The 110747-nt window shown below is 72.1% G+C and carries 104 protein-coding genes (2 of these 104 cut by a window edge); 59 read left to right on the forward strand and 45 right to left on the reverse strand.

Annotation, left to right across the window (positions count from 1 at the left end; translation table 11 throughout):
* Nucleotides 1-47 carry the 3' portion of a hypothetical protein gene (locus ACH4RG_RS04740; protein ID WP_397919650.1) on the forward strand. 598 nt of this gene lie to the left of the window's left edge, so 47 of the gene's 645 nt are visible here — the last part of the coding sequence; its start codon lies beyond the left edge, outside the window; its stop codon occupies nucleotides 45-47.
* A gap of 21 nt (nucleotides 48-68) precedes the next feature.
* Here the strand turns inward: ACH4RG_RS04740 and ACH4RG_RS04745 are convergent, their stop codons facing one another.
* A complete protein-coding gene (locus tag ACH4RG_RS04745) occupies nucleotides 69-1298 on the reverse strand; it encodes a thiolase C-terminal domain-containing protein (RefSeq protein ID WP_398539116.1) in 1230 nt (409 codons plus the stop codon).
* Nucleotides 1299-1467: 169 nt separating this feature from the next.
* On the opposite strand from ACH4RG_RS04745, the gene ACH4RG_RS04750 reads away from it, so the two are divergent.
* Both ACH4RG_RS04750 and ACH4RG_RS04755 read left to right on the forward strand, forming a co-directional pair.
* Nucleotides 1468-2679, forward strand: a complete 1212-nt coding sequence (locus ACH4RG_RS04750; RefSeq protein WP_398539117.1) for an acyl-CoA dehydrogenase family protein — start codon at nucleotides 1468-1470, stop codon at nucleotides 2677-2679.
* Entirely contained in the window at nucleotides 2676-3161 is a 486-nt protein-coding gene (locus ACH4RG_RS04755) for a nitroreductase family deazaflavin-dependent oxidoreductase (RefSeq protein ID WP_398539118.1), read from the forward strand. The genes ACH4RG_RS04750 and ACH4RG_RS04755 overlap by 4 nt, the downstream gene beginning before the upstream one ends.
* Nucleotides 3162-3399: 238 nt before the next feature.
* On the opposite strand, the gene ACH4RG_RS04760 is transcribed toward ACH4RG_RS04755, so the two are convergent.
* Complete coding sequence (locus tag ACH4RG_RS04760; RefSeq protein ID WP_397919657.1) at nucleotides 3400-4047, reverse strand: TetR family transcriptional regulator; 648 nt, start codon at nucleotides 4045-4047, stop codon at nucleotides 3400-3402.
* A 344-nt stretch (nucleotides 4048-4391) separates the two neighbouring features.
* Between ACH4RG_RS04760 and ACH4RG_RS04765 the strand changes: the two genes are divergently transcribed.
* Entirely contained in the window at nucleotides 4392-5201 is an 810-nt protein-coding gene (locus ACH4RG_RS04765; protein WP_398539119.1) for a VOC family protein, read from the forward strand.
* Nucleotides 5202-5524: 323 nt separating this feature from the next.
* Nucleotides 5525-7948, forward strand: a complete 2424-nt coding sequence (locus ACH4RG_RS04770) for a PQQ-binding-like beta-propeller repeat protein (RefSeq protein WP_397927684.1) — start codon at nucleotides 5525-5527, stop codon at nucleotides 7946-7948.
* A gap of 192 nt (nucleotides 7949-8140) precedes the next feature.
* Here the strand turns inward: ACH4RG_RS04770 and ACH4RG_RS04775 are convergent, their stop codons facing one another.
* Entirely contained in the window at nucleotides 8141-8821 is a 681-nt protein-coding gene (locus tag ACH4RG_RS04775) for a hypothetical protein (protein WP_398539120.1), read from the reverse strand.
* A gap of 207 nt (nucleotides 8822-9028) precedes the next feature.
* Between ACH4RG_RS04775 and ACH4RG_RS04780 the strand changes: the two genes are divergently transcribed.
* On the forward strand, nucleotides 9029-9556 hold the full coding sequence (locus ACH4RG_RS04780) for a hypothetical protein (protein WP_397919665.1): 528 nt from the start codon (nucleotides 9029-9031) through the stop codon (nucleotides 9554-9556).
* A 57-nt stretch (nucleotides 9557-9613) separates the two neighbouring features.
* Here the strand turns inward: ACH4RG_RS04780 and ACH4RG_RS04785 are convergent, their stop codons facing one another.
* From ACH4RG_RS04785 to ACH4RG_RS04795, 3 genes are read right to left on the reverse strand one after another with little or no spacing between them, the layout of a single operon-like run.
* The gene (locus tag ACH4RG_RS04785; RefSeq protein ID WP_397927688.1) at nucleotides 9614-10390 is read right to left on the reverse strand and encodes an enoyl-CoA hydratase/isomerase family protein; all 777 of its coding nucleotides are present in this window, start codon (nucleotides 10388-10390) and stop codon (nucleotides 9614-9616) included.
* Between the two features lie 4 nt (nucleotides 10391-10394).
* On the reverse strand, nucleotides 10395-10850 hold the full coding sequence (locus ACH4RG_RS04790) for a Zn-ribbon domain-containing OB-fold protein (RefSeq protein WP_397919669.1): 456 nt from the start codon (nucleotides 10848-10850) through the stop codon (nucleotides 10395-10397).
* Nucleotides 10851-10854: 4 nt separating this feature from the next.
* The gene (locus tag ACH4RG_RS04795; protein ID WP_397919671.1) at nucleotides 10855-12003 is read right to left on the reverse strand and encodes a lipid-transfer protein; all 1149 of its coding nucleotides are present in this window, start codon (nucleotides 12001-12003) and stop codon (nucleotides 10855-10857) included.
* 96 nt (nucleotides 12004-12099) lie between these two features.
* Here ACH4RG_RS04795 and ACH4RG_RS04800 point away from each other — a divergent pair, with 96 nt between their 5' ends.
* The 3 genes from ACH4RG_RS04800 to ACH4RG_RS04810 all read left to right on the forward strand — a co-directional run bounded on the left by ACH4RG_RS04800 (nucleotide 12100) and on the right by ACH4RG_RS04810 (nucleotide 14416).
* On the forward strand, nucleotides 12100-13653 hold the full coding sequence (locus tag ACH4RG_RS04800) for a FadD3 family acyl-CoA ligase (RefSeq protein ID WP_397927834.1): 1554 nt from the start codon (nucleotides 12100-12102) through the stop codon (nucleotides 13651-13653).
* A gap of 89 nt (nucleotides 13654-13742) precedes the next feature.
* Nucleotides 13743-14024 carry a hypothetical protein gene (locus ACH4RG_RS04805; protein WP_397919673.1) on the forward strand — a complete coding sequence of 94 codons (282 nt, stop codon included), beginning with the start codon at nucleotides 13743-13745 and terminating at the stop codon, nucleotides 14022-14024.
* On the forward strand, nucleotides 14021-14416 hold the full coding sequence (locus ACH4RG_RS04810; RefSeq protein WP_397927690.1) for a PIN domain-containing protein: 396 nt from the start codon (nucleotides 14021-14023) through the stop codon (nucleotides 14414-14416). The genes ACH4RG_RS04805 and ACH4RG_RS04810 overlap by 4 nt, the downstream gene beginning before the upstream one ends.
* A gap of 130 nt (nucleotides 14417-14546) precedes the next feature.
* On the opposite strand, the gene ACH4RG_RS04815 is transcribed toward ACH4RG_RS04810, so the two are convergent.
* Both ACH4RG_RS04815 and ACH4RG_RS04820 read right to left on the reverse strand, forming a co-directional pair.
* Nucleotides 14547-14708 (reverse strand): hypothetical protein, encoded by a 162-nt coding sequence (locus tag ACH4RG_RS04815; protein WP_397919677.1) that lies wholly within the window; start codon nucleotides 14706-14708, stop codon nucleotides 14547-14549.
* A gap of 189 nt (nucleotides 14709-14897) precedes the next feature.
* On the reverse strand, nucleotides 14898-17864 hold the full coding sequence (locus tag ACH4RG_RS04820; protein WP_398539121.1) for a BTAD domain-containing putative transcriptional regulator: 2967 nt from the start codon (nucleotides 17862-17864) through the stop codon (nucleotides 14898-14900).
* A 302-nt stretch (nucleotides 17865-18166) separates the two neighbouring features.
* Here ACH4RG_RS04820 and ACH4RG_RS04825 point away from each other — a divergent pair, with 302 nt between their 5' ends.
* Entirely contained in the window at nucleotides 18167-19387 is a 1221-nt protein-coding gene (locus ACH4RG_RS04825) for an amidohydrolase family protein (RefSeq protein WP_397919681.1), read from the forward strand.
* Nucleotides 19388-19451: 64 nt separating this feature from the next.
* On the opposite strand, the gene ACH4RG_RS04830 is transcribed toward ACH4RG_RS04825, so the two are convergent.
* Complete coding sequence (locus tag ACH4RG_RS04830; RefSeq protein WP_397919683.1) at nucleotides 19452-20279, reverse strand: MerR family transcriptional regulator; 828 nt, start codon at nucleotides 20277-20279, stop codon at nucleotides 19452-19454.
* 133 nt (nucleotides 20280-20412) lie between these two features.
* Nucleotides 20413-21312, reverse strand: a complete 900-nt coding sequence (locus ACH4RG_RS04835; RefSeq protein WP_397919685.1) for a MurR/RpiR family transcriptional regulator — start codon at nucleotides 21310-21312, stop codon at nucleotides 20413-20415.
* A 179-nt stretch (nucleotides 21313-21491) separates the two neighbouring features.
* Between ACH4RG_RS04835 and ACH4RG_RS04840 the strand changes: the two genes are divergently transcribed.
* From ACH4RG_RS04840 to ACH4RG_RS04865, 6 genes are all read left to right on the forward strand, one after another.
* On the forward strand, nucleotides 21492-22745 hold the full coding sequence (locus ACH4RG_RS04840; protein ID WP_397927694.1) for a C45 family autoproteolytic acyltransferase/hydolase: 1254 nt from the start codon (nucleotides 21492-21494) through the stop codon (nucleotides 22743-22745).
* Nucleotides 22742-24460, forward strand: coding sequence for an ABC transporter substrate-binding protein (locus tag ACH4RG_RS04845; RefSeq protein ID WP_398539122.1), 1719 nt, complete (start codon nucleotides 22742-22744; stop codon nucleotides 24458-24460). The genes ACH4RG_RS04840 and ACH4RG_RS04845 overlap by 4 nt, the downstream gene beginning before the upstream one ends.
* A 6-nt stretch (nucleotides 24461-24466) precedes the next feature.
* A complete protein-coding gene (locus ACH4RG_RS04850) occupies nucleotides 24467-25414 on the forward strand; it encodes an ABC transporter permease (protein WP_398539123.1) in 948 nt (315 codons plus the stop codon).
* Entirely contained in the window at nucleotides 25411-26268 is an 858-nt protein-coding gene (locus ACH4RG_RS04855; RefSeq protein ID WP_398161558.1) for an ABC transporter permease, read from the forward strand. The genes ACH4RG_RS04850 and ACH4RG_RS04855 overlap by 4 nt, the downstream gene beginning before the upstream one ends.
* An 80-nt stretch (nucleotides 26269-26348) precedes the next feature.
* Nucleotides 26349-27356 (forward strand): ABC transporter ATP-binding protein, encoded by a 1008-nt coding sequence (locus tag ACH4RG_RS04860; protein ID WP_397927836.1) that lies wholly within the window; start codon nucleotides 26349-26351, stop codon nucleotides 27354-27356.
* Nucleotides 27353-28183 carry an ABC transporter ATP-binding protein gene (locus ACH4RG_RS04865; protein WP_397919695.1) on the forward strand — a complete coding sequence of 277 codons (831 nt, stop codon included), beginning with the start codon at nucleotides 27353-27355 and terminating at the stop codon, nucleotides 28181-28183. The genes ACH4RG_RS04860 and ACH4RG_RS04865 overlap by 4 nt, the downstream gene beginning before the upstream one ends.
* Nucleotides 28184-28308: 125 nt before the next feature.
* Here the strand turns inward: ACH4RG_RS04865 and ACH4RG_RS04870 are convergent, their stop codons facing one another.
* Entirely contained in the window at nucleotides 28309-28512 is a 204-nt protein-coding gene (locus ACH4RG_RS04870; protein WP_003967102.1) for a cold-shock protein, read from the reverse strand.
* Nucleotides 28513-28854: 342 nt separating this feature from the next.
* On the opposite strand from ACH4RG_RS04870, the gene ACH4RG_RS04875 reads away from it, so the two are divergent.
* The 4 genes from ACH4RG_RS04875 (at nucleotide 28855) to ACH4RG_RS04890 (ending at nucleotide 33931) form a co-directional block, all read left to right on the forward strand.
* Nucleotides 28855-29736, forward strand: a complete 882-nt coding sequence (locus tag ACH4RG_RS04875) for a menaquinone biosynthetic enzyme MqnA/MqnD family protein (protein ID WP_397919697.1) — start codon at nucleotides 28855-28857, stop codon at nucleotides 29734-29736.
* 296 nt (nucleotides 29737-30032) lie between these two features.
* Nucleotides 30033-31994, forward strand: coding sequence for a protein kinase (locus ACH4RG_RS04880; protein WP_397919699.1), 1962 nt, complete (start codon nucleotides 30033-30035; stop codon nucleotides 31992-31994).
* 72 nt (nucleotides 31995-32066) lie between these two features.
* Nucleotides 32067-33266: a cyclic dehypoxanthinyl futalosine synthase gene (gene mqnC, locus ACH4RG_RS04885; RefSeq protein ID WP_397919701.1), complete on the forward strand. Its 1200-nt coding sequence runs from the start codon at nucleotides 32067-32069 to the stop codon at nucleotides 33264-33266.
* 14 nt (nucleotides 33267-33280) lie between these two features.
* On the forward strand, nucleotides 33281-33931 hold the full coding sequence (locus tag ACH4RG_RS04890; protein WP_398539124.1) for an imidazolonepropionase-like domain-containing protein: 651 nt from the start codon (nucleotides 33281-33283) through the stop codon (nucleotides 33929-33931).
* A gap of 45 nt (nucleotides 33932-33976) precedes the next feature.
* On the opposite strand, the gene ACH4RG_RS04895 is transcribed toward ACH4RG_RS04890, so the two are convergent.
* The 3 genes from ACH4RG_RS04895 to ACH4RG_RS04905 are packed head-to-tail and all read right to left on the reverse strand — an operon-like array spanning nucleotide 33977 to nucleotide 36399.
* Complete coding sequence (locus tag ACH4RG_RS04895; protein WP_398539125.1) at nucleotides 33977-34966, reverse strand: DUF3152 domain-containing protein; 990 nt, start codon at nucleotides 34964-34966, stop codon at nucleotides 33977-33979.
* Nucleotides 34963-35880, reverse strand: coding sequence for a hypothetical protein (locus ACH4RG_RS04900; protein ID WP_398539126.1), 918 nt, complete (start codon nucleotides 35878-35880; stop codon nucleotides 34963-34965). Before ACH4RG_RS04900 ends, ACH4RG_RS04895 begins: the two co-directional genes overlap by 4 nt.
* Nucleotides 35881-35889: 9 nt before the next feature.
* Nucleotides 35890-36399: a SigE family RNA polymerase sigma factor gene (locus tag ACH4RG_RS04905; protein ID WP_079134812.1), complete on the reverse strand. Its 510-nt coding sequence runs from the start codon at nucleotides 36397-36399 to the stop codon at nucleotides 35890-35892.
* A gap of 207 nt (nucleotides 36400-36606) precedes the next feature.
* On the opposite strand from ACH4RG_RS04905, the gene ACH4RG_RS04910 reads away from it, so the two are divergent.
* Entirely contained in the window at nucleotides 36607-37299 is a 693-nt protein-coding gene (locus ACH4RG_RS04910) for a demethylmenaquinone methyltransferase (protein WP_397927706.1), read from the forward strand.
* Nucleotides 37300-37404: 105 nt separating this feature from the next.
* Here the strand turns inward: ACH4RG_RS04910 and ACH4RG_RS04915 are convergent, their stop codons facing one another.
* The gene (locus tag ACH4RG_RS04915; RefSeq protein WP_398161552.1) at nucleotides 37405-37932 is read right to left on the reverse strand and encodes a GNAT family N-acetyltransferase; all 528 of its coding nucleotides are present in this window, start codon (nucleotides 37930-37932) and stop codon (nucleotides 37405-37407) included.
* A 97-nt stretch (nucleotides 37933-38029) separates the two neighbouring features.
* Between ACH4RG_RS04915 and ACH4RG_RS04920 the strand changes: the two genes are divergently transcribed.
* Complete coding sequence (locus tag ACH4RG_RS04920) at nucleotides 38030-39313, forward strand: geranylgeranyl reductase family protein (protein ID WP_397919713.1); 1284 nt, start codon at nucleotides 38030-38032, stop codon at nucleotides 39311-39313.
* 6 nt (nucleotides 39314-39319) lie between these two features.
* Here the strand turns inward: ACH4RG_RS04920 and ACH4RG_RS04925 are convergent, their stop codons facing one another.
* The gene (locus tag ACH4RG_RS04925) at nucleotides 39320-39904 is read right to left on the reverse strand and encodes a CGNR zinc finger domain-containing protein (RefSeq protein WP_397927837.1); all 585 of its coding nucleotides are present in this window, start codon (nucleotides 39902-39904) and stop codon (nucleotides 39320-39322) included.
* A 116-nt stretch (nucleotides 39905-40020) separates the two neighbouring features.
* Here ACH4RG_RS04925 and ACH4RG_RS04930 point away from each other — a divergent pair, with 116 nt between their 5' ends.
* The 3 genes from ACH4RG_RS04930 to ACH4RG_RS04940 all read left to right on the forward strand — a co-directional run bounded on the left by ACH4RG_RS04930 (nucleotide 40021) and on the right by ACH4RG_RS04940 (nucleotide 42824).
* Complete coding sequence (locus ACH4RG_RS04930) at nucleotides 40021-40758, forward strand: metallophosphoesterase (protein WP_398539127.1); 738 nt, start codon at nucleotides 40021-40023, stop codon at nucleotides 40756-40758.
* 246 nt (nucleotides 40759-41004) lie between these two features.
* Nucleotides 41005-41181: a hypothetical protein gene (locus tag ACH4RG_RS04935; RefSeq protein ID WP_397919717.1), complete on the forward strand. Its 177-nt coding sequence runs from the start codon at nucleotides 41005-41007 to the stop codon at nucleotides 41179-41181.
* A gap of 431 nt (nucleotides 41182-41612) precedes the next feature.
* A complete protein-coding gene (locus tag ACH4RG_RS04940) occupies nucleotides 41613-42824 on the forward strand; it encodes a Cmx/CmrA family chloramphenicol efflux MFS transporter (protein ID WP_398161550.1) in 1212 nt (403 codons plus the stop codon).
* A gap of 1 nt (nucleotide 42825) precedes the next feature.
* Here the strand turns inward: ACH4RG_RS04940 and ACH4RG_RS04945 are convergent, their stop codons facing one another.
* On the reverse strand, nucleotides 42826-43683 hold the full coding sequence (locus ACH4RG_RS04945; RefSeq protein WP_397919721.1) for a C40 family peptidase: 858 nt from the start codon (nucleotides 43681-43683) through the stop codon (nucleotides 42826-42828).
* Between the two features lie 922 nt (nucleotides 43684-44605).
* Here ACH4RG_RS04945 and ACH4RG_RS04950 point away from each other — a divergent pair.
* From ACH4RG_RS04950 to recQ, 15 genes are all read left to right on the forward strand, one after another.
* A complete protein-coding gene (locus tag ACH4RG_RS04950; RefSeq protein WP_003967084.1) occupies nucleotides 44606-44965 on the forward strand; it encodes an NADH-quinone oxidoreductase subunit A in 360 nt (119 codons plus the stop codon).
* Between the two features lie 18 nt (nucleotides 44966-44983).
* Nucleotides 44984-45538, forward strand: coding sequence for an NADH-quinone oxidoreductase subunit B family protein (locus tag ACH4RG_RS04955; RefSeq protein ID WP_018490715.1), 555 nt, complete (start codon nucleotides 44984-44986; stop codon nucleotides 45536-45538).
* The gene (locus ACH4RG_RS04960) at nucleotides 45535-46263 is read left to right on the forward strand and encodes an NADH-quinone oxidoreductase subunit C (RefSeq protein WP_397919723.1); all 729 of its coding nucleotides are present in this window, start codon (nucleotides 45535-45537) and stop codon (nucleotides 46261-46263) included. The genes ACH4RG_RS04955 and ACH4RG_RS04960 overlap by 4 nt, the downstream gene beginning before the upstream one ends.
* Nucleotides 46263-47585, forward strand: a complete 1323-nt coding sequence (locus tag ACH4RG_RS04965) for an NADH-quinone oxidoreductase subunit D (protein WP_397919725.1) — start codon at nucleotides 46263-46265, stop codon at nucleotides 47583-47585. Before ACH4RG_RS04960 ends, ACH4RG_RS04965 begins: the two co-directional genes overlap by 1 nt.
* Before the next feature lie 29 nt (nucleotides 47586-47614).
* Nucleotides 47615-48469: an NADH-quinone oxidoreductase subunit NuoE gene (gene nuoE, locus ACH4RG_RS04970; protein ID WP_397919727.1), complete on the forward strand. Its 855-nt coding sequence runs from the start codon at nucleotides 47615-47617 to the stop codon at nucleotides 48467-48469.
* The gene (gene nuoF / locus ACH4RG_RS04975) at nucleotides 48466-49848 is read left to right on the forward strand and encodes an NADH-quinone oxidoreductase subunit NuoF (protein ID WP_398539128.1); all 1383 of its coding nucleotides are present in this window, start codon (nucleotides 48466-48468) and stop codon (nucleotides 49846-49848) included. Before nuoE ends, nuoF begins: the two co-directional genes overlap by 4 nt.
* A complete protein-coding gene (locus ACH4RG_RS04980) occupies nucleotides 49845-52355 on the forward strand; it encodes an NADH-quinone oxidoreductase subunit G (protein ID WP_398539129.1) in 2511 nt (836 codons plus the stop codon). The genes nuoF and ACH4RG_RS04980 overlap by 4 nt, the downstream gene beginning before the upstream one ends.
* On the forward strand, nucleotides 52352-53755 hold the full coding sequence (nuoH, locus tag ACH4RG_RS04985) for an NADH-quinone oxidoreductase subunit NuoH (protein WP_398539130.1): 1404 nt from the start codon (nucleotides 52352-52354) through the stop codon (nucleotides 53753-53755). The genes ACH4RG_RS04980 and nuoH overlap by 4 nt, the downstream gene beginning before the upstream one ends.
* Nucleotides 53748-54449, forward strand: a complete 702-nt coding sequence (nuoI, locus tag ACH4RG_RS04990) for an NADH-quinone oxidoreductase subunit NuoI (protein WP_398539131.1) — start codon at nucleotides 53748-53750, stop codon at nucleotides 54447-54449. The genes nuoH and nuoI overlap by 8 nt, the downstream gene beginning before the upstream one ends.
* On the forward strand, nucleotides 54446-55312 hold the full coding sequence (locus tag ACH4RG_RS04995) for an NADH-quinone oxidoreductase subunit J (RefSeq protein WP_397927717.1): 867 nt from the start codon (nucleotides 54446-54448) through the stop codon (nucleotides 55310-55312). The genes nuoI and ACH4RG_RS04995 overlap by 4 nt, the downstream gene beginning before the upstream one ends.
* Entirely contained in the window at nucleotides 55309-55608 is a 300-nt protein-coding gene (gene nuoK, locus ACH4RG_RS05000) for an NADH-quinone oxidoreductase subunit NuoK (protein ID WP_018960446.1), read from the forward strand. The genes ACH4RG_RS04995 and nuoK overlap by 4 nt, the downstream gene beginning before the upstream one ends.
* 12 nt (nucleotides 55609-55620) lie before the next feature.
* Nucleotides 55621-57516, forward strand: a complete 1896-nt coding sequence (nuoL, locus tag ACH4RG_RS05005; RefSeq protein ID WP_397919737.1) for an NADH-quinone oxidoreductase subunit L — start codon at nucleotides 55621-55623, stop codon at nucleotides 57514-57516.
* 4 nt (nucleotides 57517-57520) lie between these two features.
* The gene (locus tag ACH4RG_RS05010; RefSeq protein ID WP_397919739.1) at nucleotides 57521-59092 is read left to right on the forward strand and encodes an NADH-quinone oxidoreductase subunit M; all 1572 of its coding nucleotides are present in this window, start codon (nucleotides 57521-57523) and stop codon (nucleotides 59090-59092) included.
* Complete coding sequence (gene nuoN, locus ACH4RG_RS05015; RefSeq protein ID WP_397927718.1) at nucleotides 59089-60753, forward strand: NADH-quinone oxidoreductase subunit NuoN; 1665 nt, start codon at nucleotides 59089-59091, stop codon at nucleotides 60751-60753. The genes ACH4RG_RS05010 and nuoN overlap by 4 nt, the downstream gene beginning before the upstream one ends.
* Before the next feature lie 154 nt (nucleotides 60754-60907).
* A complete protein-coding gene (gene recQ, locus ACH4RG_RS05020; protein ID WP_398539391.1) occupies nucleotides 60908-62971 on the forward strand; it encodes a DNA helicase RecQ in 2064 nt (687 codons plus the stop codon).
* Nucleotides 62972-63006: 35 nt separating this feature from the next.
* On the opposite strand, the gene ACH4RG_RS05025 is transcribed toward recQ, so the two are convergent.
* The 5 genes from ACH4RG_RS05025 to ACH4RG_RS05045 all read right to left on the reverse strand — a co-directional run bounded on the left by ACH4RG_RS05025 (nucleotide 63007) and on the right by ACH4RG_RS05045 (nucleotide 69364).
* Nucleotides 63007-63615, reverse strand: coding sequence for a Uma2 family endonuclease (locus ACH4RG_RS05025; protein ID WP_397919745.1), 609 nt, complete (start codon nucleotides 63613-63615; stop codon nucleotides 63007-63009).
* A 126-nt stretch (nucleotides 63616-63741) separates the two neighbouring features.
* Nucleotides 63742-64416, reverse strand: coding sequence for a GPP34 family phosphoprotein (locus tag ACH4RG_RS05030; protein WP_397919747.1), 675 nt, complete (start codon nucleotides 64414-64416; stop codon nucleotides 63742-63744).
* Nucleotides 64413-65642, reverse strand: coding sequence for a fumarylacetoacetase (gene fahA, locus ACH4RG_RS05035; RefSeq protein ID WP_397919749.1), 1230 nt, complete (start codon nucleotides 65640-65642; stop codon nucleotides 64413-64415). Before fahA ends, ACH4RG_RS05030 begins: the two co-directional genes overlap by 4 nt.
* A gap of 161 nt (nucleotides 65643-65803) precedes the next feature.
* Complete coding sequence (locus ACH4RG_RS05040; protein ID WP_398539132.1) at nucleotides 65804-67798, reverse strand: CocE/NonD family hydrolase; 1995 nt, start codon at nucleotides 67796-67798, stop codon at nucleotides 65804-65806.
* Between the two features lie 66 nt (nucleotides 67799-67864).
* Nucleotides 67865-69364, reverse strand: a complete 1500-nt coding sequence (locus tag ACH4RG_RS05045; RefSeq protein ID WP_397919753.1) for a peptide MFS transporter — start codon at nucleotides 69362-69364, stop codon at nucleotides 67865-67867.
* 159 nt (nucleotides 69365-69523) lie between these two features.
* Between ACH4RG_RS05045 and ACH4RG_RS05050 the strand changes: the two genes are divergently transcribed.
* The 5 genes from ACH4RG_RS05050 (at nucleotide 69524) to ACH4RG_RS05070 (ending at nucleotide 75199) form a co-directional block, all read left to right on the forward strand.
* A complete protein-coding gene (locus tag ACH4RG_RS05050) occupies nucleotides 69524-70534 on the forward strand; it encodes a polyprenyl synthetase family protein (protein ID WP_398539133.1) in 1011 nt (336 codons plus the stop codon).
* Nucleotides 70535-70841: 307 nt separating this feature from the next.
* The gene (locus ACH4RG_RS05055) at nucleotides 70842-72086 is read left to right on the forward strand and encodes an outer membrane lipoprotein carrier protein LolA (RefSeq protein WP_397919757.1); all 1245 of its coding nucleotides are present in this window, start codon (nucleotides 70842-70844) and stop codon (nucleotides 72084-72086) included.
* Between the two features lie 126 nt (nucleotides 72087-72212).
* Nucleotides 72213-73319, forward strand: coding sequence for an ABC transporter ATP-binding protein (locus ACH4RG_RS05060; RefSeq protein ID WP_397927724.1), 1107 nt, complete (start codon nucleotides 72213-72215; stop codon nucleotides 73317-73319).
* Nucleotides 73306-74349, forward strand: a complete 1044-nt coding sequence (locus ACH4RG_RS05065) for an ABC transporter permease (protein ID WP_398539134.1) — start codon at nucleotides 73306-73308, stop codon at nucleotides 74347-74349. Before ACH4RG_RS05060 ends, ACH4RG_RS05065 begins: the two co-directional genes overlap by 14 nt.
* A 259-nt stretch (nucleotides 74350-74608) precedes the next feature.
* Nucleotides 74609-75199: a TetR/AcrR family transcriptional regulator gene (locus tag ACH4RG_RS05070; RefSeq protein WP_397919763.1), complete on the forward strand. Its 591-nt coding sequence runs from the start codon at nucleotides 74609-74611 to the stop codon at nucleotides 75197-75199.
* Between the two features lie 98 nt (nucleotides 75200-75297).
* Here ACH4RG_RS05070 and ACH4RG_RS05075 read toward each other — a convergent pair whose 3' ends face one another.
* Nucleotides 75298-76503 (reverse strand): serine/threonine-protein kinase, encoded by a 1206-nt coding sequence (locus ACH4RG_RS05075; protein ID WP_397919765.1) that lies wholly within the window; start codon nucleotides 76501-76503, stop codon nucleotides 75298-75300.
* A gap of 188 nt (nucleotides 76504-76691) precedes the next feature.
* Here ACH4RG_RS05075 and ACH4RG_RS05080 point away from each other — a divergent pair, with 188 nt between their 5' ends.
* Both ACH4RG_RS05080 and ACH4RG_RS05085 read left to right on the forward strand, forming a co-directional pair.
* The gene (locus tag ACH4RG_RS05080; protein ID WP_398539135.1) at nucleotides 76692-78923 is read left to right on the forward strand and encodes a SpoIIE family protein phosphatase; all 2232 of its coding nucleotides are present in this window, start codon (nucleotides 76692-76694) and stop codon (nucleotides 78921-78923) included.
* A 50-nt stretch (nucleotides 78924-78973) separates the two neighbouring features.
* Nucleotides 78974-79723, forward strand: a complete 750-nt coding sequence (locus ACH4RG_RS05085) for a DUF1838 family protein (RefSeq protein WP_397919769.1) — start codon at nucleotides 78974-78976, stop codon at nucleotides 79721-79723.
* A 37-nt stretch (nucleotides 79724-79760) separates the two neighbouring features.
* On the opposite strand, the gene ACH4RG_RS05090 is transcribed toward ACH4RG_RS05085, so the two are convergent.
* The 6 genes from ACH4RG_RS05090 to ACH4RG_RS05115 form a co-directional block, all read right to left on the reverse strand.
* On the reverse strand, nucleotides 79761-80534 hold the full coding sequence (locus tag ACH4RG_RS05090; RefSeq protein WP_397919771.1) for a calcium-binding protein: 774 nt from the start codon (nucleotides 80532-80534) through the stop codon (nucleotides 79761-79763).
* Nucleotides 80535-80733: 199 nt separating this feature from the next.
* Complete coding sequence (locus ACH4RG_RS05095) at nucleotides 80734-81249, reverse strand: lytic polysaccharide monooxygenase auxiliary activity family 9 protein (RefSeq protein WP_397919773.1); 516 nt, start codon at nucleotides 81247-81249, stop codon at nucleotides 80734-80736.
* 124 nt (nucleotides 81250-81373) lie between these two features.
* Nucleotides 81374-82264: an HAD family hydrolase gene (locus ACH4RG_RS05100; protein WP_397919775.1), complete on the reverse strand. Its 891-nt coding sequence runs from the start codon at nucleotides 82262-82264 to the stop codon at nucleotides 81374-81376.
* 70 nt (nucleotides 82265-82334) lie between these two features.
* Nucleotides 82335-82802, reverse strand: a complete 468-nt coding sequence (locus tag ACH4RG_RS05105) for a MarR family transcriptional regulator (RefSeq protein ID WP_397919777.1) — start codon at nucleotides 82800-82802, stop codon at nucleotides 82335-82337.
* Nucleotides 82803-82964: 162 nt separating this feature from the next.
* On the reverse strand, nucleotides 82965-83972 hold the full coding sequence (locus tag ACH4RG_RS05110) for a 1-aminocyclopropane-1-carboxylate deaminase (protein ID WP_398539136.1): 1008 nt from the start codon (nucleotides 83970-83972) through the stop codon (nucleotides 82965-82967).
* 70 nt (nucleotides 83973-84042) lie between these two features.
* On the reverse strand, nucleotides 84043-84702 hold the full coding sequence (locus ACH4RG_RS05115) for a GntR family transcriptional regulator (RefSeq protein WP_397919781.1): 660 nt from the start codon (nucleotides 84700-84702) through the stop codon (nucleotides 84043-84045).
* Between the two features lie 496 nt (nucleotides 84703-85198).
* Between ACH4RG_RS05115 and ACH4RG_RS05120 the strand changes: the two genes are divergently transcribed.
* Together ACH4RG_RS05120 and ACH4RG_RS05125 are read left to right on the forward strand one after the other, a co-directional pair.
* Nucleotides 85199-86356, forward strand: a complete 1158-nt coding sequence (locus ACH4RG_RS05120) for a S1 family peptidase (protein ID WP_397920540.1) — start codon at nucleotides 85199-85201, stop codon at nucleotides 86354-86356.
* 91 nt (nucleotides 86357-86447) lie between these two features.
* Complete coding sequence (locus tag ACH4RG_RS05125) at nucleotides 86448-87365, forward strand: hypothetical protein (RefSeq protein WP_397919783.1); 918 nt, start codon at nucleotides 86448-86450, stop codon at nucleotides 87363-87365.
* Between the two features lie 62 nt (nucleotides 87366-87427).
* Here ACH4RG_RS05125 and ACH4RG_RS05130 read toward each other — a convergent pair whose 3' ends face one another.
* The 3 genes from ACH4RG_RS05130 to ACH4RG_RS05140 are packed head-to-tail and all read right to left on the reverse strand — an operon-like array spanning nucleotide 87428 to nucleotide 88697.
* A complete protein-coding gene (locus ACH4RG_RS05130) occupies nucleotides 87428-87637 on the reverse strand; it encodes a DUF397 domain-containing protein (protein WP_397919785.1) in 210 nt (69 codons plus the stop codon).
* Between the two features lie 17 nt (nucleotides 87638-87654).
* Nucleotides 87655-87864: a DUF397 domain-containing protein gene (locus ACH4RG_RS05135; protein ID WP_398539137.1), complete on the reverse strand. Its 210-nt coding sequence runs from the start codon at nucleotides 87862-87864 to the stop codon at nucleotides 87655-87657.
* Nucleotides 87861-88697, reverse strand: a complete 837-nt coding sequence (locus tag ACH4RG_RS05140) for a Scr1 family TA system antitoxin-like transcriptional regulator (protein WP_398539138.1) — start codon at nucleotides 88695-88697, stop codon at nucleotides 87861-87863. The genes ACH4RG_RS05135 and ACH4RG_RS05140 overlap by 4 nt, the downstream gene beginning before the upstream one ends.
* 107 nt (nucleotides 88698-88804) lie before the next feature.
* Here ACH4RG_RS05140 and ACH4RG_RS05145 point away from each other — a divergent pair, with 107 nt between their 5' ends.
* Genes ACH4RG_RS05145 through ACH4RG_RS05155 form a run of 3 tightly spaced genes read left to right on the forward strand, consistent with a single transcriptional unit; the run spans nucleotide 88805 to nucleotide 89912 of the window.
* Entirely contained in the window at nucleotides 88805-89065 is a 261-nt protein-coding gene (locus ACH4RG_RS05145; RefSeq protein ID WP_397918367.1) for a hypothetical protein, read from the forward strand.
* A complete protein-coding gene (locus ACH4RG_RS05150) occupies nucleotides 89062-89475 on the forward strand; it encodes a hypothetical protein (protein ID WP_397927735.1) in 414 nt (137 codons plus the stop codon). Before ACH4RG_RS05145 ends, ACH4RG_RS05150 begins: the two co-directional genes overlap by 4 nt.
* A 5-nt stretch (nucleotides 89476-89480) precedes the next feature.
* Nucleotides 89481-89912 carry a hypothetical protein gene (locus ACH4RG_RS05155; protein ID WP_398539139.1) on the forward strand — a complete coding sequence of 144 codons (432 nt, stop codon included), beginning with the start codon at nucleotides 89481-89483 and terminating at the stop codon, nucleotides 89910-89912.
* A 379-nt stretch (nucleotides 89913-90291) separates the two neighbouring features.
* Here ACH4RG_RS05155 and ACH4RG_RS05160 read toward each other — a convergent pair whose 3' ends face one another.
* Nucleotides 90292-90747 (reverse strand): VOC family protein, encoded by a 456-nt coding sequence (locus ACH4RG_RS05160; protein ID WP_398539140.1) that lies wholly within the window; start codon nucleotides 90745-90747, stop codon nucleotides 90292-90294.
* A gap of 145 nt (nucleotides 90748-90892) precedes the next feature.
* Here ACH4RG_RS05160 and ACH4RG_RS05165 point away from each other — a divergent pair, with 145 nt between their 5' ends.
* Both ACH4RG_RS05165 and ACH4RG_RS05170 read left to right on the forward strand, forming a co-directional pair.
* On the forward strand, nucleotides 90893-91510 hold the full coding sequence (locus ACH4RG_RS05165) for a CGNR zinc finger domain-containing protein (protein ID WP_397927843.1): 618 nt from the start codon (nucleotides 90893-90895) through the stop codon (nucleotides 91508-91510).
* A gap of 600 nt (nucleotides 91511-92110) precedes the next feature.
* On the forward strand, nucleotides 92111-92449 hold the full coding sequence (locus tag ACH4RG_RS05170) for a MerR family transcriptional regulator (protein ID WP_397919797.1): 339 nt from the start codon (nucleotides 92111-92113) through the stop codon (nucleotides 92447-92449).
* Nucleotides 92450-92689: 240 nt separating this feature from the next.
* Here the strand turns inward: ACH4RG_RS05170 and ACH4RG_RS05175 are convergent, their stop codons facing one another.
* Nucleotides 92690-93760, reverse strand: a complete 1071-nt coding sequence (locus ACH4RG_RS05175) for a CU044_5270 family protein (protein ID WP_397919799.1) — start codon at nucleotides 93758-93760, stop codon at nucleotides 92690-92692.
* Nucleotides 93757-94389 carry an RNA polymerase sigma factor gene (locus ACH4RG_RS05180; RefSeq protein WP_397920544.1) on the reverse strand — a complete coding sequence of 211 codons (633 nt, stop codon included), beginning with the start codon at nucleotides 94387-94389 and terminating at the stop codon, nucleotides 93757-93759. Before ACH4RG_RS05180 ends, ACH4RG_RS05175 begins: the two co-directional genes overlap by 4 nt.
* Nucleotides 94390-94980: 591 nt before the next feature.
* Between ACH4RG_RS05180 and ACH4RG_RS05185 the strand changes: the two genes are divergently transcribed.
* On the forward strand, nucleotides 94981-95184 hold the full coding sequence (locus ACH4RG_RS05185) for a cold-shock protein (protein ID WP_397919801.1): 204 nt from the start codon (nucleotides 94981-94983) through the stop codon (nucleotides 95182-95184).
* Between the two features lie 205 nt (nucleotides 95185-95389).
* Here the strand turns inward: ACH4RG_RS05185 and ACH4RG_RS05190 are convergent, their stop codons facing one another.
* The 5 genes from ACH4RG_RS05190 to ACH4RG_RS05210 all read right to left on the reverse strand — a co-directional run bounded on the left by ACH4RG_RS05190 (nucleotide 95390) and on the right by ACH4RG_RS05210 (nucleotide 100176).
* Nucleotides 95390-95749, reverse strand: a complete 360-nt coding sequence (locus tag ACH4RG_RS05190) for a hypothetical protein (RefSeq protein WP_397919803.1) — start codon at nucleotides 95747-95749, stop codon at nucleotides 95390-95392.
* A 71-nt stretch (nucleotides 95750-95820) separates the two neighbouring features.
* Nucleotides 95821-96324, reverse strand: coding sequence for a hypothetical protein (locus ACH4RG_RS05195; protein WP_397927741.1), 504 nt, complete (start codon nucleotides 96322-96324; stop codon nucleotides 95821-95823).
* A gap of 19 nt (nucleotides 96325-96343) precedes the next feature.
* The gene (locus tag ACH4RG_RS05200) at nucleotides 96344-98008 is read right to left on the reverse strand and encodes an FAD-dependent monooxygenase (RefSeq protein WP_398539141.1); all 1665 of its coding nucleotides are present in this window, start codon (nucleotides 98006-98008) and stop codon (nucleotides 96344-96346) included.
* Nucleotides 98009-98074: 66 nt separating this feature from the next.
* A complete protein-coding gene (gene rarD, locus ACH4RG_RS05205; RefSeq protein ID WP_397919809.1) occupies nucleotides 98075-99112 on the reverse strand; it encodes an EamA family transporter RarD in 1038 nt (345 codons plus the stop codon).
* A gap of 203 nt (nucleotides 99113-99315) precedes the next feature.
* On the reverse strand, nucleotides 99316-100176 hold the full coding sequence (locus ACH4RG_RS05210; RefSeq protein WP_398539142.1) for an SDR family oxidoreductase: 861 nt from the start codon (nucleotides 100174-100176) through the stop codon (nucleotides 99316-99318).
* A 222-nt stretch (nucleotides 100177-100398) separates the two neighbouring features.
* On the opposite strand from ACH4RG_RS05210, the gene ACH4RG_RS05215 reads away from it, so the two are divergent.
* Nucleotides 100399-100734 (forward strand): winged helix-turn-helix transcriptional regulator, encoded by a 336-nt coding sequence (locus tag ACH4RG_RS05215; RefSeq protein ID WP_397920546.1) that lies wholly within the window; start codon nucleotides 100399-100401, stop codon nucleotides 100732-100734.
* A gap of 58 nt (nucleotides 100735-100792) precedes the next feature.
* Here the strand turns inward: ACH4RG_RS05215 and ACH4RG_RS05220 are convergent, their stop codons facing one another.
* From ACH4RG_RS05220 to ACH4RG_RS05240, 5 genes are all read right to left on the reverse strand, one after another.
* On the reverse strand, nucleotides 100793-101866 hold the full coding sequence (locus tag ACH4RG_RS05220; protein WP_265599910.1) for a 2-oxoacid:ferredoxin oxidoreductase subunit beta: 1074 nt from the start codon (nucleotides 101864-101866) through the stop codon (nucleotides 100793-100795).
* Nucleotides 101859-103823, reverse strand: a complete 1965-nt coding sequence (locus ACH4RG_RS05225; protein ID WP_397927745.1) for a 2-oxoacid:acceptor oxidoreductase subunit alpha — start codon at nucleotides 103821-103823, stop codon at nucleotides 101859-101861. The genes ACH4RG_RS05220 and ACH4RG_RS05225 overlap by 8 nt, the downstream gene beginning before the upstream one ends.
* A 489-nt stretch (nucleotides 103824-104312) precedes the next feature.
* Nucleotides 104313-104972, reverse strand: a complete 660-nt coding sequence (locus tag ACH4RG_RS05230) for a response regulator transcription factor (RefSeq protein WP_265603865.1) — start codon at nucleotides 104970-104972, stop codon at nucleotides 104313-104315.
* Nucleotides 104973-105537: 565 nt separating this feature from the next.
* Nucleotides 105538-106899 carry a sensor histidine kinase gene (locus ACH4RG_RS05235; RefSeq protein ID WP_398539143.1) on the reverse strand — a complete coding sequence of 454 codons (1362 nt, stop codon included), beginning with the start codon at nucleotides 106897-106899 and terminating at the stop codon, nucleotides 105538-105540.
* 216 nt (nucleotides 106900-107115) lie between these two features.
* Nucleotides 107116-108303 (reverse strand): sensor histidine kinase, encoded by a 1188-nt coding sequence (locus ACH4RG_RS05240; RefSeq protein ID WP_398539144.1) that lies wholly within the window; start codon nucleotides 108301-108303, stop codon nucleotides 107116-107118.
* Between the two features lie 187 nt (nucleotides 108304-108490).
* Here ACH4RG_RS05240 and ACH4RG_RS05245 point away from each other — a divergent pair, with 187 nt between their 5' ends.
* The 3 genes in view from ACH4RG_RS05245 to ACH4RG_RS05255 are tightly spaced (each overlapping or abutting the next) and all read left to right on the forward strand, a layout consistent with a single transcriptional unit that may run on beyond the window.
* Nucleotides 108491-109006 carry an NADH-quinone oxidoreductase subunit A gene (locus ACH4RG_RS05245; RefSeq protein ID WP_397927747.1) on the forward strand — a complete coding sequence of 172 codons (516 nt, stop codon included), beginning with the start codon at nucleotides 108491-108493 and terminating at the stop codon, nucleotides 109004-109006.
* A complete protein-coding gene (locus ACH4RG_RS05250) occupies nucleotides 108997-109686 on the forward strand; it encodes an NADH-quinone oxidoreductase subunit B (RefSeq protein WP_397919819.1) in 690 nt (229 codons plus the stop codon). Before ACH4RG_RS05245 ends, ACH4RG_RS05250 begins: the two co-directional genes overlap by 10 nt.
* Nucleotides 109683-110747: the 5' portion of an NADH-quinone oxidoreductase subunit C gene (locus tag ACH4RG_RS05255; RefSeq protein ID WP_398539145.1), read on the forward strand. 261 nt of this gene lie beyond the right edge of the window; only the first 1065 of its 1326 coding nucleotides appear in the window; its start codon is at nucleotides 109683-109685; the stop codon falls past the right edge of the window. The genes ACH4RG_RS05250 and ACH4RG_RS05255 overlap by 4 nt, the downstream gene beginning before the upstream one ends.

Below are 110747 nucleotides of genomic sequence, written 5' to 3' on the forward strand. Positions count from 1 at the left end.
CGTGGGGGGCGGGGCGCGGGGTGATTGAGGGGTGCGGGGGCGATTGAGCGGCGCCCGCTCGCGCCCCCTCACCCCCGCCCCAGCACCACCGTCCCCGACGAGCAGAACCAGCCGCCCGTCCCCGACGCCACCGCCAGCTCCGGGAGGCGGCCCCCGGCCTTGCGCACCTGGCGTTCGCCGGCCTCGCCGCGCAGTTGGCGTACGGCCTCCACCAGCAGGAACAGCCCCCGCATCCCGGGGTGGCAGGCGGACAGGCCACCGCCGTCCGTGTTCACCGGGAGTTCGCCGCGCAGCCCCGTGCGGCCCTTGTCGACGAACGCGCCGCCCTCGCCCTTCGCGCAGAAGCCCAGGTCCTCCAGGGTCACCAGCGTCATGTACGTGAACGCGTCGTAGATCTCGGCCAGGTCGATGTCGGCGGGCCGCACCCCGGCCCGTTCGAAGGCCAGGCGGCCGGAGACGGCGGCGGGCGAGACCGTGAAGTCCTCCCACTCCGACATCGAGGAGTGCGAGACGTGCTCCCCGGTCCCCAGGATCCAGACGGGCCTTTTCGCCGTGTCGGGTACGTACTCCTCGGCGGCCAGCAGCACCGCGCAGCCCCCGTCGCTGCGGATGCAGCAGTGCAGCTTGGTGAACGGGTCCGCGATCATCGGGCCGGAGAGGACGTCGTCGACCGTGATCGGGCCCCGGAACATCGCCTCCGGGTTCGCGGCAGCGTTCGCCCGTGCCGTCACCGCCACCTCGGCGAGCTGCTCCAACGTCGTGCCGTACTCGTGCATGTGGCGGCGGGCGGCCATCGCGTACTTGGCGATCAGCGAGTGCCCGTACGGCACTTCGAACTGCGCCGGCCCCCGCGCCCCGAACGACAGGTTCGACGTGCGGCGGCCCGCCTTGATGTCGGCCCGGGCCGTCGACCCGTACACCAGGAGCACGGCACGGGCCCGGCCCGCGGCGATGGCGTCCGCCGCGTGGGCGGCCATCACCTCCCAGGTGGCGCCACCCACCGCCGTGGAGTCGACCCAGGTGGGCCGCAGCCCCAGATACTCGGCGACCTCCACCGGGGCGAGCGTCCCGAGCCCCGCCGAGGCGAAGCCGTCGACGACCGAGCGGTCGAGGCCGGAGTCGGCGAGCGCGCGGCGAGCGGCCTGGGCGTGCAGGGCGTACGGAGTGGCGTCGTCGACCCGGCCGCAGTCCGCGAGCGCCACGCCGACGACGGCGACCTTGCGCGGCCGACGGAGGGTTGCCGGGGCGGAGGAGGAGGGGTAGGGAGCCGTGGCGGGGGAAACCGGGGCTGAGGCCATAAATCTGACGGTACATCAGATAGGCGTGGCCGCCGCAACCGTTCGGGCGCGACGGCTTCCGCGGTCCCAGCGCGTGCGGGACCCTGGGAATCGCCGCACCGCGCACCTAACATGACGGCTCGTCAGATCAGGGGCCGGCCGTCGGTCCCTGGGTGGAAGGAGCCCGCAGATGGACGCCGCCTTCACCGCGGAACAGCACGAGATCCGCCGCACCCTGCGCGAACTGCTCGCCCGGAGCGCCGGCCCCGACGCGATCCCCGCCGCCGTCCGCACCGCCGAGGGCTACGACCCGGTCCTGTGGCGCAGGCTGGCCGGAGACCTCGGGCTGCCGGGGCTCGCCCTCGCGGAGGAGTACGGCGGGGCCGGGTGCACGGCCACCGAGCTGGCCCTCGCCTGTGAGGAGACCGGGCGCGCGCTGCTGCCCTCGCCGCTGCTCTCCACCGCCGCCCTCGCCGCACCCCTGATCGCCGCCCTCGGCACCCCGGACCAGCGGGCCGCCCTGCTGCCCCGGATCGCCGGGGGAGCCCTGACCGCCGCCCTCGCCGTCCCCGGCGGCTCGCTCGCCACCGCCCTCGGCCTCACCGGCGACAACGCCGACGGGGCCTGGGCGGGCGGCGGCCGGGCCGGCGGCATCCAGGCCCGCGGCCCCGGGGCGGGGGGCGGCCGACGGCTCTACGGGGAGGCCGACCGGGTCCTGGACGGTCACAGCGCGGGGCTGCTCCTGGTCGCCGCCCACGCCGGGGGCTACCCACGCAGCCGTACGCTCCTGTTCCTGGTGGACCCCGGAGCGGCGGGGCTGGCACGCACCCGGCTCACCGCGCTCGACGAGACCCGCCCGCTGGCCCGCGTCGAGCTGCGCGACACCCCGGCCGAGCTCCTCGGCGCGGACGACACCGCCGACGCGGCCACCGCGCTCGCCGCCGCCGGACGCACGGCCGCCGCGATCCTCGCCGCCGAGGCGGTCGGGACGGCGGCGAGCGCGCTGGAGCGCACCGTGGAGTACGTGAAGGCGCGCGAACAGTTCGGCAGGGCCGTCGGTTCGTTCCAGGCCGTCAAGCACCGCCTCGCCGACCTGTACGTACGCGTCGAGGCGGCCCGCTCCGCCGCGTACCACGCCGCGAGGGACCCGGAGGCCGGGCCCCTCGCGCTCGCCCAGGCGCTGGAGGCCGCCCGGATCACCACCGGGGAGGCCGTCCAGCTGCACGGCGGCATCGGCTTCACCTGGGAGCACGAGGCGCACCGGTATCTGAAGCGGGCGGCGGGCGACGAACTGCTCTTCGGCCCGGTCCACCGGCTGCGCGACCACGCGGCGCGGCGGGCCGGACTCTTCGGGACCGGTCGGATGCCGCTCGCCGCAGCACCCGGGGCGGGCGTCCGGTGACCGCCGCCCGCGGTGCGCGTCTGGTCCAGAAGGTCTCCTCGACCCGCGCCTTCGGGCGGATCGCCCCGCTCGTGGTGCCCGCCCTGGACCGGGCCGTGCACCGGCTCACCCGGCGAAAGGTGCTGCTCAGCGCCCGGATGCTGCCGGGCCTCGTCCTCACGGTGCCGGGGGCGCGCACGGGCCGGCCGAGGACCACGCCGCTGGCCTGCATGCCGGAGGGCGAGGTGGAGGGCAGCTGGATCCTGGTCGGCAGCAACTTCGGGCGCCCGGGCCACCCGGCCTGGACCGCGAACCTGCTGGCCCGCGGGGGCGAGGCCGTCGTCAACTGGCGCGGCCGGGACATCCCGGTGCGCGCGAGCCTGCTGGAGGGCGAGGACCGGGAGCGGGTGTGGGAGGCCGCACTCGTGTTCTGGCCGCCCTACGCGGCGTACCAGCGGCGGCTGGAGCGACAGATCCGGCTGTTCCGGCTGGAGAGGCGGTAGAGGCGGTAGCGGTGGTAGCGGCGGGCAGGTCGGCAGCGGCGGGCGCGGCGGCGGCGGCGGCGGGCGGGGCGGCCTCCCGCGCGGCCCCTCCTCCGGGAACGCCGACGGCGGACCACCCGCAGGGGCGCGTGGGTGGTCCGCCGTCGGTGAGACAGGACGTGTGGCGTCCGGGTGGGCGGGTGCCCGCCCGGTGGCGTGGGGCGTCCGGGGCCGGTCGGCCTCCCGCGCCCCGGGCCGCTTACTTCGTCGGCTTCTTCCCGGTGATGCCGAGGTGCAGCAACAGGGCGAGATTGGGACGCAGTTCGGCCTGCTTCACACCCCAGGTGGTGAAACCCTTCTGGTGCGAGGCGACCGCGGCCAGCATCGCCACCAGGGAGCCCGCCATCGCCGCCGGACTGACGTCCTTGTCGACCTTGCCCTTGCTCTGGAGCTCCTTCACGGAATCCGTGAGGGAGTTGGTGACCGAGTTCAGGATCTTCATACGGATCTTGTAGAACCGTTTGTCCCCCTCGGCCGCTCCGAGGTCGATCACGCGGAGGATCGCGTCGTTGTGCCGCCAGAAGTCGAGGAATCCCTCGACGAGTTGTTCGGCGGTGGTCCAGCCGGCCTTGCCGACCCAGGAGCGTCCGGCGACCAGTTCGGTCAGTCCGGCGCCCTCCTTGGCGACCTCCTCGGCGATTTCGAGGACGGCGCCCTCCACGTCGGGGAAGTACTGGTAGAAAGTCGCGGGTGAAGTCCCGGCCTTCCGGGCGACGTCGATGACTTTGACGTCCCGGTACGGCGAGGAGCTGAGCATCTCGCTGAGGCAGTCGAGCAGCTTCTGCCGCGTCGCCTGACCGCGTCGACCGGCCACGCGGCCGTCGACGGTACGTACTTGTCCTGTCATGCCGTCAGCTTACCGAGGGGTGATGGGAGCGCGATTCGGCCGACTGCAAATGGGGAACGTCGCAGGACCGGCGGGGTGCGCAGGGGTGGCGAGCGGCGGTTTTCAGCCGCCGTGCGCGAGGCGCCGGAGCCCGGAGAGCGGCCGGGTGAGGCCGGGGTCGCAGCTGGAGTAAATGTTATCAACAGCCTGTGGACAACTTCGGTGGACAACTTTCGTCCACATGGTGAGCGCACCCGTCATCAATCGGTCAAAGGTTCCCTTTAGGTGCCTCCAGGGCGCGCGGGGCCGGACGCGACGTTACGTTGACCGTGACGGGCGTCACTGCTACGGAAGGACCCGGTCCCATGGCCGCATTCGCGCATTCCGCGCCGTGCTGGGCGGACGTGCAGCTCTCCGACCTCGAAGCGGGCAAGCGCTTCTACGGCGGGCTCTTCGGCTGGACCTTCCGGGCCGGCGACGGCATGCCCTTCGCGGACGCGCTCAGCGACGGCCTCCTCGTCGCCGGCCTCGCCGCCAAGAAGGACGGCCGGATGCCCACGGCCTGGGGCGTCTACTTCGCCACCGACGACATCCGGGCCACCGTCGCCGCGATCCGCGAGCACGGCGGCCAGATCATCACCGACCCCGTACGGGCGGGGCGCGCCGGGATCGTGGCGCAGGCGGCCGACCCCGGGGGCGCCGTCTTCGGGCTCTGGCAGCCGGAGGAACGCGCGGGCTTCGAGAAGCAGAACGAGCCCGCCTCCTTCTGCTGGACCGAGGTCTACACCCGGCAGCCGGACACGGTGGACCCCTTCTACGAGAAGGTCTTCGGCTTCCACGGCACCGGCCTGGACGAGGCGGGCCACGACGTCTCCGGCGACTCCGAGGCGCTGGTCGACTTCCGGATGTGGTCCCCCCGGGGCGTCGAACCGGGCCCGGACACCGCTGTCGGCGGCCGCAGCGTCATCACGGACGCGTTCCCGGCCGAGATGCCGAGCTACTTCCTCGTCTACTTCGCCGTCGCCGACTGCGACGCCGCCGCCGAACTCGCCGTACAGCTCGGTGGCCGGGTGGCCCAGCCGCCCTTCGACATCCCCTCCGGGCGGATGGCCGTGCTGCACGACGACCAGGGGGCCGCCTTCGCGGTGCTGGAGCCCGGCGAGCCGCGTCCGTGACCCCGGCTTCCGCGCCGTCGTGACCCCGGTTCTCGCGCCCTCGTAACCCCGGCTTCCGCACCTTCGTAGCTCGGGCCACCGCACCCTCCGCCCCCTCTCCACACCCCGGTGTGGGGGGATACCGCCCGAAGTGACATGAGACACCCCCATCCGCCCCCGGGTTCGCAACCGGGGCCCGGGCCAGGAAGAATCGGGGTGCGTACCGCCAGGTGATGCCCAGTGGTGAGACCCTGCACAGGGCGAGCTGCGCAGGGCGGGATTCGACCGGGCGGTAATTCGCGGACTTCGTCGCCGAGGTCCGTCTACGGGGAGGTGGCAGGCAAGTGGTGGAGCAGCTGACGCAGCACGACCCGAGACGGATCGGCCCGTTCGAGGTGCTGGGACGGCTCGGGGCCGGCGGCATGGGGCTGGTCTATCTCGCGCGGTCGGCGTCCGGCCGGCGGGTGGCGATCAAGACGGTGCGGACCGAGCTCGCCGAGGACCAGCTCTTCCGGGTCCGCTTCACCCGCGAGGTCGAGGCCGCCCGCGCGGTCAGCGGGTTCTACACCGCCGCCGTGGTCGACGCCGACCCGCGGGCCGCCGTGCCCTGGCTCGCCACCGCCTATGTGCCCGCACCCTCGCTCGAAGAGATAGTGAACGAGTGCGGCCCCATGCCGACCCAGGCGGTGCGCTGGCTGGCCGCCGGCATCGCCGAGGCCCTCCAGTCCATCCACGGCGCGGGCCTCGTCCACCGCGACCTGAAGCCGTCCAACGTCCTCGTCGTCGAGGACGGCCCCCGGGTGATCGACTTCGGCATCGCGTCCGGCGTCTCCAACACCCGGCTGACCATGACGAACGTCGCCGTCGGCACGCCCGCGTACATGTCGCCCGAGCAGGCCCGGGACTCCCGCAGCGTCACCGGGGCCAGCGACATCTTCTCGCTGGGCTCCACGCTCGTCTTCGCCGCCACCGGGCACGCCCCCTTCCACGGGGCCAACCCGGTCGAGACGGTGTTCATGCTGCTGCGCGAGGGCCCCGACACCGAGGGGCTGCCCGACGATCTGCGGCCGCTGATCGAGTCCTGCATGCAGATGGACGCCACCCAGCGGCCGAGCCCCGCCGACCTCCAGGCCCAGCTCGCCCCGCACCTCTTCGCCTCCGGCAGCGACGACAGCGGCACGGCCTCGGCCTGGCTGCCGTCCTCGGCCACCGCGATGATCGAGCGACGCAGAGGCGGCGGGCGCACCGCGCCGCCCGCCCCGGCGGTGCCCCCGCCGCCACCGCAGCAGCCCCCCAGGGCTCCGGAGCGGGACACCGCCTGGCGCAGCGGGGCGGACCTGCGCTCGCCCTCCCCGCTGTCCTCGCCCTCGCCGCTGTCCGGCGTGCCCGGCCCCGCCGCGGGCCCGTCCGCCGCTGCCGACGGCGGGCCCGTCCAACTGCCCGGCGCCAAGGTGCCGATCGGCCCCGGTCCGCGTGCGGGGGAGGGGCGCGGGGCCGCCGCCGCGCACCCGGCCGCCGCGACCGGGTGGGTCCGGCCGCCCGCCGGAGCGAACGGTTCGCCGGCGGCCACGTCCCCCACCGCCCCCGTCCCGGCCCCGGGCCCCGCCCCGGACGGCGCGGCGCCCGTACCCGACCGCTGGCGGCCCTGGCGCTTCCGCATGTCCAACGACGTGTGGGGCACGCCCGTCGTCTCCGGCGACCTGCTGTACGTGACGTCCTTCGAGGTCCACGCGCTGGACGTGGGCAACGGCCGGCGCCAGTTCAAGACCCGGGACGTGGCCTGGGCGATGGCCGTCGAGGGCGGCCGGATCCACGCCTCGGACGGCCCCTCGCTGTACGCGCTGGACGCCACGACCGGCGCCGAGCAGTGGCGGCTGGCGACCGACGCCTGGGTGTACGCCCTCAAGGCCGACCGCGGCACGGTCCTGACCGCGACCCGGGGCGGCGGCGTCCAGGGCTGGGAGGCGTCCAACGGCGAGAAGCTGTGGGAGATCACCGGCGCGCAGAGCGACTTCGAGACGGCGGAGGCCGGCCCGGTCATCCACGACGGCACGGTGTACGTCTGGCAGGACGCCCGGCTGCGCGCGCTGGACGCCCGTACGGGCATCGAGCGCTGGTCGTACCCGATCGGCGACGCGGCCTCCTGCGGCGGTGTCCCGGTCCGGGTCACCCCGGCCCCCGACGGCTACGTCTACGTCGCGGCGGGCACCCGGGTGCTGGCGGTCGAGACCGGCTCCGGCCGGGTGCGCTGGCACTTCGAGGCTCCCGCGGTCTTCCTCTCCCCGCCCGCGTTCGCGCCGGGCCCGGCGGTGACCGGCGGCGGGGTGTACCTCGCGGACTACCTCGGCACGGTGTACGCGCTGGACGCGACGACCGGCAAGGACCGCTGGCGGATCGCCACGGAGGCCCGCTCCTCCATCGAACCGGTGCTGGTCGCGGTGGGCAACGTGCACGTCGGCAGCGGCAGCGCGCTGTACACCCTGGACGCGGTCACCGGCACCCCGAAGTGGCGCTTCGCGGCGGGCGGCGACGTGGTGGGCTCCCCGGTGGTGGCGGACGGCCGGGTCCACTTCGGCTCGGCGGACCACGTGCTCTACACCCTGGACGCGGCGGGCGGCCAGCTGCGCTGGAAGCTCGCGACCGGCGGTGAGATCACGGGATCGCCCGTGGCGCAGGCGGGCGTGGTCTACGCCTGCAGCAAGGACCGCTGCGTGTACGCGCTGGACGCCCTGAAGGGAACGGGCACGGGGAACAGGGCCCGGACCTGAGCCGGGTCCTGTCCTCAACGCCGGACGGGCTCAGGGACGTCCTCAATCGCCGGACGGGCTCGATTTCCGGCCCCGGCGGCACACCCAGCCCGTCCGGCGTTTGAGGACGGAACCCTCGTGCGGACGGGCGTGGGCCCCGCGGTGATCCAGCCCGTCCGGCGTTCGAGGACGGAACCCTCGACGGGGTGGCCGTCAACCCTGCGGAGGCGGCGGCGGGCGGTGCGGCGGGTGTACCGGGTCCCGGGGATCGTCCTCCGGATGCGGGGCCCGGGGAGAGGGCGGCGTACGGGGATCACGCGGGTCGGGCCCCGTGTACGGGTCCACCTCCGGCTCCGGCCACGGCGACGTCTGCACGGACATCCCCGGCTCCTGCGTCGGCGGCCAGGTGTCCACCTGATCCGCCGCCGGAGCGGCATACGGCTCCACCGGCTCCCGCTCCCGCCGGCTCCGCCGGCCACGCCGGCCGCGACCGCTCATCAGCAGCGCCCCGATCACCATCAACAGCCCGCCCGCCAACGCGTTCACCACGCCCACCTGGAGCCCGGACCCGTCCCCGGCCACCACCAGCGACCCCGCGGCCTGACCCTGGCGGACCATCCACAGGACCGTGAAGCCCAGCACCACCAGACCCGCGAAGGCGACCACGAGCCGCGAGCGGAGCACCACGCCCACGATCACCAGCAGCGCCGTGGCGAGGAACGGCAGCAGCATCGAGACCAGCACCCCGGACTCCGCGGCGGTGATGCCTCCGAAGAGGTCCTCCACCCGGTAGTCCTGCCCCGCCCGCCCGGCGTACCAGTCGCGGAACGGGCTCAGCACGGCCGAGGCCGCCCCGGCCAGGGCGACGAGGGAGCCGAGGACGTTGCGGATCATCGTCGGCCTCCAGGGCGTCGTCCCGCGAACACGCACCCCCCCCCGCAGCCGACGCTACGCCGGGACGATCACCCCCGCCATGCGGACGATGACGGGACCGTGACAGGGTCATGACTTGGGCATGGGGTCGCGTGCGGCATGCTGAGGGTGACGACGCACGCCATCGGCGCGACGTACCGGCAACGAAACTCAAGGGGGGCTGCATCCATGATGCGGCGACAGACGAAGCTTGCGGCGGTTCTGGTCGTGGTGGTGCTCGCGCTCACCGGGTTCTCCACCTCTTCCAGCGGCGGCAAGGGCAAGAGCGGCAAGAGCGGCAGCTCGGGCGGCGGCGGTTGCTCCAGCTCGAAGAAGAGCAACAACGGCTACCGCGACAACGACTTCGACGAGGACTACGACGACTCCTCGTCCTCCGGCTCGTCCGGCTCCTACGGAACCCCGACGCCCACCGCGTCCGACGCCCCCACCGTCCGGGTGATCCGCTGCGCCGTGCCGCGCAAGGGCAAGCGCAAGGCGGTCACCTCGTCGCTGGTCGAGGTGCGGTCGAACTACCCGGGCACGCAGGCGTACGAGATCGACGTGCGGTTCGTCGACGGCCTGGGCAACACCGTGGACACGGCCGAGGCCACCACGATCCTCGACGTCGATGAGGTGGACACCCTCACGGTGCGGATGGAGAGCCCCGGCAAGGTGTCCCGGGTGAAGCGCTGCGTCGTGACCGCCGAGGCGGTCTGACCCGGCTCCGGCCCGCAGGGGACGGACAAGGGCGGGGGCAGGGGACGCCCAGGATGCTCACCGCACCCGGGGCTCCCCGTCCCCGCCCCGTCCCTCGAACAGCTCCGTCTGACGTTCCGGGGGCAGACTGCCCAGGGCGATCAGCGCCGGGGCCTGGGACATCGCCTGGGTCCTGGCCGCCTCCTTCGCGGACCACACCGCCCGGACCGTGCCCTGCACCGCCTCCGTCGGGTAGCGGGCGATCACCGTCGCCGACCGCAGCGCCGCCGCCACCGCACAGCCCGGCTCCGTCACCTCGCTGACCAGGCCGATCGCGTACGCCCGCCCGGCGCTCAGCCGTTCCCCCGTGCCCATGAGGGACATCCGGGCGACCTCCCCGAACGGCATCCGCTGGGCCATCGCGATGGCCTCGTACGCCGAGACCATCCCGTACGTGGTGTGCGGGTCGAAGAACGTCGCCTCCCGGGACGCGACCACGAACTCCGCCTCACCCAGCAGGTAGAACGCCCCGCCGCAGGCCATCCCCTCGACCGCCGCGACCACGGGCTTCCACAGGTCGTTCGCCTTGGGGCCGATCCGCAGGAGGGGATCGTCGACGGCGTACGGGGACGGGGGCTGCGGCACGGTGACGCCCCGGTCGATCCCCGTACAGAAGGCACGCGTCCCGGCCCCGGTGAGGACGACCGCCCGCACCGACTCGTCGTACCGCAACCCCCGCCACAGCACGCGGAGTTCCTCGGCGGTCTCCAGATCGATGGCGTTGAGCTTCGCCGGTCGGTCCAGGGTGACGAGCGCGACCCCGGCCTCCGTGTCCCGCTCGATGCGCAGGGCCATCTGCTCACCGCTCCAGGAGCCAGCGGACGAGTGTGATCCCGCCGCCGGGTCCCGCCGGGCAGAACACGGCCCGCACCGGAGCCCCGATCCGCAGCCGCGCCGGGTCCACCGAGTTCAGCGGAGCGTCCGGGGCGGCGACGACGTTCCCGGCCAGCCGGATGCGCGGCGCGTCCTCCAACTCGACCAGCACCGCGTTGTACGGGGCCTGTTCGGCGTAGGCGGGGAGCAGGGGCGGATGCGGGATCACGTACGACCAGAGCCGGCCGCGCCCGCTCATCTCCCGCCACTCGCTCTCGAACGAACCGCAGTGCGGGCAGCAGGGCCGGGGCGGGAAGCGCAGTTCGCCACAGGCGGGGGCGGCGCAGGCCTGGACGCGGAGCTCGCCGCGGGCGGTGTACTCCCAGAAGGGTGCGCCGTCCTCGTCGGCGACGGGAAGCAGGAGGGGATCGTTCACGGCCATGTCCTCAACTCCTCAGCAGTACGGCCGACGTCGGAACGCCCTCGCCCGCGGTGACCAGGCAGGTGGCGGCGTCCGGCACCTGGGCGGTGGAGGTGCCGCGCAGTTGTTTCACGCCCTCGGTGATGAGGTTGAAGCCGTGGACGTACGCCTCGCTGAGCCCGCCGCCCCCGGTGTTGACGGGAAGCCGCCCGCCGCTCTCCAGCGCCCCGCCCTCGGTGAACGCGCCGCCCTCGCCGCGCCCGCAGAAGCCGTAGCCCTCCAGGGAGAGCGGGACGAGCGGGGTGAACGCGTCGTAGATCTGGGCCACATCGACGTCCCCGGGCCCGAAGTCGGCCTGCTTCCAGAGCTGTCGGGCGGCGGTCCAGGCGGGGCCGGTGAGCGGGTCGTCGTTCCAGTAGTTGACCATCCCGTGGTGCTGGGCGGGCAGCCCCTGGGCGACGGAGTGGAGGTAGACGGGCTTCCGCCGGCAGTCGCGGGCCCGTTCGGCGGAGACGATCACGCAGGCCAGCGCCCCGTCGGTCTCCAGGCAGTTGTCGAAGAGGCAGAGGGGTTCGCTGATCCAGCGGGAGGTCATGTACATCTCGCGGGTCAGCGGGCGGTCGTACATGATCGCGGCGGGGTTCTGGTTGGCCCGGTTGCGGCAGGCGAGCGCCACGTTGAAGAGGTGGTCGCGAGTGGCCCCGTACTCGTGCATGTACCGCCGGGCCAGCATGCCGATCTCGTCGGCGGGCCGCAGCAGCCCGTAGGGACGGGTCCACTGGGCGGGCGTGGGGAGCTGGACGGCGGTGTTCTTCCACGGCCGGGGCCCGGAGCCGCGTTTGCGCGACCGCCAGGCCACGCCGACGCTCGCCTGTCCGGTGGCGACGGCGGCGGCGAGGTGGGCGAGCGTGGCGCAGGAACCGCCGCCGCCGTAGCCGACCTGGGAGAAGAAGGTGACGTCCCCGGCGCCGATCGCCTTGGCGACCTCCACCTCGTCGGTCTCCTCCATCGTGTACGAGGCGAAGCCGTCGACCTCGGTGGGGGCGATGCCCGCGTCGTCGAGGGCCGCCAGGATCGCCCGGCAGGCGAGGGCCTTCTCCGACTCGGGGAGCCGTTTCGCGAACGCCGTCTGCCCGATCCCGGCTATCGCCGTCGCGTCCTTGAGCGTTGCCATCCGCTGACCTCCCGCACCGTCGCCCCTGCTGACAGCCGCAGAGGCTACCGCTAATCTGACGGTTAGTCAGCTACTGCGACGGCGGGAGGGCGCGTGATGCGGGGCGACGAGGAGTGGGGCAGCATCCCTGAGCTGGTGCGGGCGGCGGCGCGGCGGTACGGCTCCGTCGAGGCGGTGGCCGACGGCCGTACCCGGCTCTCGTACGCCGAGCTCGGCGAGCGGGTGGAGCGCGCGGCGGCCGCGTGCCTCGCCTCCGGCGTGGAGCCGGGGGACCGGGTGGCGATCTGGGCCCCGAACACCCTGGACTGGATCGTCTCCGCGCTCGGGGCCGTGACGGCCGGCGCGGTGCTGGTCCCGCTGAACACCCGCTTCAAGGGCACGGAGGCGGCGTACATCCTGCGGCGCAGCCGGTGCAGGCTGCTGTTCGTCACCGGCACGTTCCTGGGCACCTCGTACGTGGCGTCGCTGCGGCGGGCGGAGGTGGGACTGCCGGACCTGGAGCGGGTGGTGGTCCTCGCGGACACGGCCCCCGAGGACTACACGAGCTGGCCGGACTTCCTGGCGGCGGGGGAGAGCGTCCCGTCCTCCGCCGTACGGGAACGGGCCGTCGGCGTCTCCCCCTCGGACCCCTCCGACATCGTCTACACCTCCGGCACCACGGGCCGCCCGAAGGGCGCGGTGATCACCCATGCGCAGACGCTGCGCGCGTACGCGGTCTGGAGCGACCTGGCGGGCCTGCGTGAAGGCGACCGCTACCTCATCGTCAACCCCTTCTTCCACACCTTCGGCTACAAGGCGGGAATCATCGCCTGCCTCATGCGGGGGGCCACGATGGTGCCGCAGCCGGTGTTCAACGTGGACACGGTTCTGGCGAACATCGCGGCGGAGCGGATCTCGGTCCTGCCCGGCCCGCCGACCCTCCACCAGTCGCTCCTGGACCACCCGGCGCGCGACGCGCACGACCTCTCGGCCCTCCGCCTGGTCGTCACCGGCGCGGCGGTGGTACCCCTCCAGCTGGTGGAGCGCCTGCGCGAGGAACTCCACATCGCGACGGTCCTCACCGCGTACGGCCTCTCCGAGGCGAGCGGCATCGTCACCATGTGCCGCCGGGGCGACGCGCCGGAGGTCGTGGCCACCACGTCCGGCCGCGCGATCCCCGGCACCGAGCTCCGCGTCCTGGCGGAACCGGGTGCTCCGGGCGAGGTCCAGGTGCGCGGCTTCCACGTGATGAGCGGGTACTTCGAGGACCCGGACACGACGGCCGCCACGATGACCGAGGACGGCTGGCTCCGCACCGGCGACGTGGGCGTCCTCGACGCGGCGGGGAACCTGCGGATCACGGACCGGATCAAGGACATGTTCATCGTGGGCGGCTTCAACGCCTACCCGGCCGAGATAGAGCAGCTGCTCGGCCTCCACCCGGACGTGGCCGACGTCGCGGTCATCGGCGTCCCGGACCCGAGGCTCGGCGAGGTCGGCAAGGCGTACGCGGTCCGCCGCCGGGGCGCGACGCTCACTGCGGACGACCTGATCGCCTGGTCCCGCCGCGAGATGGCGAACTTCAAGGTGCCGAGGGCGGTGGAGTTCCTCCCGGAGCTGCCGCGCAACGCGAGCGGCAAGGTGGTGAAGGGGGAGCTGCGGGGGCGGTAGATCTCGGATTGCGGGCGTTTGTTCGGTGTCGCTGGATGGGGTGAACGACGGAGGGCGTCGCAATGCCCGCCAGCGGTATGGTCAAGGGTATGGCAACCAAGAAGTACACGGTCACCCTGCCGGAGGAGCTGGCGGAGGAGATCCGCAGCGAGGTGGGCCCCGGCGCGTTCAGCGCGTATGTCACGCGGGCCATAGAGAGGCAGCGCGAGCATGACCGGCTGGGGGAGCTGGTCGCCTGGATGCAGGAGAAGGACGGCCCGCTCACCGAGGAGGAGCAGGCCGCGGCCGCCGCAGAGCTGCGCGACATGGAGCGGTGGTTCGAGGAGCGGGAAGCCGACGGCCGTGGCGATCAGGCGGCTGCCGCCGGATGAAAGACATCTGCTTCGTCCTGGACAGTGAGGCGCTTTCCAGGATCGCGCTGCGGGATCGCACGTTCACGGGCATCCTGACGAAAGCCCACCAGTCGGGCATCCGGGTGGCGACCAGTTCCATGACGCTCATTGAGGCGTATCACGGCAAGATCCGCATGCCGGCGTGGAGCTGGGCGATGGCACGGGTGGTCGTCGAACCCGTCACCAAGGACATCGCCGACGAGGCGATCCGCCTACTGCGCGAGGCCGGACTGCACGGCCACAAGTACGCCGTCGACGCCGCGCTTGCCGCGATCGCGAACCGGCAGCCGGGCCGGACGGCGCTCTTCACGTCCGACGTGGACGACCTGGGGAAGCTGTGCCGGCCGAGGGTTCAGCTGCGCGGCCTGTAGGCACGGTCCCGGACATGCGGGAGGGGCCCGATCGCTTCCCCCGACTCGGGCCCCTCACACATTCCCCCGTACCGCGACCGCGGCGGCTCCCCCTCGGCGTCGCCGCGGCAGTTCCCTGTCGCCCGGTCGGCTAGGGCTGCTCTCCGGACATGTGGTCGTCCTGGGGCTTCGCGACATTCTTGTCGGCACCGGACATGTGGTCGTCCTGGGGCCCCACGAGACCCTTGTCCGCCCCGGACATGTGGTCGTCCAGAGGCTTCGGATTGATCGTGGGCTTGCTGATGTCGCTCATGGTTCGCTCCAACGTGGATCAGCGGACAAGGCCGGAAAGCCCGTCCGGAGACTCCCCCGGAGGTCGCCGGACGGGCTGGGGCCGCCTAATCTAACGCCGCGGCCGCCGGAGGATCCGTCTGCCCCCCGACGCGACGGATTCCTAGGGATGAGAGTGCCGTGGGGGGATAAACGAACGATGAACGCCCTGTCAGCGGCGCCTTTGGTCCGCGTCCAGGGGGGACAGCAGGCCGCGAACCTCCGCCGCTTCCTGCGAGCCGTGGTTCTCGAAGATCGTCAGCGCCTCGACCCAGCACGCGTGCCCCCGGTCCACCTGGCCCAGAAGCTTCAGAGCCTTTCCCAGGACGGTCAGCACGGTTGCCCGCCGCCACTCCCCTCCGATACCCCGGAGTGCGATGGCCTGCTCGGCATGTGCGGCAGCCTGCGTCGGACGGCCGGCGAGAAGGTGCAGTTCAGCCAGTCGGAAGTGGGTCATTCCTTCCCAGAGCGGCTGACGGCTCTCGTGGAAGATGTCCAGTGCGTCAGTGAGTTGGGTGAGCGCGTCGGTCAGGTCTCCCGCTTGGGTGAGGGCGATGCCCAAGGCATAGCGCCCGTTCGCCAGGCGCAGACTCAGCCCCTGGCGGTCGTATATGTCGACCCCTTGCCGGGCCAGGGTCACCGCGCTGTCCGTCCGGCCCATGGCCAGTTGCGCCCGTGACAGGTTGCAGAGGGCGCTCGCCTCGCTCGGCCAGTTGTCGTCGTTCCTGAAACTGGCGATCGCCACCTGCAGGTACTTCTCCGCCTCCGCGTAGCGGCCTTGGTAGACCGCGATGAAGCCCCGCGTGTTCGCCGCGTACCCGCCGGGGATCGGATCCTCGTCGGCCTCGGAGAGTGCCATGGCCTTCTCGGCCTCCTCCTCGGCCTCGTCGAACCGGCCCGCGAAGTGAAAGACATTCGTGAGAGCCGTACGGGCCCTGCCCTCGGTGTGGACATCGCCCGTACGAACGGCGGCGGAGAGCACCGCCTGAGCGGCCAGCTCGTACCGCCGGGAGTTGGCCCCGGATTCGGGTAGATCCTTCGCGGCGAGCAGGAGGTCGGCCGCCCGGCGCAAGGAAGCCGAGTCGGTGGACTGGTGGGCGCACGCCAGGATGCACTCGGCCTCCGCGTGGATCCAGTCCAGCGCCGGGCCCCGCCGCTCGAACACCAGGCCCGGCCGGTCGACGGGCGCCAGGTGATCCACCAGCCGGTCCCCCGGCCGCTCCAGCGCGTACACCCCCGCGGCCGTGGCCAGGTAGAAGTCCAGGAGCCGCGACAACGCCAGCTCCCTTTCCACCGGAGGCTGTTCGTCCCGCTCGGCGCACGCACGCGCGTAGAGGCGCACCAGGTCGTGGTACCGGTAGCGGCCCGGGGCGGCCGACTCCACCAGGCTCGTGTCGACCAGGGCCTCCAGGAGGTCCTCGGCCGCGTGCGGGTCCAGGTCGAGCAGGGCGGCAGCCGCGGCCAGGGAGATGTCCGGGCCGTCCGCGAGGCCCAGGAGGCGGAAGGCGCGGGCCTGCACCGGTTCCAGCTGGCCGTAGCCGAGTTCGAACGTGGCCTTCACCGCGAGGTCGCCCGCCTGGAGCTCGTCCAGGCGCCGGCGCTCGTCCGCGAGCTTGGCGGCGAGGACCGAGACCGTCCAGGTGCGGCGTGCCGCCAGGCGCGAGGCGGCGATGCGGATGGCCAGGGGCAGGAAGCCGCACGCGGCCACCACGTCCAGCGCCGCCTCGCGCTCCGCGCCGACCCGCTCCGCGCCGACGATCCGGGTGAAGAGCTGGAGCGCCTCCTCGGGCGACATCACGTCCAGGTCCACCAGATGCGCCCCGGCCAGGTCCACCATTCGCACCCGGCTCGTCACCAGCGCCGCGCACCCCGGCGTACCGGGCAGCAGCGGGCGGATCTGGGCGGCGTCGTGGGCGTTGTCGAGGAGGATCAGGATGCGGCGGCCGTCCAGCGTCGAGCGGTAGAGCGCGGCCCGCTCGTCCAGGGTGTCCGGGATCGCCGAGTCCGCCGTGCCGAGCGCCCGCAGGAACGAGCCGAGGACCGTCTCCGGCTCGGCCGCCCGGGCCCCCGCGCCCTGGAGGTCGACGTAGAGCTGCCCGTCGGGGAAGTACCGACGGGCCTGGTGGGCGACGTGCACCGCCAGCGTCGTCTTGCCGACGCCGCCGATCCCGGCCACCGCGGAGACGGCCATCACCGAACTCCCGGCCGTGGCCAGCCGGCTGCCCAGCTCGGACACGAACGCGGACCGGCCGGTGAAGTCCGGCACCGTGGCCGGAAGCTGCGCGGGCTTCAGCGGCGCGGGCGCGGGGGCCGGCTCGTCCGCCGGGCGCGCCAGCTCCTCGTCGGCGCGCAGGATGCGCTGCTGGAGCTGGGCCAGTTCGGGGCGCGGGTCGACGCCCAGCTCCTCCGCGAGGAGGCGGCGGGTGTCCGCGTACACCGCGAGGGCCTCGGCCTGCCGGCCGCTGCGGTACAGCGCCACCATCAGCAGCTCGCGCAGCCTCTCGCGCAGCGGGTGCGCGGCGGTGAGCGCGGTCAGCTCGGAGACGGCCTCCGCGTGGCACCCGACCTCCAGGTCCAGGTCGAGCCGCGCCTCGGTGAGCTGGAGCCGCCACTCCTCCAGCCGGGTCCGCTGGTTGTCCGCGTACGGGCCCGGCACCGAGGCCAGCGCCTCGCCGTCCCACAGGCCCAGCACCTTGGTCGTCAGGGTGCGCGCCTGGGCGCGGTCACCGGCCGCCCGGGCCTTCTCCGCCTCGGCCGCGAGGTCCTGCGCCAGCGTCAGGTCGAGCGCCGCCCGGTCGGTCCGGATCGCATAGCCGCCGGACTCGCTCACCAGGGTGTCCTGGCCGAGGATCTTGCGCAGCCGCGAGGCGTACGTCCGGATCGTGGCCAGCGCCTGCGAGGGCGGGTCCTCGCCCCAGAACGCGTCGATCAGCTCGCCCGCGGTGGCCGTCCGGCCCTCGCGCAGCAGCAGCGCGGCCAGCAGGGCGCGCTGCTGGGGCGAGCCGGAGGAGAGCAGCTCCGAGCCCCGCCAGGCCCGTACGGGGCCGAGCACGGTGAACCTGAGGGCGTCCGCCGTAACCGGTTTCTCCGGAGTTCGCTGCTCCGGTACGCGCACGCGTGGCCCGCTGTCACGGTCCATTGATGCCCCCTGTCCTGCTCGCCTGCCGGTCCCGCTCGGCTGCGGATCCTGCCGGTGCTGCCCGTGTCCGTATGTCCGCCCGTGCGTCGAAGTGCGGTATGCATCCGGATGGCGCGGTACCGCTGGTATCGCGCTCAACAGTCTGCCTTGTCTCGGGCGGACTCGTCAGCAGTGGGTGATGCTCTGCACAAGCCCTCGACAACGATTCGGGAACCGTGCCACGTGTCGTACACCCGCCATGAGACATGTCAATGCGTGCGCGATAGCTGACGGTTCGTCAGATCGGCGCTACCGTGGAACGTATGGAGACCTTCCCGAAGATCATCTCGGTGGACGACCACACGGTGGAGCCCGCTCATGTCTGGCGGGACCGGCTCCCGTCCAGGTACGCGGACGCCGGGCCGCGCGTCGTCCGGGCGCCGCTGAAGGAAATGACGTTCCTGGGCGGCAAGTTCGCGCCCGTGATGGGGGCGAAGGGCGACGGCGGTCCGGTCGGCGACTGGTGGGTGTACGAGGACCTGCGCCGTCCGCTCACCCGCCTGGACACCGCCGTCGGCTACGACAGGGACGAGATCAAGCTGGAGATCATCACCTACGAGCAGATGCGGCCGGGCTCCTTCTCGGTGCCGGACCGGCTCGCCGACATGGACGTCAACCACGTGCAGTCCGCCCTCTGCTTCCCGACCTTCCCCCGTTTCTGCGGGCAGACGTTCACCGAGGCGAAGGACCGCGAACTGGGGCTGCTCGGCGTGCGCGCGTACAACGACTGGATGGTGGAGGAGTGGTGCGGCCCCGAGGCGCACGGTCGCCTCATCCCGCTCACGCTCGTCCCGCTGTGGGACGCGGAGCTCGCCGCCGCCGAGGTCCGGCGCAACGCGGCGCGGGGCGTGCGCGCGGTCGCGTTCTCCGAGATACCTCCCCATCTCGGACTTCCGTCCATACATGCGGACGACTGGGATCCGTTCCTCGCCGCCTGCGACGAGACGGGCACCGTCATCGCCATGCACATCGGCTCCTCGTCGAGGATGCCGTCCACCTCCGCCGACGCCCCGCCCGCCGTAGGCTCCACGATCACCTTCGCCAACTGCTGCTTCTCGATGGTCGACTGGCTGATGAGCGGAAAGTTCGAACGCTTCCCCAACCTGAGGATCATGTACGCGGAGGGGCAGATCGGCTGGATCCCGTACATCCTGGAGCGCGCCGACGTGGTCTGGGAGGAGAACCGGGCCTGGGGCGGGGTCGCCGAGAAGGTCCACCGGCCGCCGTCCGAGCTGTTCGCCGAACACGTCTACGGCTGCTTCTTCGACGACGCCTTCGGGCTGAGGAACCTCGACGCGATCGGCGTCGGCAACGTGCTGTACGAGACGGACTACCCGCACTCCGACTCCACCTGGCCCCGCTCCCGCGAGGTCGGCGAGGAGCAGATGGGCCACCTGGCCCCGGACGTCGTCGACCGGATCGTCCGCGGCAACGCGATCGAGCTGTTGGGCCTCACGGAGGACGGCCTCTGGGCGGAGGCGTAGGGCCTGGGCCGGTCCCGCGTACGAGGAGGGACGGCGCACCCCTCCCCGTACGCCCCGGATCGGATCAGGCCTTCGCCACCGGCTCCTGGAGCTCCGTCACCCAACTATCGCGGTCCGGCGGGCACTCCAGGCTGACCTCCCGGGTGTAGCCGGTGGAACGGCAGCCGTTGGCGTCCAGCCAGCGGGCCAGGGTGTGGGCCGTCGAAAGGACGTCGTCCATCGCGCCCCGGTGCACGATCGTGGCCGCCTCGAACGGCGGCAGCTCCACCACCCGCACCCCCGTGTCCCCGACCGCTCCCACCGGGGCCGACACCGTCACCCCGGCGTGCACCGTGATCGCGCCGCCGCCCTCGGGGGCGTCCTCGTAACGCGCGATCCCGGGACCGGTGGGCCGGAGGCCGGCACCCTCCAGGAGCGGGAAGAGCCGCTCGTACAGCGGGCCGATCACCGGCCCGATGTCCTGCGGCTGGTAGCTCGCGGCCGTTCCGGTCAGCTCGGCCACCCGGACCGCCGGAACGGTCTTGACCACAACGTCGTCGGCAGGCATGTGCCCCTCGCTCTCGATCGACCGGAGCCTCGCCTCGACCCGGGCCAGCCGCGCGGACGCGGCCGCCACCGCCTCCGCCAGCTCGGCCCGGCGCAGCCGCAGCATGCCGCGCAGCTCCTCCGGGCCCACCCGCTCGTCCAGGACCGCCCCCACCTGCTGGAGCGTGAAGCCGAGGTCCTTGAGCGCGAGGATCCGGTTGAGCCGGGCGAGCTGGGCCGCGCCGTAGAGGCGGTAGCCGGTGGCCGGGTCGGTGCGGTCCGGGCGCAGCAGTCCGATGGCGTCGTAGTGACGCAGCATCCGGGGCGACACCCGTCCGTACCTGGCGAAGTCTCCGATGGTGAACATGATGGCTCCCACTGCATGCCTTCACACGGGGTCAAGGTCAAGCGTCGCCGGGGCGGGATACGTCAGCAGGTCGGCCGACAGGTTCGTCAGCAGGTCGGTCGACCGGCCCGTCAGCAGGTCGCCGACCGGCCCGTCAGCCGTGCCGTTTCGGGTCCAGCAGCTGTTCGCGCAGGGCGGTCAGCTGGTGCGAGGAGCCGACGGCCCGGTCCTCGTCCAGGGTGGCCAGCGCCAGCAGCAGCGCGTCGGCCACCAGCAGCCCGGTCAGGGACTCCGCCGTTATACCGGTCGGCGTGTGCGGCGCGGTGAGCACCGCCGCGACCCGGTCCGCGTACGCCTCGCCCAGCTCGTCGGTCACCAGGACCACCTTCGCGCCGACCGAGCGGGCCCGTTCCATCAGGACCGACAGCTCCATCAGCCGCCGTCCCGGCTGGAAGATCACCACCGCGTCGCCCTGCCCGAGCGCCAGCAGTTGGTCCGCCAGCGCGAACCCGGTCTCCGAGACGGCCCGGGCCCGGCGGCCGATCCGGCCGAGCGCCAACGCCAGGTGCCGTGCGCCCGGTTCGGAGGCGGCGACCCCGTAGGCGAAGACCTCGCGGGCCTCGGCGAGGACGGCGACCGCCCGTTTCAGGGAGTCCGGACCGGTCAGCCGGCGGGCCTGGTCGATGCGCTCCTGGGCCTCGTCGAAGACATCGGTCCAGATGGAGTCCAGGTCCTGGCCCACGTGCGCGATGCGCCGCTTGAGCCGCACCTCGGGGGCGACGGCCGAGGTGAAGTCGTTGGCCAGCTCCCGCTTGAGCGCCGGGAGGCCCGCGTAACCGAGGCGTTGCAGGGCCCGTACGACGGTGGCGTTGCTGGTGGAGCTGGCCGCGCCGAGCTGCTGCGCGCTGGCGAAGAGCAGCTGCTCGACCGGCGCGCTCACCAAGTACTGGGCCACGGCCCGTTCAGAAGCGGACAGATCGTTCCATTGGTCACGAATGGCAGCACGGAGCCGCGTCACTCCGGTCTCGTTCTCTGGAATTTCCATTACAAGCATTGACTTCCGTGTGACCAGCGTTACTGTCCTGGGCAGAACGTTCCAAAGGGAACGCGTTCTGAAATCGACGTTACAGGATCGTGCTGGTTCCCGGTCTCCGGTTGCCGGTTGCCGGTTCCCGGTCTCCGATCCCGGTTCCTGTTCGTCGGTCGTCGAAGCGTTCCGTCGCGAGGAGAAGAATGGCACCCCTTCCCACGGAATCCGCCCCCGTCCCCACGGATTCCGCACCCCCGCCCAAGGATTCCGCCGCCCGGATCCTCCCCGTCATCGAGATCTCCGGCTCACCGCTGGAGCGCGGCCGGCAGTACGGCGAGGCCGTCCGCCCCCAACTGCACGCCGCCCTCGGCTACTACGAGGAGGCGTTCGGCCGCTCCGCCGGGCTCACCTGGGACAAGGTCACCGCCCGCGCCGCCCGCTGGCTGGAGCCCGTGAGCGCCTACGCCCCCCACCTCGTCGAGGAGATGCGGGGCATCGCCGACGGCGCGGGCGCGGACCTCCTGGACGTCCTCGCGCTCAATGCCCGGGGCGAGGTCATCTACGACAAGTCCTTCGCCGAGATCGCCGCCGACGGGTCGGGGGAGGGGCCGGCCGACGAGGAACCCGCCGAGGGCTGCACCTCGTTCGCCGCGTACGGCCCCGCCAGCGGCGACGGCCACGTCTACGCCGGGCAGAACTGGGACTGGCGCGCCGGCGTCGCCGACACCGTCGTCATGATCCGGATCGTCCAGCCGCCCAGACCGACCCTGATCATGCAGGTGGAGGCCGGACAGATCGGCCGCCAGGGCGCCAATTCCGCCGGGATCGCCTTCAACGCCAACGGCCTCGGAGGCCGGTTCGACGACCGGATCGGACTGCCCCAGACCGTCGTCCGACGCACCGTGCTCGACCAGGACAACATCGCCGACGCCCTCGACGTGCTCTGCCGCACTCGGGCCCACATCGCCAGCAACGCCCTCCTCACCTGCCGCGAGGGCTTCGCCATCGACCTGGAGACCACCCCCGCCGGGCACGGCTGGATGTATCCGACCGACGGCCTGCTGGTGCACGGCAACCACTACCAGGCGGGCATCCCCGCCCCGCTCGCCGCCGCCGGCTACCGCCCGATGTCCTCCGACTCCCTGGTCCGCGTCCCCCGCGCCGAACAGGGCCTGGCCGCCCTGCGCCACTCCACCGGACCCGACGAGTCCCGGAAGCTGATCCGCCGGGCCATGTCCGACCACCTCGGCCACCCCGAGTCCCTGTGCACCCACCCCGACCCGCGCCGGCCGGCCGTCGAGCACTGGACCACCCTCGTCTCCTCCCTCGCCGACCTCACCACCGGCGACTACCACGTGACCGCCGGAACCCCCTGCGACCGCGAGTACCAGCACCTTCCCTGGAACCTCTACGACGGCCCGCACGGCGGCCCGGAACCGACAGGAACCCAGCCATGACCCACCGCACGCCCGACACCTTCTGTCCGCCCGCCGCCGAAGGCCGGGCGGTACCCGCCGCCGTTCCCGGCCGCGCCCTGCGCCGTACCGCGCCGGTCGCCGCCGCCGTCGTCGCCGCCCTGCTCGCCGCCGGGTGCAGCGGGGCCGCCAAGCCCGTCGGCAGCGGCTCCGCCGCCGACGCCGGGCGGCTCACCCTCACCCCGACGACGGCCGCCGCCAAGGGCGAACTCCCCGAAGCCCGCTGGCTCCTGGAGGACGAACCGGACTCCCTCGACCTGGACACCCAGGGCTCCAGCGCCGGCCGGGTCGTCCTCACCAACGTCTGCGAGCGGCTCTACCAGCTCCAGCCGGACATGACGACGAAGCCCTTCCTCGCCGAGAGCGTCGAGACCCCCGACGACACCACTCTCGTCCTCAAGCTCCGCTCCGGCGTCACCTTCCACGACGGCACCCCGATGACCGCCGACGACGTGCTCTGGAGCCTTCAGCGGCACGCCGACCCGGACATGGAACAGGGCGACGAGTTCGAGAACGTCGCCGCCATGAAGAAGACCGGCGATCGCGAGATCACCCTCTCCTTCAAGGCCCCCGACGCCCTCTTCCTCAAGGCGCTCGCCGGCGACGCGGGCATCGTCTGGAACAAGGAGCAGGTCGAGAGGGCGGGCCGGGACTTCGGCACCCCCGGACAGCCCGACGCCTGCACCGGCCCCTACCGGCTGGCGAACTGGAAGTCCGGCGACTCCATCACCATCGAGCGCTACGACGACTACTGGGGCGACAAACCGCTGACGAAGCGCGTCACCTTCCGCTGGGCCACCGACAGCGCCCTGGTCAACGCGCTCACCACCGGGGCCGCCGACGGCGCGTACGCCGAATCGCCCAACACCGCCGCCGCCCTCGACGGCAAGAAGGGCATCACGCAGCACTACGGCCCCTCCACCTCCTCACTCGTCCTCATCCCCACCGCACGCGGCGGACTGAAGGACCCGGCCGTGCGCCGCGCGCTCTCCCTCGCGCTCGACCGCAAGGGCATCGCCGCCTCCGGCTACGGCGGGATGGTCCAGCCCTGGTCCACCCCGGTCGGCTCCGGCGCGTGGGGCTACGAGAAGCCGGTCTTCGAGGCCGCCCAGCGCGCCGCCGACCCGGCCGCCCCCGCGAGCCCCGACGCCGAGGACATCGCCGCCGCGAAGAAGCTGGTGAAGGACTCCGGCGCCGACGCGGCCACCCCGGTCGTCATCGGCACCGACGCCAGCCAGGGCCGCACCGTCGTCGCCAACGCCGTCCGGGCCGCCCTCCAGCGGATCGGGCTCACCGGGCAGATCAAGACCGTGCCCACCGCCCAGTTCGAGCAGTTCTACAGCGACCCCGAGGCCCGCGGCGGCATCGACGTCCTGGTCGGCGACTGGTACATCTCCAAGGCCGACCCGATGGGCTTCTACGACAACGCGCTCACCGGCTCCTCCAACAACTGGGTCGGCTTCGCGGACCCCGCCTACGACGCCACGGTCAAGAAGGCGCTCGCCACCCTCGACGACGCCGAGCGCGCGAAGCTCGCCGCCGAGGTCCAGAAGAAGTTCACCGACGCCGCCGTCTGGATCTCCGTCGCCCAGGTCCCCTCCGTCCTCGTCCTCGACGAGAAGCTGACCGGACCGCCCGCCTCCATGGCCTACCTCTACTACCCCTGGGCCGCCGACCTCGGCGCCAAGAAGGGCTGACCCGCGATGCTCGCCCGGATCTCCCGGCGGCTGGCCGGACTGCTGGCCACCCTCCTCGCCGCCTCCTTCGTCATCTTCGCCGCCGTGTACGCGGCCCCCGGCGACCCCGCCGTCTTCCTGGCCGGAGGCCGCGACAAACTCACCCCCGAGAAGCTGGAGCTGGTCCGGGCGCAGTACCACCTCGACGAACCCCTCGTCGTGCAGTACGGCCGCTGGCTCGGCGACTGCCTCCAGTTCGACCTCGGCCGCTCCTTCAAATACAGCGACCAGGTGGCCGACCTGCTCGTCGCCCGCTTCCCGACCACCCTGGCCCTGGTGGCGTACGCGACCGTCCTCTTCGTCGTCCTCGGCGTCGGCGCGGGCATCCTCGCCGCCGTCCGGCGCGGCACCTGGGTCGACTCGGCCGTGGTCGGCGGTACGACGCTGGCGGCCTCGGTCCCCTCGTTCGTCTCCGCCATCGCGCTCGCCGCCGTCTTCGGCGTCCAGCTCGGCTGGTTCCCCGTCACCGGAGGGGGCGAGGGCTTCACCGGCACCCTGCACCACCTCACTCTGCCCGCCCTGACGCTGGCGCTCGGCGCGCTCGCCATCATCAGCCGGGTCACCCGGCAGGCGATGGCCGACGCCGGGGCCGCCGACCACGTGGAGGCCGCCCGCTCCTCCGGCATCCCCGAGCGCGAGATCGTCCGCCGCCACATCCTGCGCAACGCGTTGGGCCCGATCGTCACCATGTGCGGCCTGGTCATGGCCGGGATGCTCGCCGGCACGGTCGTCGTGGAGACCGCGTTCGGCATCAGCGGCATCGGCTCGCTGCTCGTCGGCGCGATCAACACCCACGACTTCCCGGTGGCCCAGGCGGTCCTGCTGCTCATGGTCACCGGCTACATCGTGGTCACCACCCTCGTCGACCTCGTCCACCCGCTGCTCGACCCGCGCGTGAAGGAGGCCGCCGTATGACCGCCCCGACCCTGGCCCCGGCCCTCACCCCGGTGGAGATCCCGGCCGCCCGGCGCCCCTACGGGGCGATCCTCGCGGGCGCGGTCCTCGGCCTGGTGCTGCTCGCCGCCCTCCTCGCCCCGCTCATCGCCCCGTACGCCCCCGACGCCATCGACCTCTCCGCCTCGCTGGCCGGGACCACCGGCGACCACCTCCTGGGCACCGACTCCTCCGGCCAGGACCTGCTGTCGCGGGTGCTGTACGGGGCCCGCACCAGTCTCGTCGCCCCGGCGCTCCTGCTCGCCATCGCCGCCGTGCTCGGTATCGCGCTCGGCACCCTGGCGGCCTGGCGCGGCGGCTGGGCCGACACCGTCGTCTCCCGGCTCACCGACGTCATGTACGCGTTCCCGGGGCTGCTGTTCACCGTGCTGATCATCGCCGTCTTCGGCGCCGGAATGACGACCTCCGTGCTGGCGCTCGGCCTCGCCTACACGCCGACCGTCGCCAAGTACACCCGCTCCGTGGCCATCGGGGAGCGGCGCAAGCCCTACATCGACGCCTACCGCGTCCAGGGCATGGGCGGCCTGCGGATCTGCGCGTTCCACCTCGTCCCCAACCTCGGCCGCTCCGTCATCGGCTATCTGGTGGTCCTCTTCGGCGAGGCCCTGATGTCCCTGGCCACGCTCTCCTACCTGGGCTTCGGTGCCCAGCCGCCCAGCTCCGACTGGGGGCTGATGGTGCAGGAGGGGCAGGCCGCCGTCGTCCAGGGCGCGCTGCTGCCCGCCCTGGTGCCCGGCATCGCCATCGCCCTGGTGGTCGTCTCCTTCAACGTCGTCGGGGTCCGGGCCGCCGACCGACTCGCCAACGGGAGGTAGGACCCATGCCGTACGACACAGCGGCGCACGCCGCACCGGGACACGACACAGCGGCGCACGCCGCACCGGGAAGTGACACCGTGCTCCTCGACATCGACCACCTCACCCTCCGCCTCCCCGGCACCGCCCGGCCCGTCCTGGACCAGGTGTCCCTGCGGGTCGCGAGCGGCGAGGTCGTCGGTCTGGTCGGCGAGTCCGGCTCCGGCAAGTCCACGACCGCCAAGGCCGCCCTCCGCACGCTCCCCGAAGGGACGGCCCTCGACGGTTCCGTACGGGTGGCGGGCCGCGACGTCCTCGCCCTGCGCGGCGAGGAGCTGCGCGCCCACCGGGCCCGGACCGTCGCCCTGGTCCACCAGGACCCGCGCGCCGCCCTCAACCCCGTCCGCCGCGTCGGGGACTTCCTCGTCGAGCGGCTCGCCGCCGCCGGGACCGGAGTGACCGGGGCGGCGGCCCGGAACCGCGCGGTCGAGCTGCTCGACGCCGTCGGGCTCGACGAACCGGAGCGCCGGGTCCGCCAGCGCCCGCACGAACTCTCCGGCGGGATGCTCCAACGCGTCGTCATCGCCGGGGCGCTCGCCGCCGAGCCCCGGCTGCTGCTGGCCGACGAGGCGACCAGCGCCCTGGACGTCACCACCCAGGCGGAGATCCTCGCCCTCCTGCGCACCCTGCGCGCCGAACGCGGCCTCGGCCTGCTGTTCATCACCCACGACCTGCACCTGGCCGCCGCCTACTGCGACCGCGTGTACGTGATGTACGCGGGCCGGGTCGTCGAGGAGCGGACCGCCGGCGACCTGTTCGAGCGGCCCCGCCACCCCTACACCCGGGGGCTGCTGGCCTGCTCGCCGACGCTGGGGGAGGAGCACCGGGAGATCCGCCCGATCCCGGGGAAGCCGCCGTCGCTGGCCGACGCCTTCGCGGGCTGCCCCTTCGCCGACCGCTGCCCGGACGCCGAACCGGAGTGCGCGAGCTGGCGGCCCGAGCCGGTGGCCCTCGCGGACGGCGGTACGGGCTCCGCCTCCTGCCGCCGGCTGCCCGGACTCGGCCCCGTACCCGTACCGCTGACACAGATGAAGGGCACCGACCGATGACGCTCTCCTCGGACCGGGACCCCGCGCCGCTTCTCGCGGTCGACGGGCTGCGCAAGACGTACCCGCTGCCCGGCAAGGGCCGCCTGACCGCCGCCGACGGCATCGGCTTCACCGTCCCGTCGGGCGGTTCGCTCGGGATCGTCGGGGAGTCCGGCTCCGGCAAGACGACCGTGGCCCGGATGCTGGTGGGCCTGGTCCGCCCGGACGCCGGAACGGTCCGGGTCGAGGGCCGGGCCCGGGGGCTCACCGCCCCGCGCGGCAGGGCGGCCCGGCTGGCCCGTGCGCGGGAGATCCAGATGGTCTTCCAGGACCCCTACCTCTCGCTCGACCCCCGGCTCACCGCCCGTCGCTGCCTCACCACGGCGCTGCGGCTGCACGGCCGACCCGCGGAACTGGCCGACGGCCTGCTGGACCGGGTGGGTCTCGGCGCCCGCGAGGCCGAGGCACTGCCGCACGGGCTCTCCGGCGGGCAGCGGCAGCGCCTGGCCATCGCCCGCGCGCTCGCCGTCGATCCGAAGGTGCTGGTCCTGGACGAGGCGGTGGCGGCGCTCGACGTGTCGATCCAGGCCCAGATCCTGCACCTGCTCGACGGGATCCGCCGGGACACCGGGGTCGCCCTGGTCTTCGTCAGCCACGACCTGGCGGTGGTGCAGCACATCACCGACGAGGTCGTCGTGATGCGGCGGGGAACGGCCGTCGAACAGGGCCCGACCGCCGACGTGCTCGCCGACCCCCGCGACCCCTACACCCGGCTGCTGCTGGCCTCGGTGCCACGCGCCGGCTGGGACCCGGCCGACGCGGTCGCCGCCCGGTCCGCCGTGGCCTGACCGGTCCGGTCGTTCCACAGGCGACCGGGTCGTCCACAGGCAGGAGCCCCGTTCCTCCGCCGAAGCGGGGGAGCGGGGCTCCTTGGGTACTGCTGTGTACGGCCGCGATCGACCGACCCGGGCAACTAGGCCGGGGTGACGTTCTCAGCCTGCGGACCCTTGGGTCCCTGAGTGACGTCGAAGTTCACGACCTGGTTCTCCTCGAGGGAGCGGAACCCGGACGCGTTGATCGCGGAGTAGTGAACGAAGACATCCGGGCCGCCGCCGTCCTGGGCGATGAAGCCGAAGCCCTTTTCAGCGTTGAACCACTTGACGGTTCCGGTAGCCATAAGCCCTCCTTGGGCCAAAGGGTTGCCCTGCTCCAGAACCTGCAAACAAGTCTGAAAACTACAAAAGCCTGCGGGTTACATGCTCCGCAGGCTCTGTACTGCAAGGGAAACCAAACTGCAACTTGCGAGCGAGCCTAGCACGCGGTCTCCGGCGAGCGGTAGAGGGAAAGATCACTTCACCCGAATGTTTGAAGGCCCTCGTCGGGCTCCGGCGGGAGGCCCCGGAAAGGAGGCGCGGACCGGGGCGCGGGCAGGGGCGCGGGCAGGGGTGCGGACCGGTCGTGGGACGGGCGGGCGGGCCCCGGTGATGCTCGCGAACGGCTGCGGGTCTAGCCTCGCGATGTGGACAATTCAACCGTCTCCCCCCGTGAAGGCGACGACGACCGTCGCAGTCGGCCCCGCGTCGGCCACATCCAGTTCCTGAACTGCCTCCCGCTGTACTGGGGCCTGGCGCGCACGGGGACCCTGCTCGACCTGGAGCTCTCCAAGGACACCCCGGAGCGGCTCAGCGAGCAGCTGGTCAGGGGCGATCTGGACATCGGCCCGGTCACCCTCGTGGAGTACCTGCGCAACGCGGACGACCTGGTGGCCTTCCCCGACATCGCGGTCGGCTGCGACGGGCCCGTCATGTCCTGCGTGATCGTCTCCCAGCTCCCGCTGGAGCAGCTCGACCGGGCCCGGGTGGCGCTCGGCTCGACCTCCCGCACCTCGGTGCGGCTGGCGCAACTGCTGCTGGCCGAGCGTTACGGCGTGCACCCCGACTACTACACCTGCCCGCCCGACCTGGGCCTGATGATGCAGGAGGCGGACGCCGCCGTGCTGATCGGCGACGCCGCGCTGCGCGCCAACCTGCACGACGCCCCCCGGCTCGGGCTCCAGGTCCACGACCTGGGCCAGATGTGGAAGGAGTGGACGGGGCTGCCGTTCGTCTTCGCCGTCTGGGCGGCCCGCAAGGACTTCCTCGCCGCCCACCCCGAACAGGCGGCCCAGGTCCACCAGGCGTTCCTGGCCTCCCGGGACCTCTCCCTGGAGGAGGTCGCCAAGGTCGCGGAGCAGGCGGCCCGCTGGGAGGCCTTCGACGCGGAGGTGCTGGAGCGGTACTTCACGACGCTCGACTTCCGCTTCGGCCCGGACCAGCTGGCCGGCGTCCGGGAGTTCGCCCGCCGCACGGGGCGGGACACCGGCTACCCGGCCGACGTCCACGTGGAGCTGCTCGGCGGCTGAGCGACCCAGCGAGTGGGCGGGCGACTGAACCGGGGAATGGAGGGAATTCCCTTTCCGTACCCGCAAAGGGGCGGGGTTCGTACTCGCAAAGGGAATGGGAGAGGTCGCGCAACAACACATTCGCGCCTTTCCCCGGGGCGAAAAGATCCCCTCCTGACCGGAGAAGGGGGAATGGTCCGGCCGTTTCCCGGTGACCGCGCCCTTGGCGCCCCCTAGGCTTCGGTCCGGGTCCGGGCCGTCCACCGGGTTTACCGTCCACGGGTTCACCGTCCGCAGGGTTCACAGGGGGAGTCCATATGCAGCCGCTGGAAGCGGGCGAACCGCGCACCATCGGTTCCTACCGGCTGCTCGGCAGGCTCGGCGCGGGCGGTATGGGCCGGGTCTATCTCGGCCGCAGCGCGGGCGGGCGCACGGTCGCGGTCAAGGTCGTCCACCCCCACTTCGCCCTCGACGAGCAGTTCCGCGCCCGGTTCCGGCGCGAGGTGGAGTCCGCCCGGCGCATCGGCGCCCAGTGGACCGCCCCCGTCCTGGACGCCGACCCGGACGCCCCGGTGCCGTGGGTGGCCACCGGGTACGTCGCCGGGCCCCCGCTCTCGCAGGCGATCACCGAGCACGGCCCGCTGCCCGAACACGCGGTGCGCACCCTGGGCGCGGGTCTCGCCGAGGCCCTCGCCGTCGTCCACGGACAGGGCATCGTCCACCGTGACGTGAAGCCGTCCAACGTGCTGCTCGCCCTCGACGGCCCCCGCCTCATCGACTTCGGCATCGCACGGGCCCTCGGCGCGACCGTCTCGCTCACCTCCACCGGGGTCTCCGTCGGCTCGCCCGGCTACATGGCGCCCGAGCAGATCCGGGGCCGGGACGTCTCCGGCGCGGCCGACGTCTTCTCGCTGGGCGCGGTCCTCGCGTACGCGGCGACGGGCGCGGCCCCCTTCCCGGGCGACTCCTCCGCCGTGCTCCTCTACAAGGTGGTCCACGAGGAACCCGAACTGGGCGACCTGGAGGGCGAACTGCGCGAGGTGGTCGAGGGCTGCCTCGCCAAGGACCCGGCGGCCCGCCCCGCCCCGGCCGATCTCGCCCGCGTGCTCGCTCCCGGCGGGGCGGCGGCGATGGTGGCGGGCGGCTGGCTGCCGGGCGGGCTGGTGCGCGAGGTGAGCCGGTCCGCGGTGGCGCTGCTCGACCTGGAACCGCAGGACGCGCCGGTCCAGTCGGGGCCGGTGCCGTTCAGCAGCGCGTCGCTGGGGGCGGTGCCGGGCACGGCCGCGGGCAGGGGCGGACAGTTCGGCCCGCCCGCCCCGGGCCCGCAGGAAGCGCCGTACGGCGCCCCCCGTGAGCAGGAAGCGGCGCAGCGGCAGGCCCCGTACGGCACACCGCGCCCGCAGGAAGCGACGCAGGACGCGCCGTACAGGACCCCGCATCCGCAGGACGACGCGTACGGCACGCCGCATCCGCAGGACGACACGTACGGCACGCCGCCCCCGCCCCCGCCCCCGACGCCTCCGCGCGCGAAACCCGCCTCCACCGTGCCCCCGCCCCCCAGGCACGCCGGGACGTACCGCCAGGACGGCGACGGCGCGCACGGGCTGCCGGGCGGGCGCCCCGGGGACCCCCGCCTCTCCCTCACCGTCAGTGCCGAGAACCGGCAGACTCCCGGGGAGCGCCGGAGTCGCCGCGTCAGCTGCACGGTCGCCCTGGCGGTGGCGGGCGCGCTCGCGGCCGTCACCCTCGGCACGGGCCTGCTCGACGGTCTCCTCCCGGGCGGCGACGCCGACCGGGACCGGGGCACCGACGCCGCGACGACCCCGTCGGGCTCCGCCTCTCCGCCCGGCTCCGGGAAGCCGACGCCCGCCGAGTCCGCCGACGCGAGCGGGGCCCCGGTCGGCGAGCTGCCGAAGGCGTACCTGGGCACCTGGAAGGGGCCGGTCACCGAGAAGACGACCGGTCAGCCGCACGGCACCCTCACCGCCGTCTTCACCCAGGGGGAACGCGGCGAGCAGGTCGTCCGGATGAGCACGACGATCTCCCAACTCGGCCTCACCGTCACCTGCAACAGCGTCGGCACCCTCGCCTCCGGCACCGCGGCGGAGCTGAACATCCGCGAGGCCACCGATCCGGACCGCCCCAGCACACCCGGCCTGTGCACCGGCACCGAGGCGGACGTGGTCTTCCGCCTGGCCGGCGACGGCACCCTGGACTACCGCTCGAAGGAACGTGCCGCGGGTCTCCCGTACGGCAAGCTCACCAGGTCCGGCGGCTGACGGCGCCCGGGGCTGGCGTACGCTGGATCGGTCCGAGGATCCGTAGAAAAACCGCCGAAAGGTGACAGCCCGGTGACCGAGAAGGCCGACCTTCAGCCCGTCCTCGACCGAGCCGCCGAAGGCGGTCGGATCACCCCGGAGGAGGCGCTCGACCTCTACCGGTCCGCGCCCCTGCACGCGCTGGGCGCCGCCGCCGACGCCGCACGCCGCCGCCGCTACGCCGGTACGGAACACATCGCGACGTACATCATCGAGCGGAACATCAACTACACCAACGTGTGCGTGACGGCCTGCAAGTTCTGCGCCTTCTACGCCCCGCCCAAGGACACCGCCAAGGGCTGGACCCGCGACCTCGACGACATCCTGCGCCGCTGCGCGGAGACCGTGGAGCTGGGCGGCACCCAGATCATGTTCCAGGGCGGCCACCACCCGGACTTCGGCGTGGAGTACTACGAGGAGCACTTCTCCGCGATCAAGAAGGCCTACCCGCAGCTGGTCATCCACTCGCTGGGCGCCTCCGAGATCGAGCACATGGCCCGGATCTCGAAGGTCTCCGCCGAGGAGGCCATCAGCCGGATCCACGCCGCCGGGCTCGACTCCTTCGCCGGCGCCGGCGCCGAACTGCTGCCCGCCCGGCCGCGCACCGCGATCGCCCCGCTCAAGGAGTCCGGCGAGCGGTGGCTGGAGATCATGGAGATCGCGCACGGCCTCGGCGTCGAGTCCACCTCCACCATGCTGATGGGTACCGGCGAGACCAACGCCGAGCGCATCGAGCACCTGAGCATGATCCGGGACGTCCAGGACCGTACGGGCGGCTTCCGCGCCTTCATCCCGTACACCTACCAGCCGGAGAACAACAAGCTGAAGGGCCAGACGCAGGCCACGCTCTTCGAGTACCTGCGGATGATCGCCATCGCCCGGCTCTTCCTCGACAACGTCGCCCACATCCAGGGCTCCTGGCTGACCACCGGCAAGGAGGTCGGCCAGCTGTCGCTGCACTACGGCGCGGACGACCTCGGCTCGATCATGCTGGAGGAGAACGTCGTCTCCTCGGCCGGCGCCAAGCACCGCTCCAACCGGCTGGAGATCATCGACCTGATCCGCAAGGCGGACCGGGTCCCCGCGCAGCGCGCCACGACGTACGAGCACCTCGTCGTGCACGACGACCCGGCGATGGACCCGGTCGACGAGCGCGTGGTCTCGCACATCTCCTCCACCGCGATCGAGGGCGGCACGGCCCACCCGGAGCTGAAGCTCCTCAACGCCAACTAGGGCCTCGGCTTCCCGTGCTGACGATCCACGCCGCGCCCCTGGTCCTCCCGGTGGGCGCGGCTGCCGTCGTGGACGGCGCCGTCGCGGTGGACGGGGAGCGGATCGCGGCCCTCGGCCCGTACGAGGAGGTCGTCGCCGCGCACCCGACGGCCCGGGTCCGCCGCTGGCCCGGCCTCCTCACGCCCGGTCTGCGCCAGGACCGGGCCCGGGAGCTGCTCACCCGCTGTTACCACCCCGACCCACGAGAAGCCGACGAGCTGGGCGAACTCCCCTTGTTCGGCGAGGAGTACGAGCGCCTGGCGGCGACGATGGGCACGGCCGGGCGGGCCGGGTCCGTCCGTCGCGGGCTCCAGCGGATGCTGCGCCACGGCACGACGCACCTGGCGGTCCTCCTCGACGCGGAGGACCCCGCACTGCGCACGGCCGTCGCCCGGTCGGGCCTGGTCCGCGTCCCGCCGAAGCCCACCCAGGCGGGCCCGCCGGACCTGGACCCCTTCGCGACGGGCGGCGACCTGGCCCGCACGGCGGGCGCCCCGCTGACCGTGGGAGGCCGGGCGGACCTCGCGGTCTTCGACGTACCCGACGAGGCGGCCCTCCGCGCGGGCGGGGCGCGCGCCTGCGTGGCGACGGTCCTCGCGGGGCGACTCGTGCACCGCGCCCGCTGAGGCCGGGGCCGGCTCCGAGGCCGGAGCGGGCCTTCTACGGGACGCTCACGGCACCTTCGGGCCGCCCAGGTAGCGTCCCTTCGCGTCGTACGGCCAGGCGTTGGCGACGCAGCCCTTCAACCCGTCGATCTGCTGCATCATCGCGGGAGCGGGGCGCCCCTTCCCCGGGCAGGTCTCGTGGCCGCGTCCCAGCCAGTGGCCGACCTCGTGGTTGACGATCAGCGCCCGGTACTCCGTGACGGGCCCGTCGAACTGCGGCGAACCGAGCTGCCAGCGCTTCAGGTTGACCATCACCTTCTCGCCGCCCCGGCAGTTGACCTCGCCGCGCGTCCTCAGGCCGTACTCGCCGCAGATCCGGTCCGTGGTCGCCGGGGTGGCGATCTTGATCACGAGTCCGGCCGGTCCGTCGGCGACCTGGCGGAACGTGTTCTCGCCGCCGTGGCCCCAGCCGCGCGGGTGGGCGAGAACGGCGGCTATCTCCTCGGCGGCCCGGTCGGGGTCGACGCCGCTGCCGTTCTCCACCTCGACCCGGTAGGCGCTGCCCCTGCCCTTCGCGTCGACCCCCGCACGGGCCACGGTGAACGTGCCGGGGCCCGAGGCGGGGATGTCCTCGGCCCGGACGTCGCCGTCCTTCGTGTCCGAGGACGAGGCGGAGGCGGAGGGCGCCGGGGACGGCGGGGGAGTGGACGGAGGCGGGTCCTCCAGCGGCTCCGACGCGTTGTCCGGTCCTTCCGCCGGTGCCGTACGGGACGAGTTCGGCGCCGCCGCGTCAGCCGGTCCGCCCCCGTCCTGCCAGGGGCGGCCGACCAGCAGGGCCGCGCCCGCCACGACCACGAGGGCCAGCACGGTGAGCGAGGCCGCCCGGCGCCGGTCGCGGCGTCTGCGGCGCACCCGGGAGCGGGCCGTCGACCGCGAGCCGCCCGGTGCGTGCCCCGGAGCGCGGGGCGGCGGCACGCGCAGCCGGAACGTGTCCTCGTCGCGGTCCGGTCCCCCGTGCGCGCGCGGCAGTGTGCCCGTGGGCCGGCGGCGCGTCACGAGGCGGCCCCGCTCCGCGGCGCCGGGTTCTCGTCGGCGTACGCGATCAGCTCCCGGAACCGCGGACTCTGGACGACCCGGACCAGGTCTCCGGCGGTGACGGGAGCGCCGCCCGCCCCGGACGGCGCGGGCGAGACGGAGAGGGCCACCGTGCTGCGGCCGGAACGGTACTGGAGGGAGACCTCCGTACCCGTCCGGCCCTCGGCGGGCTGCCGGTACACCCGGGCGGGCGTGCCGTCGTCCAGGGAGAGGCCCTCGCAGGTCAGCCCCTTCTCCGGGATGTCGCGGCAGGCGGGCGCCGGGCCCCCCGGCGCGGGGCGCACCGACAGGCGGACGGCGTGCACGATGGAGCCGCGCCGCCCCTGGTAGTTCTCCGGGCCGTCACCGACCGGCAGGACCGTCCCGACCGACGCGGGCAGCAGGGCGTCCAGCGCCCCGGCCGCCCACTGCCGGAAGTCCTCCAGCCGCTGGGCCTCCACGGGGCCGAGACCGGGCGGGACCGACGGGGAAGGCGTCGCGTAGGGGGGTGTCGCGGGAACGGCCGCGGACTCCGTCGGCACGGGGGTGGACGTGGGGCTCGGCATGTCGGGGCGTGGCTCCGTACGTTGGGGGGAAGGGGTGGGGGCGGGCAGGGAGACGGACGGACCGGCGGGCGCGGCGGGACCCGCGTCGGGCCCCGCCAGCAGCCAGGGGCCGAGCACGGCGAGGCCCAGGGTCACGGCGGTGACCGCGACGAAGGTGCCCGCGACCGCGAACGTCCGGGTCCTGGCCCGTCGCCGGCGCCCCTCCCGGACGGCGTCGGGGACGAGATCGGGCTGGAGGGACAGCGGGCCGACGGTCCGGTGCAGGGCGTCCCGGAACAGCTCTTCGTCGTGGGTGCCGGGCGGCAGGTGCTCATGTGGTTCGGGGATCATGACCGGCCCTCAGCTTCCGGTGGAGTAGAGCTGGACGTCGCCCATCCGGGCGCGCAGTCGGACGAGCGAACGCGAGCACTGGCTCTTCACCGTGGACTCGCTGCACCGCAGCAGCGAGGCCACGGTCTCCACGCTCAGGTCGTCCCAGTAGCGCAGGACGACCATCGCCCGTGCCCGGGGCGGGAGTTCGGCGAGCAGGGCGAGCAGCGTGACCCGGAGGTCGGCGCCCGGCGCGGGGTTGGGCTGCGGGCGGGGCGCGTTGCGGTTGTGGGCGAGCAGGTCGCGTACCGTGCGGCGGCGTTCGGCCACGAAGGTGCGGACGAGCACGGTCTTGGCGTAGGCGTCGAGGTTGTCCGCCCTGCTCGCCTTCCGCCAGTGCTGGAACAGCTTGGCGAGCGTCGTCTGCGTCAGGTCCTGCGCGCCCTCGACGTCTCCGCACAGCAGGTAGGCCGTCCGGTACAGCCGGCGCTGCCCGGTCCGGGCGTACGCCTCGAACGCGGCGCCCTCGCCGTCGGCCATGGCGGGCTCAGCCGTCGCCGGCATCAGCCCTCCCCTCTCCTCGCGCTTCCGTGCTCCCCCGGACTCCGCCCCTGGGCGGACTCCCACCCCTTACAGAGCACCCGTGTGCCGAAAAGGTTGAAGAGAAGTGAAGATCAGTTCGAAGGAGGCGTGGGACCCGGGCGACCGCCCCGCTGATCCGTGCCGCCGGGCTGCTTGAATGGCGGGGTGACCCGAGCCTCCCTGGAAAAGCAGCCGCACGAAGTCGCCTCGATGTTCGACGGTGTGGCGGCCAACTACGACCTGACCAACGACGTGATCTCGCTCGGCCAGGCCCGGCTGTGGCGCAAGGCGGTCGCCCGGGCGGTCGACGCCCGCCCCGCGCAGAGGATCCTCGACCTGGCGGCCGGTACGGCGACGTCCTCGCAGCCCTTCGTGAAGGCGGGCGCCTACGTCGTGCCGTGCGACTTCTCGCTCGGCATGCTCAAGGTCGGCAAGGAGCGCCACCCCTGGATGCCGTTCACCGCGGGCGACGGGATGAAGCTGCCCTTCAAGGACGAGACGTTCGACACCGTCACGATCTCCTTCGGGCTGCGCAACATCCAGGACACCGAGGTCGCCCTGCGCGAGCTGTACCGGGTGACGAAGCCCGGCGGCCGCGTCGTGATCTGCGAGTTCTCCCAGCCGACCTGGGCCCCGTTCCGCACGGTCTACACGGAGTACCTCATGCGGGCGATCCCGCCGACCGCCCGCGCGGTGTCCTCCAACCCGGACGCGTACGTCTACCTCGCCGAGTCCATCCGCGACTGGCCCGACCAGCCCGCCCTCGCCGCACTGCTCCAGAAGGCCGGCTGGTCGAAGGTCGCCTGGCGCAACCTGACCGGCGGCGTGGTGGCCCTGCACCGGGCCACCCGCGCCTGACGTTCCCGTAACGGTCCGGGGCCGGTCACGGTCCGGGCTACGGCTCCCGTCCGCGGATCCGGCCCGGGGCGCCCCCGTCCCCGGGCCCGGACACGGCCCCCGGGCTCACAGCTCCAGCCGGAAGCAGACGGCCTCCTGGCCGCGCGGGGTGGCGTACGACTCGGCCCGCCGCATCCCGAGCCGTTCCGCGACCGCCATCGACCGGGCGTTGCGCGAGTGGACCATCGCGACGACCTCGCCCACCCCCGCGGCCCGTACCCGCTCCAGCGTGGTGCGGGCGGCGGCGGTGGCGTACCCCCGGCCCCACGCCGGGCGCCCCAGCCGCCAGCCGATCTCGGTCGCGCCGACCGGCCCGTAGTGCGTGTGCGGCCACGGCTGCGCCCCGGTGAAGCCGAGAACGGCGTCCTGCTCGTCCGTGACGGTCCACAGGCAGTAGCCCAGCTCCGCGTCGTGCCGCCGCTGGCGGGCGGTGAGCTCCTCGTACGCGGACAGTTCCGCGCTCCGCCCGTCGAAGAACTCCATCACCTGCGGGTCGTCGAAGACCCGATGCCAGGCCAGGGCGTCCTCATCGGTCGGAACACGGAGATGGACGGCAGGGGCCGAAGCAGGCGGTGTGACGGGTGCTGTCGACATGAGGGAGCCCTTCGGAGGGTTGGTTCGCAGGCCCCCATAGACTGCACGGGACATGTGCCGCGCGGCACGCGAATTCGAGTCTTCGGGAGATCCGACCGTGACCGAGCCCCTCTCCGAGCACAGCGCGGACGTGATCGTCGTCGGGGCGGGCCCAGCCGGCTCCACGACCGCCTACTACCTCGCCAAGGCCGGACTCGACGTCCTGCTCCTGGAGAAGACCGCCTTCCCCCGCGAGAAGGTCTGCGGCGACGGGCTCACGCCCCGCGCCACGAAACAGCTCGTCTCCATGGGGATCGACATCTCCGAGGAGGCGGGCTGGCTGCGCAACAAGGGCCTGCGCATCATCGGCGGCGGTGTACGGCTCCAGCTGGACTGGCCGGACCTCGCCTCCTACCCGGACTACGGCCTGGTCCGCAAGCGCGACGACTTCGACGAGCAACTGGCCCGGCAGGCGCAGAAGGCCGGCGCCCGGCTCCACGAGCGCTGCAACGTGGGCGCGCCCATCAGGGACGAGCGCACCGGCCGCATCACCGGCGTCGAGGCGAAGATCGGTGAGGAGAAGACCCCGGTCACCTTCCACGCCCCGCTCGTCGTCGCCGCCGACGGCAACTCCACGCGGCTCTCCCTGGCGATGGGGCTGCACCGCCGCGAGGACCGCCCCATGGGGGTCGCGGTGCGGACCTACTTCACCTCGCCCCGCCACGACGACGACTACCTGGAGTCCTGGCTGGAGCTGTGGGACAAGCGCGGTTCCGAGGACCGCCTGCTGCCCGGCTACGGCTGGATCTTCGGCATGGGCGACGGCACCTCCAACGTGGGCCTCGGCATCCTCAACTCCTCCTCCGCCTTCAAGGAGCTGGACTGGCGCGAGGTCCTCAAGGCCTGGTGCGCCTCGATGCCGGAGGACTGGGGCTACACCCCCGACAACATGACGATGCCGATCCGCGGCGCGGCCCTCCCGATGGCCTTCAACCGCCAGCCGCACTACACCAAGGGCCTCCTCCTCGTCGGCGACGCGGGCGGCATGGTCAACCCGTTCAACGGCGAAGGCATCGCGTACGCCATGGAGTCGGGCCAGATCGCGGCCGACGTCATCGTCCAGGCCCACGCCCGCGCCACCCCCGCCCAGCGCGAACTGGCCCTGAACAACTACCCGAAGGTGCTCAAGGAGACCTACGGCGGCTATTACACGATGGGCCGCGCCTTCGTGAAGCTGATCGGCAACCCGAAGATCATGAAGGTCGCCACCCAGCGCGGTCTCACCCACCCGCTGCTGATGAAGTTCACCCTCAAGATGCTGGCCAACCTGACCGACCCGCAGGGCGGCGACGCGATGGACCGCATCATCAACGGCCTGTCGAAGGTGGCCCCGAAGGCCTGAGGCCGCTCAGGAAGGGTCCGCCGCGCGGGTGCGTTCGTAGTGGCGGGCCACCCGGGCCCGGTTGCCGCAGGAGGGCTTGCACCACTCCTGCCGGCCGTGGCTCCTGATGAAGTACCGCACGCAGCGAGGCGCGTGGCAGGCCCGTAGCCGCTCGCGCTCCGGGCCGCTCAGGAAGTCGACGGCATCGCGCGCCAGCGCCGCGACCAGCCGTGCGCGCGGGTCGGCCTCGGCCGACAACAGGCGGATCGCCGGGGCCTCTCCGTCCGGCCAGTGCAGCTGGGGGGCGACGGGCTCCCGGGCCGCGGCCGCGTTGAGGTGGGCCAGGGCCTCGTCGGCGGGCATCAGGCGATGGGCGTCGGCCCGGCTGGGCGGGGCCGGGCCGACCATCCGTGCGAACAGGGCCCGGACGGCCCGCCGTACACCGACGACCGCGGCCCGGAGCTCCTCGTCGACGACCAGGTCCCCGGTGGCGGTCGCGACGGCCGGCAGGCCGGGCTGCCGCCGGAGCCAGCGATCGGCACCCCGGACCGTGTCCAGGTCGTCGAGCACCCCGCCGTCCCCGTCGTGACGGATGGTGCTCACCAGCTCCATCACGGGCCGCTGTGCCACTGTCTGCTCCTCTCCGCCACCTCTTGAACGTCCGCGCCGCCCACTCTAGAGTCCTAACGGAAGAATGGAATTAAACGTTAGACGGGGGAGTGCGGCTCATGCTGCTTGCTCAGATCAGCGACCTGCACCTGGACGGCGGCGAACGCGCGACCCGGCGGGCCGCCCGCGTCATGGACCATCTGCGGGCCCTGCCACGCCCGGTCGACGCGCTGCTGGTCACCGGGGACATCGCCGACCACGCGGCGGAGGCCGAGTACGAGGAGGCGGTACGCCTTCTGGACGCACCGTTCCCCGTGCTCGCCTGCCCGGGCAACCACGACGCCCGCCCCGCCTACCTCAAGGCGTTCCTGGGGGAGGCTCCCGGCACCGCGCCCGTCAACCGGGTCCACCGCATCGCCGGGTGCGCCATCCTGATGTGCGACTCCACGATCCCCGGCCGCGACGAGGGGCGCCTCGCCCCGGAGACGCTGGCCTGGATCGACGCCACGCTCGCCGGGCTGCCCGACGGCGTCCCCGCGCTGATCGCCTTCCACCAGCCGCCCGTCGAACTCCATCACCCGCTGCCGGACGCCGGGATGCTCCAGGAGCCCGAGCGGCTCGCCGCCCGGCTCGCCGCCCACCCGCGGGTCGTCGCCGTCCTCACCGGACACGCCCACACGGCCGCCGCCTCGGTCTTCGGCGGCCGCCCCCTGATCGTCGGCCCCGCCGTCACCTGGACCCTGCGCCTGCCCTGGGAGGGGGACCGCCCGGCGGACCGGGACCAGCCGCCGGGCCTGGCGTTCCACGTCCTGGGCGAGGACCGTCGGCTGACCACGCACTTCCGCGTCGTCCCCTGAGCACCCCGAACCCGGCGCTCCGGCTGCCCCGGGCGATAATCCTCATCCTCCCGGGGGATCGTGTGCGATGATTTGCGCGCCCCCGGTCGTCGGCAGTACCGGACCGGACGGCACCCGCCCGCCCCCGCCCGCAGTGGCGGCACGCGGTGCGTGCCACTCTTCTTGACGCACGCTCACATCGAACGCAGGCCAGCGGGGTACGGAAAAAGCCGATACAGCGCTGCTCGACCCCAAGGACAGACAGCCATGACCACCGCCTCCCTGCCCCAGCACCACGGGCTCTTCCTGGAGCCCCGCTTCGCCGTGGACCCGACCGCGACGGAGGAGGACGAGGACTTCGACGCCGCGTACGACGCGCTGCCCGCGCCCACCACCTCGGCCAAGGAGCCGGAGCGGACTACCCGCCGCCCGCGCCGCCGCTGATCCGGGCGGCGGTCCCCTCCGGCCCGGAAAACCGCTGGAGGCCCCGCCGCCCGCCCGGTAGTCTCTCCGCCATGACCAGCCCCGAGTCCGACAGACTCCGGCCACCGGTGTGCCGGTGGCCGTGTTCGTGCTGAGCGTCGCCGGCTGACCCACGGGTCAACGGCCCCCTTCACCACGGTTCCACGCCCCCTGCTCACCGCGGGTCCGGGCCGTTCCCCCCCCGCGTACGCGCTGAAGCACCGCCGTACGCGGGGTACGTGCCACCGGCCGATCGTCACCGCAGGGCACCTCTCCGTGCCACCGGCCGATCACCGCCGGGCACTTCTCCCGCGACGTCCCGCCGGACCACCGGCGGACGTCTCCGCGGCCCGTATCCCCGCACTCCGGTCTGTCTGTCCACCCGACGGTTCCGTCCAAGGGGCTACTCACCCATGCCATTCGCCGTCTACGTCCTGGGCCTCGCGGTCTTCGCCCAGGGCACCTCCGAGTTCATGCTGTCCGGGCTCGTCTCCGGCATCGCCGCCGACCTCGACGTCTCCCTCTCCGCCGCCGGCCTCCTCACCTCCGCCTTCGCCGTCGGGATGGTCGTCGGCGCACCCCTGATGGCGCTCGCGGGCCGCGCCTGGCCCCGCCGCCGCGCCCTGCTCCTCTTCCTCGCGGTGTTCGTCGCCGTCCATGTCGTCGGCGCTCTCACCCCGAGCTACGAGGTGCTCCTGGTGACCCGTTTCGCCGGGGCCCTCGCCAACGCGGGCTTCTGGGCGGTCGCGCTGACCACGGCCATCGCGATGGTCCCGGACCGGCTGAAGGGCCGGGCCACCGCCGTGGTGGTCGGCGGCGTGACGATCGCCTGCGTCGTGGGCGTACCGGCCGGCGCGGTGCTGGGGGAGCGGTGGGGGTGGCGGTCGGCCTTCTGGGCGGTCGCGATCGTCTCGCTGCCCGCGTTCCTCGCGGTCCTGCGCTCCATCCCGGGCGGCCGGGGTACGGACACGGGCGCCGCTCCCGTACCCGTGCGGGACGAACTGCGCGCGCTGACCGGCCCCGGGCCGCGGCCGGTCCTGCTCACGATGGCCCTGGTGCAGGGGGCGACCTTCTGCGCCTTCTCCTACCTGGAGCCGCTCCTCACCCGGGAGACGGGGCTGGGCGCGGGATGGGTGCCGGTGTCCCTGGCGCTGTTCGGGGCGGGTTCGTTCGCCGGGGTCACGGTGGCGGGCCGGTTCGCCGACGCCCGCCCGGTCGCCGTCATCGCCACGGGCATGACCGCCCTCACCCTCGGCTGGGCGGCCCTCGCCCTGACGGCGGGCCGCCCGGTGCTCGCCCTGGCGCTGATCCCGCTGCTCGGCATGCTCGCCTTCGGTACGGGCACCGCCCTGATCACCCGGGTCCTGGGCCTCGCCTCCGGGGCCCCGACGCTGGCCGGCGCCTTCTCGACGACCGCGTTCAACCTGGGGGCGGCGGTGGGGCCGTGGGCGGGCGGCCTGGCCCTGGACGCCGGGTTCGGCTACCGGGCCCCGGTCTGGGTGAGCGCCCTGCTGATGGTCCTGGCCCTGCTCGTCGCCGCGACGACGGCGAAGGGCCGCCGCTCCCGAGCGGGGGAGCGGCGGCCCTCAGAGGCTGTCGACCTGAGCGCCGACGGGCGCTTGTGAATCAGAGAACGCGGACCGCGCCGGTCGGCCGGTCGTAGTCCATGGAGCGCTGCACCGTGCCGGTGTTGGAGTTCTGCGCCCCGACGAACTCGCCGCCGCCGACGTAGATCGCGACGTGGTACGCGCTGCCCGCGCTACCCCAGTAGAGGATGTCGCCGGGCTGGAGGTTGTCCAGGGAGACCTGGGTGCCGAACGTCGACTGGGACTGCGAGACGCGCGGCAGGTCGATGCCCGCTGTGCGGTACGCGGCCTGGACCAGGCCGGAGCAGTCCCAGGAGTTGGGGCCGGTGCCGCCGGGCACGTACGCGTCGCCGACCTGCGCCTTGGCGAACGCCACGATGGAGGCGGCGGAGCCGCTCACGTTCGAGGAGGAGGAAGAAGGCGCGGAGGCGGAGCTGCCCGAGTCCGAGGAGCCCGACGAGCCGGAGGAGGCGCTGAGCGTCGTGCGCTCGGAGGTCCGGGAGGCGCGCTCGGCGCGCTCCTCGGCCTCCGCCTCGGCCTTGGCCTTCGCGGCGGCTTCGGCCTTCTTCTTGGCCTCGGCCTTGCGGACGGCCTCGGCGTGCGCCTTCTTGGCCGTCTTGGCGGCCTTCTCGGCCGCGGCGTCCTCGTCGGCCTGCGTCTCCAGGTCGAGGGCGACCTGCTGGGTGGCCTGGGCGGAGGCGGCCACGGCGGTGGAGAAGCCGGACGTGATCGTGGGCATCTCGATCGTCTGGGTCACCGGCTCGGCCTGGGCCGGACCGGCGGCACCCGCGACCGCGATGGTGCTGAGGACGCCACCGGCAACTCCGGCTCGCAGTGCCGACTTCGAGGCGCGCTGACGGGGCTTCCGGTGGCTGGGTATGTGAGCGGTGTGGGACATAGGTACTAGCGCTATCAGGGCTGTAGGGCTCCCATCAAGAAACGTGTGTTGCGACACAGTTACGTTCGGAATCTGTGAATCCGCTTTCGGGGCACCTTTATTGACGCCGTAACGGGCAAATCGGGCGGCACCTATCAGGCCCGTGATCATTGCCTTTCGGTAATACGCCCGAATTGCCCGTCGCTTACCATCCGTTCACACTGATGGCCAAGCCCGGCTTTCCGGGGTGCGGGGCCGAGTGGCGCAGGTCACAGTGCGGGTGTGTCGGAACGGGCAACCCTCGCGGCCGCGATCCGCGTGGCCGCCGCACGGGGGTCCGTGGTTGCCCACGGGCCCCCGGGATCGCCTCGCGGTCGTCCCGTGCCGGTGGAGGCGGCGACTCCACTCGCGGGCCGGGCCGGCGTGGTGGCGCCCTCCGGGTGCTCGATCCGGAAGTTCGTGAATGCGTGCACATGTCCGCATCGACCCCCACCGCCCCTCGCGCGGGCGATCGTCGAGCGGGCCGCCGCCGGAGTCGCCCCGCCGGGCCGCCGCCGGAGTCGCCCCGCCGGGCGGTCGTCGATCTCGGGTGGCGCCCTTATCACTCCCGGGCGTTCCATCGCCAATTTGCTTGTACGGGCCGCCCATTGATAGCGCGGCACGCCTTTGACCAGCGGTAACGCCGCCGAATGTCACGTCTCGTGATCACTCGGCCGCTTCGCGTACGAAGATCACCGCTCATAGGACTTCATGATCCTTCGTCAGGTGGTGGAGATCACAAAGCCGTTGTCGTACCCCGTGTCGCAGATCACAGGGGGCCGGGCATAGGATGCGGGGCAGTCGGGCTTGTGAACTGCCTCACATGTGCACGATCTTGGTGAGGTGGCGAGCCGGTCGCCCGATGCGGTCCACAGGTCAAGGACGACTGGAAGGAGCGAGGAGCGTGAATGCCTACGCGCCCATCCTCGTGCTCGGCGCCCTCGGGGCAGGGTTTGCGATCTTCTCCGTGGTCATGGCCACGCTTATCGGCCCCAAGCGGTACAACCGGGCAAAGCTCGAAGCGTACGAGTGCGGTATCGAACCCACCCCGACTCCCGCCGGAGGCGGCCGCTTCCCGATCAAGTACTACCTGACGGCGATGCTTTTCATCGTCTTCGACATCGAGATCGTCTTCCTCTATCCCTGGGCGGTCTCCTTCGACGCCCTGGGGATCTTCGGGCTCGTGGAGATGCTGCTCTTCGTGCTCACCGTCTTCGTCGCCTATGCGTATGTATGGCGTCGCGGCGGCCTGGAATGGGACTGAGGGGCTGAGGGGCACACCATGGGACTCGAAGAGAAACTGCCGAGCGGCTTCGTTCTGACCACGGTCGAGCAGGCCGCGGGCTGGGTGCGGAAGTCGTCCGTCTTCCCGGCCACGTTCGGACTGGCCTGCTGCGCCATCGAGATGATGACGACCGGCGCGGGCCGCTACGACCTGGCCCGGTTCGGGATGGAGGTCTTCCGCGGATCACCGCGACAGGCTGACCTGATGATCGTCGCGGGTCGGGTGAGTCAGAAGATGGCGCCCGTCCTGCGGCAGGTCTACGACCAGATGCCGAATCCCAAGTGGGTCATCTCCATGGGAGTTTGCGCGTCATCGGGTGGGATGTTCAACAATTACGCCATTGTGCAGGGTGTTGATCATATTGTCCCGGTCGATATCTATTTGCCGGGTTGTCCGCCGCGCCCCGAGATGCTGCTGGACGCCATCCTCAAGCTCCACCAGAAGATCCAGGACGGGAAACTCGGGGTCAACGCGGAGGAGGCCGCCCGCGAGGCGGAGGAAGCGGCCCTCAAGGCGCTGCCCCTGATCGAGATGAAGGGGCTGCTGCGGTGACCGAGAACTCCGACGCGAACGGCGAGCAGAACGGCAACGCCGTACCCGCCCCGCGCGACACCGGCGGCGAGGTCATCCGCGTCCGCAAGGGCATGTTCGGCGCGAACAACGGCGGCGACACCTCCGGCTACGGCGGCCTCGTCCGCACCATCACCCTGCCGGGAGCCGCATCCCGGCCGTACGGCGGCTGGTTCGACGAGGTGGCCGACGAGCTCGAAGGGGCCCTGGAGGAACAGGACCTGCTCCCCTCCCACGCCATCGAGAAGACGGTCGTCGACCGCGACGAGCTGACCTTCCACATCGCCCGCGAGCACCTGGTCCAGGTCGCCCGCACCCTGCGCGACGACCCCGCCCTGCGCTTCGAACTCTGTACGGGCGTGAGCGGCGTCCACTTCCTGGGCGACAAGGGCCGCGAACTGCACGCCGTCTACCACCTGCGGTCCCTCACCCACGGGCGGCTGATCCGGCTGGAGGTCTCCGCCCCGGACAGCGACCCGCACATCCCGTCGCTCGTCGAGATCTACCCGACCAACGACTGGCACGAGCGCGAGGCGTACGACTTCTTCGGGCTCGTCTTCGACGGGCACCCGGCCCTGACCCGGATCATGATGCCGGACGACTGGCAGGGCTTCCCGCAGCGCAAGGACTACCCCCTCGGCGGCATCGCCGTCGAGTACAAGGGCGCCCAGATCCCGGCTCCGGACCAGCGGAGGTCGTACTCCTGATGACCACTCCCCACGCGACACCCCGAGCGACCACCGAGGGGACTGTATATACAGTCACCGGCGGCGACTGGGACGAGGTCGTCGAGTCCGCGGTGAAGTCCGACGACGAGCGCATCATCGTCAACATGGGCCCCCAGCACCCGTCCACGCACGGCGTGCTGCGCCTCATCCTGGAGATCGACGGCGAGACCGTCACCGAGGCCCGCTGCGGCATCGGCTACCTCCACACCGGCATCGAGAAGAACCTCGAATTCCGCAACTGGACGCAGGGCACCACCTTCGTCACGCGCATGGACTACCTGACGCCTTTCTTCAACGAGACGGCGTACTGCCTGGGCGTCGAGAAACTCCTCGGCATCGAGGACCAGATCCCCGACCGGGCCACCGTCCTGCGCGTCCTGCTGATGGAGCTCAACCGGCTCGCCTCGCACCTGGTGTGCATCGCCACCGGCGGCATGGAGCTCGGCGCCACCACGATCATGATCTACGGCTTCCGCGACCGTGAGCTGGTGCTCGACCTCTTCGAGCTCTTCACCGGCCTGCGGATGAACCACGCGTTCGTCCGCCCCGGCGGCCTCGCCCAGGACCTGCCCCCGGGCGCGGTCGACCGGCTGCGCGAGTTCATCAAGACCATGAAGAAGAACCTGCCGGAGTACGACAAGCTCGCCACCGGCAACCCCATCTTCAAGGCCCGGATGAAGGACGTCGGCTACCTCGACCTCACCGGTTGCATGGCGCTCGGCGCCACCGGCCCGGTGCTGCGCTCCGCCGGACTCCCGCACGACCTGCGCAAGAGCGACCCCTACTGCGGCTACGAGACCTACGACTTCGAGGTCCCGACCGCCGACACCTGCGACTCCTACGGACGCTTCCTCATCCGGCTGGAGGAGATGCGCCAGTCGCTGCGCATCATCGAGCAGTGCATCGACCGCCTGGAGCCCGGGCCGGTCATGGTCGCCGACAAGAAGATCGCCTGGCCCGCCCAGCTCGCACTCGGCCCGGACGGACTCGGCAACTCGCTCGACCACATCCGGAACATCATGGGCACCTCCATGGAAGCCCTGATCCACCACTTCAAGCTGGTGACCGAGGGGTTCCGGGTCCCGGCCGGTCAGGTGTACACCGCCGTCGAGTCCCCCAAGGGCGAACTCGGCGTGCACGTCGTCTCCGACGGCGGCACCCGCCCCTACCGGGTCCACTTCCGCGACCCGTCCTTCACCAACCTCCAGGCCATGGCGGCGATGTGCGAAGGCGGCCAGGTCGCCGACGTCATCGTCGCCGTCGCGTCCATCGACCCCGTGATGGGAGGCGTCGACCGGTGACCACATCACGCCAAGACGTCAGTCTGGGGATGCCGCAGCTCCCCGCCACCCCCTACCCGGCCGAGGTGCGCGCCCGGCTCGACGCGGACGCGAAGGAGGTGCTCGCCCGCTACCCCGGCAGCCGCTCCGCCCTCCTGCCGCTGCTGCACCTCGTGCAGTCCGAGGAGGGATACGTCTCCCGTACGGGCATGGCCTTCTGCGCCGAGACGCTCGACCTCACCACCGCCGAGGTCACCGCCGTCGCGACGTTCTACTCCATGTACCGGCGCAGGCCGAGCGGCGACTACCAGGTCGGCGTCTGCACCAACACCCTGTGCGCGGTCATGGGCGGCGACGCCATCTTCGACACGCTCAAGGAGCACCTCGGCGTCGGCAACAACGAGACCACCGACGACGGCAAGGTCACCCTCGAACACATCGAGTGCAACGCCGCCTGCGACTTCGCGCCCGTCGTGATGGTCAACTGGGAGTTCTTCGACAACCAGACGCCCCAGAGCGCAACGCAACTCGTCGACGACCTGATCGCCGGCCGGACCGTCGAGCCCACCCGGGGCGCGCCGATCTGCTCGTACAAGGAGACGGCCCGCATCCTGGCCGGCTTCCCCGACGAGCGGCCCGGCGCCGTCGAGGCGACCGGCGGCGCGGGCCCTGCCTCCCTCGTCGGGCTGAAGCTCGCCAAGGGCGAGGCCCTCCCGCAGGCGCGCGTGGTCTCCCCGCGCGCCGGACAGCCCCAGGACGCGCGACCGCAGGACGCGCAGCCCCAGGACGGGCAACCGCACGACCCTTCGCCGTCCGAGCACCTCAGCTCGCACGACGCACCGCAGCAGACCTCGGCCTCCGACCCGGAGCACCCGGCCGGGCCCGCAGCCGAGGAGGGGGAGTGATGACCTTGGCCGCCGAGATCGACCACAACGGGACGAGCCCCGAGAAGCTGCTCGCACCGGTCCTCTCCGCCTTCTGGGACCAGCCCGAATCCTGGACCCTGGACACCTACCGCCGCCACGAGGGCTACGAAGGGCTGCGCAAGGCGCTCGCCATGGCGCCCGACGACCTCATCGCGTACGTCAAGGACTCCGGTCTGCGCGGACGTGGCGGCGCGGGCTTCCCCACCGGGATGAAGTGGCAGTTCATCCCGCAGGGGGACGGCAAACCGCACTATCTGGTCGTCAACGCCGACGAGTCGGAGCCGGGGACCTGCAAGGACATCCCGCTCCTCTTCGCGAACCCGCACAGCCTCATCGAGGGCATCGTGATCGCCTGTTACGCGATCCGTTCGTCGCACGCGTTCATCTATCTGCGCGGTGAGGTCGTCCCCGTGCTGCGACGGCTGCACGAGGCCGTACGAGAGGCGTACGAGGCGGGTTATCTGGGGACGAACATCCTGGGTTCAGGACTCGATCTGGAACTCACGGTGCACGCGGGCGCCGGTGCGTACATCTGCGGTGAGGAAACCGCGCTGCTCGACTCTCTCGAAGGACGGCGTGGCCAGCCCCGGCTGCGGCCCCCCTTCCCCGCGGTCGCCGGTCTGTACGCCTGCCCCACTGTGGTGAACAACGTCGAGTCCATCGCCTCGGTTCCCGCGATCCTGAACAAGGGCAAGGACTGGTTCAAGTCGATGGGCAGCGAGAAGTCCCCGGGCTTCACGCTCTACTCGCTCAGCGGCCATGTCACCAGCCCCGGCCAGTACGAGGCCCCGCTCGGCATCACGCTGCGCCAGCTCCTCGACATGAGCGGCGGCATCCGGTCCGGTCACCGCCTGAAGTTCTGGACCCCGGGCGGCTCCTCCACCCCGATGTTCACCGAGGAGCACCTCGACGTCCCCCTCGACTACGAGGGCGTCGGCGCCGCCGGGTCCATGCTCGGCACCAAGGCGCTCCAGTGCTTCGACGAGACGACCTGCGTCGTGCGGGCCGTCACCCGCTGGACCGAGTTCTACGCCCATGAGTCCTGCGGCAAGTGCACGCCCTGCCGCGAAGGGACCTACTGGCTGGTCCAGTTGCTCCGCGACATCGAGGGCGGCAAGGGCGAGATGGCCGACCTCGACAAGCTCAACGACATCGCCGACAACATCAACGGCAAGTCGTTCTGCGCGCTCGGCGACGGTGCCGCCTCGCCGATCTTCTCCTCGCTCAAGTACTTCCGCGAGGAGTACGAGCAGCACATCACCGGCAAGGGCTGCCCCTTCGACCCCGCCCGGTCCACGGCCTGGGCCGACGACAAGAACACCGACGGCAAGAACGCTCACCGGGGGGTGAACGCATGACAGTCACCACGAGTGCGCCCTCCGGGGGCGGCGAGGCGGCGATCCCGCCCGAGGACCTGGTCACGCTGACCATCGACGGCATCGAGATCAGCGTCCCCAAGGGGACCCTGGTCATCCGCGCCGCCGAGCTCCTCGGCATCGAGATCCCGCGCTTCTGCGACCACCCGCTCCTCGACCCCGCCGGCGCCTGCCGCCAGTGCATCGTCGAGGTCGAGGGCCAGCGCAAGCCGATGGCCTCCTGCACCATCACCTGCACCGACGGCATGGTCGTCAAGTCGCAGATCACCTCTCCTGTCGCCGAGAAGGCGCAGAAGGGCGTGATGGAGCTGCTGCTGATCAACCATCCGCTGGACTGCCCCGTCTGCGACAAGGGCGGCGAGTGCCCGCTCCAGAACCAGGCGATGTCGCACGGCGGCGCCGACTCCCGCTTCGAGGGCAAGAAGCGGACGTTCGAGAAGCCCGTACCGATCTCCACCCAGGTGCTGCTGGACCGCGAGCGGTGCGTGCTCTGCGCGCGGTGCACCCGGTTCTCCAACCAGGTGGCGGGCGACCCGATGATCGAGCTGATCGAGCGCGGCGCCCTCCAGCAGGTCGGCACCGGCGAGGGCGACCCCTTCGAGTCGTACTTCTCCGGCAACACCATCCAGATCTGCCCGGTCGGCGCGCTGACCTCGGCGGCGTACCGCTTCCGCTCCCGCCCCTTCGACCTGGTCTCCACCCCCTCGGTGTGCGAGCAGTGCGCGGGCGGCTGCTCGACCCGCACCGACCACCGGCGCGGCAAGGTCATGCGCCGCCTCGCGGCCAACGACCCCGAGGTCAACGAGGAGTGGCTCTGCGACAAGGGGCGGTTCGGCTTCCGCTACGCCCAGCAGCGCGACCGGCTCACCACCCCGCTGGTCCGCAACGCCGAGGGCGAGCTGGAACCGGCGAGCTGGCCCGAGGCCCTGGAAGCAGCGGCGGCCGGACTCCTCGCCGCCCGCGGCCGTACCGGCGTCCTGACCGGCGGCCGGCTCACCGTCGAGGACGCCTACGCGTACAGCAAGTTCGCCCGGGTCGCCCTCGACACCAACGACGTCGACTTCCGCTCCCGGGTGCACAGCGCCGAGGAGGCCGACTTCCTGGCCGCCCGGGTCGCCGGACGCGGCCGGGACCTGGACGGCGAGGGGGTCACGTACACCGCGCTGGAGAAGGCCCCGGCGGTCCTGCTCGTCGGGTTCGAGTCCGAGGAGGAGGCGCCCGGCGTCTTCCTGCGGCTGCGCAAGGCCCACCGCAAGAGCGGCCAGAAGACCTTCGCGCTCGCCTCGCACGCCACCCGGGGCCTGGTGAAGGCGGGCGGCACGCTGCTGCCCGCCGCCCCCGGCACCGAGGCCGAGTGGCTCGACGCGCTCGCGGGCGGCGTCGGCCTGGAGGCCGAAGGGGCCGCCGCGGCCGAAGCGCTCCGCGCCGAGCACTCCCTGATCATCGTCGGCGAGCGGCTCGCCGGAGTGCCCGGTGCGCTGTCCGCCGCCGTCCGCACCGCCACCGCCACCGGCGCACGCCTGGTGTGGATCCCGCGCCGGGCGGGCGACCGGGGCGCGGTGGAGGCGGGCGCGCTCCCCACCCTGCTGCCCGGCGGCCGCCCGGCCACCGACCCGCGGGCCCGCGAGGAGGTCGCGGAGGTGTGGCGGGTGGCCGAACTGCCCACCCGCCACGGCCGCGACACCGGCCAGATCGTCGAGGCCGCGGCCACCGGCGAACTGGGCGCGCTGCTCGTCGCCGGGGTCGGCGTCGAGGACCTGCCCGACCCGAACCGTGCCCTCCGGGCGCTGAACGAGGTCGGCTTCCTGGTCTCGCTGGAACTGCGGCCGAGTGCGGTGTCCGCCCGGGCGGACGTGGTCTTCCCGGTCGCCGCCGTCGCGGAGAAGTCCGGCACCTTCCTCAACTGGGAGGGCCGGGTCCGGATGTTCCAGGCGGCGCTGAAGCCGGAGCAGATGCCCCGGACGCTGGCGCCGACGGACTCCCGGGTGCTGCACATGCTGGCCGACGCCATGGACGTGCACTTCGCCCTGCCGGACCTGACCGCCGCCCGCCGCGAGCTGGACCGGCTCGGCGGCTGGGAGGGCGGCCACGCGGATGACCCGCGCGAGAGTGCGCGGCCGCTGCCCCGGCCCGGCGACGGCGAGGCGGTCCTCGCGGGCCACCGGATGCTGCTCGACCTCGGCCGGCTCCAGGAGGGCGACACCGCGCTCGCCGGGACCCGGCACGCGGCCGTCGCCCGGCTCTCGGCGGTCACCGCCGCCGAGTCCGGCGTCAAGGACGGCGACCTGCTCGCCGTCACCGGCCCCGCGGGCACCGTCGAACTGCCCCTCGCGGTCACCGACATGCCGGACCGGGTGGTCTGGGTGCCGCTGAACTCGGTGGGGCGCGGCATCCCCGCCGACACCGGCGCGAACCCCGGCGGCCTGGTGCGGATCGGCCCCGCCGCCGCACCGGGTGCGCCCGTCGAACCATCGGAGGTACGAGCGTGACTGGCCTCGCCGCATTCACGACGGCGCCCGAGAGCGTCGTCCTCGCCGCCGAGGATCTCTCGATGTTCGGCACCGACCCCTGGTGGCTCGTCGTCATCAAGGCGGTCTTCTGCTTCGCGTTCCTGATGCTGATCGTGCTGTTCTCCATCGTGTGGGAGCGCAAGGTCGTCGCCTGGATGCAGCTGCGCGTCGGCCCCAACCGGCACGGCCCCTGGGGGTTGCTCCAGTCGCTCGCCGACGGCATCAAGCTGATGCTCAAGGAAGACGTGATCGTCAAGCGCGCGGACAAGGCGGTCTACGTCCTCGCGCCGATCCTCGCGGCGATCCCGGCCTTCATGGCGATCGCGGTGATCCCCTTCGGCCCGGCGGGCAACGAGGTCTCGATCTTCGGGCAGCGCACCACGATGCAGCTCACCGACCTCCCGATCGCCGCGCTCTACATCCTCGCCGTCGGCGCGGTCGGGGTGTACGGCTTCGTCCTCGGCGGCTGGTCCTCGGGCTCGACGTACCCGCTGCTCGGCGGAATCCGTTCGTCCGCCCAGATGATCTCGTACGAGATCGCCATGGGCGCGGCCTTCGCCTCGGTCTTCCTCTACTCCGGTTCGATGTCCACCTCGACCATCGTGGAGGCGCAGGCGGACCGCTGGTACATCATGCTGCTGCCGGTCTCGTTCATCATCTACATGGTGACCATGGTCGGTGAGGCCAGTCGGGCGCCGTTCGACATGCCGGAGTCCGAGGGCGACCTGGTCGGCGGGTTCAACACCGAGTACAGCTCCATCAAGTTCGCGATGTTCATGCTCGCCGAGTACATCCACATGGTGACCGTGTCGATGATCGCGGTGACGCTGTTCCTCGGCGGCTGGAGGGCCCCGTACCCGATCTCCGCCTTCTGGGAGGGTGCGAACCACGGCTGGTGGCCGATGCTCTGGTTCTTCCTGAAGCTCCAGGTGCTGATCTTCTTCTTCATCTGGCTGCGCGGCACGCTTCCCCGCGTGCGCTACGACCAGTTGATGAAGCTGGGCTGGAAGGTCCTCATCCCGGTCTCGGTGGTCTGGCTGATGCTCGTCGCCACCGTCCGGGCCCTGCGCAACGAGGGCTACGACTTCTCCCGGATCGTGCTGTACGTCGGTGCGGTCGTGATCGCGATCCTGCTGATCTCGTTCGTCGTCGACATGTTCCGCGACCGCAGGAACCGGGCCGAGGAGGAAGCGGCCGGACCGGAGCCCGCCTTCGACCCGATGGCGGGCGGGTTCCCGGTGCCTCCGCTGCCCGGACAGACCCTGCCGCCGGTGCCCAGGCGCACACCACGGCGGGAGCGGGAGCTCGTTGTCAGTGGTGGTGCGGATACTCAGAGTGACGAAAGCGCGAGTGACGGAAAGGAGGCCGGCGGTGTCTGAGAAACCAGAGCTCACGGGCTCATCGGGGTCCGCTGGGTCCTCGGGCCGGGCAGGGGAGCCGGGGGAGAAGTTCCAGAACCCCGTGGCCGGCTTCGGCGTGACCTTCAAGGCCATGTTCAAGAAGCGGCTCACCGAGCAGTATCCGGAGACGCCGAAGGTGACGGCACCCCGCTTCCACGGCCGCCACCAGCTCAACCGCCACCCGGACGGACTGGAGAAGTGCGTCGGCTGCGAGCTGTGCGCCTGGGCCTGTCCGGCGGACGCGATCTACGTGGAGGGCGCGGACAACACCGAGGAGGAGCGCTACTCCCCGGGAGAGCGCTACGGCCGCGTCTACCAGATCAACTACGCGCGCTGCATCCTGTGCGGACTCTGCATCGAGGCGTGCCCCACCCGGGCACTGACGATGACGAACGAGTTCGAGCTCGCCAACACCACCCGCGAAAGCCTCATCTACACCAAGGACGAGCTGCTCGCGGGCCTGGAAGAGGGCATGGTCGACAGCCCGCACGCGATCTTCCCCGGCATGGACGAGCAGGACTACTACCGGGGCGTGGTCACCGAGGCCGCTCCCGGCACGGTCCGTCAGACGGCCGTGTCCAAGGGCGAGGGCGACAAGCCCGACCAGGACGAGGACCCCATCGAGTCGACGCTGGCCGCCGACGCCCGGCAGGGAAAGGGGGTGGGGGAGTGAACGCGCTGGCCGCAGCCACCACCACCTCGACCGGCGAGGCCGTCCAGTTCTGGATCCTGGGCACCGTCGCCGTGATCGGCGCGCTCTCCACGGTGCTGATGAAGAAGTCCGTGCACAGCGCCCTCTCGCTCGCCGGGACCATGATCGTCCTCGCGGTCTTCTACCTCGCCAACGGCGCGTATTTCCTCGGCATCGTCCAGATCGTCGTCTACACCGGCGCGATCATGATGCTGTTCCTCTTCGTCGTCATGCTCGTCGGCGTCACCGCCGCCGACTCCGTCAAGGAGACCCTCAAGGGGCAGCGCTGGCTGGCCCTCGGGTGCGCTCTCGGCTTCGCGGTGCTGCTGATCGCAGGCATCGGCAACGCCTCCCTGAGCACCTTCAACGGGCTCGGCGCGGCCAACGCCCGGCACGGCGGCAACGTCGAGGGGATCGCCAACCTCATCTTCACCAAGTACGTCTTCGCCTTCGAGATCACCGGCGCCCTGCTGATCACCGCGACGGTCGGCGCGATGGTGCTCACGCACCGCGAACGCACCGAACGGGCGAAGACCCAGCGGGAGATGTCCGAGGAGCGCGTGCGCGGCAAGCACCTCCCGCCGCTCCCCGCCCCCGGCGTCTACGCCCGGCACAACGCGGTGGACATCCCCGGCCTGCTCCCCGACGGCACCCCGTCCGAGCTCACCGTCATGCAGACGCTGCGACAGCGCGGCCAGATCCGCGACGTCTCGCAGCAGTCCCTCGCCGACCTCAAGGCCCTGGAGCAGCGCTCCGGGGAGCGGCTCGGACGTGAGGACGCGGACGCCGTGGCGCGCGGAGCCAATCCCCCGTCCGCGGCGGAGAATTCGGAGGCCGCCAAGTGAACCCGGTCAACTACCTCTACCTCGCGGCCCTGCTCTTCGCGATCGGCGCCTCCGGGGTGCTGATCAGGCGGAACACGATCGTGCTGTTCATGTGCGTCGAGCTGATGCTCAACGCCTGCAATCTGGCGCTCGTCACGTTCTCCCGGATGCACGGCAACCTCGACGGGCAGATCGTCGCGTTCTTCACGATGGTCGTCGCCGCCGCGGAAGTCGTCGTCGGACTCGCGATCATCGTGTCGTTGTTCCGCTCCCGCCACTCGGCCTCGGTCGACGACGCCAGCCTGATGAAGCTGTAAGGGGTCGGAAACGTGGAGAACCTGATTGCGCTGCTCGTCGCGGCGCCCCTGCTCGGAGCGGCGGTCCTGCTCTGCGGCGGACGCCGCCTGGACAAGACCGGCCACTGGCTCGGCACCGTACTGGCCGGCGCCTCGTTCGTCGTCGGACTGATCCTGTTCACCGACATGCTGGGGAAGGACGCCGAGGACCGGGCCCTGCACCAGCACCTGTTCAGCTGGATTCCGGTGGAGGGCTTCCAGGCCGACATCGCCTTCCAGCTCGACCAGCTGTCGATGACGTTCGTCCTGCTCATCACCGGTGTGGGCACCCTGATCCACATCTACTCCATCGGCTACATGGAGCACGACGAGCGCAGGCGCCGCTTCTTCGGCTATCTCAACCTGTTCCTCGCGGCGATGCTCATCCTGGTCATCGCCGACAACTACCTGCTGCTGTACGTCGGGTGGGAGGGCGTCGGTCTGGCGTCGTTCCTGCTCATCGGCTTCTGGCAGCACAAGCCCACCGCGGCCACCGCCGCGAAGAAGGCCTTCCTGGTCAACCGGGTCGGCGACATGGGCCTGTCGATCGCCATCATGCTGATGTTCACCACCTTCGGCACCTTCGCCTTCGGGCCGGTGCTGGAGTCGGCGGGCGAGACGAGCCAGGGCAAGCTGACCGCCATCGGGCTCATGCTGCTCCTGGCCGCCTGTGGCAAGTCGGCCCAGGTGCCGCTCCAGTCCTGGCTCGGCGACGCGATGGAGGGCCCGACCCCGGTCTCCGCCCTCATCCACGCCGCGACCATGGTCACCGCCGGCGTCTATCTGATCGTCCGCTCCGGCGCGATCTTCAACGCCGCCCCGGACGCCCAGCTGGTCGTCGTCATCGTCGGCGCGGTCACGCTGATCTTCGGTGCGATCGTCGGTTGCGCGAAGGACGACATCAAGAAGGCCCTCGCCGGCTCCACGATGTCGCAGATCGGCTACATGATCCTGGCCGCGGGCCTCGGCCCCATCGGCTACATCTTCGCGATCATGCACCTGGTGACGCACGGCTTCTTCAAGGCCGGGCTCTTCCTCGGCGCGGGCTCCGTCATGCACGGCATGAACGACGAGGTCGACATGCGCAAGTACGGCGGTCTGCGGAAGTACATGCCGGTCACCTTCGTCACCTTCGGCCTCGGCTATCTGGCCATCATCGGCTTCCCCGGCCTGTCCGGCTTCTTCTCCAAGGACAAGATCATCGAGGCGGCCTTCGCCAAGGGCGGCACCGAGGGCTGGATCCTCGGCTCCGTGGCCCTGCTGGGCGCCGCGATCACCGCGTTCTACATGACGCGCGTGATGCTGATGACCTTCTTCGGCGAGAAGCGCTGGCAGCCGGACGCGGAGGGCCGGGAGCCGCACCCGCACGAGTCCCCGAAGTCGATGACGATCCCGATGATCGTGCTGGCCTTCGGCTCGGTCTTCGCCGGCGGGTTCTTCGCCATCGGTGACCGGTTCATCAACTGGCTGGAACCCGTCACCGGTTACGACCACGGGCACGCCCCGCTGAGCGCGGCGACGGTCACCGGAGCCACCGTGGTGGCCCTGGTCATCGGCGTCGGGATCGCCTGGGCGATGTACGGGCGCAGGCCCGTGCCCGTCGTCGCCCCGCGCGGGTCGGTCCTCACCCGGGCCGCCCGCCGCGATCTCCTCCAGGACGACTTCAACCACGTGGTCCTGGTCCGCGGCGGCGAGCACCTCACCCGCTCGCTGGTCTACGTGGACCACTCCCTGGTCGACGGCGTCGTCAACGGCACGGCCGCCTCGGTCGGCGGGCTCTCCGGCCGGCTGCGCAAGATGCAGAACGGCTACGCCCGCACCTACGCGGTCTCGATGTTCGGCGGTACGGCGGTCGTCATCGCCGCGACCCTGCTGATGAGGGCGGTCTGATCACATGTCCTTTCCCCTCCTGACCGCGACGGCGGCGCTCCCGGCGATCGGCGCCATCGCCACCGCCGCGGTCCCCGCCGCGCGGCGCACCGCGGCCAAATGGCTCGCGCTGCTCTTCTCGCTCGGCACGCTCGTCCTGGCGGCCGTCGTCTTCCTCCGTTTCGAACCGGGCGGCGACCGCTACCAGCTCACCGAGTCCCGGTCCTGGATCGCCGACTTCGGCGTCCGCTACGAACTGGGCGTGGACGGCATCGGGGTGGCGCTCCTCGGCCTCACCGCGCTGCTGATCCCCTTCGTCATCGTCGCCGGCTGGAACGACGCCGACCCCCTGGAGACGAAGTCCTCGCGCTGGCGTCCGACGCAGGGCTTCTTCGCCCTGATCCTCATGGTCGAGGCCATGGTGATCCTGTCGTTCGTCGCCACCGACGTCTTCCTCTTCTACATCCTGTTCGAAGCCATGCTCATCCCGATGTACTTCCTCATCGGCGGCTTCGGCGACCGGGCCCACGCGGGCACCGACGAGAACGCCGCGACCCAGCGGTCGTACGCGGCGGTCAAGTTCCTCCTCTACAACCTGGCCGGCGGCCTGATCATGCTGGCCGCCGTCATCGGGCTGTACGTGGTCGCGGGCAGCTTCTCGCTCTCCGAGATCACCGAGGCCCGGGCCAACGGCACCCTGGAGATGGCGACCAGCACCGAGCGGTGGCTCTTCCTCGGGTTCTTCCTCGCCTTCGCGATCAAGGCCCCGCTCTGGCCGCTGCACACCTGGCTGCCCAACGCGATGGGCGAGGCCACCGCGCCGGTCGCCGTGCTGATCACCGCGATCGTCGACAAGGTCGGCACCTTCGCGATGCTCCGCTTCTGCCTCGGGCTCTTCCCGGAGGCCAGCAAGTGGGCGACGCCGGTGGTCATCACCCTGGCGCTCGTCTCCATCGTGTACGGGGCGCTGCTCGCGGTCGGCCAGCGCGACATCAAGCGGCTCATCGCCTACGCCTCGATCTCGCACTTCGGCTTCATCATCCTGGGCATCTTCGCGATGACCAGCCAGGGCCAGTCGGGCGCCACCCTCTACATGGTCAACCACGGGATCTCGACGGCCGCGCTGCTGCTGGTCGCCGGATTCCTCATCACCCGGCGCGGGTCACGGCTCATCGCCGACTACGGCGGGGTCCAGAAGGTCGCCCCCGTTCTGGCCGGGACGTTCCTCATCGGCGGGCTCGCCACCCTGTCGCTGCCCGGACTCGCCCCGTTCGTCAGTGAGTTCCTGGTCCTCGTCGGCACGTTCAGCGCCTATCCGGTGGCGGGCATCATCGCCACCTCCGGCATCGTGCTCGCCGCGCTCTACGTCCTGGTCCTCTACCAGCGCACGATGACCGGCCCGGTGCAGGAATCGGTCCGGTCCATGCCGGACCTCAGGGCCCGGGAGCTGGCGGTCGCGCTTCCGCTGATCGCCGTGCTGATCTTCCTGGGCGTCTTCCCGAAGCCGCTCACCGAGGTCGTCAACCCGGCGGTGGAGCACACCATGTCCGACGTACAGAAGAAGGACCCCCAGCCCGAGGTGGAGGCCGCCAAGTGAGCGCAACAGCTGTCCACAGTCTGTGGACGACGGCGAGCGGGGTGACATCGGCGGCACCGGGCAGCACGTTCACGGCGCCGAAGATCGAGTACACCCAGCTGATGCCGGTCCTGATCATCGTGGTCGCCGCCGTCCTGGGCATCCTGGTGGAGGCCTTCGTGCCGCGCCGGGCCCGCTACCACGCCCAGCTCTTCCTGACCGTGGTGGCGGTCGCCGCCTCGTTCGCCGCGATCGTCGGCCTCGCGGCCGGCGGATACGGCACCACGGACGCCGGGATCGTGGCCATGGGCGCCATCGCGATCGACGGCCCCACCCTGTTCCTCCAGGGCACCATTCTCCTGGTCGCCATGGTGGCGGTGTTCACCTTCGCCGAGCGCCGACTGGACCCCACCGCCCACGGCAACCGGGTCGACTCCTTCGCCGCCCAGGCCGGAGCCGTACCGGGCGGTGAGGGCGAGAAGGCCGCCGTCCGGGCCGGCTTCGCCACCACCGAGGTCTTCCCGCTTCTCCTCTTCTCGGTGGCGGGGCTGCTGGTCTTCCCGGCCGCCAACGACCTGTTGACCCTCTTCATCGCGCTGGAGGTCTTCTCCCTCCCGCTCTACCTCCTGTGCGCCGTGGCCCGCCGCAAGCGGCTGCTGTCGCAGGAGGCCGCTGTGAAGTACTTCCTGCTCGGCGCGTTCTCCTCGGCGTTCTTCCTCTTCGGGATCGCCCTCCTCTACGGCTACGCGGGCTCCCTCTCGTACGCCGACATCGCCCATGTCGTCGACGGGTCGGTCCTGGAGATCGACCCGGCCCTCGCCGACACCATGGGCAACGACGCGCTGCTGCTCATCGGCGGCGCGATGGTCCTGGTCGGCCTGCTCTTCAAGGTCGGTGCCATCCCGTTCCACATGTGGACCCCGGACGTCTACCAGGGCGCCCCGACCCCGGTGACCGGCTTCATGGCCGCCGCCACGAAGGTCGCGGCGTTCGGCGCGATGCTGCGCCTGCTGTACGTGGCGCTGCCGGGCCTCGCCTGGGACCTGCGGCCGGTCATGTGGGCGGTGGCCATCATCACGATGCTGGGCGGCGCGATCGTCGCGATCACCCAGACCGACATCAAGCGGCTGCTGGCCTACTCCTCGATCGCGCACGCGGGCTTCATCCTCGCGGGCGTCATCGCGGCCAGTCCGGAGGGCATCTCCTCGGTCCTCTTCTACCTGCTGGCCTACTCCTTCGTGACGGTCGGCGCGTTCGCCGTCGTCACGCTGGTGCGGGACGCGGGCGGCGAGGCCACCCACCTGTCCAAGTGGGCCGGGCTCGGCCGGCGCTCGCCGCTGGTCGCCGCGGTCTTCGCGGTGTTCCTGCTGGCCTTCGCGGGCATCCCGCTGACCTCCGGGTTCTCCGGCAAGTTCGCGGTGTTCAAGGCGGCCGCCGAGGGCGGGGCCGGCGGGCTGGTCGTCGTCGGTGTGCTCTCCTCGGCCGTCGCCGCGTTCTTCTACATCCGTGTGATCGTCCTGATGTTCTTCAGCGAGCCGAAGGCGGACGGCCCCACGGTCGCCGTCCCGTCCCCGCTGACCATGACGACGATCGCGGTCGGCGTCGCCGTCACCCTGGTGCTGGGCCTGGCCCCGCAGTACTTCCTGGACCTGGCGAGCCAGGCGGGAGTGTTCGTGCGGTAGCCCGCGCGGTACGCGGGTCAGCAGCGCCGGACGGTCGGTTGTCCACAGACCGTCCGGCGTTGTCGTTGCCGCCGCCTATCGTGGACGGGGACGAGAGCAGGACGGACAGGGCCGGGCGTGCGGACCCTCGGGGGACAGAGCATTGGGCGTGACCATGGATGAGACCACCGGGACGGTGACCGGAACCGGCACCGACACGGGCGGCGAGAGCGAGGCGCGGCGGACGCTGCACCGCGTCTTCGGGTACGAGTCGTTCCGCGGCGAGCAGGGCGCGGTCATCGAGCACGTGGTGGCGGGCGGCGACGCGGTCGTGCTCATGCCCACCGGCGGCGGAAAGTCCCTCTGCTACCAGATCCCGTCCCTGGTCAGGCGGGGCACCGGAGTGGTCGTCTCCCCGCTGATCGCCCTCATGCAGGACCAGGTCGACGCCCTGCGGGCGCTCGGCGTCCGGGCCGGCTTCATGAACTCCACGCAGGACTTCGACGAGCGCCGCTCGATGGAGGCGCAGTTCCTCGCGGGCGAGCTGGACGTGCTCTACCTGGCGCCGGAGCGGCTGCGCCTGGACTCCACCCTCTCCCTGCTGGCCCGGGGCGAGATCTCCGTCTTCGCGATCGACGAGGCGCACTGCGTCGCCCAGTGGGGCCACGACTTCCGCCCCGACTATCTGGCCCTGTCCGTGCTCGGCGAGCGCTGGCCGGACGTTCCGCGCATCGCCCTGACGGCGACCGCGACCCACGCCACGCACGAGGAGATCACCCGCCGCCTCGGCATGCCGGACGCGAAGCACTTCGTCGCAAGCTTCGACCGGCCGAACATCCAGTACCGGATCGTGCCGAAGTCCGAGCCCAAGAAGCAGCTCCTCACCTTCCTCAAGGAGGAGCACGCCGGGGACGCGGGCATCGTCTACTGCCTCTCGCGCAACTCCACCGAGAAGATCGCGGAGTACCTCTGCCGCAACGGCGTGGAGGCCGTGCCGTACCACGCGGGCCTGGACGCCGGGACGCGCGCCACCCACCAGGCGCGCTTCCTCCGCGAGGATGGGCTCGTCGTCGTCGCGACGATCGCGTTCGGCATGGGCATCGACAAGCCGGACGTCCGGTTCGTCGCCCACGTCGACCTCCCCAAGTCCGTCGAGGGGTACTACCAGGAGACCGGCCGCGCGGGCCGTGACGGGGAGCCGTCGACGGCCTGGATGGCGTACGGGCTCCAGGACGTCGTCCAGCAGCGCAAGCTCATCCAGGGCGGCGAGGGCGACGAGGCGTTCCGCCGCCGGGCCGCCTCCCACCTGGACTCGATGCTGGCCCTGTGCGAGACGGTCCAGTGCCGCCGGGCCCAGCTGCTGACCTACTTCGGCCAGGAACCCACGGCCCCCGCCTGCGGCAACTGCGACACCTGCCTGACCCCGCCGGAGACGTGGGACGGCACGGTCGTCTCGCAGAAGCTGCTCTCCACGGTGGTGCGGCTGAAGCGCGAACGGAACCAGAAGTTCGGCGCGGGCCAGATCATCGACATCCTGCTGGGCCGCAAGACCGCCAAGGTCATCCAGTTCGACCACGACCAGCTCTCCGTCTTCGGCATCGGCGAGGAGCTGGCGGAGGCGGAGTGGCGCGGTGTGGTGCGCCAGCTGCTGGCCCAGGGGCTCCTCGCGGTCGAGGGGGAGTACGGCACGCTGGTCCTGACCGACGAGAGCGCCACGGTCCTGGGGCGGGAGCGGGACGTGCTGCTCCGCAAGGAGCCGAAGAAGCCGACGTCCCGGTCGTCGTCCTCGGTCGGCGGAGCCAAGGGCGCCAAGGGCAAGGCGGCCGCCGCCGATCTCCCCGAGGCCGCTGTCCCGGTCTTCGAGGCGCTGCGCGCCTGGCGCGGGGCGACGGCGAAGGAGCAGGGCGTCCCGGCGTATGTGATCTTCCACGACGCCACGCTGCGCGAGATCGCGACCCTGCATCCGGCCTCGCTCGCGGAGCTGGGCGGCGTCAGCGGCCTGGGCGAGAAGAAGCTCGCGACGTACGGGGAGGGCGTGCTGGAGGTCCTGGCGCAGACGCCTTCGGGGGCGGCGGCGGAAGCTCCCGCACTGGCGGCCCCGGCCCCCGCCGCGGCTCCCGTGCCCGCGTCCCGCCCGGCGGCTGCCCCGGCGGCTCGCACGAAGGCCCCGGTCGCCCCGGCCCCGCAGCACGGCGACCCCGAGTTCGGCTGGGACGAGGAACCGCCCGAGTACGAGTGACCCGTACCGGGCGGTGAGGCGGAGGAGCGGCGGATCTACCCGAGATCCGCCGCCCGGCGACGGGGCGTGATCGCCGTGAGGTCCAGATCCACGGGGAAGGGCACCGACACCTTCATCCGGTCGTGGAAGATCCCCGTCGAGGTGTACGCGCCGGTGGCCGGCTCCCGCTCGAAGACGTACACCACGGCCCGCCCGTCGTGGTTCTCCACCCGCCAGTAGTGGGAGATCTTCGCACGGGCGTACTTCACGGGCTTGGTCTCCCGGTCGCGGGACCGGGACTCGGGCGAGACGACCTCGATGGCCAGGCGCACCGACTCGGCGGGGAACCGGGTCTGGTCCGGATCCTGGATGATGTCACCGTCGATGACGATCACATCGGGCTCGGGCCGGTTGTAGCGGTCGATGTCGATGGTGAACTCGCGGACGACCTCCAGCTCGGGCGGTACCAGGGACTGCAGCTGCCACTCAAAGAAGCTGACCGCTCGCGAATGGAACAGGGTCTGCGGACTCACGAAAACGAGGCTCCCGTCGATCAGCTCCGTGTGCGGAGGCAGATTCGGGAGTGTGTCCAGGTCATCGGCGGTCCAGCCGCCCTCGGGCGGGACCGCCCACCGCGGCTCGGAGGCCTCGGGTTCGATGCTCATCATTGCTCCCATGGGGAGGAGTCTCGCGGGCCCGACCAGCGTATCCGCCGGGAACGGGATGGGGCTCCCCCGAACGTGTGAACGCCTCGCGCACCGCTGACCGGGCCCGCCGTTCCCTGGTCCCTGTCAGTCCGGGTCGCCGCTCCCGCTGTAGCCGCTCCAGCCGTTGCCGGTCTCGTTCTGCTCGACGTTGTAGCGGACGGCCACGGCGGTCCACTCGGAGCGGCGCATGACCTTCATGACCGTGCGGCCCGTGCGGCCGAGACGGGTCAGGTCACCGGCCAGGCCGATGGCGGCGGCCAGGGAGGCCAGCACCCGGTCGCGGTGGGTCGGGTACCCCGCCGCCTCGGCCGCCGCGAACCGGTCGAGGACGCCCCGCGAGAGGTCCGGCTCGCCCGGGAAGTGGCGGTGGTAGGGGAGCACGCCGAGGACGCGGTGGGTCGTCCGGGACAGGACGGAGCGTTCGACCAGGGAATCCAGGTACTTCTCCAGCACGTACCGGTCGTACTCACCCACCCAGCGCCGGGCGCGGATCCCCGGGCGACGGCGGCCCTTCGCCGGTGGGTCCAGGGTCCGGAGCAGGGCGGCGAGGATCGGGTCGGCCGGATCCAACGGGTTCACCACCTGGATCCGGCCGCCCTCCTCGCGTATCCGGCTCTGGAGCTCCAGCTCCGCGAGGGCCGCCCCGGCAGTCCCGTACGCCAGATCGCGGGCCCCGCACGTCGGCTTGCCCCGGTCCGGGTCCAGGGCGAGCAGGATCAGCTCCTCCGGCAGCGTCAGCGCGGGGGCGTCATGCGTCATGGCGCGGTGACGATCCTTCCGGTCACGTCGCCGAGGCCCACGCGGGTGCCGTGCGGGCCGGGGGCCCAGGCGGTCAGCGTGACCGTGTCGCCGTCCTCCAGGAACGTCCGCCTGCCCTCGGGGAGTTCGAGCGCGTCCCGGCCGTTCCAGGTCAGCTCCAGGAGCGAGCCGCGCTGGGCGGGCTCGGGGCCGCTGACGGTGCCTGAGCCGTAGAGGTCGCCGGTGCGCAGCGACGCGCCGTTCACCGTCATATGGGCGAGCTGCTGGGCGGCCGTCCAGTACATCGAGGCGAACGGCGGCTCGGCGACCACCTGCCCGTTGATCTCGACGGTGATGCGGATGTCGAAGCCGCCCGGCTCCTCGTCCGCCGCGTCGTCGAGGTAGGGGAGGAGGGGGACGTCGCGGGCCGGGGGCGCGGTGCGGGCGGCGTCCAGCGCCTCCAGCGGGGTGACCCAGGCCGAGACGGAGGTGGCGAAGGACTTGCCGAGGAACGGGCCGAGCGGCACGTACTCCCAGGCCTGGAGGTCGCGGGCGGACCAGTCGTTGAGGAGCGAGAGGCCGAAGACGTGCTCGCGGAAGTCGGCCAGCGGCACCGGGGCGCCGTGCGCGGAGGGGACGCCGACGACGAAGCCGACCTCGGCCTCGATGTCGAGCTTCACCGAGGGCCCGAAGACGGGGGCCGGGTCGGCGGGGGCCTTGCGCTGGCCGCTGGGGCGCACCACGTCGGTGCCGGAGACCACGACGGTGCCGGAGCGGCCGTGGTAACCGATCGGCAGGTGCTTCCAGTTGGGGGTGAGCGCGTCGCCGTCCGGCCGGAAGATCTGTCCGACGTTGGTGGCGTGGTGCTCGCTGGCGTAGAAGTCGACGTAGTCCGCGACCTCGTACGGCAGGTGCAGGGTCACCGCGTCCACCGGGTGCAGCAGCGGCTCGATGTCCGCGCGGTGGGCGGGGACCGTCAGCCAGGCGGTGAGCGCGCGGCGGACGTCCCGCCAGGCGGTGCGGCCCGCCGCGAGCAGCGGTGTCAGGCTCGGCTGCGCGAGCAGCCCCGCGTAGGGGGAGCCCAGCGCGTGGGCGGCGGCCCCGGCGTCCAGGACGTGGTTGCCGATGCGGACGCCGACCCGGCGGTCGTCGGGGTGGTCGGGGGTGGAGAACACACCGTACGGAAGGTTGTGCGGGCCGAAGGGGTCGCCCTCGGCCAGATCGAGCGGGCTGCTCTGCTCGGGCATGTGGTGCTGCCTCGCTTTCCAGGTCGCGTTGGGGACACGTTACGTCGGGGCTCCTACCCAGCGGCAGTGCCCCGACTATCCCCAACTGTGTGCATTGCCCGGAAAGTTCGTCGGGCCCCCCGGGAAAACCGGGGGGCCCGAACAGGGAAACCGCGCGCCGCTCAGCCCGCCGTGCGCGGGATGCGCTTCTCCCAGGTGCGGTGGAAGACGACCTCCCCGCCGTCCTTGCAGATCACCTCGTTGGAGGTGATGAAGTCCTGGTCGTCCGCGGCGATCTCGGAGCGGGTCTCGATCTCCACGTCCCAGGCCATCTCCGGGCGGTGCAGCCGGATCCGCCAGTCGGAGCGGGTCCGCGCGGAGAGCGGGTCGTCCTGCTGGATCGTGTACGTCTCCAGGGCGTCCTCGGTGAATTCGAGGCCGTCGGGGTAGACGCGCGTACCGCCGTAGCGGGGGTCGACCTCCATGCGCCATTCGCCCTTGGCGACATCGCGGACGACGAGGCGTTCGGGGCGGGGCTCCTCCAGGGTGACCGGGTAGACCACGCCGAGCGGTTCGGACTGCTCGGGCTCCCCGAACGTGATCGCCGGGTCCTCGGTGTGGCGGCGTACCGGGAGCTCGACGCGGCTGCCGTCCGCGTCCAGGGTGAAGCCCGCCGAGCCGGCCTGCGGCCAGATCCAGGGCCAGTACGAGGAGGAGACGGCCAGCCGGATGCGGTGGCCGGGCGGGAAGGTGTGCCCGACGCCGTTGAGGTCGAAGACCACGTCCTCGGTCCCGCCCGGGGTCCAGTCGTCGGTGCGGTCGCGGCCGTGCCGGGCCGCGAGGTTGAGCACGCCCCGGGTGACCAGGGTGGAGGCTCCGTCGGGCGCGACGTCGCAGAGCCGGGCGATGGCCTGGCCGCGTGGGACGTCCATCCGGAGGCGGAGCTTCACCCGGGGGCGGCCGAGGATCTCGATCGGCGCGTCCTCGACGGGGAATTCGAAGGAGACCGACTTCGCGTCCTCGTCCCGCTGGTCCGGCGGCAGGTCCGCGTCGTTGCCGAACGGGAAGAAGCGGCCCGCGTCCAGGCCGGTCTGCTGGGGCGAGGCGACGATGCGCTCGCCGCCCTGGAGGGCGTACGCCACCGGGGAGACGTTCTCCGAGGGCCAGCTCGCGTCCCCGACCCAGCGGCCCGGCAGCGTCTCGTACACCGTGGCGGGCGGGTGCGAGCCGCTGATCCAGGACCGCAGCAGCGGCTCCCGCATCGCGCCCGTCTCCTGGCCCTTGAGGTGCTGGTCCCACCAGCGCAGCGTCTCCTGGAGGAAGCCGATCGCGGGCCCCGGCGGCAGCCCCCGGTCGGGGTACTGGTGCGACCAGGGGCCGATCACCCCGCGCACCTGCTCCGGATCCAGGTGCTCCACGAGCCGCAGCACGGTGTCCCGGTACGGGTCGTGCCAGCCGCCGACCGCGAGGACCTTCGCCCTGATCGCGCCGTAGTCCTCGCAGACGCTGCCGTGCTTCCAGTAGGCGTCGCGGCTCTGGTGGGCCAGCCAGGTGTGGATGAAGGGGTCGACGGCCTCCAGCCGCCTCAGCCACATCTCCTTCCACTCGTCGCCGACCTGCGCCGGGTCCGGCGGGCGGCAGACGAAGGCGAGCATGGTGGCGGCCCAGGCGTGCATGTCCACGGCGAGGACGGAGCCGCCCATGTAGTGGACGTCGTTGTCGTACCGGTCGTCGGCCGAGCAGACGGTGACGATCGCCTTCAGCGGCTCGGGGGCGAGCGCGGCGATCTGGAGCGAGTTGAAGCCGCCCCAGGAGATGCCGAACATCCCGACCCGGCCGGAGCACCACTCCTGCTGGGCCAGCCAGTGGATGACCGCGACCCCGTCCTCCAGTTCCCGCGCGTCGTACTCGTCACCCGGCAGCCCCTCGCTGTTGCCGTGGCCGCGGACGTCGACCCGGAGGGAGGCGTAGCCGTGGCCCGCGTACCAGGGGTGGCGCTGCCAGTCCCGGGGCGCGGTCCAGTCGCTGAGCCGGTAGGGCAGGTACTCCAGCAGGGCCGGGACCGGTTCGTCGGTCAGCGGCCGCCAGATCCGGGCGTAGAGCCGGGTGCCGTCGGGGAGCGGGATGTACACGTCCTCGCGGGTGGTCTCGTACGGGAACTCGGTCGTGATGTTCATGGGTCACCTCGATGTACGACGACGGGGTGCGAAGGCGTGCTCGGTGGAGGGGGTGCGTCGTGCGTTTCAGTGGACGGGGTGCATGGTGCGTTTCAGCCACGGGGCCGCGGCGATCATCGCCACGCCCGCCGCCACGGCGATCGCGCCGTTGACGCCGAAGTAGGCAGGGTTGGAGACCTCGCCGTACAGCTTCACGATCTGGGCCTGGATGCCGTTGGCCAGGGCGAGCGAGAGGAACCACAGGGCCATCGTCTGGCTGGCGAACGCCTTGGGGGCGAGCTTGGTGGTGGCGGACATGCCGGAGGTCTCCAGCAGGATGTCGCCGAGCCCGAGCAGCAGGTACGAGCCGACGATCCACCAGGCCGCCATGCGGTAGGTGTCGTCGGCGTGCCCGGAAGTCGGCAGGACCATCAGCAGGAAGGAGAGCCCGCCGAGGATCACCCCGAAGGCGATCTTGTTGGAGGCGTGCGGCTGGCGTGGGCCCATCTTCGCCCAGACCGCCGCGACGACCGGGGCGAGCGCGACCTCGAAGGCGCCGAGCGCGGAGGCGTACCAGCTGGCCGGGAAGGTGAAGCCGAGGATCTCGGTCCGCGCGTTCGTCGACGCGAGCAGCATCATCGTCGAGTACGCCTGGAAGAGGATGAAGTTGAAGACGACGGACCCGAGGAAGAGGACGATGTACGGGCGGAGCCTGCCGCGTTCCTCGGCCGTGACCCGGGGGGAGCGGAACATCACCACGAAGTAGACGATCGGCGCGATCACCGAGATGACGGTGAGGACGTCGACGAACCGGTCCATCGTCAGCCAGCCCGCCAGGGCCAGCGCGGTGGCCACCGCGGCGACCACGACGGCCCCGCCGACGATCAGCCGGACCGCGCGGCGCATCGCGTCGGGGGCCAGCGCGAACTCGGCGGCGTGCTTACGCCCGGCCAGGTGACGGCGGCCCGCCACGTACTGGATCAGACCGAGGGTCATGCCGACCGCGGCGGCCGAGAAGCCCCAGTGCCAGCTGACGTGGTCGCCGAGCCAGCCGGTGATCAGCGGTCCGGCGAACGCGCCGATGTTGATGCCCATGTAGTAGAGGGCGAAGCCGGCGTCGCGCCGCTCGTCGTCGGTGCGGTAGAGCTTGCCGACCATGGCGGCCACGTTGGGCTTGAGCAGGCCCGTTCCGGCGCTGATCAGGCCGAGGCCCACCCAGGTCATGGCGTCGGTGGGAACGGCCATGCTGTAGTGGCCGCACGCGATGAGGATGCCGCCGTACAGCACGGCCCGGTACGAGCCGAGGATCCGGTCGGCCAGCCAGCCGCCCGCCACGGAGACCAGATAGACCAGCGTCCCGTAGGCGGCGGAGACGGAGGCGGCGGTTCCGGGGTCCATGTCCATGCCGCCGTTCGCCACCGTGTCGGCGAAGAACAGCACCAGGATGGCCTGCATGCCCAGGAACGAGAACCGCTCCCAGACCTCCAGGCCGGACAGGGTCATCAGGCCCCGGGGGTGCCCGAAGAAGGCGTGGTCGTCCTCGGGAGGGGGCTTGGCCGGCTCGGTGCCGGAGGTGCTGTGCGACAAAACGGGGACTCCTGATCGTATGAGCTGATCCCGAACATACCGGCGGTCATGGGAAGCCGCCCACGGTGATCCATAGCGGACCGGATACGCTGAAGTCGCTAGGAGAGACAGCGACACATCGACATTGCGTGTGATCGTCAGCAGACAGGAGATGCCCTCGTGACCGTCGTCGGGCCGTTCGGACTGCACGTGCGGGACCAGGCTCTTGAGGCCGATGTCCAGTCGGGCCTGGCCGCTGTCGAGGCGGGGCTGCTCGAAGCCACCAAGAGCGATGTCCCCTTCATCACGGATGCCGCCCAGCATCTGGTGCGGGCCGGGGGCAAGCGGTTCCGCCCCTTGCTGGTCATGCTCGCGTCACAATTCGGCGATCCGGGCGCGCCGGGCGTCGTCCCCGCCGCCGTCGTCGTCGAACTGACCCACCTGGCCACGCTGTACCACGACGACGTGATGGACGAGGCCGACGTGCGGCGCGGGGTCCCCAGCGCCAACACCCGCTGGGGCAACTCCGTCGCCGTCCTCACCGGCGACTTCCTCTTCGCCCGCGCCTCCCACATCCTGGCCGACCTCGGCCCCGAGGCCGTCCGCATCCAGGCGGAGGCATTCGAGCGGCTCGTCACCGGCCAGATCCTGGAGACCGCGGGCCCGCGCGACGGCCGCGACCCGGTCGACCACTACCTTGACGTTCTCAGCGGCAAGACCGGCTCGCTGGTCGCCGTGTCCGGCCGCTTCGGCGCGATGATGTCCGGCGCCGACGAGCGGACCGTGGACGTCCTCACCCAGTACGGGGAGCGGCTCGGCATCGCCTTCCAGCTCGCCGACGACGTCCTCGACATCGCCTCCGACTCCCACGAGTCCGGCAAGACCCCCGGCACCGACCTGCGCGAGGGCATCCCGACACTCCCGGTCCTGCGGCTGCGCGCCCAGGCGGCGGCCGACGGCAAGCCCGACGACCTGGAGCTCGTCGAGCTGCTCGACGGCGACCTCGGCGACGACGCCGCCCTGGACGAGGTGCTGCGCCGGCTGCGCGCCCACCCGGCGCTGGAGCAGGCCCGCCAGGACACCGTGCGCTACGCGCAGGAGGCACGCGCCACGCTCGCGCCGCTGCCCGAGGGGTACGCGAAGTCCGCGCTGGAGGAACTGTGCGACGCCGTGGTGCACCGCGCGGGCTGAGAGCCTCCCGGCGGCGGTGACCCGCGCCGGGCCTCGCCCTGGTGTCCTGCTCCTGGCCCTGGCGGCGCTGTCCTGGGGTGCTCGCGGTTCCGCCCGACGGTCCCCGCCGTGGTGCGCGGGACGCTGACGGCGCGTCATCCGGTGGGGCGTACCTGGGGCGTACCCCTACTGGATGACGTACACGACCCTCCCGGTTGTCATACCGGAGCAGTACGTGGAGTTGATTCCCCGGTCTGACGCTTCGGACCGTCTGATTTGGTCAGATGGTTGACAACGGAAGCCGCCGACCACGGAGGTAGGGCACACCATGGCACCGAACGACAGCGCAGAGACCACCGGCAAGGCCACGAGCACTGTCGTGGGCCGCCGCAAGGCGGCGCGCTACATCGTCCCCGTCGCGGTCGCGGGGGTGGCGGCCGCGACCATCGGGCTCGTCCCGGCGCTCGCCAGCACCGGCGACCCGGACCTGCCGAAGATCACCGCACAGCAGCTCATCGAGAAGATCGCCGCTTCCGACGAGGAGCAGCTCTCCGGCACGTTCAAGATCAGCACCGACCTGGGGCTGCCCCTCGACGGCCTCGCGGGCTCGCTCGTACCGGGCGGCGCGGGCGGGGACAAGGACGGCGGCGCGGCGGCCCCGCAGGACAAGCTCATGGAGCTGACGTCCGGCACGCACACGCTGCGCGTGGCCGCCGACGGCCCGGAGCGGCAGAAGCTCTCCATCCTCGGGGACGCGTCCGAGTACAGCGTCATCCACAACCAGGGCGAGGTCTGGGCGTACGACAGCGAGTCCGACGAGGTCTACCACGCCGAGGCCCCCGAGGGCCGGGACGGCGGCAAGCTCGCGGAGAAGGCGCCGAAGGCCCACAAGGGCGCCTCGGCCACCCCGAAGGACTTCGCCGAGCAGGCGCTCGCGGCGGCCGGGGACACCACCTCGGTCACCGTGGACGGCACGGCGCAGGTCGCCGGGCGGGACGCGTACCAGCTGCTGATCAAGCCCGAGCAGGCAGGTTCGACGATCGGCTCGGTCCGTATCGCCGTGGACGCCGAGAACGGCGTACCGCTGAAGTTCACCCTGTCGGCGGCGAGCGGCGGCAAGGCCGTGGTCGACGCCGGATTCACCAAGGTCGACTTCTCCAAGCCCGCCGCGTCCACCTTCGACTTCACCCCGCCCAAGGGGGCCGAGGTGACCGAGGCCGACGAGCTGGAGACCGGCAAGGACCAGCACGGCGCGGCGCAGCAGGCGCTCCCCGGGCAGCTGGCCGAGCTGGACGGCTTCGAGGGCCTCAACGTCATCGGCGAGGGCTGGACCTCGATCGCCGAGATCCGGACCCCCGGCGGCACGGGCCTTCCGGCGGCCGGCTCGGGCGATGTCCCGGCCGAGGCGCAGGGCTTCCTCGACGCGCTCGGCGACAAGGTCACCGGAAAGTTCGGTTCGGGCACGGTCTTCAAGACGCGCCTGGTCAACGCCCTGCTGACGGACGACGGCAGGGTGTACGTCGGAGCGGTGACGAAGGACGCGCTGGTCCGCGCCGCCGACGCCGCCAAGTAGGACACCCCGGCGCCCGTCCCGCGGACGGCAGGCGCCGGACACCCCCGCCCCGTCGCACACCGTGCGGCGGGGCGGCAGTGCCGCAGGGGCGCTGCCAGCCGCGCGGACGGGAGAGGTGCGACCGGGATGACGAGGACGGGGACGGCCGGATCGGCCGAGGCGGGCGCGCGAGCCGCGTCGGGCGGTGCGGACGGTGCGCGTACGGCGCGTACGGCGGGTGCGGATACGCCGGGTGCGGTACGCGCGCCGGGCGCGGTGAGCACCGGCGTCGCGGGTGCGGCGGGTGCGGAGGAGGCCGGTCCGGTCATTCGCACCCGTGGTCTGACCAAGCGCTACCGGGGCGGCCAGCTCGCTGTGGACGGCCTCGACCTGACCGTGCCAGGCGGCAGCGTCTTCGGCTTCCTGGGCCCCAACGGGTCGGGGAAGACCACCACGATCCGGATGCTGATGGGCCTCATCGACCCGACGTCCGGCACCGCCGAGGTGCTCGGCCGCCCGATGCCCGGCGCCGCCCGTACGGTGCTGCCGGAGGTCGGCGCGCTGATCGAGGGGCCCGCGCTGTACGGCTTCCTGAACGGCCGGGACAACCTCCTGCGCTACGACCGGGCCGATCCCACCGCCGACCCGCGCACCCGCCGGGCCCGCGTCGAGACGGCCCTGGCACGGGTCGGGCTCGCCGCCGCCTCCGGGAAGAAGGCCAAGGCGTACTCCCTCGGCATGAAGCAGCGCCTCGGGCTCGCCGCCGCCCTGCTCCGGCCGCGCCGGCTGCTGGTCCTGGACGAGCCGACCAACGGCCTCGACCCGCAGGGCATGCGCGAGATCCGTGCCCTGGTCCGGGAGCTGGCCGCCGAGGGCACCACGGTGTTCCTCTCCTCCCATCTGCTGGACGAGATCGAGCAGGTCTGCACGCACGCCGCGGTGATGGCCCGTGGCCGGCTGATCGTCCAGGGCCCGGTCGCCGACCTCGCCGCGGGCGCGCGCGGCCGGCTCGCCGTCACCACTCCGGACCCCGGGGACGCGGCCCGCATCCTCGAGGAGCACGGGCTCACCGGCCTGAGCGCCGACGGCGACCGGCTGACCGCCGACGCCCCGCCCGCCGCCGTGGATCTCGCCGACCTCAACGCGGCGCTGGTCTCCGGCGGGGTGCGGGTGCGGTTCTTCGGCGTCGAGCGGGGCTCGCTGGAGGACGCCTTCGTCGCACTCACGGGAGAGGGATTCGATGTCGCAGGCTGAGACGCCGCCGCCGGCCGGGAAAGCACCGCAGGCTGGGAAAGCACCGCAGGCCGGGACGACACCGCAGGGCGATCCGGGTCCCCGCGATGCGGGTCCCCGCGATGCGGGTCCCCGCGATGCGGGTCCCCGCGATCCGGCGGGGCCTCGTGATCCGCTGCGTTCCCGCGACCCGGTGCGTCCGCGCAACCCGTTGTGGACACTGGGTCTCCTCCGGTCCGAGATCGCCACGCTGCTCCGCCGCCACCGGACCTTCGCCCTGCTCGGCGTGCTCGCCGCCGTGCCCCTGCTCATCGGGATCGCGGTCCGGATCGAGACGGGCGGCGGCGGTGGCGGGGCGGGCGGCCCGGACGGCGCGGCGGGCCCGGCGTTCCTCGCGCAGGTCACCAACAACGGCCTCTTCCTCGTCTTCGCCGCCCTCGCCGCGACCCTGCCGGTCTTCCTGCCGATGGCCGTCGGCGTCGTCGCGGGCGACGCGATCGCGGGCGAGGCGAGCAGCGGCACCCTGCGCTACCTGCTGGTCGCCCCGGCCGGCCGGACCAGGCTGCTGCTGGTGAAGTACGCCTCCGTCCTCACCTTCTGCCTGATCGCGACCCTGGTCGTGGCGGCGTCGGCGCTGGCGGTGGGCGCGCTGCTGTTCCCGGTGGGCGAGGTCACCACGATCTCCGGGACCCGGATCGGTTTCGGCGAGGGGCTGGTACGGGCGGCACTGACAGCGCTGGTCGTCGCGGTCTCCCTGACCGGGTTCGCCGCACTGGGGTTGTTCGTGTCGACGCTCACCGGCAGTGGGATCGGGGCGATGGCGGCCACGGTCGGGCTGCTGATCACGGTGCAGATCCTGGACAGCATTCCGCAGCTGAGCGGCGTGCACCCGTACCTGTTCGCGCACTACTGGATGTCCTTCGCGGACGTCCTGCGCGAACCCGTCCACTGGGACGACCTGATCAAGAACTTCCAACTGCAGGGGCTGTACGTCGCGGTGTTCGGCTCGGCTGCCTGGGCGCGCCTCACGGCCAAGGACATCACGGCCTGAGAGCCCTGAGGGCCCTGAGAGGCCTGACAGGCGAACCGGGAGAGCTTGCCTCCTGGCTGGATCGGATCGGCGGGAGGCCGTCCGCGCCGTCGGCCGGGCGAGCCGTCCCCCGATCGGCTCGTCGCGGCACGAACGGCACGAACGGTGCGGACACCGGGAACGAACGACACGGTACGTTCCGTTTCCGCCTGGGTATTGTTCGGTCTTTGGCGACGAGATGTCAACAAGAGATTGGCTGGAACCCCCCTATGCTCACCGAATGATCACATCGCCGAGCAGTGTGCGCCGCAGCGAACGGTCACGCCGCGCGATCCTGCGGTCCGCTCTCGATCTCTGTACGGAGCGGGGGTACGGGCACGTCACGATAGAGGCCATCGCGGCCGGGGCCGGGGTCAGCAAGAAGACGATCTACCGCTGGTGGCCGTCGAAGGGCGCGGTGCTGCTGGAGGCGTTCACGGACGCCCTGATCGACGCCACGCCGTTCGTGGACACCGGCGACATCGGCGCCGACCTGCGCGTCCACGTCGCCGGCGCGGTGCGACTGCTCTCGGTCCCGCCGTTCGGCCCCGCCTACGCGGGCATCCTCTCCGAGCTGCACCACGACGACCTGCTGGCCCAACAGCTGCGGGAGGAGCTGGTCGACCCGCGCGTCGAGGAAGCGATCGGTCGGCTGCGCGGCGCCCAGGAACAGGGCCAGATCCCGCCCGGTGCGGACCTCCCGCTCGCCGTGGAGATGCTGTACGGCCCGGTCTACTACCGCCACGTGCTGCGCAAGCCCGTCCAGGACGAGGCGACGATCGCCGCCCTGGTGAACCACGTGCTGCGCTCGCTCCGCGCGCCGGGGTACTGAGGCCGGAGGGCGTCGGTCCGCGCCCGCGGCGAGTGCGGTCACCTCCATGGTGAAAGCTCAGAGGGTTGGGGGAGCCCGCCCGGACCGACCGCCGACCGTCAGAGAAAACACTCCAGGATCAGCGGCAGATCCTCCAGCCACTCCTGGAGGCGGCCCCGCCGCCGGGCGGCGAGGAGGCACGGGTGGGCCGTGCCGCGGTGCGGGTGGACGACGACCCTGAGGTGCTTGGGGCCCTCGGCCGCGTACGTCACGGTGCTGATCTCGGCCCAGGGGTAGTGGGCCTCCGCGCCCTCCGGGCCCAGCGTGACGCCCTCGGCGTCGACCAGCAGGGAGCCTCCCGGGCCGACCGCCACGAACGTGAGGTCGGCGTCGGCCGGTGTCGCGCCCGCCAGGACGGTCGGGGCCCGGTGCGGCAGGAGGGCGTTGGACGGGGCGTACGAAGGCGGCGGCGGAAGCACGGGCACGGTGGGGGCGTACGCCGCGGCGGGAGAGTGCGTCACCGCGTCCTGCACGAACAGGTCCAGCAGGCCCGCCGGAGTCGGCCGCTCCCTCGGGTCCTTGGCCAGGCACGCCGCGACGACCGGCCGCAGCCCCTCCGGCACCGAGGTCAGGTCCGGCTGCTCGTGCACCGACCGGTACATCATGCCCATCGGCGTACCCGCCCCGAACGCGCTGCCGCCCGCCGCCGCGACGAGCACCGCGCCCAGCGCGAACACGTCGGCGGCGCCGTCGACCTCCTGCCCCTGGGCCTGCTCGGGCGCCAGGAATCCCGGCGTCCCGAAGGCCGTGCCGGTGGCCGTCAGCCGGGTCGATTCCAGTGCCCGGGCGATACCGAAGTCCAGGACCCGCGGGCCGTCCGGAGCCATGATGATGTTGCCGGGCTTCAGATCGCGGTGCACCAGGCCGCAGCCGTGGATCGCCGCCAGAGCCTCGGCGAGCGCCGCGCCCAGCCCCCGCAGCCGCGCCTCGTCCATCGGCCCCCCGTCCTCCAGGAGTGCGGAGAGGGTGGGCCCGGGAATGTACGCCGTGGCCAGCCAGGGTGCTGCCGCCGCCGGGTCCGCGTCCACCACGGGAGCCGTGTGGAAGCCGCCCACGCTGCGGGCGGCGGCGACCTCGGCGCGGAACCGCTCGCGGAAGTGCGGGTCGCCCGCGAGTTCCGGACGGGCCACCTTCACGGCCACCGCGCGCCCGCCGCGGGAACGCGCCAGATAGACGGTGCCCATCCCGCCGGCGCCCAACTCCCGCTCCACGGCGTACCCGCCGATCCGCTCCGGCAGCCCGCCGCCGTCCGCCCCGTGCTCCATGCGCTGTACCCCCTGTGGTCCGGCGGTCAGTATGACGCAGGGACCGGCCGGACCCGGGCCTGTCGCCGGGCCGTCGTTCACGCCTCCGCCCGCCACCGGTGGCCGGTCCCGGTGCGGTGGGTGATGCTGGTCCGGCGCGTACCGGCTCCGGTGCACCGGTGCGCCGGAGCCGGAGGGCGGGTGGAGCCGTGGCGGACGCCGAGACCCCGGCCGGGCGCGGAACGCCCCGGGGCGTTCCGGACCGGCTGGACGCGGCACTGCTGGACGAGGCGCTGCTGGCGGCCCTGTTCGCCCAGTCCGCCGTCGGCCTGGTCGTGCTCGACCCGCAGCTCCGTCTCGTACGGGCCAGCGTGCTCGTCGACGGGGTGGAGATCGCGGAGTACATCGGCCGCCGGTTCACCGAGGCCTTCCGGCTCGACGACCCGGACGGCGCCGAGCAGCTCATGAAGCGGGTGCTCGCCGGCGAGGGCGCGGTGCGCGACCGCCTCGTGCGCGGCCGGCTGCGCGAGGTCCCCGGCGACCGGGAGTTCCTGGTCTCCGCCTACCGCCTCGACGGCCCCGGCGGCCCCGACGCGCCCGCGCTCGGCCTGCTGACCGCGGTCGTCGACGTCACCGAGCGCCAGCGGGCCCGCGCCCGGGACGCCGCGCTCGCCGCCGTGCGGGAGGCGGTCGGCGGCTCCCTCGACGTCGCCGCCACCTGCCGCGCCTTCGTCGACGCCCTGGTGCCCGGATTCGCCGACCTCGCCGTCGTCGAGGTGGTGGACGACGTCCTGCGCGGCGCCGACCCGCCGGTGGGCCCGCTGCCGCCCGGCACTCCGCTGCGCCGCGCCGCGAGCGGCCGGTGCGACGCGGTCCGGGACACGGCGGAGGGCGACGGGGAGGGCTGGGGGCGGGAGCTCTCGGCCGGGGTGACCCGCCACCTCCCCGCCCGTACGCCGTACGCGCTCGCCACCACCGACCTGCGGGCCCGGCTCGTCCCGCTCGGGCCCGGCGCCCCGTGGCCGGACACCGACCCGGACGGGGCGCGTACCGTCGCGGAGACCGGCGCGCACTCCCTGATCGTGGTGCCCCTGACCCTGCGGGGCGCGGTCCTCGGGCTGGTCAGCCTCTACCGCTGCGGAGCGGCCGAGCCCTTCGACGACGACGACGTCTCCCTCGCCGTCGCGGCGGCCACCCGGGCGGCCCTCGGCATCGACAACGCCCGCCGTTACGAGCGCGAGCACGTCATCGCCTCGACGGTCCAGCGGCGACTGCTCCCGCAGGCCGAACGGCAGCAGGCCGCCGTCGACACCGCACACGTCCTGCTGCCCGGCCGGGACAGCGGCTGCTGGTTCGACACCATCGCCCTGTCCGGCGCCCGCACCGCGCTCGTCGTGGGCGGCGTCGCGGGCGAGGGCCTCCAGTCGGCCATCGCCATGGGCCAGTTGCGTACGGTCATCCAGGCGTTGGCGGGTCTCGACCTGGAGCCGGAGGAGGTCCTCGCCCGGCTCAAGGACACCGCCGACCGCCTCGCCCACGAACGCGCCACCCTGCCCCCGGCCGACGCCCTCCGGAGCGAACCCCTGAGCGCGGGCTGCGTGTACGGGGTCTACGACCCGTTCACCCGCACCTGCACGGTCGCGCGCGCCGGGCACCCCGCGCCGTTGATCGTCGGCCCCGACGGACGGGCGGTCGCCCTCGACATGCCGGAGGGGCCCGAGCTCTTCTCCACCGACAGCGCTCTCTTCGCCCCCGCCACCGTCACCCTGGAGGTGGGCAGCCTCCTCGCGTTCTGCACCGCCGACCTGCTCTCCGGCGACCACGCCGCCGAACGCATCACTCAGGCCCTCGCCCGGCCGGGCCGGAGCCTCCAGCAACTGGGCGACGACATCGTGTACGCGCTGCCGGACGACACCCGCTCCACCGGTGCGGCCCTGCTCCTGGCCCGTACGGGTACGGTCTCCGACCATCTGGTCGCCACCTGGGACCTGGCCCAGGACCCCACCACGCCCGCCACCGCCCGGGGGCTCGTACACGACCGGCTCCAGGGCTGGGGGCTGGACGAGGACACCGTCGAGGCGACCGAGCTGATCGTCAGCGAACTGGTCACCAACGCCGTCCGCTACGGCACTCCGCCCCTGCGGCTGCGGCTCCTGCTGGACTCCGCGCTGACCTGCGAGGTGCACGACGGCTCCACGGCCGCCCCGCACCTGCGGCACGCCGGGACCGTCGACGAGGGCGGCCGGGGCCTGTTCATCGTCTCCCGGCTCGCCTCCCACTGGGGAGCCCGCCACGGGCCGGACGGCAAGGTGCTGTGGACCGAGCAGGATCTCCCGAGCGACGATGCCGACCCCGGACCGTCCCCGTCCCCGTCTCCGTCCCCGGCCTCGCCCCCCTCCCCGTCCCCGTCCCCGCCCCCGGCCTCGGTCCCGCCGGGCTGATTCCGCCCGGAGGCGCACGGTGTTCGCGCCGATCGCGCAGAGTGGTCCGTATGACGAATCCCGCGGAGCTGCTGCGCTCCTTCGCCCGGACCCGTGCTTCCCTCGACGGCGAGGAGGTCACGTACTGGTGGTCCGGAGACGTGTACGCCTGGGCCCCCGACGAGCCCTACCGGCGGCTCTTCGGTTTCGAGGGCCTCAACGTCTCCCGGCTGGTCCAGGACGCGGAGGCGGGGCCGGACGCCTACCGACTGCTCAGCCGTGAGGCCGCGTTCTATCTGGATCCCGTCAGCCGCGAGATCCTGGAGACCTGGCAGGACCTGCCGGTGGTGCACGTCTGGAACGACCCGGCGAACCAGAGGTGGCGTCCCTTCCCGATCCCGACGACCGACCTCGGGGACCAGGTCTGCTTCAGCCTGGAGATCCCGCTCGCCTACCCGTCGCCGCTGCCGGTGGCCGAGTACCCGGTGCAGTCGGCGGGGGACACGTACCGGGCCCTGGAGCTCTTCCAGTTCTTCGCCGACCGCGCCGACCTGGCGGGCCCGGCCCCCGGTGTCCCGGCCACCATGTCGTGGAGCCGGATGTCCCCGTGGCTCCCGTGGATGGCCCGGGGGCAGCGGCCCGGCGGCCTCACCTTCCACTGCCGGGGCCGCAAGCTCGGCGCGTACGCCCAGGTCCCCGAGCGCACCCGCGCGTACATCGCCGCCCACCATCCGGAGTTCGCCCACGCCCCGGAGAGGTGGAGCGAGCCGAACGAGACCAGCTGGACCTACTTCCGCAGGCTCCACCCGCCCCGGGGCTGAGGGCCATGGGGCCCACGCTGCTCAGCCCCGGCGCCCCCTATCGGAGAACGATGTTCCGGCCGGGGCCGCCGTCGACGCTGTCCTTGCCGGAGCCGCCGACGATCAGGTCGTTGCCGGCCTCGCCGTGCACCATGTCGTCGCCGGAGCCGCCGAACAGGATGTCGTCGCCCTCCCCGCCCATGACGTGGTCGTCGCCCGGGCCCGCGTACACGAGGTCGTCGCCGTCGTACGCCTCGATCATGTCGTCACCCCGGCCGCCCCACAGCCGCTGGTCGCCGTCGACGGCCATCAGGTGGTCCATGCCGTCGCCGCCGTCCAGGACCACGCGGCCCATGACCATGTCGTTCCCCGCGTCGCCCCGCACCGTGTGCGCGGTGTGGGCGTGCAGCATGTCGTCGCCGGTGCCGCCGCGGACGGTGGCGACCCCGGGGTCGCTGGTGGCGATCTCGTCGTCGCCGTCGCCGAGGAAGACGTCGATCCGGTCCGGCCGGGAGCTGTCGGTGGGCAGTTCGCAGACGACGTAGGTCTCGTCCCCGGGGGTGAGGTACGCGCAGTGGTCGCCGGGTACGAGCGGGACCGCGTCGCGGAAGCCGATCCGCCTGACTCCGTCGCCCCGGTCCATGGGAACCACGTGGAGGTCGTTCACCTGTCCCGCTCCTGCGGTGAAGGTGATCGACTGCTTCGCCCAGTCGGCGCCCACGCGGGCCTTCGCCCCGGTGCCGGTGGGGGCGGCGAGCGCCGGGGAAGCGGCGAGGCCGGTGGCGAGCAGGGCCACGACGGCCGCGCGGGCGGTGAGTCGGTGTGGGTTCATGGGACCTCATCTCGATGGGGCGGCCGGTGGGCCGGCCGGTCGGCGGGGGCCTGCCCGGGGTACCGGCGACCGGGTCGCGAGGGCGGCGTCCTCACGACCGCGACCGGCGCGCTCCGGTGCCCCGGACAGGCTCTGTTCGTCCCGGCGAGGGCCGGGGCGGGTGCGGTACCGCGTCAGCTCACGTTCACGCGGTGCCGCGTCAGCTCACGTTCACGTCCACGCAGGCGTAGAACGCGTTGGCGGTGTCGGCGATGTTCCACACGGCCAGCACCTTCTGCTTGCCGGACAGGCCGCCGAAGCTGACCTGGTGGGTGACGGTCTCGCCGGGCCGTGCGCCGCCGTCGTTGAACTCGGCGATCTTCCGGCCGCCCGCGTAGTACTGCCAGGTGCTGGTGGCGTGCCGTGCCGTCAGCCGCCAGTTGAAGCTGGTCGTCCGGCCGACCGGGGTGACCTTCCAGCCCTTGCTGTCGTTGTTGAGCTCGGCAAAGCCGGCGTTGCCTCCGCTGCAGCTCATCAGGCCCTTGGGGCCCTCGACGCTCTGCGGCTCGTACTGGATGGCTCCGCAGGGGATCGTGCGGGCGGCGCACTGGGCCTGCCGACTGGGGGGCGATGAGATGTAGCCGTGTGCGCTCGCGCTGCTCGCGGGCAGCGTGACGGCCAGGAGCGGGGCGATTCCCGCGCCGATGGCGACGGCTAAGAGCCTCTTGCTTTTCATGACAACTCCTCTGTGGGGGTCCGTGCCCGCCCGCGCGACAGCGGGTAGGGCATGCGCATGTCAAGCAGCCACGCCGTGACGGTGGGGCTGTCGCGGGTAGCGACGGAAGCGTACCGCGCTTGGTCTAGACCAAGCTAGTGCCCGGCGTGACCTCTGTGCCCGGCTGCCGGGCTCCGGCCGTGCCGAACAGGCGCTCCAGGACCACCGCGACCCCGTCCTCCGCGTTCGACAGGGTCACCTCGTCGGCCGCCGCGCGCAGCTGCGGATGCGCGTTGCCCATGGCGACCCGGCGGCCCGAACCGGCGAACATCGGCAGGTCGTTGGGCATGTCCCCGAACGCGACGATCCGCTCCGCCGCGACTCCCAGCAGCTCGGCCGCCACCGCGAGACCCGTGCCCTTGTCCACCCCGCGCGGGGCCAGCTCCACCGTGCCGGGGCCCGCCATGGTCACCGTCGCCAGATCGCCCACGGCCCCGCGCGCGGCCGCGGCCAGCGCGTCGTCGCCCAGCTCGGGATGGCGCACCAGCACCTTGATCACGGGACGCTCCCACAACGCGGCCCGGAAATCGACGCGTTGGGCGGGAAGCGTCGGGTTCGGCATCCGGTACCCGGCCTCGACCAGGGTCACCCCGTCCACGCCGTCCTGGTCCACGGCGGCGAACACGGCCCCCACTTCCGCCTCGATCTTCCCGAGCGCGGTGTCGGCGGCCTCCCGGTCCAGGGGGACGGACCGCACCAGCCGCCCACCGCCCGCCCCGGCCTCGTAGAGCTGGGTGCCCTGACCGCAGACGACGAGTCCCGTGTACGCCAGCTCCGCGAGCAGCGCCCGGATCCCGGGCACGGACCGCCCGGTGACGACCAGGTGCCGGGCTCCGGCGGAGGCGGCGAGGGAGAGCGCGGCCCGGGACCGGGCGCTCACGGTGTCGTCCGGACGCAGCAGGGTGCCGTCCAGATCCGTGGCGACGAGGGCGTACGCGGGGGTGGTGCCGGGGGCGTATGCGGGTGGCGTGGGCATGGGCCCCAGCCTAGAAGGGCCCGTACGGCCGCTTGCGTGCCAGGGGCGGATCGGGTAGGCGCGCCCGCCGTCAGGCGGCTGCGCCGGTGGCGTTGCGGATGAACTGCCGCAGCACCTTCACCGTGGTGACGTAGTCCGCGTCGGAAACACCCTCGTGGAGTGCGGCGCGGATCGCGGGAGCATTGCGCTTGAGGTCGAGGCGCGCCCGTTCCCCCTCCTCCGTGATCCACAACCGGCCACCCGCGTCCCGCGCGAGCCAGCCGCGCTGTACGAGCTCCTCGGCCGCGGCCGCCAGGTCGTCCTCGGGCCGGATGTACGAGGCCATGGCCTGCTGCAGCTCGGGCAGGGTCATTCCCGCGCCGTCGGGCGAGATGTCGTCGGCCGACAGGTTGCGCAGGAGCCAGAACTGGGGCTGGGTGTAGCCCTTCTCGGCCTGCCGCTCCCGGGTGTACGCGATCAGCGCCTCGTAGGCGACGCCGGTCCAGTAGGCGGCGGGCTGTCCGGCGAGTTCGGTGTCGCTGAGCTGCTGGTCAGGCATGGTGCATGCTCCCTCGGCGCTGCGGTCGGTCGCCCGTACGGTCGTGCGGGCGGCGAAGCCCTTGCGGGCGTTACGGCGACCGTAGGACCTCAAGCGCGGTCGAGGGCAAGGGGCGGGCTCGGCGGGGGCCGGCCCCGGCCCCGGAGGGCTCGGGCGGGGACGTCAGCGGAAGACGCCGCTGTAGGCGTTGAGTGCGGGCTGGCCGCCGAGGTGCGCGTACAGGACGTTGGACCCCCGGGGGATCTCGCCGCCGCGCACCAGATCGATCAGCCCCGCCATGGACTTGCCCTCGTAGACCGGGTCGATGATCACGCCTTCGAGCCGGCCGGTGAGTTTGATGGCCTCCACCGTGGACGCTACGGGGACGCCGTAGAGGTCTCCGGCCCAGCCTTCCAGAACGGTGATTTCGTCGTCCTTCAACTCGCGGCCCAGACCGACGAGTTCGGCGGTGCTGCGGGCGATCTTCGCGACCTGGTCGCGGGTCTCGGTGAGCTTTGCCGAGGCGTCGATGCCCAGGACCCGACGCGGCCGGTCCTGGCCCGCGAACCCGGCGATCATGCCGGCCTGGGTGCTGCCGGTGACGCTGCACACCACGACGGTGTCGAAGAAGACGCCCAACTCCTGCTCCTGCCGCTGCACTTCACGCGCCCAGTTCGCGAAGCCGAGGCCGCCCAGCAGATGGTCCGAGCCGCCCGCCGGAATGGCGTACGGTGTGCCGCCCGCAGCCCGTACGTCCTCCAGTGCCTGGCGCCAGCTGTCCTTGACGCCGATGCCGAAGCCCGCCTGCACCAGCCGTACGTCCGCGCCCATGATGCGGGACAGCAGGATGTTGCCGACCTTGTCGTTGACCGCGTCGGGCCAGTCCACCCAGCTCTCCTGGATCAGGACCGCCTTCAGGCCGGCGCGTGCGGCGACGGCCGCCACCTGCCGCGTGTGGTTGGACTGCACGCCGCCGATGCTGACGAGGGTGTCCGCGCCCTGCCGGAGGGCGTCGGGCAGCAGGTACTCCAGCTTGCGGGTCTTGTTGCCGCCGTAAGCCAGACCGGCGTTGCAGTCCTCGCGCTTGGCCCAGACGCGCGCACCGCCGAGGTGGTCGCTGAGCCGGTCCAGCGGGTGCACCGGGCTGGGGCCGAACAGCAGGGGGTAACGCTCGTAGTCGTCGAGGGACATCGCGGGCTCCTCGTGGGTGTGGACGGGTCCGGCGCGGTGGCACTGCGGCGGGTCGCGGGGTGGAGGGCGTTCAGGGGGACGCGTCGAGCAACGGCAGCAGCGTCTGCCAGTTCGCCCGGGTGGCGGCCACCGCACCCTCGACGTCCCCGGCCGCGCACAGTCCGATGATCCGGTCGTGCTGGGCCACCGACCCGCGTCCGCTCAGCGAGGAGAAGCGCAGCCGCTCCAGGCGCCGCAGCACGGGTGTGAACTGGTCGAGGACGGTGGTGACGGCGGTGTTGGCGCAAGCGGTCACGGCAACGCGGTGGAAGGCGTCGTCGGCCTCCAGCGCCGCCTCGGCGTCGTTGCGCCGCAAGGCGTCGGCGAATCGGGCGTTCGCCTCGCGCATGGCGTCGAGCTCGACCGCGTCCAGTTGCGGAACCGCCTCCCGTACGGCGAGTTCGTGCATGGCGGAGGTGACCGACTGCGCTGCCCGCACGGCGCGGACGTCGAGCGGGCTCACGATGGTGTACCGGCCGGGCTTCGTCTGCACCAGCCCCGCCTGCTCCAGCCTCGCCAGCGCCTCGCGCACCGGCGTACGGCTGACTCCGAGCCAGGCGACCAGATCACCGTCGTTGAGGCGTTCACCGGGTGCGAGAGTGCCGTCGACGATGGCGTCACGGATGGCCCGGTAGGCGCTCTCGCGCAGGAGCGACCGGGAGACGAGACCTCGGTTCTGCGGAACTGGCATGCAATATATTGCATGCTGCGCCAGTCGGGCTGTCAAGACCCGTGCCGACCGGGGCTGTTGGTCGGTCGTCGCTCCCGACGGGCACGCCGCGTCGAGAACGGGATGCGCCCCAACGGCGCTCGATGAGGCGGCTGTCGGTCGGACAGGGATTACGGGACAGCGCCTGGCTGATCGGTGCGTCCAACGGACGAAAGGCGATCGCCGGCTTTTACAGTCCCCCCGGTGTTCTGTAAAAACTTGCTCCCGCCAACCACCTTGTTGGCACGCGGGCGTTGGGCCACAGTTCATCTCGCGGCGGGCCTCGTTCCCACCGCCGGGCGAAAACCCACTCCCGGCGACACGCGCTGACGTATCGCCGAATCAACCCCCCTCGCGAGTTTTCGCCTGCCATCCGAAAGGAATCAGCGTGCGTAATTCCCGCAATTCCCGTAATTCCCGCAGTGCCGGCACGTACAGATTCGCTCTCGTCGCCGCCGCGCTCTCGGCCTCCGTGGTCATGGGAACCCAGGTCACCGCTCAGGCCCAGAGCGCCGCCCCCGCCGGGGACTCGTCCGCCCCGCACTACCAGCCCGAGATGGTACGGGCGCTCGCCGCGTCGCTCGGCGTGGACGAGAAGGCGGCGACCGAACGGCTGGACCGGCAGGACGCCCAGCAGAAGCGGCTCGCCGAGCTGCGCAAAGGCGGACTGGCCGAGAACGGGGCGTTCTTCGACGCCTCCGGCGCCCTGACCGTCAACGCCGAGAAACGTGCTGACGTCGCCCGGTTCGAACAGGCCGGACTCGACGCCCGACTGCCCGCCCGCGGCGAGAGCACCCTCGACCGGATCAAGGCCCAGCTCGACGCCGCCGCCGCGAAGAGCGCCCCGGCCGGAGTGGTGGCCTGGTCCGTGGACCTCGCCGCCGACCAGGTCGTCGTCAAGGTGAACAGCGACCGCTCGGCCCCCGCCAAGGCGTTCCTCGCCGCAGCGGCCAAGCACGGCTCCGCCGTCAAGATCGTGCGCGGCGAGGAGAAGCTCGCACCCCAGGCCGCGATATACCCCGGCAGCAAGATGACGATCAACAACACCACCGGCTGGTGTTCCGTCGGCTACGGCGCCCGCGACCGGTCCGGCAACCAGTACCTGGTCACCGCAGGACACTGCGTCGCCAACCTCCCCACCCTCCGCTACGACGGCACCGCCTTCGCCAAGGGCACCAAGACCCGCTACGCCCTCGGCACCCGCAGCGTCGACATGGGCATCGCGTCCGTCAACTCCGGCCACTCCATCACCACCAGCGTCGGCACCTGGGGCAACACCAACCCGATCGCCGTCCGCGGCAGCAGCCGGGCCTACTCCGGTGCTTCGATCTGCAAGTCCGGGGCGACCACCGGCTGGACCTGCGGGTCGGTCGGCTCCTACAACGTCTCGGTCACCTACGTCGACCGCAACGGCGGGCCCGACACCGTCGTGACCGGGCTCGCCACCTCCAGCGTCTGCACGGAGGGCGGCGACAGCGGCGGCGCGTACATCTCCGGGAACCAGGCCCAGGGCATGACCTCCGGCGGCCCCACCAACCAGCGCTGCACCGGCGGAGTCAACTCCCGGGGCTCCTCCTACTTCCAGCCGCTCGACGACACCCTCGCCTACTACGGTCTGACCCTCAACACCAACTGACCTGCGGCAGAAGGGCTGACCAGGGGCCGTCCACCGGGCTAAGGTGGGCGGCCCCCGCGCCGCCGGTGCCCGCAGACCGTTGAGAGACGCCATGCCGCACATCTTCGATCCCGAAGACCTCGAAGGGACCGACGCGACGTTCGCGGCCGTGTTCCGGCACGCCCTGCGCCGACGCGGACTGCCGCTGGAACGCATCCGCGACCACCTGCGGGCCCAGCAGATATCCGTCAGCCTCGCCACTCTCAGCCACTGGCAGCGTGGTCGCAGCCAGCCCGAGAAGGCCCAGTCGCTGCGCGCCGTCGACGCCCTGGAGTCCCTGCTCGACCTGCCGACCGGCGCTCTGCGCTCGCTGCTCGGACCGCACCGCCCCCGGGGCGGGGCCCGGCCGCCCGACCCGGCCGCGGCCCGAGGCGTCTTCGGTGAGGACTCCGACGTCGAGCGGGCCCTCGGCGACGCCTTCGCCCACTTCAACGCGGGTCTGCGCGCGCTGACCGTCCAGGAGACGGTCTGCCTGGACGACCGCCGGGCCATCCGCGAGACGTCGGTGACCACGGTGGTGCAGGCCGTCCACGACGGCGTCGACCATCTCAGCGTCGTCCACTTCCTCGACTCCCCGAAACCCGGGACGGCCGTCCTCACCGTCCCCGGACGCCCCGCACCGCGCATCCGCTTCCTGGAGGAGCTGGGCTGCGTGGCGGCCGACATCCCGCTCGGGCGGCGGCTGGCGCGGACGGAGACGGCGGTGGTCTCCTACACGCTCGGTGCGCAGGGGGAGACCTCCTGGCAGCACGAGCGCCGCGTCACCGCTCCGCTGCGGGCGTACCTGCTCCACGTGCGCTTCGATCCCGGGGCGGTGCCCACCCACTGCTGGGGATACCGCCGCGAGCGGATCGGCGCCGACCCCAGCCACCGCCACCGCACGGCCCTGGATGACTTCCACACGACCCACCTCATGCCGACGCGGTGCGTACCGGGCGTGTACGGGATCGAGTGGACGTGGCCCGACTGAGCGACGCGAGGCCCACCGCGTGTCCGTACGCGGTGGGCCTCGCGGTATGGCTTTCGGGCCGCTCAGACGGTGCCGAAGTCTCCGGCCCGGACGCCGGCCACGAAGGCGGTGAACGCGGCGGCGGGGACGGTGAGGGCCGGGCCGCTCACGTTCTTGGAGTCGCGGACGGGGACGATGCCGTGCGGGGCGGCGAGGTTGGTGGCGACCTCTACGCACTGGCCGCCGTTGTTGCTGTACGAGGACGTGAACCAACGGGGGGTCTCGGTTGTCACGGGGTGCCCTTCCGTAGCTACGGGTGCTGCAACTCCCCGGACTTGATACCCGTGACGAAGGCGGTGAACGCGGCGGCGGGGACGGTGAGGGCCGGGCCGCTCACGTTCTTGGAGTCGCGGACGGGGACGATGCCGTGCGGGGCGGCGAGGTTGGTGGCGACCTCGACGCACTGGCCGCCGTTTTCGCTGTAGGAGGACGTGAACCAACGGGGGGTCTCGGTTGTCACGGGGTGCCCTTTCGCAACTGCCTGAACATGTCTACGGACGCGGCCTGGGAGGGCGCTACCGCCTGCATCTGATGGTAGGCCGTCAGATGCGGGACCACCGAGCCACTTTCACGCTCCAAATAGCCCTGCTGCGCCGACTCCGCGTACGACATGAGCGAGCGGTCGGGCATCGTCAGGATGGTGATTGGCAGACTGAACGGGCGGTGCTCTCCCATGGTGAACGGCACCACCTGAAGCACCGTATTGGGCTGCTCGGCGAACTCGATGAGCCGGTCCATCTGCGCCTTCATGACCTCCGGACCGCCCACCGGCCTGCGGAGGCAGCTCTCGTCCAGCAGCGCGAAGACCAGCGGCGGCTTCTCCCGGACCAGGGCCGCCTGACGCTCCGCGACCAACGCGACCCGTTCCTGCGCCTGGTCGGCCGTGATCGCCTGTCGCCTGACTGCGCTGTCGGCCAGGACCCTGGCGTACTCCGGGGTCTGGAGCAGGCCCGGCATGACGCCGACCTCGTACAGCCGGATCTCCGCCGCCCGGCGCTCGTAACCGAGGAACTCCGGAAAGCCCTCCAGCAGGCTGCCGTGCTTGATCTGGCCCAGTTCGCGCTCGAACGACGCCTCGGTCCCGGTGAGCCCCAGCACCCGGTCCGTACTGCGCGAAAAGCGCAAGGTCGCGAGTTTACGACCAGTTTCCACCGACGAGATGTGCGTGCTGGAGTAGCCGTTGCGGTTCCCCAGCTCCTCCTGTGTCCAGCACCGCTGCTCCCGTAACCCGCGCAGACGTGCACCGTACGCCGCCTGCGCGGAGCTTTCCGGGTTCAACTCCTTGATGTTCACGGACCCCGTCCCGATCTTCCGTGCCGAATAGGCAAGTTGAATGGCTCTTCACGGTAGGTCACGCTGAATCGCCCCGGTAGTCAATTGGCTACGGAGAGGAGCGATAGGTGTATGGCGAGAACGCTTGTCCGAATGTGCAGGGGCTTCCCGATCTCCCGGTCCTCGGAGCGCTCGTGGTGGACTCCGGTCGTGGTGACCGGGTGGGGGAGTTCCGTGGGGTGGCCGGCCCTTACTGGTCGTTGCGGCCGGTGGGTGGAGGGGCTGAGTGGGAGGCGGAGCCGCGCCGGGTTCGGCCGGCGTTGCTGATGGAGCAGCTCCGGGCCAGGACGGCGCGGCTGAATGCCCGTAGTCGGGGTGAGGTGCTGTGAACGCGGTGCAGGTGCGGGAGCGTTGGTACGTCGCGGAGAGCCACGGGGGTGACGCGGCGAGGACGGTCCGGCTCGGCGGGGTTCTCGCGCCGACGCGGCGGCTGGCCCTGCGTTGGCTGCGGCGGCAGGCCCGGCGTTTCGCGGACGCGCTCGATCCGGAGCCGTACGTGCCCTGGGTTGCGGCCCGTGCGCTGTACCCGGTTCCTGCCGGGGGCCGGCGCGACGCACCGGCGGAACTCCGTGTCTGGGCGGACAGTTTCGGTGAGCACGACTACGCGCTGGGGCGGCTCGCGGAGGGGCTGCCGTACGAGTTCGTCGCCCGGGACGCCGCTGCCTGGTACGGGCTCGTCATGCGTCCTCTGGTCCCCGCCCGTGCCTCTGTCCGTTCCTCTTCTCTCCGGCAAGGATGAGCGTCATGTTGCAGTGCACCGCCGTCAGCGAACTCCCCGAGATGGGTGCGCGCGTGGCGCTCATGGGTCTGGCGGGCGGGCCGGGGCAGGCGTCGAAAGCGCCCGATCTGGACGACTTCCTGCTCTGTGAACTCGGCGAGCACGGCGAGGGGGTCGAGCACGCGGCCCAGCTCTGGTCGGCCTCGGCCCCGGCCGGGCGGGACCTGTGGATGTTCTGGACCGACGCCGACGGCCGCCGCAGGTTCCGCTTCGCGGAGCTGTTGCCGTGCCCGGCCGTCATCCACCGGCTGTCCGTCAAGGACGGGGACGCCTGCGTGCTGTACGACCGGCACCCGGCCGCGCACTCCTGGGACGTGAGGGATCCGCTCGCCGATCTGATGGCGGAGCGGATCCGGGAGGACGTACGACGCGACCGCGACGGAGATGGCAGGGCCTAGCGCCGCTTGCGGCCGACAGCGTTCCGCAGGCCGCCGGTCAGCGTGCCGACGCCGGTGCGCAGGGCGATGTAGTCAAGGGCGCCGCCCACCCCGCGTGCAGCCCACCTGAACGCTCTCACCAGCTGTTCGTCCATCGCGTCGTTCTTTCCCTCGGCCGTACGTCGTCGTCTTCCTGTATGACGCATCTACTGTCAGGGGGGTTGCCCCGACCGCATTCGTACCTGCACTCCCTGCGCCGCCGGGGCGCCTGCCGTAGGTGCGCGCAGGGCTGACGGGCCGGCGTCTCGGGAGGGTATCGCTGGCCGGCGTCGCTGGCCGGCGTCGCGGGTGGGCGTCGCGGGTGGGCGTCAACCTGCCCGCCCGCGATGCCCGCCGCGGATCAGCTGAGGCAGAACTCGTTGTCCTCGGGGTCTGCCATGAGGACCCAGCTCCCACCCTGCTCGTCGAACGTGCGCAGCGCCCGCGCACCCAGCCCCACCAGTCGCTCCTCCTCCGCGTCGCGCTGCCCCGGCGCGGCGTGCACATCGATGTGGAGTCGGTTCTTCACCGTCTTCGGCTCCGGTACCCGCTGGAACAGCAGCCGCCGCCCCTGCCCCGTACCGCTGACCTCGTCGTACGGGTCGTCCGGATGCCGCGCCGCCGCGAGGTCGCGCCAGGCGCGGCGGCCGTGGGCGTGGGTCGTGATGGCCTCGGGTACAGCTCCGGCGGCGAGCAGTTGCTCGACCAGCGGGCTGTTGTCCTCGACGAGATAGCCCAGGGCCGCCGCCCAGAATCCGGCCTGTGCGTGCGGGTCGGCGCTGTCGATCACGAGCTTCCAGGACAGTGTCTGTGTCATGGAAACCGTTTATAGTGGTTACATGAGCGAAAGGGCAACGGGCGCGCCGGAACAGTCCCAACAGTCCCAACAGTCCGAACAGCCGGAGCGGTCGGAGCGGCCTCGACGGTCCGTACGGCCGGGGCGACAGGAGCCTTCCGGGCTGTTGCTGCGGCACCCGGACGGCAGTTCGTTCCGGTTCGATCCGGGCGCGCTCTGTCTGGAGCTCCTGCCGACCGGGGGGCCGGGCGCGCTGGCGTACTTCGAGGTGCTGCACGAGCCCGCCGACCTGCTGCGCTGGGCGGAGGAGAGTCGGCTGCCGGACGGGCTCGGTCCGGGCGGCGAGGCCGGTGCGGGTCCGGGCCCGACGCTCGTCGTGAGCGCGCGGGAGGTGGCGGACGCGCGTGTTCTGCGCGATGCGCTGTGGCGGCTGGCGGAGAATCATGTGGCCGGGGGGCCGCCCGGCCCGGACGACCTCGCCACCCTCAACGGCGCGGCGGCGCACCCGCCCCTGACGGCCCGGCTCGCCCCGGGCGGGGAACGGGAATGGGCCCCCGGCGGCACCGGGACCGGGCTGCTGTCCACCGTCGCCCGCGATGCGGTCGAGCTGTTCACCGGGGCGTTCGCCCACCGGATCCGCACGTGTGGCGCGCACGGCTGCCGCCTGCTCTTCGTCGATACCTCCCGGCCCGGCAGGCGCCGCTGGTGCTCCATGGAGCGCTGCGGCAACCGTCACAAGGTCCGGACCCACCGCGCCCGCCTCCTCGCCGACGCCGACGAGTGAAGAGCGCTCTGCGTCCGCCCTGTGGCCGACGGTGACTATCTCCGTGCATAGGTCACGAAAATCTATGTTCGCCGGAGTAGACATTGGGTGGTGTTGTGGTTATGGTTTCTCTTGTAGCCCACAGAGACAGAAGGGCCCGGCAGAGACGAACTGCCGGGCGGCAGTACAGCAGTTGCCGTTAGTGGGACGGTGTGGTGGCGGAGTTTCGAAGCCAGGGTTGTTGCAGGACGGCGACGGGGCTGGCGACCGCACCGGGTGGCCCGCAGTGATCAGGGGCCGCCACCAGCAGTACCGCGATTCACGCAGGAGCAGTACCAGCAGTAGGCAAGTGATTTTTTCCAGAGGAAGAACGGAGGAGCGAGGCGCCATCGGGATCGCCCGGGCGGAGTGATGAGCCCGGGTACCGCAGGACATCGATAGTGAGGTGGTCTCCGGTCAAGCAACCGCGATCCCCGCGACCCCGGCGAATTGCAGGCCGGGCCAGCGGAAACAGAAGGTCGGCCCAGTGAACAGGGCCGACGGATGGTGTTAGCAGTTCCTTCGGGGCCCGAGTGCCGTACGGCACTCGGGCCCCTCCACGCGTTCCACAGAGAGGTGCAAATGACAGCAGGCGACTCGTTCGGACGTCTCGACGACGACGACTATCCCGCCTACACGATGGGCCGGGCCGCCGAGATGCTCGGTACCACGCAGGGCTTTCTCCGAGCTATCGGAGAAGCCCGCCTCATCACCCCGCTGCGTTCCGAGGGCGGGCACCGCCGCTACTCCCGCTACCAGCTGCGCATGGCCGCACGAGCTCGGGAGCTCGTCGACCAGGGCACTCCCATCGAGGCCGCCTGCCGCATCGTCATCCTTGAGGACCAGCTCGAAGAAGCCCAGCGCATCAACGCCGAATACCGCAAGGCCGCCGCATCGGAGAACCCGTCGACCGCAGGCTGAGGCGCCGTCGCCCCCCTGCCCGGCCCTGACCCGTGTCGGGGCGGGCGCGAGTGGGCGTGGACCGGTACCGGCCTGTCGCCCGAGCGATACCGGCGGGCCGGCTCCATCATGAGCGCGGCCCGTCGGCCTCGGTCCGCATCGTGTCGCCCGGACCGAAGAGCGCGGCGGTGGTCGCGGCAGCGGCGGCAGAGTGGCAGCGGCGGCGGCGAAGGGGCTTGTGGCACCCCTCGGGCTCTCCGATCAGCCGGCTTGCCGCGCCCCGGTGGACCCGGCTCCCCTGCCCGGGACCTGTCCGGCCTCGTCGACGATGGCGTGCTCGATCTCGGCGGTGCTGTGGAGGAGGGTCCCGGCCTTCGCGTACGGGGCGTCCTTCGTCCGGTACATGCGGGAGCCGAGGAAGGAGTGGTCGTCCTTGTCGAAGACCCACTCGGTGCGGTTGCCGTGTGTGGTGTCCTCGCGGGCGATGCCGAGACCCGTGCGGCCGATGGCGTCCTTGGCGGCCGGCGCCTCCTCGACACCCGGGATGTCCGCCGCCGCACGGTAGAGGGCCGCGGCCGTCTTCGGCGGCAGCACCCCGCCGAGCAGGACGCCGATCTGCTCGAAGACGATCTGGTCGGTTTCCTGCTCGGCGTCCTTCGGGACGTGAGTACGGAGGTAGGTCAGCAGTTCGTCCGGGTCGGTGGGCAGCGAGGCGAGCCAGTGGTAGGTGGGGCGGGACAGCCCGGCAGGAGTGCCGTCGTCGTCCCCGAGCTGGGCGTTGCTGACCTCATCCTTTCCATTGACCCGGGTCAGCCCGATCTTCTTGAGGGGGCGCGGGTCCTGTGGCGCCCAGCCCTCCGTCTCGGTCAGCGGGCTCAGGACGGCCTTGCCGCTGCCGATCTCGGCCTCCCGGACCTTGGAGCGGGTGTAGAGGAACTGGTCGTCCCGTACGACGGGCGCCTCACGCGTGAGGGCGACGGTCGAGAGACGGTGGAGAAGGCCGTCCGTGCTCCGGGTGGCCGTCGCCCTCGTCGTACGGTCCTCGCCGTCCGTACCGAGGGCCAGACCGCCCGCGAGGATTCCGGCCAGGGCCATCGCCGACACGGGGACGAGGAGGGCGGGGCGCAGGAGCCGGCCCGCGGGGCGGGGGGCGGGCCGAGCCGGACCGGCACGGCGGGAGTCGGCGTCGATGTGGTTCATCAGGAGTTCCTTCTGGTGACGGAATCGCTCGGGCGACAGGTCCTCGGTCACCGGTGGGGGAAGCAGCCGGGCCAGGTGCCGGGCTGCGCCGTCGTTCCTGCTCTCAGGAGAGGCGGCGTCTTCGCGGTTCATGGGGTTTCCTCCCGCACGGGCTGGGTCGCGATTGCGGCTGTATTCCTTACCTCTCCGTGGACTCCCGCGGGTTCCCGGTTTCTTCGCGGGGGTTCCGCACCTTCCGTCTGCTCCGCGATCCGGGCGAGTTTCCCGCGGGCGCGGGAGAGACGGGAGCGCACCGTGCCCACCGGGACGCCGAGCGCGTCGGCGGTCTGCTCGTAGTCCAGTCCGGACCACACGCACAGGGAGAGCACCTCCCTCTCCTGGCGACGCAGCTGACCCAACGCCGCCGAGACGGCACGCAGGCGGCTCCGGTCGTCCAGCCGGGACGCCGCCTCCGCCGAGAAGTCCGCCACCGGGGCGGGCGGTGGCTGACGGGCCAGGAAGGCAAGCCGCCGCCGCAGCCCCCGCCGGGTGTTCTCACACTTGTGCGTGGCGATGCCGAGAAGCCAGGGCAGGGCGGAGCCCCGGCCCTCCTCCAGCCGCTCCCTGCCCTGCCAGGCGGCCAGGAAGGTGTCCGCCATGATGTCCTCGGCAGTCGACCAGTCACCTGTCAGCCGCAGCGCGTGACGGTAGACGGCCTGGGCGCAGCTGTCGTACAACTCGGCGAAGGCTTCGCGGTCTCCCGCGTGCAGGCGCCGGCGCATCTCGTTCTCCGAGATCTCCGGGTCCTGGGTGCCCAGGGTGCCGTCGGTGCCGTTGATGCCCTGAGGATTCTCCGGGGTCTCTGATTCTGGTGGTTCCCTCACACCGGGTATCTCTCCGCGACCATGCACCCGTTCCTGTGACCCGCGCCACAACGTCCCCTGCCGACGGGCGGTCAGGCGGCGGGGGTGGACGTGCGGTCCGCCCGGAAGAGCCTACGGACCGCCCGTGACGCGGTGCCGGTCCCCCTGTCAGGGGCGTCGATTCTGCCGGTGGTCGGGGCCGTCTCCCTCCGGCGGGCGGGAAATGCCTCAATACCTATGGTCACGAGACGAGGATTAAATGTTTCGCGCGGACAGTGTGTTTGGCGCGGTGAACAGAGTGCGATATTCGACCGTACGCGGGACCGCTACCGCATGCTACTGTCGGCTTCAGTTGCAGTTGTGATTCCCAAAAACTTCGACGCTTTCGTCGGCATTTCAGCTACGGAAAGTGTTCTGTATTTCCGGTCATTCTCCGGTCGGGGCATCATTGCGGCGACCCGGTATCCGTCGATTGCGGGTTCCGGTGTACTGCCCCAGAGGAGATATGACATGGCGTCCGGCACAGTGAAGTGGTTCAACGCGGCCAAGGGTTTCGGTTTCATCGAGCAGGACGGTGGCGGCGCCGATGTGTTCGCCCACTTCTCGAACATCGCCTCCCAGGGCTTCCGTGAACTGCTCGAAGGTCAGAAAGTGACCTTCGACATCGCGGCTGGCCAGAAGGGCCCGACGGCCGAGAACATCGTTCCCGCCTGACGCGTACTTCGTAGCTGGGGCCCGCATCCCTCGGGGTGCGGGCCCCAGCTGCGGGCTTTCCCCGGGGGCTTTCCCGGGGGCTTTCGTCTGTGGGGCGACGATTCCCGTGAGCCCGCCACCGGAAAGACAGTGAGGGCCCGAGCGGCAGGCGCCGGTCGGGCCCTCGGCGCGGGCAGAAGTATCTCAGCGGGCAGCGGCGTGGTCTCTAGTGGTCGGAGTAGCTGAAGTCGCCCATGGTCCAGGCACTGACGTCATCGATCGACACGCGGTACATCCCGCCCGTCTCCGGGATTCCCACCGTGCCCTGCAGGATCCGCGCCACGTGGAAGTGCAGATGCGTGGGCGCTTTCTCCACGGGCGTCGGGGCGGTGAAGACGGCGGAGAATTCGCTCAGGCGGGCCGAGTCGGCCAGGACCTCCGACACCCGCTGCCTCCAGATGGCTTCGGGAGCCAGCCGCCCCGTGATGACAGCACCACCGGCGACCACGGTCAGGGTCATCTGATTGCTGTGCCCGGACTCCACCAGGGCAGCGATATCAACAAGCAGTTCGTCAGGCTTCGACATGGGGGCAACTCTATGCAACGCGGTCCGGCCGGTTCGAGGGGTGGGCCGTCACCGGCTTCGGCGGTGCCGGGTCAGTGCCCCCGGACCTCGCGCGGGGGGAGGCCGGCGCAGGCCGGGCAGGTGTGCCGGTCGATCGCGGCCAGCAGGCGGGTGGCAGCCGTGCGCACGGTCCGCACCGGGGAGGGGCCCCCGGCCTCCGACGCGCCGGGCGCGGCGCCCAGCCGGGCGGCCGTGGAGCGGCCCGCCGCCACCGCGTCGTGCGCGGCACGGGTCCAGGCGGGATGCTCGGGGTTCCCGGCCGCCAGGATCGTGGCGAGCAGGTCCAGGACGCCCGCCCGGTCCCTGACCGTGTCCGTCGCCGCCAGCTCCCAGAGAAACGGCACCGCCGCCGCCGTCGAGTCGAAGACGGGCGGGGTGCCGATCCAGCGCTCCAGATCGCTCAGCGCCTCGTCCGAGGTCGGCGCGTCACCCCAGGCGATCCGCGACAGCACCCCGGGAACCTGGGACGCCGAGCCGTACGCGTGTTGCAGCTCGTGCCACCGCACGTTCCTCATGGCCCCCAGGACAGTCCCCATCCGGGCACTCAATCAGCCTTTACCGCACGGCGTCCACCATGCCGGGGGACCGTTCCGCGGACCGGCCCGTTCCGTGGAGCCGACGCAGATACTCCCGTACGGAGCCGGCGTCGTCCGCCGGGGCGACCAGGCCCACGTGGTGGTCGGGTCGGACGACCACGATGGCGCCCGTGCCGGTATGACCGGAGGCTTCCGTTCCGTACGCGGCGGCCGCGTGGCCCGCGTCGTCGACCACCGCTACCGCTCCCGGCTCCGCCCCGGCCCGGTCCTCGTGCGCCGCGTACACCCGGCAGACCCGCACCCCGGCGTCGCCGTACGCGTCCGCCGTCCCGCGCAGCACCGCCGCGCTCCCCGGGCCGAAACCGAGGACGGTGGTGAGGGGGCCCGCGAAGACGCGGTGCAGCCGGGTCCGTGCCCCGGTCGCGACGTCGGCACAGGGGGCGTCCGGGGCGCGGTCCCCGGCGCGCGAGCCGGGCCGGCCGGCCTCCGCCCGGCGGTCCCCGACGGCCAGGGAGCTCCAGCGGTAGCCGACACCCAGGCCGGTGGTGTCGGCGGTGAACGCCGCGTCCAGACCGCCGCCGGGGCGACGGATCGCCTCCAGGGTGGCCCGCAGCCGCTCCGATGTGAGGTCCAGGGTCCGGGCGGCCACCGGAAGGCGCTCCTCCTCATAGGTGTCCAGCAACTGCGCGTCCGCGTGACCGGCGAGCACCGTCCCCAGCTTCCAGCCCAGGTTGAACGCGTCCTGGAGGCCGGTGTTCATCCCGAGGCCGCCCGCGATGGCGTGCACATGCGCCGCGTCGCCCGCGAGGAGGACCCGCCCCACGCGGAACCGGTCCGCCATCCGGACGTTGACCCGGTACGTCGACAGCAGCTCCGCCCGCGTCAGGGCCGGGCCGGGCAGGGCGGTGTGGTGGGCGAGCAGCCGCCGGAACCCGTCGGCGGTGGGCGCGAGCGGCCGTCCCCGGCCGTCCCGCTCCGGCCCGGCCTGGAACCACCAGCCCGTCCGCGTGCCGGGGATCGGGCAGAGCATCACCGCACCGCCCTCGTCGAACCACTGGTGCCAGCGGGTGCGGTCCAGGGCGCCCGCGGCCAGGTCGACATCGCCGCAGACCATCACCTGGTCCTCGTCGGTGGTCCCCTCGAACCCGACCCCGAGCAGCTTCCGTACGGAGCTGTGGGCGCCGTCGCAGCCGACGACGTACCGCGCCCGCCCGGCCGGTCCATCGGCGTACGTGATGTCGACGTGGCCCCCGTCGCCGTCATCGTGACGGGCCTGCGTCAGCCCCACGACCTCGCGGCCCAACTCCACGCGGACGCCGTACCCGGCCAGCCGGTCGCGGAGGATGGCCTCCAGCCGCCACTGGGCGATCAGCCACCCCCGGTCGTAGGGCGCGTCGGGCGAGGGCGCGGAGTCCGCCCACGGATCGGTCTCCGCGACCGGGAGGCGGTCGCGGTACTTGAGCATCGGCAGCGGGGCCGAACCGGCGGCGAGCACCTCCTCGACCACTCCCAGATCGTCCAGGATCTCCAGTGACCGGGGGTTGGGGCCCTTGGCGCGCGAGGTGCGCGGCGGGGCGGGGGACCGGTCGACGATCCGTACGGCCGCGCCGCGCCGGGCCAGGTCGCAGGCCAGCACCAGCCCGGTGGGTCCCGCTCCCACGACGAGTACGTCGGTCACGTCCATGCTTCTCCTTCGGTCGCGCTCCCGGTCCATCCAGGACAGCGAAGCGCAACCAAGTAAGAAAAGCAACTAGGTAACCTTTTGTTGTGCGGGGCCGCCCTGCGGTGTGGGCGTCGGGTCCTGCGTCGTGGCTGCGGGGCCCTGGGCCGTGGCCGCAGGGTCCGGGAGGACGGCCGCGGGAGCGGCGCCCGCCGTCGCCAGCAGCTTCAGGGCGAGCGCCCGGTTGCGTCGGGCGGTCCGCAGCGCGTCCCAGGTCAGCAGCGACAGTGCCAGCCAGACCAGGGCGAATCCGGCCCACCGCTCGGGCGGCATCGACTCGTCGAAGTACAGGACACCCAGCCCGAACTGGAAGACCGGGGCCAGATACTGGAGCAGCCCCAGCGTGGACAGCGGCACCCGGACCGCCGCCGCACCGAAGCAGATCAGCGGCACCGCCGTGACGATGCCCGTCGCGGCGAGCAGGAACCCGTGCCCCGCGCCCCCGGTCGTGAACGTCGACTCGCCGGTGGCGACGAGCCAGAGCAGGAAGCCGAGCGCGGGCACGAAGAGCACGGCGGTCTCGGCGGCCAGCGACTCCAGGCCGCCCATGTCGACCTTCTTCTTCACCAGGCCGTACGTGGCGAACGAGAACGCCAGTACCAGCGAGACCCAGGGCGGCTTGCCGTAGCCGATCGCCAGGACGAGGACGGCTACCAGCCCTGTGGCGACCGCGGCCCACTGGACCGGCCGCAGCCGTTCGCCCAGCAGCAGGACGCCCATGGCGATGGTGACCAGCGGATTGATGAAGTAGCCGAGCGAGGCCTCCACGACCTGGCCGTTGTTCACGGCCCAGATGTAGAGGCCCCAGTTGACGGTGATCGTCGCCGCCGCGACCGCTATCAGGCCCAGCTTGCGCCGGTCGCGGACCAGCTCGCCGATCCAGGACCAGCGGCGGACGACCAGCAGGGCTACGGCGACGACACCGAGCGACCAGACCATCCGGTGCGCGAGGATCTCGATCGCCCCGGACGGCTTGAGCAGCGGCCAGAACAGCGGGACCAGGCCCCACATTCCGTACGCGCCGATTCCGTACAGCAGGCCTGCCCGCTGTTCGTTCTTCCCCTCCACGTGCCCTCCCGGCCCGGCCGCGCGCCGGCGGTTCCGCCGACGGCACGACGGTAGCGCCGGAACGGCTTCATGTCATAGCCGTCTCACGGAAACACTCATGACAGGCGCCCTGTGCGATGAGGCGGGCGAGGGGCGCGGGGACGCGCTCGGCACGGTGGGTCAGGGGTGCGTCGAGAGCCAGGCGGTGCGCAGGGGGGCGGGGCTCAGGCGGCGGGCAGGGCGGCGCGCACGGTCTCGGCGAGGGGCGTCGTCGGGCGGCCGATGAGCCGGGCGAGGTCGCCGCTCGTCCCCGCGAGCCGCCCCCGTCCGATCGCCTCGTCCACGTCCACGAGGATCGCGGCGAAGCCCTCGGACAGTCCGGCACCGACCAGGACCTTCTGGTGTGCGGCGGCCGGCACGTTCTTGTACGTGATCTTCTCGCCGGTCAGCTCGGACAGCAGCGCGGCGTACTCGGCGAGCGACCAGGCGGTGTCGCCGCTCAGCTCGTAGGCGGTGTTCAGGTGGCCGTCGCCGGTCAGTACGGCGGCCGCCGCGGCGGCGTAGTCGGCCCGGGAGGCGGAGGCGACGCGGCCCTCGCCCGCGTTGGCGAGCACCGCGCCGTGCTCCAGGACCGGGGCCAGATTGGCGGTGTAGTTCTCGGTGTACCAGCCGTTGCGCAGGAACGTGTACGGCAGCCCGGAGTCGAGGATCAGCTGCTCGGTGGCCTTGTGCTCGTCGGCCAGTGTGAAGTCCGCGTCGGGCCCGCCGAGCACGCCGGTGTACGCGAGCCGGTCGACGCCCGCCGCCTTCGCCGCGTCGACGACCGCGGCGTGCTGCGGCACCCGCTTGCCCACCTCGCTGCCGGAGATCAGCAGTACCCGGTCGCCGGGCCGGAAAGCTCCGGCGAGGGACTCGGGGCGGTCGTAGTCCGCGATGCGCAGCTCCACGCCGCGGGCGGCGAGCGCGGCGGCCTTCTCCTTGTCGCGCACGACCGCGACGACCTCGCCGGCCGGGACCTCGGCCAGCAGGGCGTCGACGACGAGGCGGCCGAGTGTGCCGGTGGCTCCGGTGACGACGATGCTCATGAGGGTCTCCGATTCGGTGGTTCGATGATGCGGTTTCGGTGGTTCGGTCCGTTTCCGCCCTTCGGTTACGACCCTACGGGTAGCGCTAACTGCTGGAAAGTACCCACTTTGAAGTAAGGTACCGGCATGGCGGAGAGCGCGGAGATTCCACGATCGAGCCGTCCGGGCGAAGGCCGTGGTGCGGCCCTGTCCTCTCTCCTGGCCTGGGACGTCAACCAGCCCATGTGTCCGTCCCGGCTGATCCTGGAGCACGTGACGAGCCGTTGGGGCGTCCTCGTGCTGGCGGCGCTGCTGGAGCGTTCGCACCGCTTCAGCGAACTGCGCCGCGCGGTGGGCGGGGTCAGCGAGAAGATGCTGGCCCAGACGCTCCGGACGCTGGAGCGCGACGGCTTCGTCCACCGGGACGCGAAGCCGGTGATCCCGCCGCGGGTCGACTACACGCTCACCCCGCTCGGCATCGAGGCCGCCGAGCAGGTCTGGGCGCTCGCCCGCTGGACCGAACGCCAGGTGGGCGCGGTGCAGGCGGCACGCGAGGCATACGACAGGGCCCGGGCCTGATCCCCGTGGGAGATCGGGCCCGGGCCCCGGGCGGTGCGCGTGCGGTCCTCGCCCGGCCTCAGCCGACGACGGTCCAGGTGTCGTTGCCGGCGAGGAGCGAGCCGAGGTCGCCCTTGCCGTTCTGCTCGACGGCGGCGTCGAGCTGGTCGGACATCAGCGTGTCGTAGACAGGCCGTTCGACGCTCCGCAGCACCCCGATGGGGGTGTGGTGCAGGGTGTCCGCGTCGGCGATCCGGGACAGCGCGAACGCTGTCGTCGGCGACTCCGCGTGGGCGTCGTGGACGAGGACCTGCGAGCGGTTCTCCTCCGTGACGGCCACCACCTTCAGATCGCCGGTGGCCGGATCGCGCACGACGCCCTTGGGCTCCTGGGAGCCGAAGAGGATCGGCTGACCGTGTTCGAGGCGGATGACGGCCTCCGCGGCCTGTTCCTTGTCCTTGAGGACCTCGAAAGCGCCGTCGTTGAAGATGTTGCAGTTCTGGTAGATCTCCACCAGCGCCGTGCCCGAGTGCTCGGCGGCCGCGCGCAGCACGCTGGTCAGGTGCTTACGGTCGGAGTCGACCGTGCGCGCCACGAACGTCGCCTCCGCTCCGATGGCGAGGGACACCGGATTGAACGGCGCGTCGAGCGACCCCATCGGCGTCGACTTGGTGATCTTGCCCAGCTCGGACGTGGGGCTGTACTGGCCCTTCGTCAGCCCGTAGATCCGGTTGTTGAAGAGCAGGATCTTGAGGTTGACGTTGCGGCGCAGGGCGTGGATGAGGTGGTTGCCGCCGATGGAGAGGGCGTCGCCGTCGCCGGTGACGACCCAGACCGACAGGTCACGCCGCGAGGTGGCGAGCCCGGTCGCGATGGAGGGGGCGCGGCCGTGGATGGAGTGCATCCCGTAGGTGTTCATGTAGTACGGGAAGCGGGAGGAGCAGCCGATTCCGGAGACGAAGGTGATGTTCTCCTTCGCGAGGCCCAGCTCCGGCATGAACCCCTGGACGGCGGCGAGCACCGCGTAGTCGCCGCAGCCGGGGCACCAGCGGACCTCCTGGTCGGACTTGAAGTCCTTCATGGACTGCTTCGCCTCGGCCTTGGGCACCAGCTGCAGGAGGTCGTTGTGGTGCAGTTCCTCGGTGTCAGGCATCGATGGCCTCCTTGAGGGCCGTGGCGAGCTGCTCGGCCTTGAACGGCATTCCGTTGACCTGGTTGTAGCTGTGGGCGTCCACCAGGTACTTCGCCCTGAGCAGCAGGGCGAGCTGGCCGAGGTTCATCTCCGGGACGACGACCTTGTCGTAGCGCTTCAACACCTCGCCGAGGTTCTTCGGGAAGGGGTTGAGATGGCGCAGGTGGGCCTGGGCGATGGGTTCCCCCGCGGCCCGCAGCCGACGCACCGCCGCGGTGATCGGCCCGTACGTCGATCCCCAGCCGAGTACCAGGGTGCGGGCCCCGGCGGGGTCGTCGACCTGGAGGTCGGGGACCTCGATGCCGTCGATCTTCGCCTGACGGGTGCGGACCATGAAGTCGTGGTTGGCCGGGTCGTAGGAGATGTTGCCCGTGCCGTCCTGCTTCTCGATCCCGCCGATACGGTGCTCCAGGCCCGCCGTACCGGGGACCGCCCACGGACGGGCCAGGGTCTCCGGGTCGCGCTTGTAGGGCCAGAACACCTCTGTCCCGTCCGCCAGCGTGTGGTTCGGTCCGCTGGCGAAGGGGGTCTTCAGATCGGGCAGGGTCGACGTCTCCGGGATCCGCCACGGCTCGGAGCCGTTGGCGAGGTAGCCGTCGGAGAGCAGGAAGACCGGGGTGCGGTAGGCCAGGGCGATCCGGGCCGCTTCGATCGCGGCGTCGAAGCAGTCGGCCGGAGTCCGGGGAGCCACGATCGGAACCGGGGCCTCACCGTTCCTGCCGAACATGGCCTGCAACAGATCGGCCTGCTCGGTCTTGGTCGGCAGCCCGGTCGACGGCCCGCCCCGCTGGATGTCGATGATCAGCAGCGGCAGCTCCAGGGAGACCGCGAGACCGATCGTCTCCGACTTCAGCGCCACCCCCGGGCCGGACGTCGTCGTGACGCCCAGCGCCCCGCCGAAGGCCGCGCCCAGCGCCGCACCGATCCCGGCGATCTCGTCCTCCGCCTGGAACGTCCGCACACCGAAGTTCTTGTGTCGCGACAGCTCATGCAGGATGTCCGAGGCCGGAGTGATCGGATACGACCCCAGATACAACGGCAGCTCCGCCAGCTGCCCGGCCGCGATCAGCCCGTAGGACAGGGCGAGGTTCCCCGAAATGTTGCGGTAGGTGCCGGTGGGAAAGGCCTGCGAGGCCGGGGCGACCTCGTAGGAGACCGCGAAGTCCTCGGTCGTCTCGCCGAAATTCCACCCCGCCCGGAAGGCCGCCACGTTCGCCTCGGCGATCTGCGGCTTCTTCGCGAACTTCTGCCGCAGGAACGTCTCCGTCCCTTCGGTCGGCCGGTGGTACATCCACGACAGCAGGCCCAGCGCGAACATGTTCTTCGACCGCTCGGCCTCCTTGCGAGGCAGCCCGAACTCCTTCAACGCCTCCAGCGTCAACGTCGTCAACGGCACCGGATGGACGTTGTAGGCCTCCAGCGAACCGTCCTCCAGTGGACTGGTCGCGTACCCCACCTTCGCCATCGGCCGCTTCGTGAACTCATCGGTGTTCACAATGATCTCCGCGCCGCGCGGAACGTCGTCGATGTTCGCCTTCAACGCGGCCGGGTTCATCGCGACCAGGACGTTGGGGGCGTCTCCCGGGGTCAGAATGTCATGATCGGCAAAGTGGAGCTGGAAGGAAGAGACCCCCGGCAGGGTGCCTGCGGGGGCGCGGATCTCGGCCGGGAAGTTCGGCAGCGTGGAGAGATCGTTGCCGAAGGAAGCGGTCTCCGAGGTGAACCGGTCACCCGTGAGCTGCATACCGTCACCCGAGTCGCCCGCGAAACGGATGATCACCCGGTCCAGGCGACGGATCTCCTTCCCGTCGCCGCCCGTGGTTCCCGTCGTACCTGACAGGGGGGCTCGTTGACCCCCGAGGACGGCGTCGTTGGCCTCTTCGGCCTTCTCTGCCGCGCTACTGACCTGGCTCGTCACTGAACTGGACCTCCCTTGGGCGGCGGTTCGGAACCGTCCGGCCAGCCGGCGATCCCAGAGGCCACCCTACGTCCGCGTAGGTGACCTTCCAGGGACCGATCATATGGTGGACGCTATTTTGAGACACCCTTTGATTAAGGTTTGTCACGTTTTGCAAGCCCCCTGATCGCGAGATGAAGACGGCCGCCCTCTGGGTCTTTTGTCCTAGGTCCCCGCAGGTCCCTCCTGTACCGCTCCCAGTCCCTCCCGTGCCGCTCGCGCTTCGGTCGGCCTCTTCTTGATCAGAGGTGCCCGCCCGACACCCGCCGGACACCCCTGGACCCGCGCGACGGTCGCGATGCGCCCCGGGGTGCTCCCGGAGCGCCCCGGGAGCACCCCGGGCGCAGTCTCGGAGCGTCGCCGCGGCTCCGAGGGTGTCCGTGGCTCGCGTTCCGCCTCGGTGAGAACCTGACGGGGCGTCAGAAGCCAGGGGGTCAGGGTGCCAGACGTCTAGGAATTCAGGTAGGTCAGCACAGCGAGGACGCGCCGGTGGTCCCCGTCGCTGGGCGAGAGCCCCAGCTTCTGGAAGATGTTGCTGACATGCTTCTCGACCGCCCCATCGCTCACGACGAGCTGGCGGGCGACCGCGGAGTTCGTCCGGCCCTCGGCCATCAGCCCCAGGACCTCCCGCTCGCGCGGCGTCAGCCCGGCCAGCACGTCCTGCTTGCGGCTGCGGCCCAGCAGCTGCGCCACCACTTCCGGGTCCAGTGCCGTCCCGCCCTGCGCCACCCGGACGACGGCGTCAACGAACTCGCGGACCTCGGCCACCCGGTCCTTCAGCAGATACCCCACCCCGCGGCTGCTGCCCGCCAGCAGCTCGGTGGCGTACTGCTCCTCCACGTACTGGGAGAGGACCAGCACTCCGATGTCCGGGTAGTCCTTCCGCAGCCGCACCGCCGCGCGCACGCCCTCGTCGGTGTGCGTCGGCGGCATCCGCACATCGGCGACCACCACATCGGGAAGCGCCTGCTGGGCGTCGAGGTCCGCCACGGTCTTGAGCAGCGCCTCCGCGTCCCCTACTCCCGCCACCACGTCGTGCCCGAGATCGGTGAGCAGACGGGTGAGCCCCTCCCGGAGCAGGACCGAATCCTCGGCGATGACCACGCGCACTCTGTTCTCCACGTTCTCCACGACTGCGAGTCCCCCACTGTTCCGAATATGCCGCGTTCCCCGCGACCCCGCACGCACCACGCCCGACCACCACGCACCGCGCCCCGACCGCACAAGCATCTCAGGGCCCGGACACGGATGGGGTCCCTGTGGATAACCCACGCGGACCCGCCGCCCGGTCGGCGCGGCCCCGCACGCTCCGGGCGCGGACGGCCGCATGCTCGGCCCCGGGCACGGACGGTCGTATGCCCCGGACGATCCCGGCCGTGCGTGCCTGACGGCCGCGGTCTCTAGCCCTGACGGTCGCGGTCGTAGCCCTGACCGTCGCGGTCGTAAGCCCCGTCGCCGGACCGGGAGACCGGGAGGCCGGGCGAAGGGGCGTACGACCGCGGAGAGGGGGACGAGGGGTGAGTGGGGAAGCCGGGTGGCGGGGGAGTAAGGAGAAGTGGGGGGGGTGGAGGAGCGGGGGGCGGAGCAAGGAGGAGCAGTACAGGTGCGGGAGACGGGGGAACAGGGAGAGGTGCGGGAGACCGGGGGCGAGGCGCGAGCAGACGCCGCGCTCGGGTCAGCCGCGCCAGGGCAGCTCCGCCGTGACCGTCGTCGGGCCGCCGGCCGGGGAGTCGACCACGAGGACCCCGTCCACGGCGTCCAGCCGCTCCGTCAGTCCCGCCAGGCCGCCGCCCGAGGCCGGTGACGCCCCGCCCCGGCCGTTGTCGGTGACCTGGAGCATCAGCCGGTCGGCCGCCCGCCACACGTCGACCGTGGCCCGGGTCGCACGGGCGTGCTTGCTGATGTTCTGCAGCAGCTCGGAGACGGTGAAGTACGCGATGCCCTCGATCGCCTGCGCGGGCCGCGAGTCCAGGTCCACCTCGACCGTCACGGGCACGGTGCAGCGCGAGGCTATCGCGGAGAGCGCGGCGTCCAGGCCCCGGTCGGTGAGGACGGCGGGGTGGATCCCGCGAGCCAGGTCGCGCAGCTCCTGGAGGGCGACCTTGATCTCGCCGTGGGCCTCGTCGACCATGCGGGCCGCGGCCTCGGGGTCGTCGGTGAGCTTCTCCTTCGCCAGACCCAGATCCATGGCGAGGGCGACCAGGCGGGCCTGGGCGCCGTCGTGCAGGTCGCGCTCGATGCGGCGGAGGTCGGCGGCGGCGGTGTCCACGACCACGCCCCGGTCCGACTCCAGCTCGGACACCCGGGTGGCCAGCCGGGACGGCCCCAGCAGACCGGTGACCATCAGCCGGTCCACCGACAGCAGCCCCCGCACGATCCACGGCGCGGCCAGCACGAGCGCGAGGCCCACCGCCCCGGTCACCGCCAGCTCGCCCGGCGAGTCCAGATACTCCTGGTGGGTGCGGTCCCCGTACAGCTGGAGACCGTCCTGCCCCCCGAACACCGGAAAGAGCCAGAACCACAGCGGGTACGTCAGCGCCGCCAGGCCGTACGTCCAGAACGTGATCGCGACGACGAACGTGAACGTCGCCCACGGGAAGTGGAGCAGCGTGTACAGCAGGTGCCGCCAGGACGCCCCGCTCTTGAGGATCGCGCCCATCCAGGACAACGGACCGCCGGTCTTCCCTCGCACCCGCTCCGGATCCGCGACCGCCACGCGCAGCAGCCCACGCGCCCGGTGCCGCTCCAGTGCACCGAAGCCCCGGCAGACGGCGAGACCGGCGGCGAGGACCGGTATCCCGACGAAGGTGACCAGCAGGCCCGCGCTCAGCGACGTCATGGTGACCGCGAAGACGAACGCCGCCGTGGCGAGCGGGAAGCTCAGCAACGTGTAGAGCAGCTCGCGCCAGGCGCGGGCCTCCAGCGGCGCGCGCAGGGGCGCCGGGAGGAAGTGCTTCGCCGGGGTCTTCGCCCCGAAGCCGGGGCCGGAACCCTGATGCTGCCGGTCCCGTGTGTCCGGTCCGTATGCCGTGGCCATGAGTTCCGTCCGTTCCGTCTCTGTCTGAAGTCTCTCAGTGGGTTGTGCGTGGGGCAGTGGGCTTGTGCGTGGAGAGGCCTGCGCCGCGATGGTGCCGGAGGCGGCCCGTCACCCCGGACCGTTCTCCCTCAAGGGTCCTGGCCGGCGGCCTCCGCCGCCATGAGGTCCCTCTCCGTATCCGCCCGGGGGTTTTCCCCACCCCCGGACGCCGGGCGGTCAGGCGGCCGGCCGCGCTGCGGCCCGGTCGCGCCAGGGCAGCTCGGCGGTGACGGTCGTCGGCCCGCCCTCCGGCGAGTCCAGGACGAAAACCCCGTCGACCGCGTCGAGCCGCTCGGCGAGGCCCGCGAGACCCGTACCGCCGCCCATCCGGGCCCCGCCCCCGCCGTCGTCCGTGACCTGGAGCATCAGCCGGTCCGCCGAACGCCACACGTCGACGGTGGCCGACCGCGCACCGCTGTGCTTGCTGACGTTCTGAAGCAGCTCCGAGACGGTGAAGTACGCGATGCCCTCGATGGCCTCCGCCGGCCGCCCGCGCAGCCCCACCGACACCTTGACCGGAACCGTGCAGCGGGAAGCGATGGCGGAGAGCGCGGCGTCCAGGCCCCGGTCGGTGAGGACGGCGGGGTGGATCCCGCGAGCCAGGTCGCGCAGCTCCTGGAGGGCGACCTTGATCTCGCCGTGGGCCTCGTCGACCATGCGGGCCGCGGCCTCGGGGTCGTCGGTGAGCTTCTCCTTCGCCAGGCCGAGCCCCATGGCGAGGGCGACCAGGCGGGCCTGGGCGCCGTCGTGCAGGTCGCGCTCGATGCGGCGGAGGTCAGCGGCGGCGGTGTCCACGACCACGCCCCGGCCCGACTCCAGCTCGGCGATGCGCCGCTCCAGCTCGTCCGAGGGCGACAGCAGCCCGCGCGCCATCGCCCGGTCCACCGTCGTCAACCCGCGTGCGATGAACGGCAGCACCGGCCACAGGACGAACAGGCTCGCCAGCGTCACCGCGAACGTCAGCACCCCCCATGGCAGTCGGATGAACCCGTACAGCAACGCCCGCCAGCCCACCGGGTCCTTGAGCCCCGCCCACAGCCGGACGAAGAACCCCTGCCCCTGGTGGCCGCGCGCCAGCGGACTCGGCTCCTCGACCTGTACGCCGAGCATCCGCCGCGCCCGCCACCGCTCCATCCGGCCCAGGAGCCGCGCGCCCTGGAGCCCGCCGACCAGCAGCGGCAGCCCGATCACGGTGACGGAGAGCCCGGAGCCGACAGCGATCACGACCACCGTGTAGACGAACCCGACGACGGCCAACGGCAGATTGGCGAGCAGATACGCGACCTCCCGCCAGGCCCACCGGTCGAGGGCGAAGCGGGCGGGCGGCAGCCGGGCGGGATCCGGCACGGAAGGGCTCATGGTCATACACACAGCCTGCCGGGCCGCACTCGCGCACACCATGGGGCTCATGGGTGGGGTGAAGTAGGGATAACCCCACCTGATGCCCGACGCGGCTGCTTACGCTCCGTTTATCAGGCCCTAGACTCCCGTGCGTACAGAACAGAGCAGGTACACGGTACGGATGCGGACGACGAGGGAGCGAGGGGCGGGCGTGACCGACGTTACGGACGTGACCGGCGTGGCGGACGCGGTGGGCATGACCGGGGTACCCGGCGCGTCCGGGGTGTCTGAGGCATCCGGGGTCTCCGGCGTATTCGGGGTATCCGGAATTCCGGTGGACGGGTCCACCGCACTCGCATCGGAGTACTTCCAGAGCTATTCGGTCATCGGCCTGCTCGCCCTGGTCGGCGTCCTGTTCGTGGCCGTGGCCTTCGGGGCCGGACGGCTGCTGCGTCCCGTCGTCCCCACCCCGGAGAAGCTCCTCACCTACGAATGCGGCGTCGACCCCGTCGGCGAGGGCTGGGCGCACACCCAGGTCCGCTACTACGTCTACGCGTTCCTGTACGTGATCTTCGCCGTCGACTCCATCTTCCTGTTCCCGTGGGCCACGGTGTTCGCGGCGCCCGGATACGGTGCGACGACCCTGGTCGAAATGTTCATCTTCCTCGGCTTCCTGGCCGTGGGACTGCTCTACGCATGGAAGAAGGGCGTCCTCGCATGGGACTGACGAGCCGGCCGACCTCCGCGTCGCAGCAGCCCGCGCCCCCGCCTCCGCCCCCGACCTCGTCCGATGCGGTCCTCCTCCCCGAGCCGAAGCGCCTCGGCGTGCTCTCCCGGCTCGCACCGGAGCCGATGAAGGTCGTCCTCAACTGGGGCCGCCGCTACAGCCTCTGGGTCTTCAACTTCGGCCTCGCCTGCTGCGCCATCGAGTTCATCGCCGCGTCCATGGCGCGCCACGACTTCATCCGGCTCGGCGTGATCCCGTTCGCCCCCGGCCCCCGCCAGGCCGACCTCATGATCGTGTCCGGCACGGTGACGGACAAGATGGCCCCGGCCGTGAAGCGGCTCTACGAGCAGATGCCCGAACCGAAGTACGTCATCTCCTTCGGTGCCTGCTCCAACTGCGGCGGCCCCTACTGGGACTCGTACTCCGTGACCAAGGGCGTCGACCAGATCATCCCCGTCGATGTGTACGTACCCGGCTGCCCGCCCCGGCCGGAGGCCCTGCTCCAGGGCATTCTCAAGCTCCAGGAGAAGATCGCGCGCGAATCCCTCGCCGAGCGGTACGCCGCCGGGGCCACGGACGGGGGCCCGTCCACCGATGCCCTGCGCAGCGGCCTGGTGGCCGCTCCGACGGCACCGGCTCCGACGGCACCGGCCTCGACACGAGATGAGGAGCGGCGATGAGCGACAGCGACCAGCAGACGGGATCCGCGGCCGACGCCTACGACCGGCTGCCGGACGCGGTCACCGACCTGTTCGGCGACGAGGCCACGGCAGAGTCCGCGTACGACCTGCTGACTGTCGACGTCCCCGCCGCCGCCTGGCTCACCGCACTGCGGACGGCCCGCGACGAGCTGGGGTGCAGCTACTTCGACTGGCTCAGCGCCGTGGACGAACCGGGCACGGGCTTCCGTGTCTGCGCCCATGTCGCGGCCCTGGGCCGGGGTACGGTGCGGCGGCTGATGGTCCGCACGACCGTGCCGCACGACGCGGCGGCCCTGCCCAGCGCCATCGACGTCTACGCGGGCGCCGCGTGGCACGAGCGCGAGACGCACGAGATGTTCGGCGTCGCGTTCGACGGTCACCCCCACCTCGTACCGCTGCTCCTGCCGGAAGGCTTCGAGGGCCACCCGCTGCGCAAGGACTTCGTCCTTGCCGCGCGCGTGGCCAAGGCTTGGCCCGGGGCGAAGGAACCGGGGGAGCCGGCGGAGGGTCACGCCGGTCCCAGGCGTCGCGCGATGCTCCCGCCCGGGGTGCCCGACCCGAACGAGTGGGGCCCCCTGAAGGGCCAACTCCCCCCGGCCGCCGCCCGCCCGGGCCGAGCGGCCCGCCCCGCGACCGACCGACCGCCCCGCCGCACCCGCACCGCCGGCGAGGGCTCGGCGGCCCAACGCCCCACGCCGGCGAGCGCGGCGGAGACGCCTGCGGCGACCGGCACGGAGGCCATCCCCGCGGCGACCGGAGCGGAGAGCCCGACAGCGATCGATGTGGAGCATCCGGTGGCGCCGGAGGCGTCCGCACCTCCGCAGACGCCCCCGACGATCCGTCCGCGCCGCTCGCGGTCGGCGTCGGAAGGTTCGGCCAGCCAGAGTCCGGAGCAGGGCGCGCCGACGACGCCCCCGTCCCGGCCCGCACGTCGCGCCCGCTCCGCCTCGGACGGCTCGGCCAGCCAGCGTCCGGCGTCGGACGCGCCCGGGAACGCCCCGGGGCCGCCACCCCGGGTGCGCAGCACAGACGCACCGTGG

The sequence above is a fragment of the Streptomyces sp. NPDC021019 genome, from assembly GCF_044333295.1.
In the GTDB taxonomy this organism is placed as follows: Bacteria; Actinomycetota; Actinomycetes; order Streptomycetales; family Streptomycetaceae; genus Streptomyces.

What these genes read in the sequence shown, in the direction of transcription:
- ACH4RG_RS04745 (WP_398539116.1), bottom strand. Translation starts at nt 1,298, where the DNA reads ATGGCCTCAGCCCCGGTTTCCCCCGCCACGGCTCCCTACCCCTCCTCC.
- ACH4RG_RS04750 (WP_398539117.1), top strand. Translation starts at nt 1,468, where the DNA reads ATGGACGCCGCCTTCACCGCGGAACAGCACGAGATCCGCCGCACCCTG.
- ACH4RG_RS04760 (WP_397919657.1), bottom strand. Translation starts at nt 4,047, where the DNA reads ATGACAGGACAAGTACGTACCGTCGACGGCCGCGTGGCCGGTCGACGC.
- ACH4RG_RS04765 (WP_398539119.1), top strand. Translation starts at nt 4,392, where the DNA reads ATGGCCGCATTCGCGCATTCCGCGCCGTGCTGGGCGGACGTGCAGCTC.
- ACH4RG_RS04775 (WP_398539120.1), bottom strand. Translation starts at nt 8,821, where the DNA reads ATGATCCGCAACGTCCTCGGCTCCCTCGTCGCCCTGGCCGGGGCGGCC.
- ACH4RG_RS04780 (WP_397919665.1), top strand. Translation starts at nt 9,029, where the DNA reads ATGATGCGGCGACAGACGAAGCTTGCGGCGGTTCTGGTCGTGGTGGTG.
- ACH4RG_RS04785 (WP_397927688.1), bottom strand. Translation starts at nt 10,390, where the DNA reads ATGGCCCTGCGCATCGAGCGGGACACGGAGGCCGGGGTCGCGCTCGTC.
- ACH4RG_RS04790 (WP_397919669.1), bottom strand. Translation starts at nt 10,850, where the DNA reads ATGGCCGTGAACGATCCCCTCCTGCTTCCCGTCGCCGACGAGGACGGC.
- ACH4RG_RS04795 (WP_397919671.1), bottom strand. Translation starts at nt 12,003, where the DNA reads ATGGCAACGCTCAAGGACGCGACGGCGATAGCCGGGATCGGGCAGACG.
- ACH4RG_RS04800 (WP_397927834.1), top strand. Translation starts at nt 12,100, where the DNA reads ATGCGGGGCGACGAGGAGTGGGGCAGCATCCCTGAGCTGGTGCGGGCG.
- ACH4RG_RS04805 (WP_397919673.1), top strand. Translation starts at nt 13,743, where the DNA reads ATGGCAACCAAGAAGTACACGGTCACCCTGCCGGAGGAGCTGGCGGAG.
- ACH4RG_RS04810 (WP_397927690.1), top strand. Translation starts at nt 14,021, where the DNA reads ATGAAAGACATCTGCTTCGTCCTGGACAGTGAGGCGCTTTCCAGGATC.
- ACH4RG_RS04815 (WP_397919677.1), bottom strand. Translation starts at nt 14,708, where the DNA reads ATGAGCGACATCAGCAAGCCCACGATCAATCCGAAGCCTCTGGACGAC.
- ACH4RG_RS04820 (WP_398539121.1), bottom strand. Translation starts at nt 17,864, where the DNA reads ATGGACCGTGACAGCGGGCCACGCGTGCGCGTACCGGAGCAGCGAACT.
- ACH4RG_RS04825 (WP_397919681.1), top strand. Translation starts at nt 18,167, where the DNA reads ATGGAGACCTTCCCGAAGATCATCTCGGTGGACGACCACACGGTGGAG.
- ACH4RG_RS04830 (WP_397919683.1), bottom strand. Translation starts at nt 20,279, where the DNA reads ATGTTCACCATCGGAGACTTCGCCAGGTACGGACGGGTGTCGCCCCGG.
- ACH4RG_RS04835 (WP_397919685.1), bottom strand. Translation starts at nt 21,312, where the DNA reads ATGCTTGTAATGGAAATTCCAGAGAACGAGACCGGAGTGACGCGGCTC.
- ACH4RG_RS04840 (WP_397927694.1), top strand. Translation starts at nt 21,492, where the DNA reads ATGGCACCCCTTCCCACGGAATCCGCCCCCGTCCCCACGGATTCCGCA.
- ACH4RG_RS04845 (WP_398539122.1), top strand. Translation starts at nt 22,742, where the DNA reads ATGACCCACCGCACGCCCGACACCTTCTGTCCGCCCGCCGCCGAAGGC.
- ACH4RG_RS04850 (WP_398539123.1), top strand. Translation starts at nt 24,467, where the DNA reads ATGCTCGCCCGGATCTCCCGGCGGCTGGCCGGACTGCTGGCCACCCTC.
- ACH4RG_RS04855 (WP_398161558.1), top strand. Translation starts at nt 25,411, where the DNA reads ATGACCGCCCCGACCCTGGCCCCGGCCCTCACCCCGGTGGAGATCCCG.
- ACH4RG_RS04865 (WP_397919695.1), top strand. Translation starts at nt 27,353, where the DNA reads ATGACGCTCTCCTCGGACCGGGACCCCGCGCCGCTTCTCGCGGTCGAC.
- ACH4RG_RS04870 (WP_003967102.1), bottom strand. Translation starts at nt 28,512, where the DNA reads ATGGCTACCGGAACCGTCAAGTGGTTCAACGCTGAAAAGGGCTTCGGC.
- ACH4RG_RS04880 (WP_397919699.1), top strand. Translation starts at nt 30,033, where the DNA reads ATGCAGCCGCTGGAAGCGGGCGAACCGCGCACCATCGGTTCCTACCGG.
- ACH4RG_RS04900 (WP_398539126.1), bottom strand. Translation starts at nt 35,880, where the DNA reads ATGATCCCCGAACCACATGAGCACCTGCCGCCCGGCACCCACGACGAA.
- ACH4RG_RS04905 (WP_079134812.1), bottom strand. Translation starts at nt 36,399, where the DNA reads ATGGCCGACGGCGAGGGCGCCGCGTTCGAGGCGTACGCCCGGACCGGG.
- ACH4RG_RS04915 (WP_398161552.1), bottom strand. Translation starts at nt 37,932, where the DNA reads ATGTCGACAGCACCCGTCACACCGCCTGCTTCGGCCCCTGCCGTCCAT.
- ACH4RG_RS04925 (WP_397927837.1), bottom strand. Translation starts at nt 39,904, where the DNA reads ATGGAGCTGGTGAGCACCATCCGTCACGACGGGGACGGCGGGGTGCTC.
- ACH4RG_RS04930 (WP_398539127.1), top strand. Translation starts at nt 40,021, where the DNA reads ATGCTGCTTGCTCAGATCAGCGACCTGCACCTGGACGGCGGCGAACGC.
- ACH4RG_RS04935 (WP_397919717.1), top strand. Translation starts at nt 41,005, where the DNA reads ATGACCACCGCCTCCCTGCCCCAGCACCACGGGCTCTTCCTGGAGCCC.
- ACH4RG_RS04940 (WP_398161550.1), top strand. Translation starts at nt 41,613, where the DNA reads ATGCCATTCGCCGTCTACGTCCTGGGCCTCGCGGTCTTCGCCCAGGGC.
- ACH4RG_RS04945 (WP_397919721.1), bottom strand. Translation starts at nt 43,683, where the DNA reads ATGTCCCACACCGCTCACATACCCAGCCACCGGAAGCCCCGTCAGCGC.
- ACH4RG_RS04955 (WP_018490715.1), top strand. Translation starts at nt 44,984, where the DNA reads ATGGGACTCGAAGAGAAACTGCCGAGCGGCTTCGTTCTGACCACGGTC.
- ACH4RG_RS04965 (WP_397919725.1), top strand. Translation starts at nt 46,263, where the DNA reads ATGACCACTCCCCACGCGACACCCCGAGCGACCACCGAGGGGACTGTA.
- nuoE (WP_397919727.1), top strand. Translation starts at nt 47,615, where the DNA reads ATGCCGCAGCTCCCCGCCACCCCCTACCCGGCCGAGGTGCGCGCCCGG.
- ACH4RG_RS04980 (WP_398539129.1), top strand. Translation starts at nt 49,845, where the DNA reads ATGACAGTCACCACGAGTGCGCCCTCCGGGGGCGGCGAGGCGGCGATC.
- ACH4RG_RS05010 (WP_397919739.1), top strand. Translation starts at nt 57,521, where the DNA reads ATGTCCTTTCCCCTCCTGACCGCGACGGCGGCGCTCCCGGCGATCGGC.
- recQ (WP_398539391.1), top strand. Translation starts at nt 60,908, where the DNA reads ATGGATGAGACCACCGGGACGGTGACCGGAACCGGCACCGACACGGGC.
- ACH4RG_RS05025 (WP_397919745.1), bottom strand. Translation starts at nt 63,615, where the DNA reads ATGAGCATCGAACCCGAGGCCTCCGAGCCGCGGTGGGCGGTCCCGCCC.
- ACH4RG_RS05030 (WP_397919747.1), bottom strand. Translation starts at nt 64,416, where the DNA reads ATGACGCATGACGCCCCCGCGCTGACGCTGCCGGAGGAGCTGATCCTG.
- fahA (WP_397919749.1), bottom strand. Translation starts at nt 65,642, where the DNA reads ATGCCCGAGCAGAGCAGCCCGCTCGATCTGGCCGAGGGCGACCCCTTC.
- ACH4RG_RS05040 (WP_398539132.1), bottom strand. Translation starts at nt 67,798, where the DNA reads ATGAACATCACGACCGAGTTCCCGTACGAGACCACCCGCGAGGACGTG.
- ACH4RG_RS05055 (WP_397919757.1), top strand. Translation starts at nt 70,842, where the DNA reads ATGGCACCGAACGACAGCGCAGAGACCACCGGCAAGGCCACGAGCACT.
- ACH4RG_RS05060 (WP_397927724.1), top strand. Translation starts at nt 72,213, where the DNA reads ATGACGAGGACGGGGACGGCCGGATCGGCCGAGGCGGGCGCGCGAGCC.
- ACH4RG_RS05065 (WP_398539134.1), top strand. Translation starts at nt 73,306, where the DNA reads ATGTCGCAGGCTGAGACGCCGCCGCCGGCCGGGAAAGCACCGCAGGCT.
- ACH4RG_RS05070 (WP_397919763.1), top strand. Translation starts at nt 74,609, where the DNA reads ATGATCACATCGCCGAGCAGTGTGCGCCGCAGCGAACGGTCACGCCGC.
- ACH4RG_RS05075 (WP_397919765.1), bottom strand. Translation starts at nt 76,503, where the DNA reads ATGGAGCACGGGGCGGACGGCGGCGGGCTGCCGGAGCGGATCGGCGGG.
- ACH4RG_RS05085 (WP_397919769.1), top strand. Translation starts at nt 78,974, where the DNA reads ATGACGAATCCCGCGGAGCTGCTGCGCTCCTTCGCCCGGACCCGTGCT.
- ACH4RG_RS05090 (WP_397919771.1), bottom strand. Translation starts at nt 80,534, where the DNA reads ATGAACCCACACCGACTCACCGCCCGCGCGGCCGTCGTGGCCCTGCTC.
- ACH4RG_RS05095 (WP_397919773.1), bottom strand. Translation starts at nt 81,249, where the DNA reads ATGAAAAGCAAGAGGCTCTTAGCCGTCGCCATCGGCGCGGGAATCGCC.
- ACH4RG_RS05100 (WP_397919775.1), bottom strand. Translation starts at nt 82,264, where the DNA reads ATGCCCACGCCACCCGCATACGCCCCCGGCACCACCCCCGCGTACGCC.
- ACH4RG_RS05105 (WP_397919777.1), bottom strand. Translation starts at nt 82,802, where the DNA reads ATGCCTGACCAGCAGCTCAGCGACACCGAACTCGCCGGACAGCCCGCC.
- ACH4RG_RS05110 (WP_398539136.1), bottom strand. Translation starts at nt 83,972, where the DNA reads ATGTCCCTCGACGACTACGAGCGTTACCCCCTGCTGTTCGGCCCCAGC.
- ACH4RG_RS05115 (WP_397919781.1), bottom strand. Translation starts at nt 84,702, where the DNA reads ATGCCAGTTCCGCAGAACCGAGGTCTCGTCTCCCGGTCGCTCCTGCGC.
- ACH4RG_RS05120 (WP_397920540.1), top strand. Translation starts at nt 85,199, where the DNA reads ATGGGAACCCAGGTCACCGCTCAGGCCCAGAGCGCCGCCCCCGCCGGG.
- ACH4RG_RS05125 (WP_397919783.1), top strand. Translation starts at nt 86,448, where the DNA reads ATGCCGCACATCTTCGATCCCGAAGACCTCGAAGGGACCGACGCGACG.
- ACH4RG_RS05155 (WP_398539139.1), top strand. Translation starts at nt 89,481, where the DNA reads ATGTTGCAGTGCACCGCCGTCAGCGAACTCCCCGAGATGGGTGCGCGC.
- ACH4RG_RS05160 (WP_398539140.1), bottom strand. Translation starts at nt 90,747, where the DNA reads ATGACACAGACACTGTCCTGGAAGCTCGTGATCGACAGCGCCGACCCG.
- ACH4RG_RS05170 (WP_397919797.1), top strand. Translation starts at nt 92,111, where the DNA reads ATGACAGCAGGCGACTCGTTCGGACGTCTCGACGACGACGACTATCCC.
- ACH4RG_RS05175 (WP_397919799.1), bottom strand. Translation starts at nt 93,760, where the DNA reads ATGAACCGCGAAGACGCCGCCTCTCCTGAGAGCAGGAACGACGGCGCA.
- ACH4RG_RS05180 (WP_397920544.1), bottom strand. Translation starts at nt 94,389, where the DNA reads ATGCGCCGGCGCCTGCACGCGGGAGACCGCGAAGCCTTCGCCGAGTTG.
- ACH4RG_RS05185 (WP_397919801.1), top strand. Translation starts at nt 94,981, where the DNA reads ATGGCGTCCGGCACAGTGAAGTGGTTCAACGCGGCCAAGGGTTTCGGT.
- ACH4RG_RS05190 (WP_397919803.1), bottom strand. Translation starts at nt 95,749, where the DNA reads ATGTCGAAGCCTGACGAACTGCTTGTTGATATCGCTGCCCTGGTGGAG.
- ACH4RG_RS05195 (WP_397927741.1), bottom strand. Translation starts at nt 96,324, where the DNA reads ATGGGGACTGTCCTGGGGGCCATGAGGAACGTGCGGTGGCACGAGCTG.
- ACH4RG_RS05200 (WP_398539141.1), bottom strand. Translation starts at nt 98,008, where the DNA reads ATGGACGTGACCGACGTACTCGTCGTGGGAGCGGGACCCACCGGGCTG.
- ACH4RG_RS05210 (WP_398539142.1), bottom strand. Translation starts at nt 100,176, where the DNA reads ATGAGCATCGTCGTCACCGGAGCCACCGGCACACTCGGCCGCCTCGTC.
- ACH4RG_RS05215 (WP_397920546.1), top strand. Translation starts at nt 100,399, where the DNA reads ATGTGTCCGTCCCGGCTGATCCTGGAGCACGTGACGAGCCGTTGGGGC.
- ACH4RG_RS05220 (WP_265599910.1), bottom strand. Translation starts at nt 101,866, where the DNA reads ATGCCTGACACCGAGGAACTGCACCACAACGACCTCCTGCAGCTGGTG.
- ACH4RG_RS05235 (WP_398539143.1), bottom strand. Translation starts at nt 106,899, where the DNA reads ATGGCCACGGCATACGGACCGGACACACGGGACCGGCAGCATCAGGGT.
- ACH4RG_RS05240 (WP_398539144.1), bottom strand. Translation starts at nt 108,303, where the DNA reads ATGACCATGAGCCCTTCCGTGCCGGATCCCGCCCGGCTGCCGCCCGCC.
- ACH4RG_RS05250 (WP_397919819.1), top strand. Translation starts at nt 108,997, where the DNA reads ATGGGACTGACGAGCCGGCCGACCTCCGCGTCGCAGCAGCCCGCGCCC.